This is a genomic window from Limnothrix sp. CMB-01, assembly GCF_055193175.1.
The window spans coordinates 1,280,344-1,395,686 of record NZ_CM143720.1 but is presented as its reverse complement, the minus strand read 5'-3'; the positions used below and the strand labels follow the sequence as shown (position 1 = coordinate 1,395,686).

Sequence of the window (115,343 nt, the reverse complement as noted above, 5' to 3'; positions counted from 1 at the left end):
AGAATGCCGATTGCTGTGTCTGATCCGGCGGGCAGTTTCCGCACCGATGATGCTAGTTTGCGCCACCGCAAGCATTACGGCCCCACCAGCGCAAAAACCACGGCGGGCTTAACTCCACCACCGCCGCCGCCGCCTTCCTTTCCACCACCGCCGCCCCCACCCGATCGCCCCCGCGATGGTGAGGAGTCCCCGGAAATTACCACCTGTAATGGTGTGTCTGCGTCCGACGATTTTCGAGACGCGGCTGAGAATTTGGTCTGGATTGGCTAGCAAGTCGCTCAAGGTGAGTTAGAGCGCGACTAGGAATCATGAGGGCGTTTGGGTAGTGCCCTAATTTAGGCACGATCAGCTCGTGAAAGCCTTGCAATGTCAGCGCTCACTCGCTGTCAATCATCACCTCACAGGCACTCCCCAACTTCAGACCATCCGCCCCAGCAGGGCGGGGCTTTTTTCCTGTTTGGGGTTAGCTTCCCAATTTGAAAGCCTCTAAGAACAGGCCGTAAACCATTCCTAATTTCAGTAAATTCAAAACCGACAGCCACAGGGGCGATCGCCCGTTGAAATCTGTAGCCCGAGCATTCCAGCGGCGATAGACCACAATGCTCACCACCTCGCAGAACACCGCCAAAATGCCCGCCATGGACAAGTCCCAGGCGGCTTCCTGGCCCGCTGTGGTGATCAAGGCGGAAGCCCCAAAGAACCCCACCAACACCGCCAAACACTGTACAGAAGTGCGCCGCCAAGGATTTTGGAGCCATCCTCCTAATCCCCGGGCGATCGCGCCTAGGAGGTTGTTGAGCCTGGTATCTTGCACGGTTTCAACGCCAGCTTCAATAGTGTTAACGCCGGTTCAATTCAATATTGCATCTCAATATCGCATTCCAATATCGCATCTCAGCATCGCCTCAACAGCGCCTTAACATCGAATCGCCACCAACTCGCCATCGAATTGCCACCAAGTCGCTACTAAATCAAGACTCAAACAAGACCCGCTAGCAGTTAGGTTCCGAGCTTGGCGGCTGCCAACGATCTGCAATCACGAGCTGGCCAACCTTACCCCAAACAAATCTGGGGCCGATCCTGGACTGATTCCCAACCCATCCTGAGCAGCCCTGAAAAGAGCTGAGATCTAGGAATGGGATTTGGGAATGATGATCGGGAACCGCTTGGGGAATCGCATTTTCGGCTGAACTCTCAGTCAAAGCTAGTTAAATCCTGCTAAAAAGTTCCGGCGAATTTTTGCTTAGTCTTCTCCGGATGATCCACCGCGATCGCACCAAAACGCCGCTAAAATGACGGCAGTTTTGCGCACCCATCCCCGATGATTGCGCTACGGCAGTTGCACCTAGTGGTTTTCCCCGCCGATGCGGCCGGGTCGCTGTGCTCTGCTTTCCATGGTCAGAACGGTCAGATTGGTGTCTGGGCAGCCACCCCACACCGCACTCCCAGCGGTTCTCAGAGCCTCATCAAGTGGAGATCGCCCTGCCAGAGCCACCTGAGTGCCCCTGCCCGATCGCCCATTCAGTGCGCTACTCTCTCATCAACTCTCCGCCCTTGACCCCCTTTTGAGGAATTCCGTGTCCACTCGCCATTCCAACCGCGCCTCCTCACCCTTGACCGATCGACATCCCCAAACCAACGCTACCGATATGTCTCGCTCCCCAGCGCCGCAACCCAAGCCTCGGGCCAATCGCTTCCGCTGGTTCTGGTTGTTGTTTAGCCTCTTGGGCGTGGCCACCATCTCCGCAACCACGGGGGCGTTGCTGGCCGTTTCCCTCAGTTCCCCCAGCCTCAGTCAGCGGGAATTGAGCAAAGAGGAAAAGGCGGTTTTTGGGAACAATCAACCCATTTCCAGCCTGGGTCTGCAACTGCCGCAGCTCACCCGGCCGGTCAATATTTTGGTGCTGGGGATTAAGGTCATTACCTCCGACGTGGATGATAGCCTGAGTCGCAAGTATGGCTACCATGCGCTGGTGAACTCCTTTGAGGGTCTGTCGGACACGATGTTTTTGGTGCGGTTTGACCCCAGCCAGAAAAAACTATCGGTGCTGTCGATTCCTCGGGATACGCGGGCTTGGGTGGATGGCCTGGGGATGACCAAAATTAATGCTGCTAACAGTCGTGGGGGGCCGGCCCTGAGCGCCAAGGCGGTGAGCGAGCTGCTGGGGGGTGTGCCGATCGACCGCTACATGCGGATTAATGTCCAAGGGGTGGAAAAGCTGCTGGATGCTTTGGGGGGCTTAACGGTCTATGTTCCCCGTGACATGAAGTATCAAGACGACAGCCAACACCTTTACATCAATCTGAAACAGGGACGGCAACACCTGAATGGGGAACAGGCGCTGGCGTTTTTGCGGTTCCGCCACGATGAGTATGGAGACATTGGCCGGGTCCAGCGCCAGCAGATGGCCATGCGCAGCCTGAAGGAACAGGCCCTGAACCCCACCACGCTGCTGAAGTTACCGGATATTTTGTCGGTGATTCGGGAGAATTTGGACACCAACCTCAGCATGGAGGAGATTGTGGCGCTGGCGGGCTTTGCCACCCAGGTCGATCGCCAAAATGTGCAAATGCTAGTGACTCCGGGGGATTACGGAGATATTGCCCGTTACGGCACGAGCTATTGGTTGCCCTACCCGAATCAGATTCGGGACATGATGGCTAAGCATTTTGAACATGGGGTCGGTTCTGGCGACAGTCGATCGATGTCGCAGGTGCGTGTGGCGGTGCAGGATGCCAGCGGCAATCCGGAGGCCGCCAGGGCGGTGGCGCAGCAATTAGAATCCATGGGCTATCGCCAAACGTTTGTGGCGCGGTCTTGGAAGGAAACGATCAGCACGACGCGGGTGATTGCCCAAAATGGGGATGCGGATACGGCGGAACAGGTGAAGGCGGCGATCGGGCGGGGTGATGTGCGGGTGGATAGCTCGGGCATTTTGGGATCCGACGTGACGATTCAAATCGGCAGCGACTGGCAAGGCACGGGTTCCAACGCAAATCCTTAAGCGTCCGTTCGCGGGGCCTCGCAATTGCGGCCGCTGCAATGGCCCTTAAAATGGCCTTTTTTCCATGGGTTTTGTCATGGCTGATGTGCGATCGCCCCTAGACCACTCACCACACCAGGAAGCTCAAGCCGATCGGGGGGATTTTCCAAGATCTTCCAGGTTGCGATGGGACTGGGAATCCCATTGGTGGTGGATTCTGGGGGCGATCGTGCTGGCGGGGGCGATCGTTCGATTTTGGCACTTGGGCCACCTGAACACCTTGGTGTTTGATGAGGTTTACTTTGCCCAGTTCGCCCGCGATTACTTGGTGGGCAAACCTGTTGAAGATGGCCATCCCCCCCTCAGTAAGTATCTGATTGCGATCGGGATTGCCATCAGTGAGCATTTTCAGTGGGGGCGCGACAACACCAACCAAGCAACCGGTTCCCTGCTAGCCACGGTCAGCTATCGCTGGCTGAATGCGCTGGTGGGATCTTTGATGCCGTTGGTGGTGGCCTGGTTGGCTTGGTTAATTTCCGGGCGGCGGCTGTTGGCCCTGGTGGCGGCGGGGGCGATCGCCCTGGATGGGCTGTTTTTGGTGGAATCCCGCTATGGGTTAAACAATGTTTACCTGGTGATCTTTGGCCTGTTGGGTCACTGTGGCTGGCTGATGGCGGCGCGGGCCATGGCCGGGCGATCGCGTTATCACTGGCAGGTGTGGGCCTGGCTGGCGGTGGCGGGCTTGGGGTTTGGTTGCACAGCCAGTGTGAAGTGGAATGGCTTGGCCTTTTTGGTGGGGGCTTGGGGCAGTTGGGCCCTGTGGCGAGTTTGGCATTGGCTCGATCGCCCTGGTTTCACGACCCGGCAATCAACCGAGCCGATCGAGAATGCCGAACCACCCGCGAGCATTGAAAACAGCCCCAGTTCCCGCACGGGCCGATCGGCCGCAAATCCCTTAACACTCCTTCAGCGCTTCAGTCCGATCCAAATGGGATTGATGTTGGGGCTGCTGCCGTTGGTGATTTATTGGCTGCTGTGGATTCCCCATGCCCAAATGAATCCCGGCAAAAGTATTTGGGAGTTTAACCAAGACTTGTTGCGCTACCACCATCGGGTTGGGGGTGATGATGCCCATCCCTACTGTTCCCGTTGGTTCACTTGGCCCCTGCTGTTGCGCCCGATCGCCTATTTCTATGCCCGCACCAGCGGCCCCAACGCCCCGATCGATTATCAAAACCCGATCCCCAAGGATCTCCCGGCCGGCACGCCAACGGTTTATGACGTACATGCCCTGGGAAATCCACTGCTTTGGTGGCTGACGGCGGGGGCGTTGGTTGTGGCCCTGTGGTGGTTGGGGCGGTGCTGGTGGCGTTCGATCGCGCAACCGGCCGCTTTGGCGAACCCCTTGGTCAGCACCGATTATTTGGAAAGTCCCGTGGTGCGGTTGGGATCCCACCGCTGGCAATTGCGACTGATGTGGGAACGATCGGGCGCGATCGGGGCCGCCGCGCGATCGCCTGAAGTTTTGATGTTGACCTATTGCCTGGTGAACTACGGGGCGAACTGGCTGCCCTGGGCCAAGGTCTCTCGTTGCACCTTTCTCTACCACTACATGGGAGCGTTTGTGTTTTCGAGCTTGGTCTTGGCTTGGCTGCTCGATCGGCTCTGGCAATCCCGCTCCGATCGCCCCCTCTCGATCGCCGCCATGATTTTGATTGGGCTGTCTTTTCTGTTTTGGCTTCCCGTTTATTTGGGTTGGCCCCTCACCCCCTTTGACTGGCAACTGCGGATTTGGGGAATTGAGGGTGTGCGCTGGTTGCCTTACTGGATTTAACGATCTTTGGGTGGGCCGCAGCGGGTCGATCGGGTCGATCATGATCAACCGTCGCGCCGCAGGAAGTCACAAGCTGCGCCTGGGTGTATCACCCCACAAGTTCCCCCGAGAATGCCAGAATCAAACCACCGTCCTCAACGATTCTGATGCCTGCGCGAAGGCTGCAACCCAGACTCGTTCAAGTCTCGGCACGTTTTTCATTTTTCATCGGAGCACTTTCGTCGGCTGCTGCAATTTGCTGCGCCGGTTTCTCTCAGCCGCAACAAATTGCAACATGGAAACCCAAGCGAGGCCTGGTTTTCCATTCCTGATCCTGACCATGCCCCACCCGCACCGTTAGACACCCTATGAAACTCGTGCAACCCATCCAGTCGATCCCGAAGCGGTTCCGACAACTACGCTTGCGCTGGTTGGTCGTACCGCTTGTCCTGCAAGTGGCCGGGGCCGTTGGACTCACGGGATGGCTCTCACTGCGAAATGGCCAGCGGGCCGTGAATGACCTCGCGGCCAGGCTCAGTGGCGAAATTGCGGCCAAGGTGGAACAGCATGTGCAGGGGTATTTGGGCACATCCGAGCTGTTTTTGCGCATTGATGCTGCATCCGTGGCGGCGGGCAACCTCAACCTCAACGACTTCGCCGCCCTTCAGCGCTACTTTTGGCATCAGGTACACATCACACCGGAGGTCTCCACCCTCTACTACGGCAACGCGGAGGGCAATTTTTTGCAGGTTGAGCGCGGCAACCCTTCCACAGTCTCCGTGCGAACAACGGCCACGGCTCCCAACTGGAGAATTTACACCCTGAATAAGCAGGGCCAGCGCGATCGCTTCGTTAGCTCCCGGCCCTACGACCCCCGCAAACGCCCTTGGTATCGGGCTGCTGTGGCTCGGGGGGGCTTGGCCTGGTCGCCCATTTATGTGTTCACGGAGCCGCCGGTTTTGGGCATTACTCCGGCCTTGCCCGTTTACACCAGCAACCCCAGTACGGTGACCGCCAGTGGCACACCGCTGACCACGGAAACACTCAAGGGTGTGCTGGCGATCGACCTTCCCTTGGAGCAGCTTTCCACTTTTTTACGGGGTCTGAAGGTAGGGCGAACCGGAGAAATGTTTATTGTGGAGCGGTTGACCGGGGCCCTCGTGGCCACGTCATCCGAGGAACCCCTGTTCTTGCGGGATGCCCAAAACCAACCCCAGCGGCTGAAACCGGAGGAGAGCCGCGATCCTCGAATTCGGGCAGCGGGTGAGTTTTTGCGGGAGCGCTTTGGCACCTATCGCCAGGTCAGCAAGCGATATCAGGGCATTGTGCGACCGAAGGGGAGCGATCGTGTCTTCATCGATGTGTTGCCCCTGGAAAATGACTATGGACTTGACTGGGTGACCGTGACGGTTGTCCCCGAGCGGGATTTCACATCCCAAATCCAGGAAAATACCCGCATCACCGCTCTGCTCTGTTTGGGCGCTTTAGGCTTGGCCGTCTTAATGGCGATCGCCACCACACGCTGGATTGTGGATCCCGTCAGTCGCATCAGCCGGGCCGCCGAAGCGATCGCTGAGGGTAATTTAAATCAGACCGCCGCCGCCAGCCCAATTCTGGAGGTCGATCGCCTGGCCGAGTCCTTTAACCGCATGGCCTTTCAGTTGCGGCAGGCCTTCGCCGCCTGGGAGGAAGCCAACCAAAATCTAGAGCTGAAGGTACAACAACGCACCGCCGCCCTCACCCTTTCGGAAGCCAAGCTGCAAGAAAAGGAACGATATTTGCGGCTAATCCTCGACAGCATTCCCCAACATGTGTTTTGGAAAGATACCGATCTGGTCTTTCAGGGTTGCAACAAAAACTGGGCAGAAGCGGCGGGGCTGGAAAACCCTGAAGCGGTGATTGGGCTAACGGATTTTGACCTGGTGCGAGATCCAGAGGCAGCGGAGGCCTTTCGGGAGCAAGATCGTCGGGTGATTGAGAGCGATCGACCCGTTTGGCACGCGATCGCCCCCAAGCAAAAACCGGGAGCCACGGGCGAAACCATTTGGCTAGATATCAGCAAAATTCCGATTCACGACAATCAACGCCGCGTGATTGGGTTGTTGGGGGTGGTGGAAGATATCACCTTACGCAAACAGGCCGAAGAAGCCCTGCGCCGGGAACAGGAAAAATCAGAGCGATTGCTGTTGAACATCCTGCCCCGCACCGTGGCCGATCGCCTAAAGCAAAATGTGCAGCCCGATGGATCTACGGAATCGGAACCGATCGCCCAACATTTTGAAGAAGTCAGCATTCTGTTTGCGGACATCGTGGGTTTCACGCCCCTTTCGTCCCAACTGCCCCCGATCGATCTGGTGACCTGGTTGAACCGCATCTTTTCCCAGTTTGACCACCTGGCAGAACGCCATCACCTGGAAAAAATCAAAACCCTCGGAGATGCCTACATGGTGGCGGCTGGGTTGCCCCTGCCCATGGAAGATCCCACCGCAGCCATGGCCAACATGGCGCTGGATATGCAGCGGGTGATTCACGGCTTTCAGGATGAGTTTCAGCAAACCTTGGGGCGATCGCTGGAAATTCGCATTGGCATGAACACCGGGCCCGTAATTGCCGGTGTAATTGGCATTCGCAAGTTTATCTATGACCTTTGGGGCGATACGGTCAATATTGCCAGTCGCATGGAGTCCCAGGGCTTGGCCAGCCGAATTCAGGTGACCGAAACGGTGTATCAGGCCCTACGCGATCGCTATGAGTTTGAATCCCGAGGCGAGATTGATGTGAAGGGCCGCGGCCCCATGCGCACCTATTGGCTCACGGGTCGCCAAACCACCGCCGTTGTGGATGTGGTGGCCGCTGCGATCGACGCTGGCCCAGAGTTTTAGCGCACGCCCGCTTCAGAAAATCCTCATTACAGCGGCTTGCATGACTACAAGGGACAATAGCAGCAGTGGGTAAAATAATTTCTACGAATTTCCTCTGTGTTCAATAGACCTCTTGCACGAATCAAATTGGATGTGTTGCCTGGTAGTTGAGCAACCCGGCCAGCAGATGAAGCCTCAAGCCAAAACAGCGACGACGATTGCGATAGCGTCCTGAGAAGATCCGAAATCGCTTCAAACGACGAATGGCGTGCTCAATCCGAATGCGCACCGCCGCCAACGCCCGATTGCAAGCTTTTTCCACTTCGGGCAGGCACTTTCGAGGCGGTTTTCGTTTCGGGAGAATCGTAGCCTCATGGTCACGAGCAAGTCCTTGGTATCCACTATCCGCTAGACACAGCCGGTCTGGGGCTAAGCGAAAAGCACTCTCGCGCCAGAGTCGCAGGTCATGGGTGCGACCTCGACCCACCGTCACGGCTAGGAATTGACCAGAGCGCCAATCAATCACCAATTACCCTTTCAGCTTGTGCCGCTTTTGCTTACCGCTGTAGTAAGCACGCTGTTTTTTTGGGGGCGTTCAATGGCGACTTCGGTCACATCCAGCACCACTACTGACTCATCCGCTTCGGGGTCTAAGAGACGGCGTTTGCCGGGCAATGCAAACCGACCACTGTTGACCAAGACAGTTTCCACGCGGTTGATGATGCGACAGACGGTGGCTTCTGAGACCCCGAAGTCGAGACCGATATGGAATTGGGTGCGATACTCGCGCCAGTATTGCAGGGTCAGCAAGAGCTGATTCTCGACGCTGAGACTATTTTGTCCCCCTCGTTTCCCACTCCGGTCTAGCGCGGGACGAAGAACTTCCAGCATGGCTTGGAAGGTGGAACGACTAAAGCCACAGGCCCGGCGGAACTGTGATGGGGGTAGCGAGGCGAGGCTTTCGTAGAGCATCTCCCGAGGGTGGTGACAGCGACTTTCCACACCGCTATTCTATTCGTGCAAGAGGTCTATTGGCTATTAATACTCGAATATCTCCCCCGACATCAATCCTTCAGCCACTTTAGTAACAGCACCTGTCATCGTCACCATAAAATCATTGCTAATCTCTATTAGAATTTGTCCTCCTTGCATCTGGACTACAATAGTTGAATCGCACAAGCCCAGCCTGTAAGCAACTGCTGCTGCTGCACTGCTACTACTACCAGATGCTAAGGTGTAACCTGCGCCTCTCTCCCAAATCTCGATTTGAATATTTTTGCGATCAAGAATCTTCATAAACTGAACATTGGTACGGTTTGGAAAGTAAGGATGAACCTCTAGCAAAGAGCCATATTGCTTTGCCATTGAGGGTTTTACTTCGGGCAAGCAGATGACACAGTGCGGGTTACCAACCGTAGCAGCACAAAAGGTAAAAGTCTGATCAGCAACAGTGATACTTTCTCCTAAAACTTCTCTGGAGTGACCCTCTACAGGAATTTCTTCACTTTGGAAGCTTACAGATCCCATTTCTACTTGAACACTTTTACCTGACTCAATAACCCGTGCTCTGACTCGTCCACCAAGTGTACTAATACTAAATTCCTCTTCTTCAACAAGCTGATGATCCCACAAATAGCGAGCAAATATTCTCAGTCCGTTTCCGCTCTTCTCTGCCTCGCTGCCATCCGGGTTAAAAATCCGCAACCCAAATCTTGCATCATTGGATTGTAGCGGACCAAACAAAATTCCGTCTGAGCCAAGTCCAAAATTTCGATGGCAAATGCGCTCAATTTTTTCTGGAGTTAGTTCAAATGCTAAATCTTGAGGATCGATGACTAGATAATCATTTCCTAGGGCGTGGTATTTAGAGTATTGCATCTGGAAGGCTTAACGAATTTTTGAGAGATCTATTATATAGGAAATCTGTAGACTAGGTTGCGTATAATTCAACCTAACTCGATCAATGCAACCCTTGTCAAGGCTAGAGATTTTGGGCATCGGTTTAACCTGTGAGATGATCTTTTGTCAATTACAGCATCTTGCATGACTACAAGGGGCAATAACAGCAGTGGGTAAAATAATTTCTACGAATTTCCTCTGTGTTCAATAGCATCCCCAATTTCAGCAGTTTCTCTACTGCTTCTTCCCATTTTGGTCTGTACCTTCTCACAATAGGTTACCTTCCCTCCTTTTGCCTTAATTAATTCCGTCACCCCTTCTACTTTATGCGCTCTCAGGTTATCCATCACTACTACTGCTCCTTCCCATAGTTTTGGTGCTAATTCTGTCTCAATAAACTCTTTAAATAATTCCCCATTCAGCGATTTGGGCAGGGCTTTTAGACTCAGTACGCCTTTGATACTCATTGCACCGATGTAGTGCAGTCTTTTCCCTCGATAGACACAACCAAAATCATAGGCTCTTGTCCCCGCCTCGCTTCTAGCCATGTCTCGCATGATTCCCAGTAATATTCCCATTTCATCTAAAAACACCAAATTTTCCATCTTCTCTGCCAAAATTACCGATCAGTAGTCTACTCTCTGCTGTCGTACTTCTTCCGTACTTGCCTTACTGCTCCTTTTTGTTTTTTTCGGGTGAGTCGCAGTTGCTGGAGGAATCGGCACATCGTGCTCTCATGGATATCCATACCCGTCCTTTCTCGCCAGAGTTCACAATATTCGGACAGCGTATAATCAGGATGGTCTTTGACCATGGCTCTGGCTTCTTCATCTTTCCCTTGCAGTTGACTTGGTTTACCGCCGCTCGCTTTTTGGGGAGTAATGGAACCCGTTTCCCGCTTTCTTTTGAGAATCTGATGCACTGCGTTTTTGCTGACTTGAAAACGTTCTGCTAGTTTCCGGATAGAAGTGCCTCCGCCTTCATAAGTGGTGACGATCCGCTCTCTGATGTCTTGCGATAAAGCTGGCATAGAGTTCCCCTTGATTTTTATCCTCTTTGTTGTCCCTTATAGTTACGCAAACCGCTGTAGAAAATCCTCATTATTGGTTGATTAACCCCTGGTGATCGCTCCTCTGGGCCCGATCGAGGCCGAATTGGTGATCCTGACTTTCCCCCAACGGCCGCGAAGTAATCAGTTGGCGGATTCGATCGCCCGATCGAGTCCTTCCGTTGGCACTCACAGTCTTCCGTTGGAGAAGTTGGTTATGGCTTGCAAATGGACTTGCGCAGTGATGGGTTCGATCGCCCTTTTGGTCACCACCGCCACCCTGGCCCCCTTGCCCGCCCGGGCAGAAATGCCGGAAGTGGTGTGGATGGTGGGGCCCGCTGAAAATGTGGAAATTGTGACCGGCGAGATTCAAGATTTGGTGGGCGATCGGGTGCGACTGTTGCTGACCGATGGTTCCACGCGCTTGGTGGGCATTACCCAGCTCGATCGCACCCGACTGGGCCTCGATCCGGGAGATCAAATCACCTTGGCCTTGGTCGATGGTCGTTTCTTTGCCCAAGCCGTTGCCCTGGGAAACGATGCCCTCGTGATTCGCAATGGCTCCATTCAACTGGCCAATGCTGACAGCGCCTACGTCAGCACCAGTCAAGCCAGCGTGACCACGACCACCACCGTGCAACAACGCACCGTACAACGCAGCGGCCAACAAACCACTGTTCAACAAACCACCGTCACCCCCGATCGCCCCGCACAACCAATTCGCGGCATGTGGTAACTGCTGATTTGTTGATGAACCCATTGACGAGCCGATTTTTCCGTTCCTTGCTGTTCCAGGTTGCCTAGCTCAAAAGAACAGCACAGCCCTAGAACCCCACACCTGCAAACCCATAAAAAACCAGCAACGCCCACTGATCAGCGGACTGATCGCGGACGTTGCTGGATTTTTTTGAATTGGAAGCACCCAGGGCCGCACAAGGCCATCGCGCAAGAAGCGATCGCGCTTAGGCCCGTCGTTAGTCGGCTATTGAGCTTTTTGCTAATGAGAGATTGATGTGTCAACTGTGATGCACTCGATCGTCCACTGGCGCTGCGATGTAGGAGTCGATCGCCAAGGGAAGGTCAACGGTCATCACCCACCAATCAATAACAAATCACCAATTAATCCACGTTTCCGTGCATCCATCCCCCAAGACAATTTGCACCTTAACTTCGCCCGAATTGCAGAGCAGCCACGACCTCAAACGTCTGATTTCAGGCTCCACACAACGCGGGTTTCAGTTTTGTTGCCATGGACTTAGCGGGCCGCAGCGGCCACCATTCCCAAAGCAGGCACATCCCCTTCTTGATCGCCCCAGAGCCGAAGACTCGGGAACAGGAAGTGGTTTTCTTCAACGTATTGCGCTCCGAACAACCCTTTTTCGGCCCAAAAGTAGCGATCCGTGGTGTGTTCGTTGCGCTTCACCAACACCAAAGCGGGGGGATGAATTCCCTCTGCCTTAATGAATTTGCGAGCGGCCGTGACCGGCTTATCTTCGCCACATTCGATGCTATACTGTGGCACATTCTCAAGAATCCGTCGCCCTTCTTGCCGCCGACGGCTCTTGCGCTTGCGTCTCCTTGCCAACCTCCTTACCTCCCGTGCCAAGATAAGTGTAGTGACGGTTACAAAAGCCGTGCAAAGTATATCGCCTTTGCGCCAAAATTTCAACTTGTTTTAATTGATCGACATGGATTCAATTACAATTGTTTATTCTGTCGATTTCTTAGCAGTTTCATTTTGAGTGCTGGCCCATCCAGAAACCTAGAGACCGCCTGGATTTTGCACAATTGCCGCCCCAGGTTCTTGCGATCCCTCGCGGCTTTTTAATGGTTTTTAATCAGTTTAGATGGAGCAATTTGAATAGAAGCGGTTTGAGATAGCTCCAGCTTAAGGAGTTCTCAAGCCTTGGGGAGAGCAACGCCGTAATTCTTCACAAAGCCGGCGATCGCCCCATGCGGGAAACCGGGCGCGGCCGCTCCCCAATCCCTGGCAACCGCGAATGTTCCCCGATGGAGGCCCCCAGGGGGGAGTGGCGAGCAATGGCGAGTTCAACCTTTTTGGCCCTGTGCCAAGCGCAGTTGGCCTTGATGGCGGAAACGCTGCACCTGGGACGGGGTGTGGTGTATTTGGCGCAGGATTGGTCGGGAACGGCGGAACCGGCTTGGATGCCGGTGTTGGAATATCCGGCTCGGGCCAAGACGCAGTTTTTGGGGGAAGCGGGAACGGGCCGATCGCGCAGTCGGGGCCGATCGCGGTTGCTGTCGGGATCGGGCCCTTGGGCAGCGGCTCCGGCGGAGATCACCTCTGCGATCGCGCCCGAGGCCGAGGTTAGTCACCAAGCGGGCGATCGGCCGGACGTGCTGGACTTCTCGATCGCGCCGGAAGCAATTCCCCCGGCGGCCAACCAGATCACGGATGCTGACCATTCAGCCTCTGCCCGTTCCACCAATTCCCATTCAGCCAATTCCCATTCAGCCGTTGACCCCGCGTTGAATCCCCTATTCAATCCCCAACCCCACCCAGGCCGATTGGTGCTGCCCTTGGCCCGAGGGGGGATGATGTTGGGGCTGTTGGTGCTCGATCGCCCTAAACCTTGGACTCCCAAGGATCGCCAGCAGGCGGGGCGGGTGGCGGTGACCTTGGCGGCGGCCTGCGAACTCGATCGCCGCAATCAACTGTTGGAGGCGGCCTATCGCCAACAACAGACCACGCAACAGCGCCAGGCGGAATTACTACACAATTGGCTGCACCAGTTTCGCAATCCCCTGACGGCCATTCGGACGTTTGGCAAGTTGGTGCTGAAGCGGTTGGGCGGCGAGGATCGATCGCGCCCACATCTGGAAAGCTTGCTGCGGGAGGGCGATCGACTCCAAGGGATGTTGACGGACTTTAGCCAAGTGATTGATACGCCGGACTGGACAGGGGCAGCGGCCCCCAGTGCCGACCAGCATTCACCGTCGGAGTTGCCCGCCCCCGCCGAAAACAGGGCGGCCCTGCTGTTGCCGGGAGTGACAATCGCCCCTTGGCCAGTCGAGGCCTTGGTGATGGATGCGATTGCGGCGGCGGAAGCGGTGGCGATCGAACGCGGGCGATCGTTTCAAATGTCGTTACCCGCCGATTTGCCGCCGGTTTTGGCCGATGGCACGGCTTGGCGAGAGGTGTTTAGCAATTTGCTGGATAACGCCATCAAATACGCCTGCGATCGGGGTCGGGTGCAGGTGCTGGCCCGGGTCGCCGCTTGGCAAGATGCGCCCGCGGCCGGTTGGGGTCTGGCACTGGTGGTCAGCAATCAGGGCGACAATATCCCGCCAGCGGACTTGGAGCGGCTGTTTCAGCGCGGTTTTCGGGGAATTCAGGCCGCCAGCCCGATTCCAGGCACGGGGTTGGGTTTGGCGATCGCCCGTCAGTTGATGATGCAGATGGGCGGCCGCTTGGAACTGTTTAGCCCCCCGATCGCCCTACCTGCTCGGTTGCGGTTGCGAGAAACCCCCGATCGACTCCTTCCCCCGATCGCTCAGGGAACGATGGCTGTGGCTTGGTTGCCCCTGGCGGAAACGAATTCACCGTCTCCTGAATTAACCTCTGAGTGAATCCCTGAATAAGAATTAACCTCTGAGTGAATCCCTGAATTAATGGCCGAATCCACCGCTAAACCGACTGGTTAACGGGCCGAATGCCCGCCGCACTGAATTGGGTGACCCAAAATTCTAAATCCGGATCCGGCAGGGCCGATCGCGCGGCGGCTTGGATTTCCTGAGCTTGGCTGGCGGATTCGGCCAGGGCAAAAACCGAGGGGCCAGAACCGGACATCATCGCTCCCAGCGGGGCCAGGCGATCGAGCAAGTCCCGCAACTGCGCAATTTGGGGATGGGCCGGCAACACCACCCGTTCCAAATCATTACGCAACAGGGGCCGTAACCCCGAAAGACCAGCTCGATCGCCCGTAGCCAAGGATTGGAGCGATCGCACGAGGGGCCCAGACTTGGCCGCCGTATGCCGAGCCGCTTGGGCCTCCGGAGTGCGGGCATATTCCGCCCCAAACTGAGCGCGATAGGTTTGATAGGCCCAGGGGGTGGAAACGCCCAAACTGCGATATTTTGCCAACACCAACCACACCTGATCCACCCCCGCGAGGGGATCCAGCACCTCACCGCGTCCCGTGGCCAACGCTGTTCCTCCGCCCACGCAGAAGGGCACATCGGATCCCAACTCGGCCGCCAACTCCTGCAATTCTCCTTGGGTGAGGCCCAAGCCCCAGGCCAAGTCCAGCCCCACCAACACCGCCGCGCCATTGCCCGATCCCCCAGCTAAGCCAGCGGCTACAGGAATTCGCTTTTCAATTTCGATCGACACGCCCCCACATTTGGCGAAGGCTTCGGGAAACCGCTCGCTCATCAGGGCTGCGGCCCGATAGGCTAAATTGCTGGCATCGTTAGGCACACCCTCGGCGGCGCACTCCACTTGGATTACGCCCTGCATTCCCGATCGCACATGGACGAGATCCGCCAAGTCAATGCTCTGGAACACGGTGGCCAACTCATGGAAACCATCGGGACGATCGCCCACAATTTCCAAATAGAGATTAATTTTGGCGGGCGATCGCAGCGAATAGGATTTCATCGGCACGCAAGCATCAGGACAAAAGCGTCCCCATTGTCTCAGAAGGGGCCCACGAGACCATCGATGGTTGATTAACCTGGCCTAGCTTTGGGGCGATTGGCGCGATCGGGGCGATCGGCGCGGCTTGCTCAACTGCTCCACACTCAGCAGCGTCACCCCAAGGGTCACCAACCCAATGCCCAGCCATTGCCCCCCGGCCAGCGATTCTTGGATCAAAATCCAGGCCGCCAGGGCCGTCAAAGCATTGCCCGAGGCGCTGAGAATGGCCGTCCAAGCGGCTCCCACCCGTTGCACCGCCAAGTTATTCAGCAGGTAGCCCCCCAAGGTCAACAGACCCAAAATGACTCCACCCAACAGCAGGCCGCCCCAAGTCCCCGGCAACACCTGCACCGTCACCGCCTCCGGCCGTGCAATGAGTCCAAAGCAAGCCAACACAAACACCCACAGGAAGGAAACCAGGGTGAACGGCACGGGATGCAAGGTTTTGGTTCCCCATTGCACCGTGAGTAGATAGCCTGCGAAGGCTGCGCCGGCCGCTAGCCCGCTGGAGAGACCCACCCAGTTATCGCCTGCGGTCGGGCCCCCCTCGGGCAGGGCCAAGCCGCCCCCCAGCAGAATCAGAGCCGTGAGAAACAAGCGCAGGGCCGTGGGGCGATCGCCCAATAGCCACCAGGACAGGGGCAGGGTAAAGACGGGGTAGAGAAAAAAGAGGGTGACCGCCAAGCCCGTCGGCAAATTCCCGATCGCCACATAGAGCAGCACTTGGGACACAAACATGAAAAAGCCGTTCAGCAAGATCATTTGCCAAGACCGGCGATCGCGGCTTTGGCACAGGTGGCGAATTTCCTGCCAAGTGGCGGGATAAAGCCAAGTGGCCAGCGCTGGAAACACCAGGACGATCGCCAGGGTGCGCAACAGCAAAATCAGCAGGGAATTGCCCAGCCCCGGTGCAATGATGCCGGGTAGGGTCACCACCCCTAACAGGGTTTCCGGAGCATTGCCCGTAAACAACAGCTTCAGGGCCACATTGAACAGGGCCAACAACAGGGCCGCCACCAGGGCCAACAGCCAGCCCGGTTGCCGCAGGGTCTGAGGATGGGGGACGGAGGGTTTCACGGCCACAAGGGGGGGAGGGAACAACACAGGAGCCGGATCGGACAAGGGGGCGATCGGGGAAGCGGGCCGATCGGGCGCGGTTGATTCAGGATCAGGAACCCCAGGATTGGGAATCACAGGATTCAACCCAAGGGAATCGGGCGCGAGAGCATTGGGCGTGATCGAGGTTTCCCAACGAGCCATCACCTGCTTCAACAACAATTCCCCCTGCTGTTGCCGCCGGGCCAATCGGCTGAGTCGTTGGGCCAGCGCCTGTTCATAGGCCGCTAAGTCTTGATGGAGATGGGTGAAAACTTGGGCCAGGGTTTGATCCAGCGCCATTAATTGTCGCTCAATCGCGGTGCTACTGAGACGACCATGGATCACCACGGGCGAGCCGATCGCCTCGCCGGAATCCCTGGGCCGCAATTCCTGAGCTAAGGCCTGAAACCGTTGGTCGATCGCCCTTTTCAGGTGGGATCCCATGTGTTGAGCCAGTTGCTTTGCCCACTGTTGGGCCCAAGCTTGGCTGGTGGGATCCAACAGGGATTGTCCCGGAGCGGGCTGTGCTCGCAGTTGTTGGCGATAGCGAGCTAGGCGATCGAGATCCAACAGTAATTGGGTTTTCTCGGCGCTCAGGCGATCGAGGTCTTGGGCAAGCTGGTCAAGTTGCGATCGCTGAAAAATTTGCAATTGCTCAATCACTGCCGACCAATCCGGTGCTGATTCTGGGGCGATCGGGGCCAGGCTCGATCGATCATCACGGGCATCTTCTGCCGCCGACCCAGGGAGATGCGGATTGGAATCGAGGCCCATGGGGTCGATCGCGGGTTCTGCAATGGGCAAGGTTGGTTGCTCCGATGGGCCCATGGAGATGGCTCAGGTCAGTGGCTCAGGTCAGTGGCTTTGCGGTTGAACAGCTCCGCATTTTGCGCCTCTAGCATTGCTCAATCATGATGGCTCAATCCTGGGCCAATTGGGCATGGCCGCCTTGGGCCTGGCCCAGCGGGACAGCCTCAAGCGGGCCCGGTGGTGGCCGATGTTCCGAAATGTTGGAAGCTGGCCGATCGCCCGATCGGTTCGATCGCCCCTGAATCCACCACCCAGGCGATCGGCTGCTGGGTTAACGCCTCTGAAAGCGCCTCAGGATCCGCCTCTGGAGCCACCATTTCCCCCACAATGGCCGCCGAACCGCCCAAGGACTGCACCAAATCAGCAGCCAAATCCGGCGGTAAACACAGGACTAATTCAAAATCTTCGCCCCCATAGAGCGTCCAATGGCGGGCCCGCGCCAGCCCCACCGCCGCCACCAACCCCGCCGGCATTGGCAGCTGATCGCCCCACAGTTTCGCCCGCAGACCGCTGGCTTGGGCCAATTGCACCACCGCATCGGCCAGCCCATCACTGGAGTCCATGGCAGCCAGGGGGTGATCGGCCAGCCTGGGGCGCAGTTGATTCAGTTGATCCAACTGATCGATTACGTCCAAGCGCGGGGTTGGGTATTGGTGGGCCCGAATCCAGGCCGATCGCGCTGCGGCCGAAGGTTCCGCAGCCTCCGGGGGCCAGTCAGCCAACAGCAGGGCCAACCCCGCACGGGAAGCCCCATGTTCACCCGTCACGACGATCGCATCTCCCGGTTGGGCCGCGTGGCGCTGGAGGGATCGATCGGGCAAAACCGACCCGATCGCCGTGATCGCCACCGTGGCCACAGTCGATCGGGTCACATCACCCCCCACAATTGCCCCGCCAAATTGGGCTAAGCAATCGGCCATCCCCCCATAGAGAGACTCCACCCAGTCGATCGCACAATTCCCCGGCAGAGACAGCCCCACGGTGATTGCCCGAGGCGTTGCCCCCATAGCCGCCAAATCGGACAAATTAGCCGCCACCGCTCGCCACCCGATCGACCTAGGAGGGGTGGTGCGATCGCTAAAATGCACCCCGTCCACCAGCACATCAGTTGTGACCACGAGCGATCGACCTTCGGGCCAGTCCAACAGGGCCGCGTCATCACCCACCACCGAGCGATCGCAAAAGGCAAACAACCGCGCCAGTAGCCCCGCTTCCCCCACATCCGCTAACCGCAACGATTCCACCGCGTCCATAAGCTCTCGCACTGACTCCAAACGCACCCAACCCAAACATAATGACCCCGCAACCCAAGCAACCCAGCCAACCGGAACGGTTCCCAACGCCCAAAGCAAAGTCCCCCTTGGCATCCAGGCCAAGCGGGGACTCAATCCTCGGGGAGGCGTTCGCTGCAAGACAGGTTCTGGGCAAACGGCATCACTCAGAACCCGCCGCACCTAACTGGGCTGCACCAGATTTTCCAACCCATCCACCACCGTTGCCTTCACCACCTGGTCACCGGGGCGAATCTTATCCAACACCGCCTTGGCATCGCTAATCGAGTAGCCAAATACCGCATAGCGACCATCCAGCAGGTTGGCCCCGGCGGGGGTCAGTTCCGGTTCAAACAGGAAGAAAAACACCTGAGACGAACCGCCATCGGGATCCGGTTCTGGTCGGGCCATGGCCAGGGCCCCATAGGACGAGAAGGGCAGCACGGGCAAATCGCCATAGCGGCCCGCATCTTCGAGCGTGATGCCGTAGGTGGGTTCTTTGTCGCCGCTGGCCAGAATTTCTAGGGGAATGGCGCGATATTCGTTGTTTTTGGGATCAATGAAGCCTTCAGCGGGGCCAGCCGGATCGCCAAATTGCAACACGTAGGAATCTTCGGCACGGGTGAAGGGCAACCCGTCATAGAACCCTCGTTGCACCAAGTCCACAAAGTTGCCGGCCGTGACGGGGGCGCTGTAACCATCCACCACTACGGTGACGCTGCCTTTGCTGGTTTCAATCTCGATCGTGGCGCGGCCCTTCAGTTGGGGCAGGTTGGCATATTGAGCAGGCACTTCAAAGGGGAAACCCTGCACCATATCCGCTTCGATCGCCCCCACTGCGTCCAGAATCTCCCGGCGCAGTTCCCAAACCGTGGACTTATTTTTGGTTTCCACGGCGGCCTGGGCCTTGGCGATCGTCTCGCTGATCTGATCAAGCTTTTGGGCAGCGGCTTCCTGGCGATCGGGACGAACGGCCGCCAAAATCTGGTTGCGCTTGTAGGTCACCGTCCGATCGGCCGTTTTCAAGCTGGTGGCCACGGGACTCCAACGCTTAGCCCGCAAGGATCCGGCGATCGATTCCACCTCCGACTGCACCTTGCGAATCGGCACATTGTCGATCGGCAAGGAATAGCGCAGCAGGGCCTTGCCGTCAGTGATGGCATTCCCGGCCGGCAGTGCTGCCCAAGCGGGAGCCGCCCCGATCGTCCACAGCACCATCACCAGGCTCAGGGCGATCGCCCAACCGCCCATCCACCCTTGCTCCCGTCGTTGCAGTTGTCGATCGACCACCGCTGTCCAGGTTTCGATCGTCTTCGCCCACCCGGAGCGGGTTTGCCCTGCCTTAAGTCGCCTTGGAATAGCCATGATCGAAGATAAATCGAGGTCAATCGAAGTGAATAAAAAATATGGCTGCTTGACGGCTGGCTGACCACTGGCTACACCGGCAATTGCGCCAGCCAACCTGCAAGCCAGCCCCCAGGACTCGCAAGGAAGCCCTAAACCCTAGCCCGCAAGCCCTCAAACCATCGCAACAGCCCCAGCGCGATCGCCCGTTTCCATGGGCGCATCGGGAGACTGCCAATCTTCCAATCTTGCCATAGCCCGGTCGATTCCAGATTCCTGGGCCCAATACCCAACGGCCCCAAAAAGCGGTAGAGTGTATCCCGTCCTATGCCCGCCTGCGGTGCTTTGTAAACCAGCTTCCGATGATTTCCAGTAACGATTTCCGCCCCGGTGTCACGATCGAGCTAGACAATGGTGTCTGGCGAGTTGTTGAGTTTTTGCACGTCAAACCCGGCAAAGGCGCAGCGTTTGTTCGCACGAAGCTGAAAAACGTGCAGACCGGTAGCGTGGTTGAGCGCACCTTCCGCGCAGGGGAAACGGTTCCACAAGCGACCCTGGAAAAAAGCGACATGCAGCACACCTACATGGACGGTGAGCAGTATGTGTTCATGGACATGAAGACCTACGAGGAAATGAACATTTCCGCCGCCCAAATTGGCGATCGGGTCAAATACCTGAAAGAAGGGATGGAAGCCCAGGTGGTGACCTGGAACGGCAAGGTGATTGAAGTGGACTTGCCCAACACCGTGGTTCTGGAAGTGGTGGAAACGGATCCCGGCGTGAAGGGCGACACCGCCACCGGGGGCCAAAAGCCCGCCAAACTGGAAACCGGCGCAACGGTCATGGTTCCCCTGTTCATTTCCGTGGGCGAAAAATTGCGGATTGACACCCGCGAAGACAAGTACCTTGGCCGCGAAAATTAATTTCCTTCTGAAGCTCCTGGCGATTGGGCCCTGGAACGCCACGACCGATCGCCAGGGGCTAGGCAATTAGTGTTACAACCGATACTGAATCAGCCCCTACCCTTGGTCTGGGCAACCCTTGGGAATCTCCAAGCGATCGTCCTCAGACCAGGTAGCTCTCTAAACTAAATCCTGACTAAATCCTGCATTTTGCATTGCCTTGGTTTGCATTGCTTTAGATTGCCTAGATTGCCTCTTTTTCAACTCGGAGCCTGGGCCCAAGGCCCCATGGACGGCTCTTTTTTGAATCCCTTTAACGCTTTAACATTCTGCGATTAGGAGCGAGACGACCCGTGCCGCTGGACTTTGACGAATTGCGGGAACTGCTGCTGGTTCTGAACCAGACGGATATTGCCGAAGTGACGCTCAAGCAAGGTGACTATGAGCTGACGGTGCGAAAGGCAGTGGCGGCGGCAGCAGCAGGCACGGCGATCGCCCCGGTGGCCATGGCAGCGGCCCCGATCGCCCCGGTCGCGGCCCCGGTGACCACGGCCGCCCCCCTGGAGCCAGCAGCGCCGCCCGCCTCGCCACCGCCCCTCAACGATCCCAAACTGCTGGAAATCAAGTCCCCGATGGTGGGCACGTTTTACCGGGCCCCGGCCCCCGGCGAGCCGCCCTTTGTGCAACCGGGCGATCGAATCACTTCGGGGCAAACGGTTTGCATCATCGAAGCCATGAAGCTGATGAACGAGCTAGAGGCCGAAATCAGCGGTGAAGTGGTGGAAATTTTGGTGGAAAATGCCCAACCCGTCGAATTCGATCAAGTTCTGATGCGGGTGCGGCCCGCCTAAATCACCTGCCCCCATCAAGCGCATGGATAGCGAACCCAGTAACTCCAATTTTCCGGCCGATGACTCCTCCAGCGGCAACCTGCGATCGAGCCTCACGGAATCGATCGACCTAGCCGAATGGGATTGGCTGAAGCCCCACATCGGCCGCGATGCCGTCATTGTGGTTACGCCAGATTTGGACTTGGCCGAAGTGGGCGAGGCCCTGGCCAGCGACAACACCGCCGTCGTGCAGCGCTGGATTGATGAACAGGCGATCACAAAACCCACCCAAGCCGAACTTGCGGAGTGGGATCGATCGGGCGATGTTCGTTTTCAGGCCATGATTGTTGCGCCCTTTGTGCTGGTCAAGCTGATCACTGGCTAGGTTTGCCTCATTCCTGTAGCCAGGTCACCGGACTGCACCACCGGACTGGATCACCAGACTGTGTTACCGAACTGTTTTCGGAATTACCAGACTGTTTTCGGAGCAGATCACGGAGCTTCAGAGCACAGCTATTTCCCGGGATGAAACCCTACAAAACCCAGCGGAAAACCGGGGTATACTAGGATCGCCCCGAAGCTATCTCGATCGACTCGCCGATCAACGATTCAGATCCATGATTTAGATCAACGGTCATGAGGCGATCGGGCGCTTGGGGATCCAGCCTCGCTCCTAGGTTCTCCACCCGTGGAACTGTCATCCAAAAGCGAATATGCCCTTCTGGCCCTGTTGCAACTCGCCGATCGCTACCAAGACGACGAGCCGTTGCAAATCCGCCAAATTGCTGCCGATCAGGACATTCCCGATCGCTACCTTGAGCAACTCTTAGCCACCCTGCGCCGAGGCGGTTTGGTCAAAAGCCAACGCGGGGCCAAAGGCGGCTATCTGCTGGCGCGATCGCCCTGGACGATCTCGCTGCTGGATGTGCTGCGATGTTTAGAAGGAGCCGATGCCAACATTGCCAACGACGGTGGGCGCGATCGCCCGCTCGAAAGCGCCATTATTTACGAGATTTGGGTTGAAGTGGATCAAGCCGCCAACGACGTGCTGCAACGCTACACCCTCCAGGATCTCAAGGATCGTCGAGATGCCCGCAAGCAACTTGACCTGATGTATTACATCTAGGCTCTGGGGATCATGGCTGCCCAGGGGCAATCAAGAGCACTGAAAAAATCCTTAGAAGGCTCGGGATATTTTGGGTTGCTTGCGGTTGCTTGATTTTTGCTGAATGGCTGGCTGAATGGCCGGATGATTCGACTGATCTACTCACTGCCCAATGCTTCGTTGTTCGATCCGACCCATGCCATAGGGGCGATCGACCCCCTCAGACCTGACGAGAGAGTTCCAGCCAGATGCCCATGAACGTCGCCAACAACATCACCGAACTGATTGGCCGCACTCCCCTAGTTCGGCTTAACCGCCTGCCCCAAGCGGAAGGCTGCCTGGCCGAAGTGCTGGTCAAGCTGGAAAGCATGAACCCTTCCGCTTCGGTGAAAGACCGGATCGGCATCAACATGATCGAAGCCGCCGAACAGGCCGGCACGATCATTCCGGGTAAGACCGTTTTGGTGGAACCCACCTCCGGGAACACGGGGATTGCCCTGGCCATGGCCGCCGCTGCCAAGGGCTATCAACTGATCCTGACCATGCCGGAAACCATGAGCGCCGAGCGGCGGGCCATGCTGCGAGCCTACGGGGCACAGTTGGAACTCACGCCGGGCATTGAAGGGATGGGCGGTTGCATTCGGCGGGCCCAGGACATTGCCAACACGGTTCCCAATGCCTATATGTTGCAGCAGTTCCGCAACCCGGCAAATCCAGACATTCACCGCCGCACCACCGCTGAGGAAATTTGGACGGATACGGACGGCAAGATTGATTTCTTGATTTCCGGTGTGGGCACGGGCGGCACGATTACGGGCGTGGCGGAAGTGATTAAGCAGCGGAAACCGGAATTTCAGGCGATCGCCGTGGAGCCGGCCAACAGCCCCGTGCTGTCCGGCGGGCAACCGGGCCCCCACCGAATCCAGGGGATCGGCGCGGGGTTTGTGCCCGAGGTGCTGAAGGTGGATTTGATTGATGAAGTGATTACGGTGACCGATGACGACGCGATCGCCTATGGTCGTCGGTTGGCGCGGGAAGAGGGCTTGCTGTCGGGGATTTCTTCGGGAGCAGCGATTTATGCGGCGATTCAGGTGGGTCGCCGCCCGGAAAATGCGGGCAAATTGATTGTGGCGATTCAGCCCAGCTTTGGGGAGCGCTACCTGAGCACGCCGTTGTTCCAAGACGCGGAGCCGGTCACGAATATTCCGTTGTAATGAGGATTAATCCGGGTAGGGGCGTACAGCGGTACGCCCCTACAGGGTTGATGGGTCTCGATCGACCCGAATGGGGATGATTTTGATCACGCCGTAACCGTGGATGGTTTTAGCGACCCCTCCTCATTCCTACAAATCTGGGAAAACCGCTTGGACGGCTGGATGTTCGATCCGGCCGTCTTTGATGTTGAGGCCCTTCGCCAAGGCCGGGTCGCGATCAAGCGCGGCCAGTCCGTGATCCGCCAGGGCCAACACGTAGGGCAAGGTGCTGTTTTCCAGGGCTTGGGTGGAGGTGCGAGGCACAGCACCCGGCATATTCGGCACGCCGTAATGCACCACGCCGCACTCGGTGTAGGTGGGCTGGCTGTGGGAGGTGGGGCGCAGGGTTTCGATGCAACCGCCTTGATCGACGGCCACATCAACAATCACGGCTCCGGTGGGCATCTGTTCCACCAGTGATCGCCCCACTAAGATCGGGGCCCGCCGCCCGGTGACCAACACCGCACCGATCAGCAAGTCCGTTTCGGGCACAACGGCTTCGATCGCGGCGCTGCTGCTGTAGAGCAACTCCACCCGCGAGCCAAACAGGGTTTCCAGATAATTCAGGCGATCGACATTCACATCCAAGATCCGCACCTTGGCCCCCAAGCCCACGGCCATCTTGGCGGCTTCGGTGCCGACCACACCGCCACCGAGGATTGTGACGCGGCCCGGCGCAACCCCCGGCACGCCACCCAGCAAGACTCCGCGCCCGCCCTGTTGTTTTTCCAGGTAGCGGGCCCCAAACTGCACGGACAACCGACCGGCGATCGCACTCATGGGGGCCAACAGGGGCAGGCGGCGATCGTGGGTTTCCACGGTTTCGTAGGCGATCGCGCTGATCCCCGATCGCAGCAAGGCTTCGGTTAAGCTCCGCTCCGCCGCCAAATGCAAATAGGTAAACAACAGCGGCGTAGTTTTCAGGAAGCCATATTCACCGGGCAGCGGCTCCTTCACCTTCACCACCAACTCGCAGTCCCAAGCCAAGTCCGCGTCGGGCACAATCCGCGCCCCAGCCGATCGATAGTCCTCGTCGCCAAACCCCGCACCGGCACCGGCCTGGGTTTCCACCCGTACCGAATGCCCCCGATCGACCAACGCCCGCACACCCTGGGGAGTCAAACCCACCCGAAATTCCAGATCCTTAATTTCCTTGGGAACACCGATTTCCACGGGGACTACCTCCTGTTGAAGCGGTCGTGAGTGGCTAAACGCGCCCGATCGCCCCGTTGCTGTTTTGTTGCAGAAACCTTAAGGGTTTTGCCCCAAAATCAAAAATCACGTGCGATCGTGCATTTGCATGGGATCCCCTCTAAGCTAACGGCTCGATCGGGGATCGCGGTGTGCCCCTCGTCACAGATACCATTTCCAGGGGGCAAGGCTCCATTGGCAAAGACTCGGCCCGGCCAGCATCCGGGCGATCGCGCCAACCCCTATGCTGGTCAAGCATCCAATTTTTGATTAACAAACCAGCCAACCATGACCATTCAGTGGCAAACCGTTAAACCCTACGAAGACATCCTCTACGTCAAAGCCGACGGCATCGCCAAAATCACCATCAACCGCCCCCATAAGCGCAACGCCTTCCGCCCCAAAACAGTGTTTGAGCTGTACGAAGCCTTTTGTGATGCTCGCGAAGATGCGGCCGTGGGCGTGATTTTGCTGACCGGCGCGGGCCCCCACACCGATGGGAAATATGCCTTCTGTGCCGGTGGGGATCAGAGCATTCGCGGGGAAGCGGGCTATGTGGATGAGGCTGGTGTGCCCCGGTTGAATGTGTTGGATTTGCAGCGGCTGATTCGATCGATCCCCAAGGTGACGATCGCCCTAGTGGCGGGCTATGCGATCGGGGGTGGCCATGTGCTGCACCTGCTCTGTGACTTGACGATCGCCGCTGACAACGCGATTTTTGGGCAAACGGGCCCGAAAGTGGGCAGCTTTGACGGCGGCTTTGGAGCCAGTTATCTGGCCCGAATTGTCGGCCAGAAAAAAGCCCGCGAAATTTGGTTTTTGTGTCGGCAATACGACGCGCAACAGGCCTTAGATATGGGTCTGGTCAACACCGTGGTGCCCGTGGCGGAACTGGAAGCGGAAGGCCTGCGCTGGGCCCAAGAAGTACTCGAAAAAAGCCCGATCGCGATTCGTTGCCTAAAGGCCGCTTTGAATGCCGATTGCGACGGGCAAGCGGGCTTACAAGAATTGGCTGGAAATGCCACCATGCTCTATTACATGACCGAAGAAGGCAGCGAGGGCAAACAGGCCTTTCTAGAGAAGCGATCGCCCAATTTCCGTCGCTATCCCTGGCGACCCTAAGCCATAGCAGGGAACCTTTTTCGGGTTTCTCAGTATTAGGCTCACCCTTGCCCAACCAACACAAAATCCGATCTAAAAAAATGAACCCGGAGCATCTTAGTCTCCTGGTTCATTTTTCGCTTTTGAATGATTGATGACATGGCGTTTACCCAGTCGCATCTATCAGTCGCCTATGGTGGGTCAAAGTTGGTTTTAGTCGTTGTTTCAGTCCCTATTTCAAACCCGGTCGCGATCTTTAAGTATTCATCCTGAAAGTGGAACAATATCCCAGGGAATCACTACCAGAAAATCGCCTGATTGGCTAGGCACTGAATTGAGGGATTGATGCACCCTGAAGCTAGCATTCCCGGTCGCGATCTTTAAGTATTCATCCTGAAAGTGGAACAATATCCCAGGGAATCACTACCAGAAAATCGCCTGATTGGCTAGGCACTGAATTGAGGGATTGATGCACCCTGAAGCTAGCATTCATCAGCCCTTGATTGCCAACGGCATGACTGATCCCCTAGGCAATGGAAGCAGAAGCATTCGATCGCAAAACCGGCGTAGTGGCCGCCAGGGCCGCTTCATTTTTAAATTCCACCGTCGCCACGATTGCCACGCCCGTTTCTGCGGGGCTGTGAACCAACCGCTCTAACGATTCCCAAGATGGAGCGAATGCTGGCATTGCGAGCGGACAAGCCTTCCAGCCCGCACGAACCACTGCATCAAACTGACCGCAATATCCACCACGTCGCCCTTCTGGGGTGTAGTAGCGACAATGGCGGCAAGCAGAAACTTGGAAGGGCGTAGCACTCATATTTTGCACTGCCAACGCAGAGCGCCGCTGAGAATTTGCTAACTTCATTATGGAATTGAGACGAATTGCTGTAAAAGTCCTTAAGACCTAGATCTACTCTGAGATTCAGCGATCCCAAACACTTTTAGAAATTTAGATTATCTTCAGCTTCCACTTTGGCTTTTTCAGAAAGTTTCTTCAGAAGACCATTGATTTTCCTGAAAAATCAGTTAGGGGATCAAAGAAAAATCACTTAAAATCAATCGTTAATCATTTTGAAGAGTTTTTGTCAATTACTTTAAAAAGTCTTTAAAAAGGGTGTGCGCTTTCTCTGATGGCGCTAGGAACCTGGGTTTTTAGTAATGGTAGGTTATGAAAGTCTAGGAGTGAACGGTTACCTAGAATACCGTTTCCCAAGAGATGCCATCATACAAAACGCAATATTTGGCAACATCTCTTGAAATTGACGAAGGCAGGACATTCAAGATCAATTTTTTTTGGACATACTGTTGGCCTCATTGCTCGATCGGGAAGCCATTTGGATCTGCGATGAGTTTGGGATTGGGATCAATCGAGTTGAGCTATTTTTGATACCTTCTCCAGGAAATTTCGCAAGAAACCCTCCCAGAATTTTGGTGAGCAAATCCTGCAAGCAAATTCTGCGCAAGGTTTTGAGGCTTCCATGAAACCAGCGCCCGCATTTCACTGCTTGCATTGATTCGCATTGATTTCGCGTTGATATTGAATTGGTATTGATCTGTATTCACCCACATTCACCCACATTCATATGATTGTGGAGTTGTGGTTTTTCTGTTCCTGTGCTTCTGGCTTGGATTTCTGGCTTGGGGTTTCTGGCTTGCGCATCGAGCTTCCAAATGCAAGCTGAATACAAGCTGATCTCAAGATCCAGAGCCGGGTGAACGGTCTTGAGACCAGCGCTCAACCATGCACAAACTACAAACTCCCCAGCGCTCTAATTCCGCTGGTGGGGTCGATCGCCCGCAATGGGGACAGCAATCATAGCGCTTCAGTTGACTTTGCACGGAAGCGGCCCACTGGGTGAACGCTTCGGTGGCGGTGGCGGGTCGGGGTCGATCGGGAAGGTGCTGGGATCTTTGGGGCGATCGGGCAGTGGCAGCGGATCCCAGGGCGATCGACTGAGACCGATTTTCAAACCAGCGGGCCGTAGAAAATCGCGCGTCGGTCAGGGGCGGGTTGAAAGGGGGCGTAATCGATTGGTTGATTTTGGTGATCAGGCGCGATCGCTCAAACATCAGGGTTTGGGCCCAAGCGGGATTGGACACCGCCACCCACAGCACCCCCTGATGCACGGAAATGGGGCGGGTGTGACCGGCCAAGGCCTCGCCCACAATGACTCGCCATTGCTGACAGAGTTGCAGGAAAGATCGGTTTGACTGCCAAGCCGGGTGTTGGTCAAGCCGTTTGAGCAGTCCATCGATCGGGTCAAAGGCCATGGAAGGTATGGGGGAGCAAAGGGGTTAGTCAGCAGAGATTTGGGAAACAACCGGGATCGATCGAACCAGTCAGCCTTGTGAATCCAGCCCATGGCCCTGCTCAACAATTCCGTGAACCCAATCACAACTCACGGCTCAGAATCAGTTCGATCGGGTTAAATTCGATCAGGTTGAATCTGCGCTGAACCTGCGTTGAATCTGCGCGGATTGGGTTCGCTCAGGCTGCATCAGCTCGGATCACATCCAGATCACAGCGGCTCAGATCGCAGCAGCCCAGATTCAGAACCCGTGGGAAAGCCTTATGGGTTAAGCAAACAGCGTTTAATCTGGACAAACGCTTCGCAAAATCTAAAATAGGCGAGAAGCAAGCCCGCTAAGAGGATGTTTGAAAAATATCTTGAAGCCCTAGTCAAGCCCCAATTGTCGTCGGGGCAAGGGGCTTAAGCCCCTTGTCTGTGTCGATCACTATCGATCTTGGGGGGAAGCGGTGTATCCATTTTGGCTTTTCAGACACCCTCTGAGGCATCCGTTTAATCTTTTCTGGTCATATCTTTCCTGGTCACGTTGAACCATTTGGGTGATTATTAACCCTGCACCGAGGAGCCTCGAAACCGCTATGAAATTCCGCCCAGCGCGCCAACAACCCGCGCGATCGGAGACCGAGCCAACCCTGCACCGTCGCCTGTCCTTGGCGTTGGAATGCATGGAGTTGGACTTAGACGCGGAACTCGCGCGCTATCGCCGCCTGCGGGGCCCTCGCCAAGGCATTGTTCGCCGCTTCTTTCTGAAGCCCCCGGAACGGGCTGGAGAACCGCCCCTGTTGGCTTCTGCGGAGGCGCTGGAGGCTTCTGGGGCCCTGAGCTTGCCCCCTGTGCCTGATACTAGCGATTTGCAAGCGGCTTTGGCTCAGCAAAACCGCCGCCCGGCTTCGCCTCGATTGCTGACGGCGGCGGATGAGTTGGGCGAGGATGCACCCTTGGCGGCGAAGTCCGTAGTGCAGGCGGCGATGCTGCTGGAGGGGGCCCAACCGGTTGCCAATGGCAATGGCTGGGATCGGCGGCGGGTGCGGCGGAGACAGGAACCCACCTGGACGGGGATTGGGATCGGAACGATTTTGGTGATGCTGTCGGGCACAATTTGGACTTACTACAGCAACTATCCCGACAGTGACGGTTGGCTAAAGGTGGGTGGATTTTTGGAACGAACGGGCCGGGCGATCGGGCTGAATCAACCGGCCACTCGATCGCCAGAGCCGGTTTTGGCAGAATTGCCCCCTGCGGAACCCACCCCTTTGCCCACGGCTCCCACTGGGGTCACGGTGGATTTGACGCGGGATGAGTTTGCTGATTTGAGCCTGGAGAGCCTTTCGGTTTTGGGCGATCGCCCGCCAATGCCTACGGGAACGATCGGGGCCACCGCGCCCGCTGGGGCTAACTTGGCCCCGCAACCGGCCCCCAGCCCCTTGCCGTTTCCCCAAGCCCAGCGTGCTCCAGCCAGTCCGCCAACCAATCCCCCAGCCAACTCACCCGCAGCCCCAGCGGTGGCTAATCCGAGTGCGGATGGGCGTTGGTATGTGGTGGGGCCCTACAGTGGCCCCGCTAGCCTGATTGCCGCGCGCAAACAGGTGGCCGATGCCTATGTGCGGGAATTGTCGATCGGGCGGCGAATTCAGTTTGGGGCCTTGGACAATGCACAACAGGCCAACCAGCTCATTCAGCAACTGAAGGCGGCCGGGATTCCCGCCACGGTCTATCGCCCCGTTGCCCCCAGACCAGCCGCTAGCCCAGGGGCCAAACCTAGCCCGAATGCGAATAGCGCCAATCGCAACCAGCCCAATAATCGCAACGCCGCCAACCGTAACCAGCCCAATAGTCGCAATCAATCTGCGGCCGGCAACCGTTCCCAATCCAGTTCCAGCCCGAAGCCCAGTCCCTGAGCCAATCCGTAAACCAGCCAGCCATTGGCCGGTTCAGTCAACAGTCAGCAAGCGAGTCAGCATCAGCCAGCAACTGACTATCAGTTGAGCGGTCATTGATCGGTTGAGCAGTAATTGATCAATCGCTGACCAACCGCAACGGCATCGCCCCCCAAAGGCCCCACCGAACGATCGAAGCGATAGGATCGGGGCAAGAGCCAGAAGGAGATCGAGCGTGGGACTATTGCAGCGACTTGGGAAACTGGTGCGCGCCAATGTGAACGCGGCGATCGCCCAGGCGGAAGATCCTGAACAGGCCTTAGATCAGGCCCTGATGGACATGCAGGATGATTTGGTGCAGTTGCGCCAAGCGGTGGCCCAGGCAATCGCCACCCAAAAGCGCACGGAGCGCCAACGGGAAGCCGCCGCCCGCGCCGCTGAGGATTGGCATCGACGGGCCCAACAGTTGCTGAATGTTGGTGACGAGCCAGGGGCCCGATCGGCCCTGAGTCAGTGTCACGGTCAGCAAGACGCAGCCGCCCACTTTCAGGAACAGTGGGAAACCCAACGGGACACGATCGCCCAACTGCGCAACACCCTGCGGGATTTGGAAGCCAAGCTGCTGGAAACTCGCACCAAACGCGATTTGTACGTGGCCCGTGCCCGATCGGCCATGGCCACCCAACGAATGCACGACACCCTGAATTACCTGAGCCGGCCCAACAATCCGCTGGAGCGTTTGGAGTCTTGGACCATGGAACTCGAAGCTCGTGCCCAGTTGTCCCAGACCGCCGGTCGCGATCCATTGGAACAGGCCTTCCAAACCCTAGAGTCTGACCAGCGCCTAGAGCGGGACTTAGAACAACTGAAAGCCCGTCGCCCCCCGGAGCTTCGATAATTTCGATCATTCAGCAGCATCACAAATCCGTCCTTGGGCAATTCCCGGCAGCGGTTCCCAGCGGCGATTCCCAAACCTCCTAGCCGCCAAAATCCCCGGTTTTGGGCAATTGCACAGGGCCCGGGCCCCTCAGCCCCCCAATAGCCGATCACGGCGGGAGAGCTAACCGAACTTGCCATGGGCTGCTGATTTTCGGTATCTAGGCTAATAGGACGATCGCAACTGCCGGGCTTGATCACGCGGCCGTTGACCGATGGAGTTGGTAGTTTGGATAAAGCAGTTGGCCTTGGGGCCAAGCTTCCCAATCCCGATCGCTTCCCCGATTTAACCAGCAGGAGAGCCACCGTCATGGGCCTTTTCGATCGCGTCAGCCGCCTGATTCGGGCCAATGTCAACGACCTTGTGAACAAAGCCGAGGATCCCGAAAAAATCCTTGAGCAATCGATCATCGACATGCAAGAAGACCTGGTGCAAATGCGCCAGGCTGTTGCCCGGGCGATCTCCGCTCAACAAAAAATTCAGCAGCAATATAACCAGGCCCAAAGTGAGGCCAACCTGTGGCAACAACGCGCCCAACTGGCTCTGCAAAAAGGCGATGAAAGCTTGGCTCGCGAAGCCCTCAACCGCAAAAAGGTGCAGACCGAAGCTGCCACCGCCCTCAAGGGCCAACTGGATCAGCAAGTGGGGATGGTGGATCAGCTCAAGCGCAACCTGATCGCCCTGGAAGGGAAGATTTCGGAAGCCAAAACCAAGAAAGACATGCTCAAGGCCCGGGCCCAAGCCGCCAAGGCCAACGAGCAACTGCAAGGGGCCCTCAGCTCCATGAACACCGGCAGCGCCATGTCCGCCTTTGAGCGGATGGAAGAAAAGGTGCTGGAAATGGAAGCCCGCTCCACGGCAGCGTTGGAACTGAGCGGCGTTTCGTTGGAGCAACAATTTGCATCCCTGGAAGCCGGTAGCGATGTGGATGATGAACTGGCGGCAATGAAGGCGCAAATGTTGGGTGGTTCCTCAACGCCAGCGGGGGCCCTGCCGGCCAGCAATGCCGCACCGGCCACGGAGGCAAAAGACGCGGCGATCGATGCCGAGTTGGAAGCCCTGCGCCGCCAGCTCAACGACACCAAGTAGGCAGGACACCAAAACCGCCAAGCCAAAACCGCGATCGAGTCCGGGTGGGGGCGTGCGGCCGTGCGCCCCTGTGGCATTGCCCATGCAGTGGTGAATCAACGCATTTTGCGACCTAACCCGCAGGCGACCGCCCCCTCGAAATATTGCCCTTACCGCCAAGACACCTGTGGATTTAAGATGCAAAAGGCGAATTTTCAGAAGCAAGGACAACGATCGTGAGTCAAGTGCGAGTCATTTCGGATGCCGAATTTGAAAGCGACGTGCTGGGAGCCTCGGGAACGCCCGTTTTAGCGTATTTTTGGGCATCTTGGTGTGGGCCTTGCCGGTTGATGAGTCCGAGTGTGGAATGGGCGGCGACCACCTGGGGCGATCGGCTCCAGATCGTGAAATTGGAAGTGGATCCTAACCCCGTCAGCGTCAAACATTGCCAGGTGGAAGGGGTGCCCGCCCTGCGACTGTTTCAGGATGGCCAATTGCTGGACACCAGCGAAGGGGCCCTGACCAAGGAGAAGTTGGCGGATTTCCTCAAGCCGCATGTGGGCGCAGTGCCCAGCGCAGTTTGAGGATCATCGCAGCAGCATCCTGAGGCTTCAATCCATGCAATTTGCCGATCGACTAAAACCGCTGCAATTTAACGTGTTTGCGGAAATGGATCGGGCGAAGGCTGCGGCGGCTGAAACCCACGAGATTGTGGATTTATCGCTGGGATCGGTGGACTTGCCCACTTCGCCCCACGTGCTGGCGGCGATCGGGGAAGCGCTTCAGGATCCCAGCACCCACGGCTACCAACTCTTTCGCAATACGGCGGCCTTCCGACAGGCGGTGGCCGATCGCTACGAACGGCAATTTGGCCTGGCGATCGACCCGGAAACGGAAGTACTGGCCTTAATTGGCTCCCAGGAAGGAACCGCTCACTTACCCCTAGCGGTTTTAAACCCAGGGGATGTGGCCCTGTTGGGCGATCCGGGCTATCCCTCCCACTACGGCGGTGTGCATTTGGCGGGCGGTGAGGTTTATCCGATGCCGCTACTGGCAAAACATGGCTATTTGCCCCAGTTTGACCAAATTCCGCCGGCCGTGGTCGATCGGGCACGGCTGATGGTGCTGAACTATCCCCACAACCCAACCACAGCGGTGGCTAACCTGGACTTTTTCCGGCGGGCGGTGGCGTTTTGTCAGCAGCATGGCATGGTGTTGATTCATGATTTTGCCTACGACGGGATGGCCTTTGGCGATCGCCCGCCGTCGGTGCTGCAAGCGGATCCGGAAAAGACGGTTTCGATCGAGTTTTTCACCCTGTCCAAGGCTTTTAACATGGGCGGCTTTCGGGCGGGCTATGCCATCGGGAACCGCGACCTGATTTCGGCCCTGCGCAGTGTCAAGGCCGCCGTGGACTTTAACCAATACCAGGGCATCTTGAGGGGGGCGATCGCAGCGCTTCAGGGGCCCCAAGCCGATGTGCAAGAACGGTTAGCCATTTTTCGCGATCGCCGGGATGCGTTTGTGGCCGCCATGAATCGGATTGGTTGGCCCCTGGAAACGCCCCAAGCAACTATGTTTGCCTGGGCTAAGTTGCCGCCGCCTTGGGAAAACCAGTCGATTGAATTCTGTAAGCAACTGGTGGCTGCCACGGGAATCGCCGTGGCCCCGGGGGTGGGCTTTGGCCCTTCCGGTGAAGGTTATGTGCGTTTTGCGCTGGTGCAAACCCCGGAACAGTTGGCGCTTTCGGTCGATCGCATCGCCGCCTTTCTCAAAACTACTCTCAAAACTGCCGCGTCTGCATAGACCGCTTCACCAGCCAATTACCAGGGCTAACCACAGAGTTTGACCTGAGTGATCGACTGCTCGAAAGCTGCTCGAAAACTGGTCAAAGGTAGGTCAAGATAAAGGTAGATCAACACTCAACACATGGACCAATTTTTCGCCCTCAGGCCCTACCAAGGATTACTGAAGGTGCGTACCGGTCGCCCACCGATGTTGGATTGGGATGGCTGCGTCACGGGCTCCGGAGCCACGGCCGGCTGGCTGGGCGGCGGGGCGATCGCGGGGCTGTTGGGAACCGTGTTGTAACCGGCGTTTAAGGGCACACCGGAACCCGTGGAACCATAGCCCGGCATCGGAGCTGTTGGGATTTTGGGCAAGGTGCTGCCCGCCGTTGCCGGGCCAGAACCATAGCTGGGATAACCGGTGGGGCTGCCAAAGCCGCCATAGTTCACATTGCCGGCCCCAGCATTGGGAACCGCCACATTCGGTAGCGCGGGATTGGTTGTGCCGCTGCCGATGGTGGAAGTTGTGCCGCTGGAACCCGTCACGGGAACCGTCGGAGTGGTGGTGTTAGGGCTGGTGGTGGGCGTTGTGCCGCTGGAATCGCTGCTGCCATCACCGTTGTTGAGGTAGAGGCGATCGAGCGCCGCTTGCAAGGGACTCACGGGCTGGCCGGTGGTTGTCCCATTGCCATTGAGCATGGTCGAGCTTCCCCCCACGCTGTAGGTGCTGCCATTGGCACTGGCGGCCCGAGGGTCATTGCTCAAAAATTGATTCACTGCCCTTGGGGCCAAACCGCTGCCCTCGCCACCGCGCGATCGACTGCCCACGGGGCCCGCCGAACCACCACTGAGCAACTGCAAAATATCCGCCAGCTCAGAGTTGGTATTGTTCGCCGTTTTTTCTTCATTCTGGCGATCGCGGTTATTGCGATTGTTCCGGCGCTGGTTTTGGGGCAGGGTTAGCTCCGTTGCCAACACATTAGACGAGTCAATATCAGCCGCCACCGAATCATCATCGGGCTGGGACTCCAGAATCGAGAGCCAATCCACCTTGTCCGGCTCAGGTTCGGCATTAGTCCAGCGATCGGGATTTTTCCAAAAAACCCAAGCCCCCAAGGTCGCCATCGAAATCGCCATGGCCGGCAACCAGATGAAGGGTTCACCCAACCAGCGCAGATTTCTCAGCACCAGCGTTAGGCTGAAAGTTTCGCGCAGTTGCGACACCCAACCCTCATGGGTTCCTGGCTCATGGGTTCCTGAGTGCGCCTTGTGGCCATGATGACCCGCCGGGTGATGGCTCGATGGGTGATGGCCCGATGAGTGATGGTGATGCTCGGACATAGTTAGGGTCACCGGAGCAGGATCAGAGAGTGGTTGGAGCGTCGGTCGGGGTTGGGGAGGCTGAACGAGAGCCGCTGGACAGAGACGGCGGAGAAGCGAGCGAAAACCCTAGACGAGAACGAGCCTTGGAGCGATGGCCCAGTTTTAGGTAACAATTACTGCTTCCATTCTATCGGGTCTGGCAACCCTGCAGCCAGGGCCCAACCCCAAAGCCCCTCTGCCGCTGGGGCCCGCCCCCTCAATTCGCCATTACCCAAACGGAAACCGACACCAGCGATCGCCCCAAACGGCCCAACCTTGGTTTAGGGTGGCTTCTGGCTGATCAGTTGCCGGGAATCCCGAAAGGTTTGGTTGGATGAAAAACGCATGGGCTTGGATAGGGGCGCGATCGGGCGATCGGCGCTGGAGCATGGTGCTCAGTGGAGCCATGGCGTTGTTTTATGGCTGGCAGTCGGTGCAGTGGGCCACACGCAATCCCTATATCGTGCAAGACGATGTGCGCCAGCATGTGTTTTGGGCCTTTCGTTACCTGGATCCTGGCCTCTTCCCCGGCGACTGGATCGCTGACTATTACCAATCCGTTGCTCCCCTGGGCTATCAGTGGCTCTATCACGGAGCGGCCCTCCTCGGCTGGGATCCCCTAACGGTCAGTAAATATTGGCCGGTGATTTTGGGGTTGGTGACCACGGCGCTGACCTGGCGCGTGATGATTCGGCTGTTGCCCGTGCCGTGGGTGGCCCTGTTGGGCTGCATTTTGGTAAATCAAAGCCTGTGGATGGAGGATGATTTGGCCTCATCCACGCCGCGAGCCTTTGCCACGCCCCTGGTGTTGGCGGTGATGGATGCGCTGCTGAGTCGATCGCTCTGGGGCTGTTTAGGGGCGATCGCCCTCAGCGGTTTGTTTTATCCAATGGTGGCGGTGGTGGCGGCGGCGGCCCTGGCTGTGAATTTGGGTCGGCGCTGGTGGGCCACCCGTCGGGGGCGATCGCATCCCGAAGCCCTGACTCCCCTGGACTGGCGCTTGGCGATCGGGGGCATTGCCATGGCTATTGCGGTGTTGTTGCCGGAACTGTTCACCAGCAGCGAGTTTGGCCCCGTGATCAGCCGATCCCAAGCCGCCGCCCTACCGGAATTTAACTTTGTGGGCAATGAATACGGGCGATCGTTCTTTTTTCACCCCAATCCGCTGATTTTTTGGCTGTTTGCCCCCCGTAGCGGCTTCCTGTGGGTGGGATTTGTGCCCCCGATCGCCCTGGTGGCCTTGGCCTTGCCCCGTTGGTTGAACCGGCCCGCCCGCGCCCGTCAATTTCCCCTAGCCAGTCGCCTTTCGCCTCACTTGGCTATGCTGGGGGATTGGGTTTGGGGTGGGTTGGGTCTGTTTCTCGCGGCCCATGCCCTGCTGTTTCGGTTGTATTTACCCAATCGCTACGGCTATGTGCCCTTGCGGGTGGTGTTGCCAGTGGCGGGGGCGATCGCCCTGGGCCTGTGGCTCGATCGGCAAATGCAAGCCACCCAATCCCAAAAACCGCGCTGGTTCTGGCCCCTGGTGAGCCTCGTCCTCAGCCTGTCGATCGTTGTGCCCATGGTTCCTAACTTGGCCGTGTCCAGCCAATTGCAAATGGAAGGACGCATGGCCGAAGTCTATGAATTTCTGCAAAAACAACCGAAGGATACCCTAGTGGTTTCCTTATCCAAGGAAGCGGATTTCATTCCGATCTTTGCCCGGCGATCGATTCTCGCCAGCCGCGAATTTGCCCTGCCTTACCATTGGGGCTATTACCGAGTTTTGCGCCAACGCATTGAAGACACCATCCGCGCTCAATACACCAGCAACCTATCGGAGGTGCAAGCTTTTTTGCGGAAATATCAAGTGAATTTCTGGTTATTAGAACCCTGGTCACTCTCAAAGTCTGACTTGGCAGATAACACTTGGTTACAGCAATTTCAGCCGCTCATTCAAGACGTGAGCGATCGGCTCGATCGCGGTGAAACTCCAGCTTTGGAACGGGCGATCGCTCCCTGTTCTGTCCTCGAAAACAAGCGCCTCCAACTGCTCGATGCTCGCTGCATTTTGCAACTGCCCTAATGCCATCAAAAATCCAAAAATAACCGGTAACTTGAGAAGCCGAATTAGGTAAAGATCTCAGCTACTTTGAGGGTGAAATTGGCGAATAAGGGTGAAGTTAATTCGTCTTCGGCAAAGAGGGTATAGACCAGCTCTAAACGGGCTTGCGATCGCCGATAAATCTCAACGGTTTGTTGTTGCCAATCCACGATCCAATATTCCCGCACACCAACTCGGGAATAGAGCTTTAATTTCACCTGGCGATCGCGCGCAATATCTTGGGAAGACTGGGAAATTGCTTCAACAACCAGCTCAGGAGCTGCTGTGAAATGACCTGACTCATCGACGCAGGTTGCCAGCTTCTCATTGCTAACCCACACCAGATCGGGAATGACGTTTTCTTCCCCGGTCAAGATGACACCCGGTGATTGCAGAACTTTGCCTTGCTTGTGTTGCCTAGCCCAGAGGGTCAAGAATGTGTGGAGGTTTCCTAGAGCATCCTGGTGTCTCCAATGGGGGGCGCGGGTCACGTATAGGTCTCCGTCGATGATTTCGTAGCGATCGCCGTTATTGGGGAAGAATTCTAAATCGGCGGTTGTCCACCGATTTTTCGGGTCAGCATTGGCAACCATGGGGGTTATCGCTGGGTCGGTGACAGCGAGGCTGGGGCGTTATGTTGATTGTACTGATTTGGGCAGGGCGATCGCCGGTAGCGGTTGGCTAAAATGGTGAGGACTTGGGTTGCCGCTGTCGAGGTTGGTGATACATTCACGATTTGGAGGGTATCGATGCAAATCACGATTACTTTGCCGCCGGATTTGGAGGGGTATTTGCTGCGCCAAGCGGCCCAGGCTAATCTCCCTTTGCCGTTGATTGTGCTACAGATTCTTCGGCAGCTAGTCCAGATGCCACCAGTGATCACGACTCAGTGGCCGGGGGCGGTTTTGAATTATGAACCAAGTCCCGATTTTCCTGAGTTTGAGTCTGATCGCAGCGAGTTAATTGATCCCCAAGAAATAGAGTTATTTTGATGCGTTATCTTTTGGATACTTGCGTCATCAGTGATTTTATTATTGATGCCGAGACATTTGATTTTTGAGAAGATCCTTAGTCTAAATAATCTGATTTTCACTCCAATATTTGTTTGAGTAAATCTGGAGCAATCCGAAAGCCGGCTTGATGAATGAGATTGTTGATTGCTACTGGCAAGGATTCAAGCTGGCCGTCTTGTTCCGCTCGGAGCAAAATTCCCAAAATACCTGTTACTTGCAATCCCAAAGATTTAGCTGTTTTTCGACCTTCTCGCTCGTCCAAGAGTATCCAGTCAGCATTGAGTTCTAGCGCGAGGGAAATTGCTTCGGATTCTCCTTGATCGAGAGTTTGCTTTAGCAGTCGAGTCAAGGACTGATCATGAGCTTCTTGAACTTCAATCCATCCTGAGGTGATCGCGTCTTGAATAATCGCAGATCCAGGACGATTTTCGCTGATTTTTAGTTCTTCTACAACAGCTTTGGGAATGAGGACTTTGCCAAATTGCTGTTGCAAAAGAAAAAGTTGATTAATGATAGCCAAGTTCAAAATTGGCGAGGTGTTGCTAACGACTAGCATAAGCGAGGTCATCGTCTAGTTCTTCATGGCTGTAATGTCGCAGAATTCCGCGTTGGGCAAGTAGTTGGCCGAAGTCGTATTTATCCATTTCAGCAAGTTCGCGGGCTTTGCCGAAGGCCAGCAGGTTTTGGGCATAGAGGGCGATCGCGAGTTCGCGCCGTAGTTCGCGCTCGATGCGGGGTTCTGGTAGGCGAATGGCTTGAACAATTGAATCGGGAATTGAGAGTTGTAGTCCCATGATTTTTGGGCGATCGCCTGCTGCCTGTTGGTCTGTGGTTTGCGGCGATCTTAGCACCGCTGAAAGGAGGGAGGCAGGGCGATCGATTAGCTCTGGGGGGTGATGGTTGGGGGCTTGGCTCACAAAGGCGCTGGGCAGTGAGGGGAATGGGGCGCTAGGGTGGGGGCAGCGTTTTGGTGATGATTCACCGAGGGATTGAGGCGGCCCCATGGACGAGCAACGACTTCAGGCTTATTTGCAATTGATTCAGCAGTTGTTGGCTTGTCCAGAGGGAGAAGAGGCAAGCGTTTTGCAAGCCCAGGCGGAGTTGGTGGATGCGGGTCTAGTAGAAATAATGTATTTCGTTCCTGGCCATATGGCATCTATTGGTCACCGTGATGCTGTCTGGCTAAAGCAGTGGGCGAACCGAATAGCACAGACTTTAGAACTGAGATCTAAGACCGTGTATGCTAATCCAACTACAATGAGTTTTATAGGAGAAGTGATGATAAATATTTATGAAAATCAAGGTAGTGCAAATCGTGTATATGAATTTTGGAAATTAAATTTAAGGAAGCTAAATTGGGACTTTTTGATCGCGCTGCCATTGGCTTTTCAAGTTCTAAAAAAACAAAATTCACCTGAGTTGGTTGCTGCCATGTTTGGTGAATTTGGAAATCTGATTGGACAATTTCATTTAGGCATTCGTTGGTTAAACTTAGAAATGGCAATTGTATCGTGCAATCTGTCCTTGGAAATCTATACTCGTGAATCTTTTCCTGAAGATTGGGCAACAGCACAACATAATCTAGCTAACGCTTATCTAGACCGTATTTGGGGCAGTGAGGTAGAAAATAAAGAAATAGCGATTTCCATTTATAAAAAGTCACTAGAAATCAGAAGTCGTGATTTTTGCCCTCAAGACTGGGCAATGACACAGAATAGTCTTGCTAATGCCTATCGTAATCGTATTCAAGGGAAAATCACTGACAATCTTGAAATGGCAATAGATATTTACAAGAAAGTTCTAGAGGTTTACACTTATGAATCTTTTCCTCAAGATTGGGCAATGACGCAAAACAATCTTGCTATTGCTTACTATGATCGAGTCCAGGGATATAGATCGGACAATCTAGAGATGGCAATAGATATCTACAAGGATATTTTAAAAGTTTATACTCGAGAGTCTTTTCCTCAAAAGTGGGCAATGATCCAAAATAACCTTGGAGCCGCTTATCGTCATCGTATTTTTGGAGAAAGAGCAGATAATTTTGAAATGGCGATTGCTGCGTATCAACTTGCCTTGCAAGTCAGAAAAAAGAAAGAGCTTCCTGAACAGTGGGCAGCAACTCATAGTAATCTTGCAGTGGCTTATAGCAATCGTATTCGAGGTAAAAAAACAGAAAATTTAGAGATGGCAATTAATCACTGCAAACTTGCTCTAGAAGTTTATACTCGTGATACATTTCCAAGACAATGGGCAACGATACAAAACAACCTGGCGACTATGTATGGCAATCGTCTAAAAGGGGAGAAAGCTGACAATTTAGAAAAGGCAATTGCCTTATGTAAGGCTGCTCTAAAGATAAGAAGATTTGACAATTTGCCTGTGCAGTGGGCAGCAACACAGCATAATTTAGCAACAGCTTATAGTCAACGTGTAAAAGGTACTAAAGGAAAAAATCAAGAAGCAGCAATAATTGCTTATAAACTTGCCATAAAAGTCTATAAGTATGATGCTTTCCCATATCAATGGGCAGCTATACAAAACAACCTGGCTCATACTTACCGTGACTATCTTCAAGAAGATGAAGCTGAAAACTTAAAGCAGGCTATTACTGCCTACAACTTAGCGCTCAAAGTCAGAACCCATCAAGCATTTCCTAATGAATGCCGCCAAACTGCTCGATCCCTTGGCAAGCTCCAAAGCGAGTTACAGAATTGGGATGCTGCGACCCAAGCCTATGGGCAAGCCCTCGCCGCTGCGGAAAATTTGTATCAAGCCTGTACTTTGCTCGACAGCCAAGCCGGTGAACTTAAAGAAACAGGTGATCTTCCCCGCCGCGCTGCCTACGCCTACGCCAAAATCGGTCAACTTGATCAAGCGGTTGCCACGATCGAACGGGGCCGCGCCCGGGGTCTCAGCGAACGACTCCAACGCGATCGCGCCGACCTCGTGCAACTCCAACAACAGCGCCCCGACCTGTTCGATCGCTATCGCGACATCACCAACCAACTGCAAAACCTGGAAAGCCTCCAACGCGAACAGCAAGTCCGCGATCGCCAAGCCATCACCCCCGAACAACACCGCAACGAAGCCCAAAGACTCCGCCAGGAATTGACCGAAGCGATCGCCCAAATTCGCCAAGTCCCCGGCTATGAAACCTTCCTGCAAGCACCCAGCCTCGCAGAGATTCAACAAAACCTCAGCACCGAAGCACCCACCGTCTACCTGATTCCCACCCCCAACGGTAGCCTCGCCCTAATCGCCACCCCCCAGGCGATCGACCCCCTGTGGCTCGATGCGTTCCCCGAAGCCACCCTTACCGACTTGGTGCAAACCTGGCTCAACGCCTCCCAAAATCACCGCAACGACTTCCCCGGCTGGCTGGAGGCGATCGACCAGGGAACCCGCCAACTGTGGGACAACCTGATGGCTCCCCTAATCGATCGCCTCAAGCAGCACAATTACACCCAAGCGATCCTGATTCCCACCGGCTTGCTCGGGTTGTTGCCCCTTCATGCCGCCTGGACACCCGACCCCAGCCGCCCCACCGGCCGCCGCTACGCCCTCGATGAGCTGACCTTCACCTACGCCCCCAACGCCCAATCCCTCGTGGCCGCCCGCGCGATCGCCCAGCGATTCCCCGACAGCCACCTCGATTCAATCCTGGCGATCGACAACCCCCGCCAAGACCTCCCCAGCTCCGAACGGGAAGTCATGGCCGCCGTCAAAACCTTTCCCCGCCCCACCGTCCTACGGCACGAAAAAGCCACTACCGCCACCGTTGCTGCAAACCTGGGTCAACAGGCGATCGTCCATTTCTCCTGCCACGGAACCGCCAACTTCAACGAACCCCTCAATAGCGGACTGCTGATGAACGACGACCTGCTGACCCTGCGCGACCTGTTTAACCTCAAGCTCACCGAAGGCGGCAAACACGGCATCCGGCTGGCCGTCCTTTCCGCCTGTGAAACGGGTCTCCCCGGCCTAGACTTAGCCGACGAGGCGATCGGCTTGCCCGTTGGGTTGTTGCAAGCAGGCGTGGCCGGGGCGATCGCCTCCCTCTGGGCTGTGAATGAGCAAAGCACCATGATCCTACTCACCAAGTTCTACGACCTCTGGCGCAACGATCACCTCACCCCACCGATCGCCCTCCGCCAAGCCCAACAGTGGCTCCGCACCGCAACCCCTTCCGAAATTCGCCAGCTCACAGGCATCGGGCTTCGAGGAGCTGAACACCCATTTGCCCACCCCTACTACTGGGCAGGCTTCAGCTACACCGGCATATAATCCAGACATGAATCCCCGAGTCCACAGCGTTATTCCACGCAGCAATTACACACTTGAAATTCAGTTCACCAATCAAGAAGTGCGAGCTTATGATTGCTTATCGCTCTTAGATTTTGGCGTGTTTCAGGAACTCAGGGACGAAGCTTATTTTCGGAAAGCCAAGGCGTTCAATGGCACAGTGACTTGGCCCAATGAGCAAGATATTTGCCCAGACACGCTTTATCTAGACTCTATCCCTGTACCGATCGCCCCCCAAATATTGTCAGCATGAACACCACTTATGACCGCGACTTTTATGCTTGGACACAGGAGCAAATCGCGCTGCTGCAAAATCGTGATTTCGGGGCGATCGACCTCCCAAATTTAATCGAAGAAATCGCCGTCCTGGGTCGCCAAGAACGTGAGCAGTTGATCAATCGCTTAGGTGTTCTGATTGGTCATCTGTTGAAGTGGTGCTATCAGCCTGAGAGGCGAAAAAACTCCTGGATCGGCACGATTCGCGAGCAGCGACGACGCATTCAGCGGCTACTCAAAAATAATCCCAGCTTGCAACCATTTTTAGACGAAGCTTTCCGCGAAGCTTATCTTGATGGGCGAGACCTGGCTATTCAAGAAACTAACCTTGCTGATTCTGTATTTCCCGAAACTGCGCCATTTACGTTGGAATTTATCTTATCAGATGAATTGGAATTCAGCCCATGATTCGACCGATTAAGCTACCGGAAAGCTGTTCATTTTCCGACTACTTTAAGCTCAATGCCTACCCTGAAGAAATTTTGGCAAATTTCGGCTACGGCTTTGAACTAGCTGAGCTGACATTACCCCAGGCGGAATCATTGCCCTTCGCGATCGAGCCGCTGCAATTACGGCTCAAAAAAACTATGCACCTGATTCGAGCAGATAACGAAATGGCTCGGCGGGAGTTTTTGATCGCACCCTTGCTTACGGAGGTAGTGCTGGCCACCAATAGCCAATTGCGGGTTAGCTATCCAGTGGAAGTTAGTAGCCAACTACGAGGCTCGATCGACTATTTCTTGCAGTCACGCGATCGCTTACTCGTGATTGAAGCCAAGGATGAAAACCTAGAGCGCGGATTCAAGCAACTGGCCGTTGAGCTAATTGCGATTGCCCAAGAAAACCAAGAAAGCTTAGTTCTGAAACCCCAACTTTGGGGAGCTGTTTCAATCGGGAAAATTTGGCAATTTTCGTTACTCGATTTTGAGAAAAAAGTGATTTATCAAGATCTAAACCTCTATTCAATTTTCACGGAATTGGAACATCTACTCCGAGTCTTGATTGGCATTCTAATGCATTAGCTCAGAATCACAAATGCCACACGAAAATTCTCAATTTGATTCATCTTCTAACCTGTCTTGATTAAAGCCCTCGAAACCGATGCTCTACACGGACGAAGATTTATTTGAGGCTGCTCGCACGATTCGCAGCGAATTACCGGATTTGTTGGCTCCCGAAACTGCAAAAAGCCTAGACAATCGCCTCGCTGAACTGCTGAATCAAGTACCTTTTGATCTGCGCGATCTACATTACGAAACCATCAGCGCGATCGCCACTCAAGTCGAAGAGTACTTAAACACACATGAATCTACAAAAACTTGGCTGCAATCCTTTCTGATTGACTCATCCAACAACCAACGCAAAAGTTTTGAAGCCCTTCCCGGGAATGCCAGCTACGTTGCGACCGATAAATATATTTGTCCCCACGGCGACTATCGCTGGTCACGGCGCAGCGTTGGCCAACCGATTCCCCGTTGCCCAACCCATAATCTTTCCCTAATCCCGATCGCTGAATTTCAGCAGCTACGGTCTAATCTCTCGCAGGAGAACCCATGACTGCCAAGGTACTCGAAGGCGCAGGCGGCAAGGTTGCAGAACAGTGGATTTCGAGTCTGCTGACTTCTGCCATTGTCTTTTGGGCGGGGGGCTTAGTGGCGGTTATTCAGCGATTTGGCTGGCAACCCTTCACGGATTGGTTCACCAAACAGCCGGAACCATTACAGTTGGCTTTGTTGGTGGCCGTGCTGGGCGGGGCGATCGCCTCAGCAGCCGTAGTGGAACGGTTTCAACTGATGGCACTACGCGGCCTTGAGGGCTATTGGTATCCTATTTTTAATGGATTTAAAGATCACTTCATTCGCCAGCAAATCAAGGCTAAGGAAAAGCTTGAATCACAATTTCAAAAATTAGATAATCTCCCAAGACTCACCAGTCGCGATCGCCAATTACGTGTCAAACTCGATCGCCAACTCAATAATTTTCCCGTCCAAGATATTGATATGATGCCCACGCCGTTGGGGAATATCTTGCGGGCGGCGGAGTTGCGATCGCTCGATAAATATGGGTTGGATGCGGTAATTTGTTGGCCACGATTGTGGCTGTTGCTGCCCGAATCCGCCAAAGCAGATTTACAGGCAGCGCGGGCTGAACTGAATGCCATGGCTCGGCTGTGGATTTGGAGCTGGTTATTTTTCATTTGGGCGTTTTGGGCTTGGTGGGCAGCACTAATCGCCCTGTTCTCAATTTGCTTTGCCTATCACTGGGCGATCGCCGCGGCCAAAACCTATGGCGACTTAATCGAAGCGAGTTTTGATCTCTATCGCGCCTTGCTCTACGAGGCTTTGCGATTACCCTTTCCGAAGCAAGCAGACCAAGAACCGGCCGCCGGACGGATGTTAACTCAATATCTTTGGCGTGGTACTTTGCCAGAGTCCTATCAATTCATTGCAACTTCAGAAATTTCCCCAGTAATTGATCAATAGAAATTCGCACATGAAAACTAATTTCATGGCTTTGCTATCTCAGGCGATCGAGCATAGTTGTCTCCCGGATCCCGACCGCAACAAATGTAGGCGAAAGGCTGGGGCATGATCGCAGACCCGTAATAATTGACGGCGAGGGGGATAATGACCATTCAATCCCCCGATCGCCCCGTGTTGCGGCTGCCAAATCTGTCATCGGGCAAGGCTAGGAAGCCTTGGGAAATTCGTATCGCTTCAGCTCCGTGGTGGTTTGTAGCACATTGCTGGCATCCCAAATTTGCCACTTCACTGGCCCAACACGATCGGCATACCACATCACCTTGCGGAATGCCGTTCCCGCTTTTTCTCCCGTAATTTCCACCCGAATTGTATTAAATTTGCCCGCTGGAACCGTGACCTCTTCCGCCGCCGCTGCCTTGAAGGATTCGGAGGCGTTCGTGGTGGCTGCACCCACCTGCTGACCAGTCCAAGACCATTGATCGCCCACCTTCGGTGGATTTTTTAAAATGGGCTTGATTGGATCATTAACCGTTTCGTTGGTCATGCCATTACGAGCCAACACAAACTTAATTTCCTTGACCCAACCTTCTCCCTTGAGATAGAGCAAATTAGATGGCCCAAATCCCAAATCTTGCTCAGTGGTGTAGCGCATTTGCGAGCCGTCGCGATCGGCCCCAATCACCTTGATTAGCAAGTTGCCCGTTGTGCCCTGTGCTGCATTGGTCGTGGCATATTCCCAACGACCATTCAAGGGAAAGGGGTAATAGTCGGGTGGAGGTGGCGCGGCTTGCAGTCCCGTTGCCGTCAGCAGCGCGATCGCCAGTCCCACCACAAACCCAACAACCCAACGGCGGCCCACGAACTCCCCTAGCCGCTGCCAATTCATGGGGCTAGCTTGGTACTGGGTTTGAGGCGGTCTCTGTTGTGTAATCTTTAGCTGGAAAAATATCATTTCAGATCCAGAACAACTACTCCCATCAAGATAGGCATTACCTGCCCGATTGCACAGGAAATATGTTGATCTGTTAAGCACTAACCCAATCAATAAAAATGAGAAGGCTTTTTGTAATGTCTGATGATTTTGGTTTTGAAATTTTAAGTTTTTGATTTTAAAACTTTAAGTATTAATGAGACTTTGGCTTCTAAAATTTGGGTTGAATTTTATTGACTCTCAAGGGTTTTCAGAATTGAATCAACTGGACTGACTTGGAGGACGTTGGGTAGATCAGCGGCTTCAAGGTTGACGCAATAACCCGCCCAGAAAACCAACAGGAAATGGGTGGGTCGATCGCCCGGATTAACCCACCCGATCGCGCGTTGGGAACCTAGCTCAAGTGTGATCGCACCACGGCGGCCAGGCGATCGGCCCAATGGCGCACCAAATCCGCTTCGGCCGCTTCCACCATCACCCGAATCACCGGCTCCGTGCCCGAAGCCCGCACCAAAATCCGGCCCGCATCGCCCATTTGGGTTTCGGCCTGGGCGATCGCCTCGGCCACGGGGGCGCAATCTTGCCAGCCCAACCGGCGCGCGCGATCCTCAACCCGCACATTTTCCAGCAGTTGCGGATATTTCTGGAAGCTGTCATCCACCCAGGAGGTGAGCGATCGCCCGGACTGCTTCACCAGGGCCGCCAAGTGCAGCGCCACCAACGTGCCATCGCCGCTGACGGCATAGTGACGGCAGAGGATGTGACCCGACTGCTCACCGCCGAGCATGTAGCCGCGATCGAGCATCGCCTTTTGCACATATTGATCGCCCACGGCCGTGCGGATCAGATTGCCGCCTTGTTTTTGCCAAGCCCGCTCAAAGCCCAGGTTGGCCATCACCGTCGAAACGATCGTTGCTTCCGGTAGCTTGTCACTCGATCGCAGGGTTTGGCCCCAGAAATAAAGGATGTAGTCGCCATCAACCACGCGCCCTTGGCCATCCACTGCCAACACGCGATCGGCATCCCCATCAAAGGCGAAACCCAAATCCGCTTGATGCTCAACCACCGCCGCCTTCAGGGACTCTAAGTGAGTTGAGCCGCAATTCACATTAATCCGATCGCCGTCCGGTTCCCCGTGCAGCAGAATCACCGTTGCGCCCAACTCCTCAAACACCGCCGGGGCCACCTTGGCGCTGGCTCCCCAAGCCGTATCCAACACCACCTTCAAACCCGCCAACGGGCGATCGCCCCAGCCCTCTTGCTCTAGGGTTTGTTCCAGGGACACCGCATAGCCGCGCACCAGCTCGGGCCGGAAATAGCCACGCCCGCAACCGGTCACGGGTTCCAGACCAGGCAACACGTGGTGGCGCAGGGCCGATTCAATTTGTTGTTGGGCTTCCTTGGCCAGCTTGTGCCCATCGGGGCCGAAGAACTTCAAGCCGTTGTCGCCGGGCGGGTTGTGGCTGGCGGAAATCATCGCGCCCCCGATCGCCCCAGTCGCTTCCACCAAATAGGCCACGCAAGGAGTTGGGCAGAGTCCCACATTCCACACCTCCAGCCCGGCCGCCGTCAGCCCCGCCGTCAGGGCCGCCGCCAGCATTTCGCTGGAGTTGCGGGAATCTTGGCCCACGACGATCGCCCCTTTGCCCGATCGCGCTGCAAACACACGCCCGGCCCAATAGCCCACATGCAGCGCCAGGCTCGCGGTCAACACCTCGCCCACACGCCCGCGAATCCCGTCGGTTCCAAACAGGGGCACGCTCTCGGGAATTTCCAGGGGCGACAACCCATGCAGATTCAGATTCAAGCTTGGTTGCTCCAAATCCTGGGGTTTTTGGTTCAACCCAAGTTCGCCCGATTCGCGACCCAACCGAACAGGAGACGTAACCATAATTGCGCTCACTCCACACCAAGGGTTTGTGTTGCTTTCCACACCAAATCGATCCCGCGTCCGCACGATCGACATAGTTCGCAACTCGCCTGAAGGATAGCACGGGCCGATCGAGCGGTTGGATCGCCCCCGATACCATGGCGCTGTTTGGGGGAGTGAGTAAACTTAAGGCAGATGTGAGGCGCGATCGCCCCGGTTTGCCCCCAGTCAGGAGGATTCGATCGCATTAAATCAATCAAATCAAAAGAGCATTCGATCGGTAGGACGTATGGAACCCACAACATTGGCATTCGCAGGCATCGCGGTTCCGATGGCCAATCAGCCCCCCGTTTTCAACGCGCCGATCACGCAACATTTCAGTTAAGAGCAACCGACAAACAAAGCCATGATCGACTATCGCCAAATCATTACGATCGAGCCGGATAAACGAGGTGGAAAGCCATGCATTCGGCGTATGCGAATTACGGTCTATGACGTGCTGGGTTGGTTGGCGGCGGAAATGTCCTTTGAGGAAATTTTGGATGATTTCCCAGAGTTGACGATGCAGGATATTTTGGCTTGCTTGGCCTTTGCAGCCGATCGCGATCATCGACTTGTGGCGATCGCGGCATGAGACTGTTATTCGATCAAAATCTGAGCCGAAAACTGTTGGGACGACTGGCGGATGTGTTGCCGGACGCGAGCCATGTGCAGTTGGAAGGGCTGGCGGAAGCCCCTGACAGTGCGATTTGGGAGTTTGCGCGCGATCGCGGATTTTGCATCGTCACCCAGGATGCGGACTTTGCGGAACGCAGTCGGCTCTATGGTTCGCCGCCCAAGGTGCTGTGGTTGCGTTGCGGCAATGCTCCAACGGCTAAGGTGGAATCGATGCTGCGGTCAGGGATTGAGGCGATTCGGGAATTGCTCACGAATTCTGAGATTGATTGTTTGGAGTTGCACGAGCCATGAGCGATCGACCCGAAATCCAGCAGGGCATCATTGCTAACGATCAAGCCCAGATCGAGATCGGCAAGGTTGAACAGACGATCGGCGATCGCATCGAGCAAACCCACAGTGGTTCGGGCGATAACGTTGCGCGTGATAAGCACGTCCATGTTTACCAGTCAGCCCCACCGCCGAAACCGACTGGGGATGGGCCGCCGACGAATTTGCAGGATCGGGGGGTGGCGCGCGATCGCTTCTTTGGACGTGATCAGGTGTTGGCAGAGTTGCACCAGTTGCTCCAGAAGGGCGATCACCGGGTGGCGATCGCCAGTGTGGATGGCATGGGCGGTGTGGGCAAGAGTGAGCTGGCGGTGCAATATGCGCGGCAACATCTGCACGACACCTATTGCGGCGGGGTGGTGTGGCTGGCGGGGGAACGGGCGGGGGTTGAGCTGCTGAACTTTGCCCGATCGCGCTTTTTCCCGATGGTGGATCTCGCGGACTTGGGCGATTTGCCGGAGCAGTTGACCTATTGCTTTGGCCATTGGCCGGCCCAGGAAGTGCCGCCGGAGTCGGTGTTGTTGATTTTTGATGATGTGACGGACTATCGCACCCAAGTGGCGGCGATTTTGCCGAGCGATTCGCGATTTCGGGTGTTGGTCACGACGCGATCGCAGTTTCAGGGGGTTGAGCGGCTGGAGTTGCAGGTGCTGACCCCAGAGGCGGCGCTCCAGTTGCTCACAAGCATTGTGGGGCGGGAGCGAATCGCGGCGGAACCCAAGACGGCGGCGGCGCTGTGCGAATGGCTGGGCTTTTTGCCGTTGGGGATTGAGTTGGTAGGCTACTACCTGAAGCGCAAGGGGGATCTGTCGCTAGCCACCATGCAAGAACGGCTGGAGGCAAAACGGTTGCAGGCCCCGGCGATCGCCCCCAAAGATCGAGATTTTCCCGAGGGGATGACGGCGCGGCGCGGGGTGGCAGCGGCCTTTGAGTTGAGTTGGCAAGCGTTGGACTCGGAAGCGCAACGGCTGGCGGTGTTGTTGGGTTGTTTTGGGCCGGCTCCGGTGTTGTGGGATTGGGTGTTGGGTTGTTTGCCCAATGACGATGAGGAGGATCTGGAAGAGGCGCGAGATCAGTTGGTGAAGCTGAGTTTGGTGAAATCCGAGAATGGGCAATATGCCTTGCATCCGCTGATTCGGGAGTTTTTTGCAGCTAAACGGGCGGACTGGCCCGAGGGTGGGGCGCTGCAACAGGCGTTTTTGGGGCAAATGGTGAGCGTGGCGAAAACGGTTCCGCAGATGGTGACGCTGGCTGACTTGGCACGCACCCGCCCTGCCTGGCCGCACTTGGAAACGGCAGCGGCGGCCAGTGGCGAGATTAATGATGACGATTGCGGTTGGCCCTTCACAGCCCTGGCGCGGCTGGCTCAGGGGCAAGGTCTTTGGGCTGAAGCCGAACAGCACTACAGCGATCGCTTGAGCACCACCGAACGCCGCTTCGGCCCCGACCATCCCTCCACCGCCACCAGCCTCAACAACTTGGCAGAACTCTACCGATCCCAGGGACGGTACGAGGCAGCGGAACCCCTCTACCGGCGATCGCTGGAAATCGATGAGAAAGTCTACGGGCCAGATCATCCCGAAGTCGCCACCGACCTCAACAACTTGGCAGGACTCTACAGATCCCAGGGACGGTACGAGGCAGCGGAACCCCTCTACCGGCGATCTCTGGAAATTCGTGAGCGAGTGCTGGGAGCCGACCATCCCGACACCGCCCAAAGCCTCAACAACTTGGCAGGACTCTACGAATCCCAGGGACGTTACGAGGCAGCGGAACCCCTCCACCGCCGATCGCTGGAAATCCGTGAGCGAGTGCTGGGAGCCGACCATCCCGACACCGCCCAAAGCCTCAACAACTTGGCAGCACTCTACTACTCCCAGGGACGGTACGAGGCAGCGGAACCCTTACGCCTAAGATGTTTAGCAATTGAGGAGAAAGTTTTTCCTGAAAATCACCCTCAAATCGCTGCCAGCCTCAACAACTTGGCAGTACTCTACGAATCCCAGGGACGGTACGAGGCAGCGGAACCCCTCTACCACCGATCGCTGGAAATCCGTGAGCGATTGCTGGGAGCCGACCATCCCGACACCGCCGCCAGCCTCCACAACTTGGCAGGACTCTATCGATCCCAGGGACAGTACGAGGCAGCGGAACCCCTCTTCCGGCGATCGCTGGAAATCCGTGAGCGATTGCTGGGAGCCGACCATCCCGACACCGCCGCCAGCCTCCACAACTTGGCAGGACTCTACCAATCCCAGGGACGGTACGAGGCAGCGGAACCCCTTTTCCGGCGATCTCTGGAAATCTATGAGCGATTGCTGGGAGCCGACCATCCCTCCACCGCCACCAGCCTCCATAACTTGGCAGGACTCTGCTATTCCCAGGGACGTTACGAGGCAGCGGAACCCCTCTTCCGGCGATCTCTGGAAATCCAAGAGCGAGTTCTGGGAGCCGAACATCCCGACACCGCCACCAGCCTCAATAGCTTGGCAGAACTCTATCGATCCCAGGGACGATATGAGGCAGCAGAACCCCTCTACCGGCGAGCACTGGAAATCTATGAGCAAGTGCTGGGAGCCGACCATCCCCACACCGCCCAGAGCCTCAACAACTTGGCAGTGCTGCACTGTTACCAAAATCGTTGGGGTGAAGCCGAGCGACTGTTGCTGCTGGCTTTGGAGATTCGGGTGCAGAAGTTGGGTGAAGTACATCCCGACACCCAAAGCAGCCTCCAAAGTTTGCAAAACCTGGTGCAAGCCGCCCTCCAGCAAGGTCGCGCCGCCGAACTCTCCGACCACCCCCGCACCCAATTCATCCTGCAACAACTCACCACCCCACCCAACCCGTAGGGGCGCATCGCCATGCGCCCTCCGATACGCGAGATCTCCGCCAACCAATTCGTTTCAGGCGATCGACCCGGTTGGAGGGCGTACAGCGGTACACCCCTACCCGACCCCGCCCTATTGCCGCCGACAACCGACCCGCGATCGCGCCGCCGACCTCTCCGACCACCCCCTCACCCATGCCGCATTCAACGACCCTTAGAGCTAATTCATAAAGAGAAGCTAAAGCCGACTTGGCAGCTCTAAATTCGGTTTTAGGCTAGACCTACCCGAAGTATCACCCAGCTCATGAGTCGTCTCCCGGTCATTGCCAATCCTACCCGCAAAGCCTATCCCAGTGATTTGAGCGATGATGAGTGGGTGCTCCTCCAGCCGCTGCTGCCCGCTCCTAAAGGCTTTGGACATCCGATAGAAGTTGATTTCCGAGAAATCCTCAATGGCATCTTTTACGTCCAGCGCACTGGCTGCCAGTGGGAAATGCTGCCTCACGATTTACCCCCTTACAGCACGGTCTACCATTACTTCCAGAAATGGCAACGGAAAGGAATTTGGCAGCAAATGCATGACCAGATGCGAGAGCAACTGCGGAGCAAATTAGGTCGTTCAGAGCAATCTAGTGTCAGTATCGGTGACTCTCAGTCGGTGAAAACAACGGAAAAAAGGGGGTGGTCTACGGCTTCGATGGTGGCAAAAAGGTTAAGGGACGTAAACGCCACATTATCGTTGACTCGCAAGGGTTCCTAATGGGGGTGTTGGTGACTGAAGCGAATGCTTCTGAGCGACTGGGAGCGATTGTGGTGTTAGAGGAAGTGAAGGAGAAGCTATCTCGGCTAGAAGTTGTTTGGGTCGATCAGGGGTATTCCGGGAAAAAGTTTGCGGATGCTGTGAAGCGTGTGTGTGGTGAGAGTGTGCGCGTGGAGGTGATCAGCCGAATCGGTAGAGGGTTTGAGAGGTTGCCCAAGCGATGGATTGTCGAGCGGACGTTTGGCTGGCTGAACCGATTTCGGCGATTGAGCAAGGACTATGAGTTGTATTCGGAGACGAGCGAAGGGATGATCTACGGCTGCTTAATGCATTTGATGGTGAAACGATTAGCGGGGATGGCTGATTAATATTGTCTTTATAAATCAGCTCTTAAAGCCAGAGTAAATTCCATGACCACCACTACCTCGATCGAGCCATCAGAAGTTCTCAGTGATCGCTACCCGCTAGGTCAATTGGTCATTGGTATCGTTGAGCATCACGCTCCCTTCGGCATTTTTCTAAACATTAATCATCCCATCGCTAAAGGTTTAATTAAGCTGCCTGATTTTCTCGATCAAGGCATTATGAAACCAGCAATGTATCCACCTATTGGCGCGAAAGTTGGGGCGATTGTCGTAGGCTACAACGAAAGCAATCAATGTGAAGTTTATCTAAGCGCTCGCCCCACAGTGCTTCATCAAGCCCTTGTACCACTCAATCTGTGTCCTTAGTGTGGATCGATGGGGCCAATGCTCCTGAACAAGAGACGGCTGCGTGAGCGCTGCATTCTTGACCTCAAAACCCCACAAAATCACCCAACGAGGTATCCAATGGCAACGCCCGCAATCCTAAACGCTATCCCCCACCTGCTCCAGGCTCCCTCCAACCAAATTTGGAGCAGCTACGACCCGATCGCCGATGTTCTCTATCTCAGCTTTCGCAAACCCCAAAACGCCAACGACAGCACCCTCGAAGACAACATCATCTATCACTATCACAACGAAATCTTGGTCGGCTTAACCATCCTGAACGCCAGCCAGAACCAGGCCGCATAACCCGACCCCGCTCCATGGCCGCCGACAACCAACCCGCGATCCCGAGGGGCGATCGCGCCGCTGACCTCTCCGATCGCCCCAATCACCCCGCCGCTCCAAATTAAGCCAGGGTTAATCAACCGTTTGCGAGCTACGATCGCCCTAAGGACAGATCCACCCCCAGCGATCGAGCGAGGAAAAGCCATGGGTAGTTACCGGCAAACGGCGATCGGGATTTTTGGAATCAGCATGGCCCTCATGGCCAGCCCCGTCCATGCCGAACCGGCGATCGTTCCCGCCAACGACGGCCTGGGCACTACCGTTCAACAACAGGGCAACCAATACAACATCGGCGGCGGAACTCGATCGGGCGATAACCTGTTCCACAGCTTTCAGCGGCTGGGCCTCAGTCCCCAGGAAATTGCCAACTTTTTGGCCACACCGGACTTGCGGGCGATCGTCGGGCGCGTCACTGGGGGTGAACCGTCCGTGATTGAAGGGCTGATTCGGATCTCCGGTGGCCAGCCCAATTTATATCTAATGAATCCTGCGGGGATCCTGTTTGGGGCTGGGGCCCGGTTGGATGTGCCCGCCTCGTTTATGGCCACCACGGCCGATCGGCTGGGTTTCAGCGATGGCGGTTGGTTTTCTGCCCAAGGGCCCGTGGACTTTCGCGGCTTGAGCGGTTCCCTGCAATGGCTAGATTTTGTGAGCGATCGCCCTGGTCATCTGTTGAGCTGGGGTTCCTTGGCCGTAGGCGAAGGACAAAATCTGTGGCTGTTGGGCGGTGGTTCCGTGGTGTCCACGGGCCGGCTGCAAGCGCCCGGGGGCAACGTGACCGTGGCCGCCATTCCCGGCACGAATCGGGTCAGAATCGCGCCCGATGGATCCACCTTGACCTTGGAAGTGGCCTTGCCGGAACCGGGGGCGATCGGGGGGCGATCGCTGGCGGACTTGCTGGCCGGTAGCCCCACCGCCGCCGCATCCCAGTTAGTGATTAATCCCGATGGCTCGGTGCTGTTGCAGTCTGCCGCGTCGGGGCCCGTGGCCTTGCCCGATCGGGGTGTGGTGGTGGCCGGAAATGTGGACAGCGCCCGCTCCATTGGCCCCGGCGGCAGCATCACGATCGGGGGCGATCGGGTGGGTCTGGTGGGGGCTAACTTGGAAGCCAGTGGCCCCCAGGGGGGCGGTCGGGTGCAAATTGGCGGCAGCGAACGGGGCAGCGGTAATCTGTTCAGCGCTTGGGCCACTTGGGTCGATCGGGCCAGCCAAATTCAGGCCAATGCCACCGACCGAGGGGCCGGTGGTCAGGTGATTGTCTGGGCCGATGGTTTGACTTGGTATAGCGGGGCGATCGCGGCCCGGGGCGGCCCCAACGGTGGCCCAGGTGGTTTTGTGGAGCTGTCGGCCAAGGAGGAATTGGCCGTGCGGGGAACGGTGGATCTGACGGCTCCCTTGGGCCCCTTGGGCACGCTGCTGCTGGATCCCCAGGATATTCGGATTGTGCCCGGTTTAGTGGGCAGTGATGATTCACAACTGAGTAGTAATGTGCCCTTTGGCCAGCCAGAAAATCAGATTCTGCGCACCGATCAAGGCTTTTTTACAGGGCCGCCCGCTCCCGTGGACTTCACAATCAGTGAGGGGCGTTTAGAGCTGTTGTTGAGCACCGCTAACCTGATCCTGGAAGCGGAGCGGGATATTGTGCTGGAAAATTTGCTTGACGATCGCCTCAGTCTGCGGATGGCCAATGGTGGGTCGGTGCGGTTCACAGCCGGGCGCGATGTGCGGTTTTTGGATTCCGCCGATGTGTTGAGCACCTTGGGCGCACCAATCACCATTCAAGCGGGCGAGGCGATCTCGATCGGGCGGCTGGAAACCCAGGGCGGGGCGATCGACCTCTCGGCCGGCTCCAGCATCACCACCGGCTCCTTACGCACCACCGGTAACGAAGGTGGCCCGATCACCCTCAATAGCAGCAGCGGCTCCATCACCACGGGCGACATGAACACCATCGGCGGGGCGATTAACCTGTCTGCGCCGGGTAACCTGACCACGGGCGCAATCTCCAGCCAGGGCCCGATCGGGGGGCAAGTGACATTGCGCACCTCGGGCGGGGCGATCGCCACCGGAGCCATCACCAGCAGCGGCAGTCAGTCCGGCGGAGCGGTCACGCTCAATGGCAGCACGGGGGTGACGGTGGGGGGCAATCTCCAGGCGATCGGCAACAATGGCAGCGGCGGCGGCGTGACGATCGACAGCAGCGGCCCGATCGCCCTCAGTGGCGACCTGTCCACCAGTGCTCCGGTGATTGGCGTGGCCGGCAATGTGGCGATCGCCAGCAGCAACAACAGCGCCGCGATCGCCGGTTTGATCACGGCCGCGGGCAACGGCGGCGGCAACATCACCCTCACGGCCCAACGGGCCCTCAGCTTTGGCAGCCTCAGCACCCAGGGACAAAACGCCGCCGGTAGCATCACGCTGATCAGCGCCACCGATCAGATCAGTGGGGGCAACCTGAACGCCAGCGGCAACAGCCAAGGCGGCAATCTCCAGGCCCGCGCCAGCACCGGCATCAGTTTGGGAACCCTGAATCTCAGCGCCATTGGAGGCAACGGCGGCAACGCCAACCTCACCCTCACGGGCCCGGGCGATGTGCAAATCACCAGCCTGAACGCCCAAGGGGGGAGCGATGGTCGGGGCGGCAGTGTGGACATTGTGAGCACGCGCTTTTTCCGGGCTCTGGGGGCTTTTATTGATCGATCGGGTGTTTTGACCAGCATTGCCACGGGCGGCAGCCAGGGAGGGAATGCCGTGCGCATCACCCATGGCGGCGGTTCCCAAACGCCCGTTGTGCCTTTGGTGGTGGGCGAAACGCCCAGCAGCGGCGGCAATGGTTTGGCCGGTGGCGTATCCACCGGCAGCAGCACCATCAGCACCGGTTCCTTTCCGGGCCCCTTCACCCAGGGCAACATCGAATTCATCACCACGGGCGAGCCAGTTCCCACCCCCACGCCCACACCGACTCCTTCTCCCAGTCCCACCCCTAGCCCCACGCCCACGCCTTCTCCAAGTCCCACGCCCACGCCTTCTCCGAGTCCCACACCGACTCCTTCTCCGAGTCCCACGCCCACGCCTTCTCCCAGTCCCACGCCCACGCCTTCTCCGAGTCCCACGCCGACTCCTTCTCCGAGTCCCACACCGACACCCGTTGTGGAGCCAGAAGCGGAGGGCGATCGCCCTGACCCGGAAGCGGGGCGCATCGTGCAGCAACGGCCCATGGGCAACGGGGGGCGATCGGGGGACAATTTGGCGGCCATTGAACAGGTGGCCCGTCGGCAAATTATTGACCACCTGAAAGGCGGCGCTTCGGATCGGGCGGCGGTGGAAATCGATCGACTCTATACCACCCTCACCAACGGCCATCTGGGTCGGGCCCTGAGCAACGATGTGCAAAGTTTTCCCGATCTTCAGGGCACGTTGCGCCGTTTGGAGTCCAAAACGGGACTGAAACCAGCGATTTTGTATACCTTCGCTCGCCCTGAGCAGTTGGATGTGATTTTGGTGATTCCCGACGCGCCACCGATCTATCGCGTGGTGCGCGAGGCCCCGCGCGATCGGGTTTTGAAGGCGGTGATTGATTTGCGAGCCGCCATCACCACCCCCGTTGCCCGCATCAGCAACACTTACCGCCCTCCGGCCGAACAGCTATACCGCTGGATTGTGGGGCCCGTGGCCGAAGAGTTGGTGCGCCATCAGGTGGACACGATCGCCTTTTCGATGGATCGCGGAATGCGATCGCTGCCCGTGTCCGTGTTGCACGATGGCCAACAGTTTTTGATTGAGAAATACAGCGTTGGGTTAATTCCCAGCATCAACCTGACCGATACGCAGTTTGAACCCATTCGATCGGCCCCGGTGCTCAGTTTTGGGGCCTCGGAGTTCACGGATTTGCCGCCGTTGCCCGCCGTGCCGGTGGAACTGGCCACGATTCAGCGGCTGATTCCCCGGGACAAAACCTTTCTGAATGAAGAGTTCAATTTAGAAAACCTGAAACGTCAGCGGCGATCGAACCCGTTCCCGATTTTGCATTTGGCCACCCACGCGGATTTTCGGCCCGGCTCTCCCCAAGATTCCTTTGTGCGGTTATGGGATCGACGGTTAGCCGTCAGTGATTTGCGCTACTTGGGGTTGGGCAGTCCGCCCGTGGAATTGTTGGTGCTGAGCGCTTGTCGCACGGCGATCGGGGATGAGTCGGCGGAGTTGGGATTTGCGGGCTTTGCGGTGGATGCGGGGGTGAAATCCGTGGTGGCCAGCCTCTGGTATGTGAGTGACGAGGGAACCTTGGGGCTGATGGCGGGGTTCTATGATGCCCTGCGATCGGCTCCCATCAAAGCGGAAGCCCTGCGCCGGGCCCAAATTGCTATGTTGCGGGGGCAAACCCGAGCCGAAGATGGGCGCTTGGTGTTTCCCGGTGGCGTTGTCGATTTGCCGCCGGAGTCGAGCAAGTTAGCGACTTTTTCCCTAGCTCACCCCTACTATTGGGCCAGCTTCACCACGATTGGCAGTCCTTGGTAATTTGCGGCCGTGTCATCGATTTCAAATCGATCCCGAATCGATCCCGAATCGATCTCCAGACGGGTCGATCGATTCCCCGGGCGATCGTGTTGCCCTTGGCGGCCACCAGTCCCAGCCCGCTATCCTGGCGAGAGGATTGGCCTGCGGATCAGCCAATCGTGGTGCATCTGTTGCTGTTTGGGTTCGTGTTGTAGTCGGTGTTTTGAGCTTTGCTTTGGTTTCAGTTTGGTTTTTTGTTTGATTGCTTTCGTTTGATTGCTTTCGTTTGATTTTTGCTTTTGAGCCTGTCCTTGCCCGCCGCTGCTGTTCTCCCATGACCGACTCTTCCACTTCGGACTTGCAACCCACCCCCGCTCAAAATTTCTGGGGCCGCCACCGCTCCAAATTGCTGGCCCTGGGCCTGTTGGGGGCGATCGCCCTGGGATCCTTGCCGGGTTATGTGGCGGGCGGGGCCTGGCGCTGGCAACGGGCCGGCAACCCCAGCCAACTGAAAACCCTACGGCAGTTACCCAAACAGGGTTTAGCCATTCCCGGTTGGCAAACCCAACCCATCAGCCAGCGCAGTTTGGGCGGTGAACAGTGGCTTTGGCAGCCGATCGAGCGAGTGCGGCCCCCAGGCCCGGGCGCAACCCCCAACGCCGCAGCCCAACGCGATCGCGCCGTGTTGTTGCTGATGCCCATGAAGCGTGGGCGCGATCGGCCCCAAGTGGAATGGACCGCCCTCGACTCCGGCAACTGGCTGGGCGACGGCCTACAAACAGACTCAGAACAGACCTTGACCCTGGCCCCGGCGGGCCTGCCGCCCTTTCGGGCCCGGCTGGTGCGGCTTTGGACCAGTCAGCACCAAACCTATTTCCTCCTGTCCTGGTATGCCTGGCCCCAAGGGGGCGACCCGGCCCCCAGCCAATGGTTTTGGCGTGATCAACTGGCCCAATGGCAACAGGGCCACACCCCTTGGGTAGCGGTCAGTTTGCTGTTGCCTACGGATAAGCCCTTGGATGAGTGGGATCAGAACTATCAAGCCCGCTTAACCGACCTGGCGCAACAGGTGCAGCAAGTTCTACTGACGGGGCCGCTGAAACCCGTCCCCCCCAAGGTCGATCGCTAGCGCCGATCGCGAATTGCTGCATGGCTCAATCGGGATGGCATTGCTGCCCTTTGCCCCTGATTGAATTCTGCTGACTGGATGCTTTGGATGCCGCTGATTCTGCCGTTGCTGCCCTTTTCTGTCCTATGGCCCGTTCCTCCCTGCCCGCCTTGACCTTGGCCCTCAGCCGTTGTTTACCGATCGTCCTGCTCAGTAGTCAGGCGATCGCCGTCTTGGCCCAAACGCCTCGCCAGGGAGCGAATGGCTCAGGTTTAGATCAACCTGTCAATCAACCTATCAATCAGCCCGTCAATCAGCCTGATCGCGATTCCGATCCGTCCGCCGCCGCATCCACCGCTGAAGTCGTGTTTCCGGACATTCCCCGATCGGGCCCCGATCGCCCCCAACTCCAACCCATCCAAGCGGCCCCCCAGCCCAACCGGCCGCCAGCCACCCCAACAACCCCATCCCAACCGGCCCCCGGCCCGGCCCCGGCTCAACCCTCCGGCCCCAACGCCGCCCCAGTGCCACTTTTGCAACCGGGGCAACTGGGACAACCGGGGCAACCGGGACAACCCATTCCCGACTGGCCCGAATCCCTCACCGCACCGCCCCCAGAATGGCGGGTCTATCGCCTCTCGTCCTATGACACGATCGCCATTCAGGTGCAAGGCTTCCCCGAACTCAACACCTCCACCATCGTTAATGTTCAGGGGCAAATTTCCGTCCCCCTACTGGGAATCGTCAATGCGGAAGGGCTAACCACCGCCGAACTGCAAAAGTTTCTACAGCAGGGTTACGAACGCTATCTCGTTAACCCGATCGTCACCGTCGGCGTGCTCACCCCCGTGAATCCTGACATTGTGGTCACTGGTGAAGTGGTCAAACCCGGGTTCTATCGAGTCAGCCCCTTCGATACGGTTGTGACCGCCCTAGTGGCCTCCGGCGGAGCCACCGACTGGGCTGATTTACGGGCCATCAAAGTTCGCCGCCAACTGCCCGACGGTTCCACGATCGAGAAAAATGTGAACCTACTCTCGCTGCTCGTGGAAGGGGCCCCGGAACCACGGATTTATCTGCAAGATGGCGATGCGATCGTGGTGCCTCGGCGCGAATCCGGCATTGATCCGGGCTATGACGCAGACCTGATGGCCCGCAGCAACGTAGCCCGCGCCGCCATTCGGATTCGGATGGTGAACTATGCCGGTCGCGGTGGACTGGTCACCCTCACCCTGCCCAACGGCAGCACCTTCATTGATGCGCTCAATGGCGTGTCATTGGATACCGCCCGGCTCCGGCGAATTGCCCTCATTCGTTTTGATCCAGAACAGGGCAAACCGGTCACCCGAATTCTGGATGGCAAAGCTGCGTTTATGGGCGATCCAGCCAATAATCCTCCCCTGCGCGATAACGACGTGGTAGTTGTGAATCGCAACCTCATCGCTCGCGTTACCTATGCCTTGAACACCGTGACCCAACCATTCCGAGATGTGTTGGGTTTCCTGCTCTTTTTCCAACAATTGGATGAGGCGGCCACATCCTTGTTTGGCCCCGGTGGCACGTTTGGAGGACCAGCAGAGACGCAAGAAGAAGGCAGCAGTAGCAATAATAATTAGCCAACAATTAGATGGAGATGAAGTGGCGGTGAGGCAATGGATACTTGAGAAAATAGGCAATTATGAGGCGTAACACTGCCGTAACACTCTTGTAACACTAAACCCATTCCAGATTATGGGCTGTTAGCATGAGCGGCTAAATCTGGCACGGAAAAGTTAGTGATGTTTTGCACGATCGACTGGAATGATCGTTGCAGCAGCTAAAGTCACTGACTTAATCTCTCCAGTACTCTCTTGGGGCTTAGCATAGCTTATGAGTAGCGATCTCTTTGGGTCGATCGATGCAACGCAGCGATCGATCGAAACGCTTAGTGGAAATCAGGGTGCAGTTGTTGCCAATGGCACATTGGCAGACACTCTAAAATTTTTGGGTGTCAATCAGGTTGGGAGCTTTTTGGGCAGCATTTCTAGCGATCTGTTCGTGAACTCCACAACCTTGCCCACGGAGGGAGGCAGTGCAGCACTTCCAGAGGGCGTAGATCCCCTGACAGGCGAAGCGAGTGATCGAATCAGGCGAGACAACAAGCGCTACGAAGAGCTGTTGGCGGCCGCCCTGGCTCGGTTCGGCTACAAGAGCATTCAACCGCAGCCGATCGTGGAGGTGCCCACCACCAGCCTTGACCCCTTGACGGGAACGCGCACCTTGTCCGGTCGCATTAGCGATGACCAACCGATCGTCAGCTATGAGCTGGGCATTCGTGAAACCTCAACCCTATCGGCCACGTTGAATGGCCTGAGTGCCGATTCAGATCTGTCCCTGTGGCAAGACTTAAACAAAAACCGCCTGTTTGAACCAGAAGAAGAATTGATCTTCTCGGAAAACGAAGGCACTGCGGCTGAATCCCTGACGCTGAATCTGTTTCCCGGTCAGTATTTCCTGGACGTGTATCAGTTTGAGGGGAACACAAACTTTAATTTGGCTCTCCAGCAAAAAGCGGTAGCAACTCCGGCTAGTGCGATCGGGCTATCCCTAGGCAGCGCCACCAACGCAGGAACTCTCAGTGGCACTGACACCCGCACAGGAACCCTGAGTCCTGGAAAGAGTGACTTGTACCGCTTCTCGCTGGATCGCAACCGCGACTTTGGCCTATTCCTTTACCAAAACAGTGCGCCAGCCACCCTAGAACTGTTCCGCGACCTGAACAATAACGGTCGTCTGGACGGGGGCGAAATGCTGGAATCGACGATCGCCACGCCTGGACAGACTGGTGAAATCTACTTCCCACAACAGTTTGCGGGCACTTACTTTGCTCGTGTCACCTCAGCAGCCAACACCACCTATAGCCTAGATTTGGAAGCCCTGGGCAGCGGTTCCACGGGGAATGAAACGATTGAAACGGTTGCGCCAGGCCAAACCATTAGTGGCGCTCTGACCAACACCAGCGCCTTGAACCCCACCAGAGCAGGCGGTGCGCGATCTCAAGACTTCTTCTTGACGGATGTGGTTGGCAATCAAAAAGTTGACATCACCGTTGCCGGTCGCAATGGTTTTGATCCGGCAGTCCAAATCATTGATGAAGCGACCGGCCAGGTGGTTGCCGAAAATGACAACGGTAGCCCCACCACCAAGAATGCGGGTCTGAGTTTCACCGCCAAACCCGATACGGACTACACCCTACGGGTCACCAGCTTTGTCACGGGTGTCAGCGCCGTGGGTGATTTCAGCGTCAGCGTCACCGGCTCCAGCACCCTGGCTGGCAGTTTGGGTTTGGGGCAAAGTCTCAGCGGTTCCCTGTCCGGTAGTTCTCTGAAGGCCGAAGGGTTCTATCGGGCTGATTACAACCTGACCGGTGTGACAGCGGGGCAGGCGGTGCAACTGAACCTCTCCTCCACGGCTCTGGATCCTTACCTAGAGGTGGTAGATGCCGCTTCGGGATTAGTGGTTGCCGACAATGACGACATCAGTTTCCCGAATAATGTGAATTCCCAGCTTACGTTCACGCCGGAAGCGGGACGCAATTATCTGGTGCGCGTCAGCAGCTCGATCGAAGAACAAGTGGGAGCCTTCACGGTCACGGCCGCTCCCGGCAGCAACACGGTACAGCGTGCACGCCCGAGCTTGAGCACGTATCTCGGGGCCCTCAAGAGTGACGGTGTGCGGACGGAAGTACAAACCCGCGCCAATGACGAAGTGCTCGATCGTGCTGACTATTTGGCGATTTACCAAGTGATGAGTGCCGATGGGCAAATTGATGCCAGTGAATCGGCTGACCTGGAAACCCTCTCTCGTTCCACAGATGCCTTCGATGTGCCCGCCCCGGTTCTTTACCTGGCCGGCAAAGTTGCAGGCGAAGTGGCCGCCGAGGGAATCAGCGCCAGTAGTTTCAACGACGATGTGGTGGGCAACTGGTTCTTAGGACAAGTGCGTCCAACACCAACTTGGTCAGATACATTCTCATCAGCAACCAACCCTTCAACCACAAACTTCACCTATCAGCCCGTGCAAGGAACGCTCTACGGCACGAGGGGACAACCGATCATTGGCGATTTGGCCCAGGAGCCATTCGGCAATTGCTATTACATCGCTGCCTTGGGATCAACATTCCGTCGCCAACCTTTGGGCCCCTCGTCTGAAGAGAATCCGTTCCGGGGTTCCGGTACATCGCAGACCATTTTGGATGCGATTACCAATAATGGCGACCAAACCTATACGGTGCGATTCTTCAATTCGCAAACCGGACGGGCAGAGTATGTGACGGTTGACCAAACTTTCATCACCAATGAAGGCAAGATTGCGGGTTCAACCCGCACCCAAAACCCTGAGGATCCCAACAATATCCTCTGGCCTGTGGTGATGGAGCGTGCCTATGCCCAGTGGTTGGGTAGTTACGACAAGATGGGCAATGGTGGCTCAGAAGCCAAAGCCCAAGGCGAGGTGTTGGGTGGCAAACCAACGAGCTACACCAACAAGCCTGAGGAGAATGACAATCCCGGTTATACCTTTGAAATCATTCGGGACGCTCTGGCGGGCGGGCTGACCGTGACCGCTTCCACACCGAAGAAGGTGTCATTGCTCTATGGCAGCCATGCCTACACGGTGACTGATGCTTTTGAGGAAGGTGGGCAGCGCTACGTGGTGGTCTTCAATCCCCACGGACAGGATAACGGCGGAACTGCTGGGGTGAGTGGGGATGGTGATGGCAATAAGCTGACCCCACCCCGCAAGGATGGATTTATTCGCCTGACCTATGAGGAGTTCTTGAGCGAAGCGGAGGATGTGGCGACGCGCTAATAATCACGTGCTAGCAATCACGTGCTAGCAATCACGCGCGAGAAATCATAACGAAGGCGGGCGATCGAGCTGGAATATCCGCTCGATCGCCCGCCTATTGGTTAGCAATGGTTGAGAAAAGCAAGGCAAAACAGTGGAACAGATCGTGGCAATAATGATGGCAATTATTGATAGTTCACAATCCGAGCAAAGCCGATCGGGTCAAGGCTAGCGCCACCAACCAACACACCGTTAATTTCCGGTTGGGCCATAATTTCATCAATCAACTCAGGCTTGACGGAACCGCCGTATTGAATCGGCAAGTCTTCACCATTGAGTTGATCGCGAATCCAGCCAATCACTCGGTTGGCTTCTTTGGATTCGCAGGTGTCCCCGGTGCCGATCGCCCAAATGGGTTCGTAGGCAATCACCAGATTGCTGAGGTTCACGCCCACCAACCCCGCCTTCAATTGTTGGGCAATGTGGGTTTGGGTTTCGCCTGCGTCGCGCTGTTGTTTGGTTTCGCCCACACACAAAATCGGGGTTAAGCCGGCCGCTTGGGCCGCCTTCAATCGGCGGTTAACGGTTTCGTCGGTTTCACCAAAATATTGCCGCCGTTCGCTGTGGCCCACCACCACGTAGCGAACACCCAGTTCGGTCAGCATTTCAGCCGAAATTTCGCCGGTATAGGCTCCGTTGGCTTCCCAATGGACGTTTTGTGCGCCGATGCGAATGCGGCTGCCGTGAAGAGCATTGGACAGCACGCTGAGATCCGTGAAGGGAACGCACAGCACAATTTCGCGATCGTCCGGGGTTTCGGCGATTTGCTCAACGAAGGGCTTCAAAAACTCCAGGGTTTCGGCCTGGGTTTTATACATTTTCCAGTTGCCTGCAATGACGGTCTTAGCCAAGGTTCGGGGTTGCCTATTGCGCTAGAAATTTCCTCCTAGAACCTTATCGGGTCGGGCGATCGCGGTCAATTCAGAAGCGAAGGCCAACCGTCATCGATTGCTGGAACCGTTACGGGGCGGACTGGGGCGCGGGCTGGGTCGGTTGCCAGTGGGGGCGGTGGGGCTGGGCGGGGTCGATCGCGCCGGTTCCATGCGTTGCAGGTAAGGGCCAGGATTTTGCGCCACCCAGCCCACGGAGGAGTTGTAGCGAACTTCAAACCACAGGCCACGGCTGCGACCGTTGGCGGGGCGACTGGGAATCGTGCCCAGGCGAGTGCCCGCGTTGACCCGTTGCCCGCGCTGGACAGAGGTGGCTCCCAGGTTGGCATAGCGGGTTTGGCGGCCGCCCTGGTGATTGATCACCACTAGTTGTCCTGGATAGCCAGAGTTGGGGCCCACAAAGGCGACGGTTCCGGGCCCAACGGCCAAGACGACGGCGCTGGGTCGGGCTTCAAGGGTGATGTAACTGTTAAAGACGGCGGCTCCGGCGGGCCCCACTTGCCAACCAAAGTCCGTTAGGGGGCGGCTAATTTCCGACAGGGGGTAGCGCAGTAGGTCGTTGTCGGGGTCGCTGGCGCTGGGGGGCGAGCCGACTCCAGGGTCGATCGGGGACCAAAGCACGCCGGGCACAAAGACCGATCGCCCCGGTTGGGTCTGGCAACCATTGACCGTAAACAGAGAGTCGGCCCGAACGCGGTATTGCTGGGCGATCGACTGCCAATTGTCGCCCGGTTGGGTTTCCACCCGAATTCCGTTAATGGGAGCAATCAAAATTTCCGTGCCGGGTTTGGGCAGTTGGCCGCCCCGCAGGTTGGGATTCAGGGCCAGCAGGGTGCTGGGCAAAAGGTTATAGCGACTGGCAAGACTTTCGACGGTTTCTCCGGCGGCCAACCGATGGCGAACCAGTCGATCGAGCACCGCCGGGCCACAGGGGTTGCTGTTTGGCTCGGGGGTAGGGGGTTCGGCGGCTTGGGCATTGGCATGGGTAACGGGCATCAGGACGGGCCCCAAGGCGATCGCCCCCCAAAGCAACCAGCGCCAAGGGCCCGATCGCCCACCCGTTTCCTGGTTCCGGGTCTGGCCCAGCCCACCACCGACCAACGCAAATATCTCAGATACAATGAGGCCCATCTCGCCACCCAATGCCCAAAGCGGATACATCTTCCACGGTACGCATTTCACCATACGCATTCCACCATACGCATTCCAACAGGCTTCAGCAGCAATGACGGTGCAATCCGGCCCCGATGCTTCCGGCTTTCCCTTGGCGGATGAAGCTCGTGAAGAAGGTTTTGATCATTACCGCGATGATTACGATGCCGATTCCCGCGACGTGCCATTGTGGCCCACGCGCCGGATGCCCCGTTCCCCCGCCAGCCGATCGCCCCAAGACTTCACATCGGTGCTGCGGGAAATAGACCCCAGCGCCGGACAACCCGACCTTGCAACACAGCCCGACCTAATCGATTGCGTTGAGTTTTTGCGGAGTTTGCACCGCCCGATCGATCCAGCCGTAGCCGCCTTACCCCCCCTAGACACCGCGCCTTCGGAGCGCCAGGCGATCGAGTGGGAATACAAAATTGTGCGCGCCAAGCGTCCCTTCTTTGCCAATCCTGTCACCTTTGCCCAACTTTGTCGCGAAGAAGCCCTGGCCGGTTGGATTTTGTTGGAAAAGTTTGATGATCGCCGGGTACGATTTCGCCGGCCGCTGCACTTGCGCGACGAACTGGATCGATCGGCTCTGCCCTTTGATCCCTATCGCACCCAATACCAAGGGCCCGGCTTCCGCAATTGGGGTTGGGGAATTGCCGCCCTGCTCGCGGCGGTCACCATTCCGGCCTATGCGGGCTATGCCTGGGTTTCGGTGCAACTGTTGGGCCCTTGGCGCGATGATTTGCCCCGTCCGGCCCAGCGGGTGGCTCCGGCTCCACCCCTGAATCCCCCCGCCGAGTCGGTTCATGAATTGCCCGCGTTCCCCAACTCTTCCCGCGACCCTTCTTCATCCAACTCCAATTCCAGTGCCGACCTTTCTTTCCGATCGCCCCTGTCCCGATCGACCTGAGCAAGCCGCTCGCCTTGATTCCATTCATCACACCCTGCTACCCGATCGCGCCCTGGCCCGTTGGATGACCGGTTCGATCGCCGGCCTCGCGATCGCCTGGGGAGCCGGGACTGGCCCCGCGATCGCGGCGGAAACCATCACCCTTCGCTACGGCCCTTTGGGGGGAGCCTTGCCGGTCACCGATTTGGTGACTTGGGCCGATCGGGGAGAACTCTCGGATGATTTGGAAACCTATTTGATCTTGAGCCAGCAACGACCCGATCGAGTGCGCCAAATTTTGACCCAGCGGGTGACCATGCCCTCTACCTTGCTCGATCGGGCCCTGGCCAGTTCCCAGGGAGCAATCCTGTTGGAGCAGTTGAGCCAAGTGTTGCAAGGGCCCAAGCGCACCGACAACAATCAAAATCTCCGCCGGGCCCTGATGGCCGCAGCGGAGAATGACGGTCAAATTTCCCTGTTGGAGCTACTGCAAAAGTACCCAACTCAGAATGTGGATCTGCGGGTCGATCGACTGGTGAACTTAGCGGAAACTTGGCAACAATGGCGCGATCGGGGTGGTCAGTGGCTGGAGCAGCTCAATCAATGGGGAGACCGACTGCGATCGCGCCTGTTGTTTTGAGAGGGTATCACCCTGGCGACCATGCCCAGGTCTTGCAACCCTAGCGATACAGCAGTCGATTCAGAATGCTGCGACCATTGGGCGAAAACACTTCCACCCGAATCGTGTCCGGATCCGACGGTTGCCAGCTCACCCGATAGCGATGGCCGCTATTGTTCCAGGTGTAGGTGCGGCGGCTGGCATTGCCACCCACGGAAGCCCCGCTCAAAAACAATGAATCCCCGCTATTTTCATTGCGGCCGTAGTAGGTGAGCGCGTTGCCTTGGTAAGCAATGCGCACGGTCCATTCCCCATCGGAAAATGTGCCGGTGGGCAAGCTTTGAGCCAAAACCACCGACGGGGCGATCGCGCTTTCAATCACTGGAACTGCCAAACCGAGTCCAATGGCCAAGGCGATCGCCGGCAGAGACATCATCGACTGCTTCATAAGTTGGAAAACATTGGGAAACGGATCCAAAACGGCTGAGAAGCTGAGAAAAACAATCGGCAGAGATGTTACACACCCCCGCCGAGAAGATCCAACTCGATTTTTATCTACCGCTTCTGAACCCCAGAATATCGGTGGAATCCTGAGATGGAAAGGAGTTGTGACCGATCGCTCGCAATTTTTAACAGACTGTAGAACTTTGCATTGGTTAGTTACCAAAACGCGAGTTCTCTAGACCTCTTGCGCGAATCAGCGAACAGCCCTCATCCCCCAACCCCTTCTCCCAAGGAGGGCGAAGGGGAGCCAGAAATCGGGAATAACGGCGATTTCGTTGTTGGTTGCCAAGTCCCTCTCCCGACTTGGGAGAGGGATTTAGGGTGAGGGTTTTGATTGATGCAAGAGGTCTTCTGGGCCATGCCTCCGTTTCTCCAGGCCGCGCGACGCAAACATCAGGGTTTCAGAAAGAAGACGACAGACCCTAGGGCCTGTCGTTTGTTCCTGGAATCCAGCGGAAATGGTTAATTTTCGATGCCCAAATCGTCGTCACAAGGGGCTGAGGGATTGGAGAACCAACCCTAAGACAGTTGCCCGAAGTGGGTTTCAATCAGCTCGGGGATCCGATCGGGCGAGATCCGGGTGTGGCGGGTTTTGTCCGGAAGGGTCACCACCGCCGGGCCGCGGCTACATTCCTTGAGACAGCCCGTGGTTTGTACCTTGACCCGATCGCTCAGTCCCCGATCGGCCAACGCCTGGTTAATGGCCCGGCAAACACCATCGCTGCCCCGCTTCCGACAACTGGACTTTTGACAAATCAGGATTCTGCCGACGGGGCGGTTGGAAGGGCCCGTGGTGGCGCGATCGGTTGAGCGATCGCTTGCGTAATCGGTTGGGCGCGCCGATGACCGATCGGGCGAGGGGGACTGTGCAGGCGGCGTGAAGGGGGCCCGGTGGGGCATGGGAGCCGCAGCGGGGCGGGTGGGGGGCGCTGCCGGTTGCCGAGTCCAGGGCAAATTAGCCGAACGATTGAAGGGCGATCGCCCTGCCGGTTCCATGGGTTGCACCGAAGATCCCGTGAGGGCCTTGGCCTTGAACTTCACCCACCCTTTGTAGGGATGACATTTAGCCGTGCCCGCCAGGGAAACCCAACTGCCCACGTGCAAGGTGTGGCCCAGGCGCGATCGCAACGGCTTGGCCAACTTGATCTGTTCAATGCGTCCGTCGGTTTCGAGTTGAAGCGCCTTGCAGCGGCCGGCCTTGTCGGTGTGGGTGGCACAAATGCGACCGCTCAGTTGGAAAAATTGTCGTTTTTTAAAGGGATAAAAGACTGATTGCAGCCCAAGCCGAGGGGGCGTGGCGGGGTTGAAAGGATTATGCGCGTTATGCAAGGGGCGATCGAACGAAAACGGCTTCACGAAGTCCTCCAACTATCCAGAAAGATTTGCAATAAGGGAGGCTAAACAAAGGGGGTACGTCGATCGCCACCCCCGCTTCAGCCCATCAGGCTTGATTTATTGAGAAAACTATTCAATTAGAGTCTAGTCGATCTTGGCACACTTGCATCAAGGCGATTGAAAGAGTTTGCAGGAGGTTGCCTGCGCACAGTTGGATGGGTTAACGGCGAATTAACGTTTGATTAATGGGGCGATCGGTTATGGATTGCCCTTTAGCCACTCATTCCCCTCCTCTCTCGCAATGCAAATTTGCGTCGAACGTTTCACGGTCACCAAGCGATCGCCCCTCACCATCAGTCGCGGCACCAACCACGGCAACACCAATCTCTGGCTGCGGATCTTTGCAGAGGGCTACGAAGGGTGGGGCGAGGCTTCCCCGGTGGTGCATGGGGCCCACGCCCAAACCACTGAGGCCTTGGCCAAGGCTCTGGAGTCGATCGGGCCGCAACTGGCCGACTGCCACCCGCTCGATCGCCAGCAAATTGCTGATCGGGTGCGCTCGTTGCCCTCGGCGGCGCGGGCGGCGATCGATCTAGCCCTGTGGGATTGGGCGGGCAAGCGATCGGGATTGCCCCTCTGGCAACTGTGGGGAGGCGATCGGGAACGGATTCCGCCCATTTCCGTCACGATCGGGATTGGCTCTCCGGCGGCGGCCCGGGAGCGGGTTCAACAGTGGCGATCGGTGATTGAAACCCCTTGGCTGAAGTTGAAGCTCGGTAGCCCCGAGGGGTTGGCGGCCGATCGGGCCCTGGTGGAAGCCGTGTTGGCAGAAGCCCCAACGGCCAAAATTTTGGTGGATGCCAATGGGGGCTGGGACTTGGCCGGGGCGATCGAGATGGCCCGCTGGTTAGCCGATCGGGGCGTGCTGTATCTGGAACAGCCCTTGCCCGTGGGCCAAGAAACCCAACTCGCGGAACTGAAGGCGCGATCGCCCCTCCCGATTTTTGTGGATGAGAGCTGTTTTGATGAGCGAGATATTCCGCAGCTTGCGCCCCACATCCACGGCATCAACATCAAGCTGATGAAATCCGGCGGTCTGACAGCGGCCACAAGGCTGGTGGCCACGGCGCGGGCCTGTGGCTTGCAAGTGATGTTTGGCTGCTATTCCGACAGTGCCTTGGCCAACACCGCCGCCTTGCAGTTGGGCCCCTGGGCCGATTACTTGGACTTGGATAGCCATCTGAATTTGATGGACGATCCCTTTGTGGGCGCGGCGATTGCGCCCGGTGGTCGGTTGTTGCCCCCGATCGAGCCAGGGCTAGGGGTGCAACGGCGCGATCAACCCGCCATTGAAGAGCCTTAGGCAGAGACAGCGCCCGATCGAAGCGGTTGATCGAAGCAGTCCTTTGGCAGATCTAGGCCGTCGGGGCTGGTGAAATCAACGACACAACCACAATCGAGCCTTCGCCTTGGGCAACCTCCGCTCGCAAGTTGGGGCCAAAGAAGCGCTCAATTTTGTCCCGCTTGGTCTGCCAGGTTTCAAAGGGCATTTTTGGAGATTCAAACTCCAGGATCAGCCCATAGTCTCCCTGCAAGTCCACCTCTTCCACGCTGACCAGTTTGGGCCGTTCAGGATCCGTGGGAGCCAAGCCCAAACGCTCCAGCGCCAAGGAAAGATGGGCCTCTTCACCGTAGCGATAACGGGTCACATCCTTGCGCACCTGGTTTTGGGTGGGGGTGGCCAGGCGATCGCGCAGGGCAACGACCTCCGAAGACGTGGGAGTTTTGTAGGGGGCTGGTTTCAACTCCGCAGCCTTCAGGGCCAAGCCCCCCAACAGCACCGGCACGCCGTAAAAAAAGGTGATCAGATTCAGGGTTGAGTTACCAATGACATAGGCCACTGCCGCGATCGCCGTTAAGGCTCCACCGGCATAGAGCAAAATTCGAGCAAGGGGAAGGCTGCCAAACACGATCGCGTTCCGGGTATTCATTAACTAATGTAAATTCTGAGATGGAATGGCCCATTCGTCTAGCGGACGGGACGATCCCCAACTCCGCACCGACAGGACTGGATAACCGACCCGAACCCTTTTGCCCCCAACCCTTTAGAACGCTTTCGTAAAGCTGAGGATGACTGTGCCATGGATGTGCAAGTGCTGAAAGATCAGGTGCGATCGATTGCGGCCAAACGAGATTATTTATTGTCGCTACTCGATCGAGCCGATTTGGGCCCGATTCGGATTGACGTGAACCAGGCCTTGGAAGAATTGGATGATTTGATTGCGGAATATGAGGAAGCCTTTCCCGGTGAGGCGATTCCCCAGGTCTAATTCCCCAGGTCTCGTTCCCCCAACCTAGGGGGCACAATCAATCCGAAATCTCGGCGGCAGTGAGGCCCTCAATCAGGTAGGGCCTTGGAAGTTGAAAAATCAGGGGCCTTAAAAACCACGGGTCTTAAAAACAGTGGGCCAGCAGTTCTTGGGCAGCAGATAGCCCCGATCGCATTGCCGCTTCTAGGGATTGTCCCGGCGGATGAGCTGCACACCAGTCCCCCGCCACCGCCAGGGACCGATCGGGATCAATCCAACACCCCTCATCCAGTGGGTTTCGGGCGATCGCATAACGCCAACGGTGTACCTGAATCCATTCGGGCTGTTGCAGGTGCAAGCCCAGATCGGCCCCGGCGCGATCGAGCAGCGCTTGCCCCACGGCCTCCAGCGTTGGCACATCCCACAGCCGCTCGGCCACCGCGGCCGAACTTTGCAACAGCAACACCGGTTGCCCCATGGCCCAGATCCCGTCGGCCTTGCTGTCTTCGCGGGCTAACCAGCGCCAATCGGTGGGAATTTGGGCCCGAATTCCCTGCCAAGCTTCCCCATTGGGCAACTGCAATTCCCGATCGGGGCCATAGGCGGCCGTGACGCTGAAGCAGGGATCGAAGGTCACTTGGCGGGCCCGCTTGGCCCAGTCGGGGGCCACCGACTCCAGCAAGTCCGCCGCCTGGGGAGCCGGAATGGCCAGCACGATCGCCCCAGCAGTCCAAAATTCCTGCTGTTGCTCCGGTTCGATCGCCGCCGGAAAATCACACTGAATTGTCCAAGGTTCTCCCGGTTTTTCTGGAGCCGTCAGGGCAATGGCCCGGTGGCCACGGGCGATCGTTAGCCCCGCTGCCAATTGTTTGGCCGCAACGCTCAAACCAGCGGGCATGGCCCAGCGTTGATCCCCCGGAATGGTTCGCAAGCCCTCGGCGGTCAGGTGATGGAGCGGTTGGGGCCAAGGTTGCAGGTCGCTGGTGTTTTGCAGTTCCTGGATCCAAGCTTCCGTTAAGGGCCCCTGAGGTTCCAGGTAGGGCACGCCTCGATCGGCCCGACTGTCCAAATGGCGACGGGTATTTAGCCGCCCACCCAAGCCCCGGGACTTTTCCAGCACCACGACCGATCGCCCGGCCGCTTGCAGTTGGCGGGCTGCCGTGAGTCCCGCCAACCCTGCGCCAATCACCGCGACAGAATGAGAGGGAGTTAAAGTCGGGGGAAGCGTTGTCATAGGGACTTGATATCGGGGCGATCGGGCCAGGAATTTTACGGAGACTTTGCGTTATTTTTGGGGCAACCCAGCAGCACGGGCTAAACGGCCAAGCCCATGGTCAGGGTTACCGGAACTTCAGACACTAAGACGAAATGCAAAGAAAATCTAAAGATTGTAGCGAGATTTAGCGCGATCTTACGTCAAGGCCATGGGCGTTTTCCCATCCCTTTGTACAATGGGGCTGACCCCAGGGCAAAGCAAATTTAGGCGTTGAGTTGCCATTCCTGCGCCCTTGTGTGACACCTTTGGGAGCGATTGGCGCTAACTCTCACCCAAGCCATAGAAACCAAGCCATAAACAGGCTATTAGCGAGCCATTCATTGGCAATTCAAACGCTATTTAAACGCTGGCAATCACGCTGGAAATGATGCGGAGTTGGGGCTGTGGACGAACTGCGAGCAGCATTGGAATTAGCAACTAATGACGAGTTGCGCGAACTGACGGAGATGCTGTTCGCGCGGAAGTTTAACCCCTTGGACTACGTTGCTACGCCCGATCCCCTGTCGGTGCAGAGCCGCGATCGGGAAGCTTGGTTGGACGCGATCGACCGCCGATTTCGCTACTTGGCCGCCGATGGGCTAACGGTGTTGCGGGGGCGGTTCCATGAGGTGACCTACCGCGATGTGTTGGTCAGGGTTTGCCAACATTTGCGATTGCCCTACGGTGAAACCTGGACGGCAACGGAGCTGGAGGCGGAAATTTTTCTGCATTTGCTCGATCGAGCCTGGAAGCGATTGCCCAAGCGCCAGCGGGCCGCCCTGACCAAGGACTTGCAACGGTCGATCGCCACGATTCCCGGTGTGGATGCCATTCCTGCAACCCTGCGGCGCGATCCGGTGCGGCTGCTGTTGGAAGGGGGCAGCGCGATCGCCCTGGATGCGGTGGTGCGGCCCCTGGTGTTGCGGCAAATTGCCCAGCAGTTTGTGACCCACATGGTGCGATATCAGTCGGCCCAGGTGGCGATCGCGGCTTCCGGCGGCGCGGCGGCGGCCCTGGAAACCCAAGTGGCGGCCAAGATGGCCCAACGGGGAATGATGATGACGGCCGCTCGCTATGGTGCTGCGCAAACGGTGTTGGCGGTGATGGGGCCCCTGATGTGGGGCTGGTTTTTTGCGGATTTGGGTTGGCGAACGATCGCCACCAACTACGGGCGGATTGTGCCAGCGGTGTTTGCCCTGGCTCAAATTCGGATGACACGCGGCGATGACGCGATCGCCTACGGATTTGCCTAGGGAGCGCGCCTAGGCCATGGGGAAGTTGGCCGCGCTGGGGCGGGTTTGGCTGTGGCCCACGCGCTCGATTGTGATTGACCCGGCCCTGTTGGGGCCTTGGGCGGGGCTTTGGTGGGGGCTGTTGGTGTTGCCCCTGAGTCCGGCCTTGGGAGCGGTGGCGATCGGGCTGGGGATCATTGCCACCTATTGGCAACGCTGGAATGCAATTCGGCGTGATCGGCTGGTTTGGGCCTGGGGGGCGATCGGCCTGGTGATGTTGCTGTCCTTGCCCGGTTCGCCCAACTTGGAGCGGGCGGCGTTGGGGCTGGCGAATTTCTTACCGTTTTTTTGGGCCTTTGGGGCCTTCAGCCAACTGATCACCCATCGATCGCACCTGCGGCCCTTGGCTCAGGCGATCGTGTGGGGTTGCCTGCCCGCCGTGGGGTTGGGGTTGGGGCAACTGTTTGGCGGATGGCGCGGCCCGGTGCGCGTCGTGCCGGTGATTGACTGGATTTTGGCCGCGGGCGGCAATCCGCCAGGGCGACTGTCTTCGGCGTTTGAATATGCCAACGTGACCGCCAGCTACTTTGGGGTAGCGCTGGTGCTGGCCTTGGGGTTGTTGGTGATGGATCGGGAACAGCAGCGACAAGCGCAAACCCACCGATCGACCCATGCCACCCTCGGTTGGGGGGTGATCCTGGGCAATGGATTATCAGTGCTGTTGCTGCTGGGGGCGATCGGGCTGACGGACTCTCGCAGTGGTTGGGCCCTGGCCGCGATCGACCTGTTGGCTACGGGACTATACGTTGGTTGGTTTTGGTTGTTGGCCCTGGCGGGCGGGGCGATCGCCTTAGCGCTGGGGGCGGCCTTTGGCCCGGAACCGGCCGCCGGGCCCCTGAGGGCGATCGTCCCGAAGGCCATTTGGGGCCGGCTGAATGATGCTCTTTATCCCGATCGCCCCGAAGCGACCCTGCGCCGGAGCCAGTGGGACTTTGCTTGGAATTTGGCAGCCCAACGGCCCTGGACGGGTTGGGGGCTGGGAAACTTCACAGGACTGTATCAACAGGCCACGGGCAATTGGCTGGGCCATCCCCACAACTTGGCCCTGATGTTGGCCATGGAAACGGGCTGGCCAGCGGCTTTGGGGCTGATTTGCCTCTGTGGCTGGATCATGGCCCAGTTCACCCGGGCGATCGGTCGTTGGGGCGATCGGGACTCCCAAACCCGTTTAGCCGCTTGGGGCTTGGGATTCGCCAATCTCGCCGCTTACCATCTCTTGGATGTCACCCTGTTTGATTTGCGGGTGAATTTATTGGGCTGGGTGTTGTTAGCGGGAATGCATGGCTTGCTCAAGGCCTAGGCCGGTTGTGGCAACCATGGACTGACAGGGGCTGGGATCGGTTGCCAAAGCGGATGGCCCCGAAACCCAGCCCATTGAGCGCCTAACGCCTAAACTGCCAGTTCGTAGGGGCTTTCCAGCTTATCCAACTGCCGCATCAGCAGGCTCAGGAACAGACCCACATCGGTCACCACGCCCACGGACTCCAGGGAGCCGCGATCGGCCAGTTTCGTCACCACCGCCGGGTTGATGTCCACGCAAACCAGCTTCACACCCGCTGGGGTCATGTTGCCCACCCCGATCGAGTGGAGCATGGAAGACAGCATGATGATGGTGTCTGCCCCTTCCAGTAGTTGGGCGTAGGCCTGCTGGGCTTCCACCATGTCCGTCACCGTATCCGGCAAGGGGCCATCATCGCGGATTGATCCCGCCAGCACAAAGGGCACATCCTGTTTGACGCACTCATACATGATCCCATTGGTCAACACGCCCTGTTCCACGGCCTTGGCAATGTTGCCGCAGCGGCGAATGGTGTTGATCGTCTTCAGGTGGTGGCGGTGGCCGCCGCGCACGGCGATTCCTTGCTTCATGTCCACCCCCAAGGAAGTGCCCATCAAGGCCTGTTCCATGTCGTGAACAGCGATCGCGTTGCCGCCCAACAAGGCATGGACATAGCCTTCGCGAATCAACCGCGAAAGGTGCTCACCGCCGCCCGTGTGGATTACCACCGGCCCCGCAACCACAACGGTTTTGCCGCGCCGTTCCCGCACCTGGCGCAGTTCCCAAGCAATTTGTTCCACCACCAGCTCCACGCGGCGCTCGCTGGAAACGCCGGATCCCATGAAGGTAAATTCCTGGGACTCGCGGGCCGTGCGATCGCCCCGGGCTTCGGCCTTGCGCACCGTGCGGATCCCGTCAATGCCGGTCACCACATATTCACCCAACTCCAGATCCCGCAGCAGTTTGCAGCGAGCCACCGGTTGCCCTTCATTCAGGCCCGAGATCGCGATCGCCCCGTCCATGCGTTGGTTTTGCAGACGCACCCACCGGCCTTGGATCCGTACTTCCGTGGGGTAAATGGTGGTGACGTAAAAGTCATCGGGAGCCACGCCGGGCAGCTCAATGGGTTCCAACTGAGCATCCCGCTCGGCGCGATCGTCCGGAGCCACGGCCCCCAGATCGATCAACTGAGCCATCAATTCTTCCATCACCTCATGGGACGGTGCGGAAACCTTGATCCGAGCGGCGGAGGTGCTTTGGCGCTGCTCACCCAACCGGAAATCCAACACTTGGAAGCTGCCGCCCCCTTCCACAATCAAGTCCAGGGCGCGGTTAATTAGCCCCGAGTCCAGCAAGTGCCCTTGCATTTGAATCACACGGGTTTCAACGCCGGCCACCGCATGGCGATCTTCCATCACCGGCTCATTCACCCGCAGGGTCAGGCACTTGGCCGCGCCACCCGCTTTCAGGAATTCCGTGAGGGGCGTTTCCACCACCTCAAACCCGGCCCGCGCCAGGGCGGATTTCAGGCTGTTGCTGGCCTTGTTCATGACCACCACTTGGCCCAGGTTCACGGAGTTGCAGGCAAAGTTCACCGCGTCGGCTTCCTCGATCGCGATCCGCTTGGCCGCCGGAACCCGTCGCTCAATCAGTTGGTTGGAGTAGGCATCGAATGCACCGGGATAGTAGAGCAAGTAGCCGCCTTCGAGGGGACAGAAGCAGGTATCCAGGTGATAGAACCGCTCATCAACCAAGTGCAAAGACAGCACCTCAATATCCAGCCATTGGGCCAGGTAGGGATGCGAGTCCAATTCGGAACGGAAGCCATAGCCCGCCCAGAGCCAACGCCCTTCGCGATCGAACAGGGCATCGCCAGCCCCTTCAAAGGGCAAATCTTTGGGCAGTTCGTAAACCGTGAAGCCGTTTTGCTCAAACCAGGCTTTGAAGTAGGGTTCTTCACCCTGCCGTTCCTTGTGATAGAAGCGACTGAGAACGGCCTTGTCTCCCAGCACCAGGCCGGCGTTGGCGGTGAACACCATGTCGGGCCAACCTTTGGCCGGTTCCACCAAATCGACGATCGCCCGAGCCTTGAGCACTTTGTAGAGTTTTTGCCACTGCTCCACTGCCCGATCGCGCGAGGACTTGTGGACATTGCCCTCCATCCAGGGATTAATCACATAATCCACGTCGTAGTGGTCAGGCGAGCACATCAGAATGCGAAGCTGGGCGGTCATAACAGTGTCAGGTTGTGTGTAGGCCGAGGTTGAGCAAACAAGCCGTGGTCTAAACCCCGATCCAAGCTTGAATCAGGGAGTGATTGGGGCGCGGGTTCTGTGGAGGTTATTCTAAAAAATGCCCCCGTTCCGCAAGGTTCACAGGCGACAGTTTTCAGAGTCATTTTCAGGGCCGAGGCTGGGGCGATCGGGTGCCGATGGGCACGGAAACGGCTCAGTGGGCAGGGGTTGAATCGGTTGGGTTGGGGGTTTCGGCGGGTTCTGTCTCTGGGGGAGAACTGATCGGGATCGGTCGCCAACGCCACCACCCGATCGCCCCCAACAACCCAATCATCAGGCCGCCAATGCCCACCCAACTGGGAACCCAAAACACCGCTTCGATCGTGGTGAGCGTGCCCGGTTCCAGAGTCCAAACCCAGCGGCCCTGTTGCCGTTGGGGGCTGGGGCGGTTGGGCTGGGTCGGGCCCGGTTGTCCTGCTTGGGGGTTCAAGTCGGGTTCCGGGTGGGGCCGTTGGATAGTGCTTTGGCCCCAATGGGGCACTCGCAAGCCAAATTGCCAACGCAAGAGCCGGCTCGTGTCCACCAGGGCCAACTGCTCGCCGCCCAGGGCCGCCAGCGATCGCAAGTCCACCTCGTAGCGAAGTTGGTTTCGGACGGCGACCAACCAATTTTGCTGCTGCAATTGGAACTGGCTGGGAAAGGCCAAGGGATCGAGCAAAGCCGGATCCGGCAACGAATCCCCATTCACCTTTGGCGTTTGATCGGCCAGCCGATCGCCCCCTCTGGCAATGGATCTCGTTTGGGCGGCGGTGGTCTGGTGGTCGGAGCGATCGCCCGACTTCGCCGCTTCTCGATCGACGATTCCCAGGGTTTGGCTGAATGTCTGAAAGGTGGATTGTAAATCTTGCCCGTTCTGGAAGGGAATGGCGATCGTCAGGGTTCGATCGCTTTGCTCCAACACTTGACCCCCGATCGTCCTGGCTTGGGCGGCCCAGCGATCGAGCCAGGCCTTGGCCGTGACCTCGCCCCACACCTGCCACCCTTCACTCAGCCGCACCCTTTGCACCAATGCGCCATGGTTGGCATCCGGAAACCGCACCTCCGTATCCAAATCCACACAACCACCCAGCAGCACCAGCCAAACCACCAACAACAACACCCGCAACGGGCGCAACCCCCACGCCCCCCTCGATCGCCCTCGACGTTGCCCAATGTTTGACCGCCTCCCGGTTTCCGTTAGCCCAGCGGGGCGAGGATGAACGGTGGGGGCTGGGGTTGAGAGCGGCGATCGCTGCGGCATGATCCTCATGAAGGCCTGGGCAAGGGTTAATCAACTGTTTTTAAATCAACTGCTTTTAACAGAGGGATGCACTCGTTAACAGAGATTCATTTTTTGTCACAAGCAGCCTAGAAGTGGCTTGTTATGCTGGATTCAGAGGACAGACCCCATTGAACTGGGCTAAAAACCCTCGGTCTTCGGAAGACCCTGCCGATTGCCGATGGGAGTGGCAACATCCGCTGAATTAAATTGGCTGAATTGAATTGGCTGAATTGAAATCAAGTTTGCTGAATTTTGCTGAATTGCCTTCGTGACTGGCGGGAGCACCATGGGGCGGTGATCTACGGCTGAATAACCACGAGTAACCGTCTAAGCAATCAACCGTCCAATAAGTCCAATAACTAGTCCAAATAACTAGATAGGTCGGCCTTGGCCGATCGAATCCAGCTTAACCGAGGAGAGATCATGACGACTGCGCGCGTCTCCTCCCCGCAAGTCCTTTGCGTGGGTGAATTGCTTTGGGACTGTCTGGCTGATCAACCCGGCCGATCGATCGAAGCGGTGGAGTCTTGGACAACCTACCCCGGTGGTGCGCCGGCCAATGTGGCTTGTGCCCTCAGCCGGTTGGGGGTGTCGGCTGGGTTTGTGGGCTGTGTGGGCAGTGAGCAGTCGGCCGATCGCCTGCTGGGGGAACTGCAAAGTTTGGGGGTGAATTTGGAGGGGGTGCAACGTCATCCCACGGCCCCCACCCGTGAAGTTTGCGTCTTGCGGGACGATCGGGGCGATCGACAGTTTGCCGCCTTTCGCAGTGGTGGATACATTGGCCACGACACCCGAGAATTTGCCGATACTCGGCTGCAAGCTTCCTTGCTGTTGGCGCGGCAGTTCCAAGCGGCCGATTGCTTGGTGTTGGGCACATTGGCCTTGGCCTATCCCGACAGCAGCGCCGCCATCCGCCGGGCCCTGGACTTGGCCGATGAGCACTATCTCAAAATTGTGTTGGATGTGAACTGGCGATCAGTCTTTTGGCCCGACCCAGGCATTGCACCGGGATCGATCATGCCGTTGCTGGAGCGGGTGGATTTTCTGAAGTTGGCGCGGGAGGAGGCCGATTGGCTGTTCCATACCCACGATCCCATGGCGATCGCGGACAAGCTGGATCACCTAGAAGCCGTGCTGGTCACGGACGGGGAGCGCGGTTGTCATTACTGGATCAGTGGCCATGGGGGAGTGATGCCCGCTTTTAATGTGCCAGTGGTGGACACCACCGGGGCGGGCGATGCCTTCACGGCGGGGTTTGTGACGCAACTGTTGGCACGGGGGCTGGCGGCCATGGCCGATCCGGCCGTTGCCCGATCGGTCGTGGCCTTTGCCAGCGCGGCCGGGGCCCTGACTACCACCAACCCGGGGGCGATCGATGCCTTACCTTTGCGATCGGCCATTGAGGATCTCTTGCGATCGCAGGGGCAACCATGAACACCACCATGAGCACCGCGATTGTTAGGGCGGATTAACGGGGCTGATCCATGGAACTAATCAACCGCTAAAGAATGCCAACTCCCGCCGATTTGGCAAGCCCTTGAGAAACAAAGTTGCACGATCAACAAGTATTTGTTACATTATTTTACAAATAGGAGTTGGTCGATGAAAACCAACAGTCGCACAGCCCATCCGTGGGGCTTCACCGCCACCGCCGAAGTCTGGAATGGTCGCTTGGCAATGCTTGGCATCCTCGCGGCCATGATCACAGAATTGCTTTCCCGACAAGGGGTCATGCACTTTTGGGGACTGCGCTAGCGGCAGCACGAAGGCAGATAGCGACTGTCGTGATTCGGATACCAGTCTCTCTAGTCTCTAAGGTCTCTAAAGTCAGGTGAGTGGGAGTTTTAAACGGCTCCCATTTTTTTATGGATATTTTTCGGATGGGTCTTTTGGATTAGTTTTGCTCAAATTTGACCTGTGTTGATGAATTTTGGGTGGGTGTTTTTGATGAATATTGCGGCGCTCCTCCTGAGTATTAGCCTGAAAATTGCGGTGCTAAACCCGCAGGCCTCGCAAACAACGGGCTAGTACGGCACGCACTTCAGCCGATCGCACCCAAAGCACTGGGCTGGTGTTACCTGGGGGTGCGGGTTCCGCAGGGATTGATCGCCCTTGCAGTCCTGCCAGTTGCGCCAAGGGTTGATAGGTACGGGAGCCAACTTCCAGAACGATCGTGTCCGGCGGGCAAAGGGGCAACAGTGCCAGGGCCGGATGACTGGGGGAGACGATCGCCTCGGCCGTTTGAAAGATCCCGATTAAATCTGCCAACGAGCAGGCGGCTGGATCCAGCAAGCTGAACCCCCAACGGGCCAAGTCTTGGGCCACGGCGGGGCCGTTTAACCAAGGGCGATCGCGCCCATCACTGGCCGAAAGTACCCAACGACGGCAGTTGGGCGCAGTTTGCCGAAACCCAACCAGGGTCGATCGATTCGAGTCTGCTCCCAAGGCCCGCAGAGCGGCCACCCCATAGCTGGAAGGGCCATTGAAGCGGCGCGGCACAATGAGACTGTCGGCTTGGATTTGCAGGTGTTGATCGAGTTCCAGCAGCCGATCGGCGGGAATGCCCAGGCGATCGAGGGTTTCCCGTTGCCAAGGATGGGCCAAGCGATCGACCACAATCGCCGCGAAGGGTTCCCAAAAGGCTCCCCCCTCTGATTCCAAACTTTGCAAAACCTGCAGCCGGGGCAACAGTTCCTGAAACCAACGGTCGATCGCATCCCCCGCGCCGCTGGCCACCACCGCCACCCGGCCCGCCACTTGCACAGTTGGCATCGGTCTGGGCGGTTGCACTTGCAGCCAACGGGGCAAGGCCCCATCGGATAGCTCCAAAATTAGCCGTTGCTGGGCATCAAACACCCCCACCATGCCCCGCCAATGCCAGAGGGAACCGTTGTCCACCTGGGCCGCAAAGGGGCGATCGTCTAGGGGAGTCGCGGTTTCCAGGCGAGTGAGCTGCTCTTGATGGCCCAATCGATCGGCCAGGGCCCAAAGCCAATGATCCGCCAGTCGTCCCCGCCAGCTATCGATGAGCTGAAAGGGAGAATGGGCCAAGCGATCAAGCTGGGCTAACCAACGGCGAGCTTCCGGGCGATCGGGATCCGCCAACCAGGCCCGCAATGCCAAATCTTCCGCCATGGCTAGTTCTCCTTGGGCCGCCTGGGCCTGGCTGGCCGTGAGCAGCAGGGGCCCGGCGGTGGGCCATTGGGGCAACAGGGGTTCCAAGGCAGCCCAGGCCGCAGCGGGCCGATCGCGCCGTAGCTCCACCCGCGCCAACGCCAAGGCCGCTAACCCATTTCCCGGGTAGGCTGCCAAGGCTTGACCATAGGCGATCGCCGCGCCGTCCCAATCGCCCGATCGCGCCAAGTCATGGCCCCAAGTCAGTTGCCAGGGAGTGGCAAGCGGCGCGAGGGCCGTAACAGGTTCCTGCACGGGGACAGGAGCCGGTGGGGCAGATTCGGGCGGCGGAGCAGGGGGCGAGACCGGCGGCAGGCGAGAAGCAAACCCCGATCGGCGCGATCGAAACGACGATTTCGCCATGGATTAAGAGGATGTCTGAAAAGCATCTAGTCGTGGGGGCAAGGGGCTTAAGCCCCTTGTCTTCGTCGATCGCTGAGACCCGCAAGGTGGCAGTTTTGGCTTTTCAGGCCCCCTAAGAGTCGTGGGCTAAGAGCTATGGAGCAGGGCGATCGGTTTGGATCCTGAGTCAGGAGCATCGGTCAGCACCAGCACAAGAGATTCGCCCAATTCGCCCAAACCGCTTAAAACTTCGCTTGAATATCCGTTGCCAGTTTACCAACGGCCTCTTCAACCGCCTTGCTTAACAGGGCATTGCCATCGGCGCTGCTGCTGCTGCCACCAACACCAAACACCGAGCCGCCACCGCTGCGGGAACTGGCCTCCGCTTCCCCCCGCGCCGTGCCCAAAATATCACCCGTGGCCGTGTCCACAATGCGGGCCGACAACTTCACCCGGGCGATCGTCTCTTCCGAGTTGCCCCCAATGCCAAAAGCGCCCCCGCTGGCCCGCCGACTTTCCACCGTGAACTGCGTGACCGTGCCAATGATCACCGCATCCACCCCATTGGCCTTGCCAATTTCCACCGCCCGCGCCGTGCTCACTTCTCCGTCCGTGCGCGCCACTTGGCTGCGATCGGCCACGCGATATTTACCCCCTTCCACCAGCGCATTGGTCACCAACTCGCTCACCCCCGTGCCCGCAGCGCCGCCCCGGTAGCTCGACCAATAGCCCGTGTCGCCTGTGTTGCCGTAATAAAAATCCAGCACCACAATGCGCTTCTTTTGGGTTTGCTTGTCTGTCTGGGCGGCAGTCGCACTGTGGGCCGTGGCCACCGGCAACGCCACCGCCGGCAGTGCGACCCCCGTTGTCAGCAGGGTGACAACCAATGTTTTCGCAAAACCCAGTCCAATCGTTGATTTCATAAAAATGTCCTTGTCGCTCGATCGAGGACTTCCGTGAACAATCCATCGGCATTCGGTCAACATTTCGTTAATTCGTTAACCAGAATGCAGCGTTGGATGCTGTGTAAACGCAACGCCTATCTTAGGCTGGTGATCTTGGGATCGACAATGGGTAAAAATAGGTGAAAGCCTTAAGGCTTGTCATTTCTTTAGTGTTTTTCCCAAAGTGGGTCAACGCTAAGCGATCGCGCATTTTCAAGGCCCTGAAGATTGTGTTCATTAGATCAGATTTTTGAATCAAATTCATGGAGAGATCTATTTGATCAAAAAACAATCTTCTTGTTAGACTTTATGGATTTGTGATCATGAATCCATAAAACAAAAGTTGTAAACTTAAAACATTGCAAGTCTGTTATATGCATTGGCATGTATATAAACATCAAGAGACCCATGAAACGATGAGAAAATTTTGGCAGCGAATTCTCAACGAGATTGATTCTGATCGTCAGCATCTCTCTGGACAAGACTCCCTCAAGATTATTGGTTCTAACCTAGCGATCGCCGTTGTTTACTCCCTCTTGGCAACCGTTAGCTTAGAATTTATCTCCTTGCCGGGTAAGGTTGCTTCGGTTTGGCTACCCTCAGGACTTACCTTCGCTATTTTTTACTATTACCGATTCAAGGCTCTGCCTGGCATCATTTGTGGATCGATGTTTGGCTTAGTTCCATTATTTTTTGATTGGCAATTTTCTTTCGCTAGCTTTGTTCTTTTTAACTTAGTTTGCACCCTGGCCAACTGCTTTCAGCCCTTGATCAGCACATGGATTTTTCAGAAGAAAGCCACGCTCGATCGCGCCTCCGGTCGAGTGCAATCCGCATCCTTTTTCGTCATTGCAGCGGCCGCCGGGCCCTTCGTGTCTGCCACCATGGGCATCACCATTTCCTATTGGATTGGCACGATTACTTGGAAAGACTATGGAGTGTGTTGGTTGTCCTGGTGGCTGGCAAGCACGTTGGCTCACTTAATCTTTACTCCTCCCATTTTGCTTCTCAAGGAATTGGGGTGGCGACAGATTTTTGCGGGGTTGCACCGAGCAATGCGCTGGACTTTTGAAAGCAGTGCCATTGTGGTTTTCACCGCAGCCATTGTTTGGATTGACTTTTTTTATGGCTATCCTTTGGCTTACGTGCTCTTTGCAATTTTGATTTGGAGTGTTTTTCGCTTAGGAGAACTGATTTCAGCATTGGGAGTGGCGATCATTTCCTTGGCAGCAATTATCGCCACTTCCCAAGGAACAGGATCCTTCTCCGATCGCACGCCCAATGAATCAATTATTTTGCTGCAATCATTTATCGGGATTCTTTCGATTACGGGGCTAATTTTGTCAGCAACGGTTCAAGAGCGCCAAGCGATTCGGTCAGATTTGGTGCAAATGCTGGAAACGTTGGAAATTAGGATTGAAGAGCGTACCGCTGACTTACGGTTGAGCGAGGCGCAACTGGATGCGTTTTTTTCGGCAGCGCCTTGGGGCATGGGAATTATTGATCATCACTATCGCTATGTGCGGGTGAATCAGGTATTGGCGAAGATTAATGGCTTACCGGAGTCGGGGCATTTGGGGCGCTTGATTTGGGATGTGGTTCCTGGTCTGCGATCGAGTTTGGAGCCACTGTTTCAGGCGGTTTTCACCACGGGTGATTCGATTTTGAATCAGGAAATTAATGCCCAAATTTCTGCTCAATCTCGAATTGATAACACTTGGCTAGTGTCCTATTTTCCGATTTTTGATATGGATCATCAGCCCTATCGTGTTGGTTTTTTGGTAATGGATATTACCGATCGCAAGCGATTAGAATTACAATTGGCTCACCAAGCTCGCATCGATGGACTGACGCAAATTGCCAATCGTCGGCATTTTGATGAAGTGCTGCAATCGGAGTGGAATCGATGTTTGCGATCGACCCAACCCCTCTCTTTAATGCTCTGTGATGCGGATTATTTTAAAAAATATAATGATACCTATGGCCACTTAATGGGCGATCAATGCTTGGTGGCGATCGCTCAAGTTCTTCGGGAACATGCCCGCCGAAGTAGTGATTTGGCGGCACGCTATGGGGGCGAAGAATTTGCAATTTTGCTACCCAATACGACCCTAGCGGAAGCGGTGCAATTAGCACATCAAATTCGCGGCCAAATTCATCAGTTGGCGATTCCCCACAGGGGTTCCCAGGTGAGTAGCCACGTGACTTTAAGCATTGGGATCATGAGCCATATTCCCCAGTCGGGAGATGAAATTTCTGATCTGATTGCCGGGGCCGATCGCTCCCTATACGAAGCCAAACAGCAGGGGCGCGATCGAATTGTGGCGCTGCCCTATGAGGCAATCCGGCAACCGTCTTCCTTGGCGGGGGATGTGCTGCGCGATCGCCCCAGTTCTCGGTAATGGCCTAGGTTGAAAGTTCCTTTGGAGCCGCATCACAGGTGTCGTGGTAAGGGCAAAACTGACAGGCGGGGCCCGGCGTGGGGTCAAATTGTCCTGCCCGAATTCGTTGGGCAATCTCGATCGCTTGGGCTTGCAGCGGTTGCAGTTGGGGTTGAGTGAACCATTCGATCGGGCGATCGGGATGGCGCAAGTAGACCAGGGCGGCCCGATCGGCCCCCAAGGCATGGGCATAGGCCCACAGTTGCAGTCGGTGTTCGCTGGGCACGCGATCGCGATCGGTCTTGAAGTCCAAAACTCCGGTGGTTCCCACCCAGTCGGCCACCCCATTCAGCCGCAGGGTTTGGCCGTGAGGCAGCGCCAAATCAAACCCGATCGGCACTTCTTGCTGAGCTTGGGGATCGTGGCTCAGGGAAACCAAGGCGGGATCCTGCCAAAATCGATCGGCGAGGGTCAGGGCTTCGCTAACCGCTTCGAGATCCAATCCGGGATCCTGGGCTGCCAGGGTAGCGACATTTTGAATGCGCCGTTCGATCGCCCGGTGAACCAACGTGCCAATCCGGCGCGATCGGGCGGGGCCGTCACCGCTGGGGGGGCGATCGTCCACAATGCGCCAAGCAAACCGCCGGGGACAGCGTGCATATTCACTGAGGGCCACCACGGGCAATTCATCCAAGCCGGAGGACACCCAACCCCAAAGGGGCTGACCGTCGCCGGGAAGTGGGCGGGGGGCGGTTGGGGGGCGATCGCCCGGTGCGGTTGGGTCTTGGGGGCTTTGGGAATTGGCTGGATTGGTTGGATCGGGCCGATCGGTTGGATCGGGTCGATCGGGAAAATCCGGCGAGTCTGCGGGGATCATCACACAGTCGATCGGCCAGCCTTGGGCCTGGGCCACCCCTTGCACCCAATCCCAAGGCCGGAAGCGATCGCCCGTTTCGTCCTCGCTGGTTTCGAATTTGTCCGATTTGTCCGGTTTTTCACCTTTTTCAGCCTTTTCTTCATGCCAAGGCAAATTGGCGCTCAGGAGCAACCGATCGCGGGCCCGAGTCAAAGCAACGTAGAGTAATCGGCGGGTTTCCGCCTGCTCCGCTTCCCGATCGGCCGCTGCCAGCAAGTGCCACAGGGCGGGAATTTGTGGATTTTCCTGGGGTTGATCACGCCACTGGAACACCAATCCCAAGTCCGCGCTCATTCGCCAAGAAGTTGACTGTTGGAAATCTCGCTGGGGATTCAGATCCGGCAACACCACCACCGGCCATTCCAACCCCTTGGACGCATGGATGGTCATCAGGTCAATGGCGTTACCGGCTTCCAGGGGCGATCGGGCAAAGAGGGTTTTGAGGTCACCAGAATTCAGCCGTCGCACGGTTTCAATGCGTCGCAACCGCCGCACCACGCCAAAGGTGTCGCCCACCCCTTCCTCCAGTTGGGCGATCCAGTCGGCAAAGTCGCGCCAATCCCGCAGGCGGCGGGCCCCGTCCGGTAAGTTAGCGATCGTGGCACTGTAGCCCGTGGCTCGATCGGCCCGGTGCAGCAACTGGGAGGGTAGTTCCCGCCGCCGATCGCCCCGCCAGCGCCGCAACTGCTCCACCGCCCGCTTCAGGGCCTGTTGATCGCCCTCGTCTAACTGATTGAAAGTCACGGAATCGGTGAGCAACTCTTGCAGAGCGGCCCACCAATTGGGCGATCGGCGCGGCGCGGGGAATCCGTCAGGGGTGGCGGGTTCCGGCGCTGGAAACTGACGGCTGACCGCGAATAGGGCCCGATCGCTGACCGCAAACCAAGGACTACGCAAAATCGTGACCAGGGCCACGCTATCTTGCGGATCTGCCAAAAACCGGAGCAAAGCGGTTCCATCCTTCGCCTCACGGGTATCCAGCAAGTCGCCGGAGCAGAGATTCACCGGCAACCCCGCCGCCGTTAGGGTTTGGGCAATGATGCTCAGTTGCCGATGGGTGCGCCCCAAAATTGCAATGTCGCGAAATTCCAGCGGGCGAGGGGTTCCCAAGGCCTTATCAAAAATCAGCAATCCCCGATCGACCCAATCGCGCAATCGTTGACCGATCGCCTGGGCCTCGGCCACCCGCCGGATCGCAACCTTCTGCGCTTTGCTGGTGGCCGCCACCGCCAACAGGGTCACGGGGCGATCGAGGGGTGGTTCTGCCCGATCGCCCCGTAAGGGTTGGTGCAACTCGTTCAACAACGGCTCACAAAGCGCATTCCCCGCGACCACCAAATCTCGATGGGTGCGGAAGCTCTGGGACAAACTGACCCGATCGCCCTCGGCAGACCGAGCCAGGCGATCGCACCAATCTTGAAATAGCCCCACTTCTGCCCGGCGAAATCGATAGATTGATTGCTTGCTGTCACCAACGATCGTCACCTTTGCCCGATCGTGTTGCAGGCGATCGAGCAAGGCGCTTTGGACTGGATTTGTATCTTGAAATTCATCCACCAAAAATGCTTGCCATCGCTGACGATAGTAGGCTTGAACTTCCGGCATTTCCAACGCCTTGAGGGCATACCATTCCAGATCGCTAAAGTCCATGATCCGGGCTTGCTTTTTCGCCACTTCCAAGCGAGAACGCACCCAAACATAGACTTGACGAATGGTTTTCAGTTTTTCCTCAAAGCGATCGTCAACTTCTCCTAATTTGCAAAGAATGGCTCCTTCTTTTAAGGCCTGGTTAATTTGACCTCTCACAGCCTTCATTGCTGCTCTGACGGATTCTAAAAGCTCCCCAGAATCCCAATTTTTCTTGCTGCCTCGTCCTTTATTAAAATCAATCGCCTTTGTCCAAGCGGCCCATTGATCGGAATCGCGATCTTGGGCGATCGCATCCATTAATTCCAAAATTCGCTGCCGATTGCCCTCGGCTCCGTCTCCGGGCTTCCCAGCCCATTGGGATAAAAACTGTTGTGCCGATTGCCAACTGGGAGCATTCACCAGCCGATCGAGCGCTGCTTGTCGCCAAATTTTGACCTGTGTTTCCCAATCGGCGCGATCGCGCTGCAAGGCCTGTGCCGCCGTATAGCGATCGGCTAATAATCCTTCCAAAATAGGGCGCAAAGTGGAATAGGGCACAGCCGCATAATGCGATTCTGGCAGCTCATCCAACGCCAAATCTAACTGTTCCTTTTGCCAAAGACTTGTTTCCCAAGCCTCTTGAATTGTGAAGTTGGGCGCTAATTCTAAGTGGTGCGCTTGTTCTCGGCAAATTTGTCCCGCCACGGCATGGAAAGTGTTCACCGCCGCCGCTTCCAAATCGGCCAATAGGTCACAGCCTGGCCAGCGATCGTAGAGTTGGGTCAGGGCTGATGGATGGCCACTGGCCAGCGCTGCGGCTTCGGTGGCCAAAAGCTGTTGTAAATCCTGCCGAATGCGCGATCGCAACTCCTCCGCCGCTTTGCGGGTAAAGGTGACCGCCACAATCTCGATCGGGGAGCAGCCAAATGCCGTCACATGGTACAGGTAGCGTGCAGCCAGCATGTGGGTTTTGCCCGTGCCGGCCCCTGCCAACACTGCCACACTCTGGGGTGCTTCCGCGGCCCGCCGCTGATCAGGAGTGAGCATCAATGATCCCGCCGTTGCTGAATGGGTGGATGATCGCGATTGATCCTATCAAATCAGAAAAACAAGACCAAAAAAGCCACCCTTGCGAGGCGGCTTCTGTGCTCATTTTTGAGGTTTGGGAAAATCAGCTATCCGTGAGGTTACTGGCTGAGCTTAGGCTCAATCCCGATCGCCCACCAAACTTGGCAGCGATCGGGACTCTGAGGCGCTAGTTCTCGGTGTCCAAAGCTGTACCAGTGCCAGTGCCTGAGGCGGCTTGCAGGTTCTTAGTGCCCAAAGCTGTGCCCGTGCCCGACAACGACTCAACGATCGAGCGCACAGCAGCCACCATAGCGATTTCGCTGTCCAGCTTATTGATGGCCGAACCCACGCCCACGCCCGCAGCACCCGCCGCGATCGCCAAGGGAGCCGTCACCGCCGAAATGCCCGACGCGCAAAGCACCGGCACGGACACCGCGCGGCTGATTTCGTAGGCAGCGGCCAGGGTGGGAGCCGCCTTTTCAATCAAGCCCAGGCTACCGGCATGGACAGGTTGGCTGCTGGTGCCGCCTTCGGTTTGGATGATGTCTGCGCCAGCGGCCACCAGGGCTTCGGCCAGGGCCACTTGCTCATCGAGAGCCAAAATGTGGGGAACCGTCACCGACAGCAGCACATTGGGCAGCAGGCGGCGGGTTTCTTGGGTCATGGCCAACACTTCAGCAGCTTCAAAGCGAATGCCTTGGGCATAGAAGCTGTCGAAGTTCCCGATTTCAATCAGGTCAGCGCCAGCCGCCACGCATTCGACGAACTTGGCGGGTTCCACAGCGGACACACAGACGGGCAAGCTGGTGATCGCCTTAATCCGTTGCACCAAGGCGGGGTCGGCGGCAATGTCCACGAAGGTTGCACCGCCCAGCTCGGCTGCCTTGACGATCGCTTCGACCCGATCGCCGTCGAAATTGTTCAAACCAGCGATCGCCTTCAACGCTTGGCCGCGATCGAGGGCGGATTGCAGTTGGGACATTGCACTCATAGGTTCACCTGATTAGCGTGATTTGCAGATGTCCGCAATTGTATCAAGCACGGCCGGCGGTAGGGGCAGGTTTCAAACCTGCCCTAACCCGTAACTTCAGCGAATAAAGAACAAACCTTGCGCGTCGTTATAACAACTCGCGCACGTCGGTGACGGAACCGGTTACGGCCGCCGCTGCCACCATGGCCGGACTCATCAGCAAGGTGCGACCGCTGGCGGAACCCTGACGGCCCTTGAAGTTGCGGTTCGAGGAAGAGGCGCTGATTTGGCTGCCCTGCAACTTGTCGGGGTTCATGGCCAAACACATGGAGCAACCCGCTTCCCGCCACTCGAACCCGGCGGCCTTGAAGATTTCGTGCAGGCCTTCCGCTTCGGCCGCTTGCTTCACCGACTCGGAACCGGGCACGACAAAGGCGGTGATCCCTTCAACCACTTGGCGACCTTGGGCCACCTTGGCGGCTTCCCGCAGGTCGCTGATTCGGCCGTTGGTACAACTGCCGATGAAGCAGACATCCACCTTGGTTCCGGCGATCGCCTGGCCCGGGGCGAGCTGCATGTAGTCGTAGGCTTCCTTGGCGATCGAGCGATCGCCCTCGTCCAGTTCGTCCACGGTCGGGATCGTTTCCGTCACGCCGATGCCCTGACCGGGCGTGATCCCCCAAGTGACGGTCGGTTCAATGTCCGCCGCATCGAACACCACCACATCGTCGTATTCAGCATCCGCATCGCTGCGAACGCTCGTCCACCAAGCCACCGCCGCATCCCAATCGGCTCCCTTGGGGGCAAACTCGCGCCCTTGCAAATAGTCAAACGTGATTGGGTCGGGGTTGACGTAGCCGCAACGTGCGCCGCCTTCGATGCTCATGTTGCAAACGGTCATCCGTTCTTCCATGCTCATGGCCTCAAAGGTCGTGCCCGCGTATTCGTAGGCATAGCCCACACCGCCTTTCACGCCCAGCTTGCGGATGATGTGCAACACCACGTCTTTGGCGTAGACTCCAGGGCGCAGGTCGCCGTTCACTTCCACGCGGCGCACCTTCGGCTTGGTCATGGCCAGGGTTTGGGAGGCCAGCACGTCGCGCACTTGGCTGGTGCCGATCCCAAAGGAGATGGCCCCAAATGCGCCGTGGGTGGAGGTGTGGCTGTCTCCGCAGGCGATCGTCATGCCCGGTTGGGTCAAGCCCTGTTCGGGGGCGATCACGTGGACGATGCCTTGCTTGCCGGAGCCGATGTTATAGAACCGAATGCCGAATTCTTGGCAGCTTTGCTCAAGGGCGACGATCATGTCTTCCGCCAGGGAATCGATGAAGGGGCGCTGGCGTTGTTGCAGTTGGGTGGGGACAATGTGATCAACGGTGGCCACGGTGCGCTGGGGAAACGGCACTTTGAGACCCCGCTCGCGCAACATGGCAAAGGCTTGGGGGCTGGTCACTTCGTGGATCAGATGCAGGCCAACGAACAGTTGGGTTTGGCCCGAAGGCAATGTGGCGACGGTGTGCAAATCCCAAACTTTGTCGAAGAGGGTTCCTTGGCTCATGACGGGCGATCGCTCTGTGGTGGGTGTATCTCTCGGGGAAACGGCGATCGGCGGGCAACTTGCCGGGCCGATTCAGAGGTCTTATTCTATCGTGTCGCTGACGATCGCCCGTTGATTGACTTGGAGGCGATCATGGTTATGAATACAGTCACAGATATAGTCACGAATCAGACCCATCAACATTCGCAGGGGCGTATGGCCGTTGGCCCTTCAGCATTCCATGAAAACGATGACTCCTGATTCACCCGATCGCCCTGTGGTCGCCGATCAAAGCCGATCGGAACGGTTGCACAGTTGGCGATCGCCCCTGCGATATCCGGGGGGAAAACAAAAAGATTTGCCGATTTTTACGCAATATTTTCGATCGGCTAAGGAATATCGGGAGCCGTTTCTGGGGGGCGGTAGTGTGTTGCTCCACGCGATCGGGTCGGAGGTGGCGCAAGCATTTTGGGCCAATGATGCGAATCCGTTGTTAATGGATTTTTGGCAGCAGGTGCAGACCGATACGATCGCCCTGGCCCGGTTGGTGCGATCGCTGCGGGATGACTACGACGGCGAGCGGCGCAAGTGCGATCAATGGGTGGAATTTCGCGATCGCTATCAACAAAAGTTGGCGAACTTACCGGGCGATCGGCTCCATAATGCGGCGCGATTTTTTATTTTGAATCGCAGCACCGCCAGCGGTCTCACAGAATCCGGCGGCATGACGGCGGCGGCCTATTGCGGTCGATTCACGGAGTCCAGCATCCAACGGCTGGAGAATTTGCAAGGTCGGCTGGCGGGGGTGCGCTTGACCCTCGGCGACTATCAGACGCTGATTCATGCGCCCGGTGAAGATGTGTTTATTTTTCTCGATCCGCCCTATTTTTCCGCAGAACAATCGCGGCTTTATGGGCGATCGGGCGATTTGCACAAGGGGTTTAATCATCAACAATTGGCGGCAGCCCTGCGCGACTGTCCCCACGATTGGCTGATGACGATCGATAATTGTGAAGCAATTCAGGATCTCTATCCGGCCGATTGGGCGGATTGTTTACCCTGGACAAAGCCCTACAGCATGACCAATACCCAAGGCAAGCGATCGAAGGCCGGTCAGGAATTAGTAATCGCCAAAAAAGGTCTGATCCAATTCTGACAAGTGTGGTTTAGATCAATTTCTATTCTTAGTGGTTATTCCCGATCGCCCATGGCTGCCATTCCGCCAAGTCCTGAATTTTCTGAGTCAATGGAAGGGCCGATGGATCGACCCACCGATGTTGATGGGAGTGGCTTGGATCGCGGCAATTTTGAGGGTGATGATTTTGAGGGCGATAATTTTGAGGGCGATGATTCTGAGAGTAATGATCTTGAGAGTAGCAATCGCCTAGACGAGTGGGATACGGTCGATCGGGAATTGGATGCGGCGATCGAGTCCTTGGCGGATTTGGATGCGGAGTTGGCCTATCGCCAAGCCCGATCGGCCCTGCGATCGCTGATGGAGCGGTTGGACTTGACCCCTCGGGAGCGATCGGGTCTGGAGCCAGATCTGGAGGGTTTGGCGCAAATGCTGGACAAGCTGGAGGATCAGCGGGTTCAAATTGCCGTGTTTGGGGCCGTCAGTCGCGGCAAGTCTTCTTTGCTCAATGCCCTGTTGGGGCGATCGGTCTTTGAAACGGGCCCCACCCACGGTGTAACCCAATCCAGCCGGAGCATTCATTGGACAGTGCCGTCCAGCTTGGGCCAAGTGGAACTGGTGGACACGCCGGGCATTGATGAAGTGAATGGGGCGGCGCGGGCGGCCCTGGCACGGGAGGTGGGGCAAGCGTCGGATTTGATCCTGTTTGTGGTGGCCGGGGACATGACCCAAGTGGAATGCGAGGCCCTGTCTCAGTTGCGGGAAGCGGGTAAGCCGATCCTGCTGGTGTTGAACAAGATTGATCAGTTTCCCGAGGCCGATCGACAGGCCATTTATGAAAAGATTCGGGACGATCGGGTGCGGGAGCTGCTGTCGCCCGATGAGATTGTGATGGTGGCGGCGGCTCCCCTGGTGGCCCAGGTGGTGCAGCGGCCCGACGGGACGATCGCGGCGGATTTGCAACGAGGCGCACCCCAGGTGGAAAGCCTGAAGCTGAAAATTTTGGAGGTATTGGCAAGGGAGGGCAAGGCATTGGTGGCCCTGAATTCTTTGCTTTATGCCCAAGCGGCGGGCGATCGGATCCTGTCGCGCAAGCTGGCCCTGCGGGATCGTTCTGCCGATCGCCTGATTTGGAATGGCACGATTGCCAAAGCGATCGCCGTGGCGGTGAATCCCGTGGTGGTGTTGGACTTGGTGGGGGGCGCGGCGATCGACCTGGCCACCATTTTGGCCCTCTCGCGGCTCTACGGAATTCCCATGGGTCAACGGGGCGCGATCGCCCTGATGAAAACCATCGCGATCGGGCTAGGCGGCCTCAGTGCCGGAGAATGGATCGCCCGCTTGGGCCTCAGCGCCCTCAAGGGATTTCTGGGCCTGTCCACCGTTGCCACTGGCGGGATCACCACCGTGCCCTATCTGTCGATCGCCGCCACCCAAGCCGCGATCGCCGGAGTTTCTTCCTACGCGATCGGCCAAGCAACCAAAACCTACCTAGCCAACGATGCCTCCTGGGGCCCCGATGGGCCAAGGGCTGCGATCGGGCGGGTGTTAGCCACCTTGGATGAACAGTCGATCGTCAAACGCATTGAGGCGGAACTGTGGGCCAAGCTGGGCCGGCCAGCGGTTCCCGATCCCTTTGGTTCTCGGTAGGGGCGACTTTCAACCTCAACAACAGGATTCCCCGGATTCGCGATCCCCTAGGGTTCCCGATCGGGCAGGGGGGGTTGGGCCGTGCCTTGGGCCGCTTCCACCACCCGCACCGCATCAATCAGACCCCGCACTTGGTCAGTGCCCTCGGATTTTTCAAACGTGAGCGGCATTTTGCCCCGAGCCACCATCCGCCAGCCCACCGGAGCCAAACTAGCCAGCCCCCGCCAATCGCGTCCCGAATTGCCAATGACCCGAATGGCAAACTGACGCTCATCAATCCACCCTCCCTCACGCACCATCTGCACCAGCGTTTGGCGGTGGCGCAAAGGTCGTTCGATCGCCTCGCCCGCCGTTGCCGCCTGCGCCAACAGCACCGACTTAATGCGCGAGATGCGATCGAGCGGGTTCACCTCCATCGGGCAAACTTCATTGCAAGCAAAACAGCGCGTGCAACCCCAAACGCCGCTGCCATCCTCACCCAACTGGCTTAAGCGTTCCGCCGTTGCCCGATCGCGCGTATCGTCCACCAACCGCTGCGCCTTCGCCAGGGCTTGGGGCCCCGCAAACTGCGGATTCACCATCACCGCGTTGCACTCCGAATAGCAAGCCCCGCAAGCGATGCAGTTGCCCGCCTGCTCCAACAGGGCCCGCTGATCCGGCGTTTGGCGCGTTTCCCGCAAAGGTTGATCTGGAGGCTGATCTAGAGGTTGATCTAGAAGTTGATCCGTAGATTGATCCGTTGGACTTGCCTGGCTTGCCTGATTGACCCGATCTGTTGAGACTGGCTGATTTTGCTGGGGCGATCGCTCCTGGGCCGCCACCGTTTCCGCCGCCGCCAACTGCTCCGCCCGGCTCACCGATGGGTGAATTGATTCCAACCGGGCCCAAAACGGTTGCAAATCCACCACCAAATCTCGAATCACCGGTAAATTGCCCATCGGAGCCACGGTGATCACCGGTTCGCCATGCTCATCCGTCCCGATCGCCCGGGTCAACATCTCCGAAACATTTTCTTTACAGGCCAGGCGCGATCGGCCATTAATCTGCATGGCACAACTTCCGCAAATCGTATTTCGACAATTTTTGCGAAAGCCAAGACTGCCATCTTGCTCCCACTTGATACGATTCAGGCAATCCAGAATCGTATTTCCGGGTAAAACATTGTCCAGGCGATAGGACTGAACCCGAGGAGACGATCCGGGTTCCCGACGCATGATTTGGAAAGTGACTTGCACGGCTGGTCGATTCGGCAAATACGGCAGGGATTTGATACTAGTCTAGTCGCAAATTGCTGGGAGACCCGCTCCCCCATCACACAATCTGCAATGTTTTTTGAGGAGGGTTTGGGCACCCCGCGGCCATCGTCCGATCGCCTTGCCCCCTTCCGTAAAAATCATCCGAAAACACCCAATTTGCAGTGCTTCTTCCCTGAAGAGGATACATTTTCTATTTTTGTGGGATGCGTCCGCTCCCCTTGTCTTTGCTTTTGGCCAGCCCCGCTTTAGCCTTAGCGGCAAAGGCCGTCATCCCGAACTGATCAAAGCAATCGAACCCACCCTGGGGGATAGATCAATCTATAGGGAGGCAAGAGCTTTTTTTAATCTAAAAATTTTGAGCAGTCCGATTCAAATTTCTGCCGCTTGGGGCTATAGTCTTAATGTAGTCAATCTCGATTCCGGTGTTTTTCTGGATTCTGCCCAGGAGCGCATCTAAAGCTGCCTCAAAAATTTATCTCCGTGCTTAGTCTCTAGGCGATCAATTTTTATGGGTAAATCCTAGGCTTCAGCCATGATTGGCATTGGCCGGTCTAAATTTAGGCTGCCTGTCAGAGCATGATCAACACCGGTAAAACCTGATTCCGATCGAGAGAGACATCCTCACCGACCATCCTTCGATGCAAGATTGTGCGGTTTGATCGTTTGTAGAATTACCGCTGGATTTTGCCAGATTCTGGCAAATCCCTGATTTTTGAGGGGGCCAATCCAGTCGAATCGAACAATCGATCCAGCCAAGATCGATCGGGGTTTGATCACCCTCCAATGAGTCGAAGAGTCTCTGAGGAGGTGATGTCTGAATTGGGGAAGTTCGGAACAATTGGCCTCGACTAGGGGACGCGCTAGGCTAAGTCGGCGGTGTTCTTGGGTTAAAGGGCAATTGCATCTGAGGAACCCCGCTTCAGCCGAGCTAGGCTTTTTTAACTGAACTGAATGTTTGACAGCAATGAGTGATTCCGCAACTGCTCAACAACCAACACCGCTGAAGGGTAAAGCCCTACTGCAAAAACTGAAGGAACTCTCGAATCTGCCCCGTCGCGAAAAGGCAAAGCGCTGCGGCTACTACAAAGAGACCAAAAGCGGCCAAGTCCAGGTGAACTTGGCTGAGTTTTATGATGCATTGTTGGAAGCAAAGGGCACGCGGATTGATCCGGAAAGTGCCAAGGATGGTCGGGGTCGCGAACCGACCTATCGCGTGACGGTGCATCAAAATGGCCAAATCGTGATCGGTTCGACCTATACCCAAAGCATGGGTTTGAAGCCGGGCGATGAGTTTGAGATCAAGCTGGGCTACAAGCACATTCGCCTGGTGCAAGTGGACGGCAAGGGCGAAGAATAACTTGCAAAATAGCCCCTAGCACCAATGGGGGTAGACAAGGGGCTTAAGCTCTCTGTTCTCATTCCTGAGACAAGGGGCTTAAGCCCCTTGTTTTTCTGGTTTTTTGGGGGTGCGTCTTGAAGGGACTGATCGGCTCTTACTGATCTGCTCTTACTGATCTACTCTCATTGATCTGCCCTTTCAATCTGCCCTGGTTGGTTTGTGTTTTTGGGTTTGCACTTGTTGCCTTTCGGCTTGGACTTTGCGATTGGCGACTTGTGCTTACTCGCGCGGATTTTTGCGAGTTTCTAGCAACTTCTATCGCGCTGGGCGCAGGCGATCGAGTTCCCGTTGCAGGTCTTCAATTTGTTGGCGCAGGCGATCGGCTTCGGTGTTGCCGGTCGATCGCGCCGTGGTGGTTGCATTCGCCGTCACATTCACGGCCCCTTGAGCCACATCCCGTTGGTAGTCCCCGCGTCGAATGGCTTGATATTCCGCCGAAGTGGCCCAATCTTGGAGATAGCTGGCTCGCTCCACAGGGAAGGGATGGCTGCTGTACATGCCCTGGGGCAAGTTGTTGTAAAGAAAGAATTTATAAGCCTGATTCATGGCATCCGCGTCTAGGGATTGGTAGTCGCGGGCTTGCTTTTTGAATTCCGCAAGGCTCAGTTCTTGCAAATGTTTGGGACTGCCGCCGGCCACTTTCACCATGGTCATCAATACGGTGTCGAGATCATCGGTGGCAATCAGGGCGGCTCGATCGGCCGACAGTTCGGCCTTGCGCTTCCATTCATAAAACGCCATGACCAATGCGTTGCTAATCAGCATGTTGCTTAAGCCCATGGTCATTTGCCCCACCATGGAGGCCGCATACAGCGTCCAAATGGCCATTTGGGTGAGGGTGCTGTGGCCACATTTCAAATGTCCCAATTCGTGGGCTAACACCACGCGCAATTCGGCTTCATTCAGCAATTCCAGCAGGGCGGTGGTGAGCACCAAGGTGGGCTGTTCTTGACCAATGGTGAAGGCGTTGACCTGATAGCTTTGGCTGACGAACAGGGCCGGCTCCGGGAACACATCGAGGTCTCGCAGACATTCCCGCAGGAGCTGATGCAGGCTGGCGTATTGACGGGGCCCCACTTGGACGCTGTTGCCCATGTGGTAGAGATATTGGGGCCGATCGACCGCCACTTCTAGAAATTTGCGTGCCACCAAGTCAAATCCCGGCAGGCTTCGCAGGGCTTGCTCGGCTTCGCGATCGAGCGGATGACGAAAGGCTTCGCTGGAAATTCCGGGATAGCTAGGCATGGTTGGGAGCAAGGCCCCTCGGAAAGGGCCAAAACGACTGCAAGTTCAGCGTAGCGCGTTCCCCAGGATGGAGCGTCCTAAAGGCAACGATCGCGCCGTAACAGTTGTTGATAGGTCACCGCGCTCAGACCCAAGCCCCCGATCGCCACCCCGCCCAACACCCACAGATGCCAGGCAATATCAGCGGCCGTGGCTCCCTCGCTAGCCACCCGCAACAGGGCTTCATTCATGTGGTAAATCGGGTCAAAACGGGCCAACTGTTGCAACAGGGGTGGAAACAGCCAGGCGGGCACAAAGCTACCGCCCAAAATCAGCAGGGGCACGCCCAAGGCCGCCACCAACGCATTCACATCCTCCGTGCGCCGGGCAAATTGTCCCCCCAGCACAAAGCCCACCCCCACATAGGCCAACACACTCAGCAACCCGATCGCCCCGCCCAACCACCAGGCCCCCTGGAACTGGGCCCCCACGGCGGTGGCAATGATCCCCACAATGACCGCCTGGCCGAGGGCGATCGCCCCGTGAGCGAGGCTAATTCCCAAAAAATAAGCCATGCCACCCAGGGGCGACAGGCCCAGCCGCCGAAACGTGCCTGACTCTCGCTCGCCCACCAGGGTTGCCACCGTGCCGCCCAGACAGCTAAAAAACAGGGCCGCCCCCACCCAGGAAACCGGAGCCGCTCGCTCAAAGGCCGCCGCGATCGGCAGTTGGACCCGCTCCGCCAAAATCAACCCATTCAACACCAACACCAGCGCCGGAAACAGCGACCAAAACACCAAACTGCGCTTGCGTCGCCACAACTCCTGCAAAATCCGCCGGGCGATCGCCAGCGCCTGCCGACCCATTAACCGCAGCGCGGTCGGGGTCACTGGAGAGAATAAGGTTTTGGGAGATCTGATCATCTTTCTGATCATCTTAAAAATCATTCTAAAAATTCGGTGGAGCCTTTGAAGTCATGATTTTGAGTGAGCCATTGCCCTCGATCGCACCAGGAGAAAGCCCTGCAATCATGCACCGGGGCTGAATCCAAGCCCGCCCGAACCAGCCCGCAAAACTATGATGGTGCGAATGTTTTGGTAGTTTAGGGTATGACTTGGAGTTTCCAAAACATTCCAAAACATTGTTGATGCTGAATTCAGCCCTCTACTCTCGGAAAATTTTGCCTTATCCTGTTCTTAGCTTGGTCAATGCATAAGCGTGATGAATGTAACCTTAGGCGAGTTTTACGATTCCCTACCTGATACCCAAGAATACCTAACCTTGGGGTTTTCACCGAGTGCGCAAGCTCGCAAAATTCGTTGGCGCAACTATGGACTATCGGCCGATTTTTTGGGCGACTATTTCGCCACCTTTTTTCCGGGCAACAATGAGGACGCGGCCGATAGCTCCAGCACTCAAGAAAATGTTAAGGCCTGTATTAGCTATGTCGCCAATGAACTCATTGAGAATGCGATTAAATTCAGTGATGAACGGGTGAACAGCCCAGTCACCATTTCTCTCTATCTCTATGAGTCCAGCATCTTGCTGCTGGTTTGCAACAGCACAACGGCCGATCGCGCCATCCGATTTCAGAAGCACATCCATGATATTTTGACGACTGATCTTGACCTACTTTATGCTCAACGACTAGAGCAAATGGGGCGTGAAGAGTCCAATGAATCTTGCCTGGGGCTGATTTCAATCATGGCAGATTACGGAGTGAAAATGGGGTGGCGGTTTACATCGTCTACTAATGATGACAACTCCGTTGCGATCAGCGTGATGGCCCGACTCACAGTGTAGTGATTGACTATTAAAATGTCGATCGCCCTGGAACTGAGCAAAGAGACCAAGATATTGTCAAACTCTTGCCAGCATTTCGGTGATGGGGGGATCCCGAAACCTTGCATGGCCCAGAGCAAGTTCATGTAAGGATAGTTAAGGCTCGATCGCATGGTGAAACTGCACCAACTGCGATGGCTCATTCGCGTGACTGACTGGATCGGGTGACTGGATCTAGCTAACGGGATCTACCAACGGGATCTACCAACGGGATCTGAAGATGCGGCCACACCGGTCAGCATCACCACAGGATCACGATTCGATCGCGCCTTCTCCATGGTTCGCCCCCAGCCCTGCCGCCTTACATCATGGCCCTATCTTTCTGTTAATACTTCTTAGTTCCTGGTTTTCTCCAATGCCCCAGTCCTCCGCAATTTCCCACCACTCATTCGTATGGAACTAAAACAACCGGACTACAGCATTCAGTATGACCCCGCCACGGCAACGATTCTCTGCCGTGGTTCCCTGCGTCTGGACGGCCTTGAGGCTTACCGTCCTGTGCTCGATATTTTGGAAGCGGCGGCGGAAGAGTCCGAGAAAATCATTGTTGACCTCCAGGAACTCGAATTCCTCAATAGCTCCGGTATCAGTATGCTGTCTATGTTTGTAGTTCGGTTGCGACAGCGGGGGACAGCAAAGTTAACTTTTAAAGGATCCGCTAATATTGTTTGGCAAACGCGATCGCTCAAAAATCTCCAGCGCCTCATGCCCAGCATTGAACTAGTGCTAACTTAGCGATCATGAGCTTGGAGATAGTTTCGTGGGTCATAACCGGATGGCTTGCTCAGAAGGGATGGCTCAGAATGGCTCACTCAGAAGGGATCGCTCGGAGTAGATCGCTCAACGTCGATCGACCCTGAGTCATCACCACTGAGTCATCATCATGACCAGCCATCATTCGGTGGGTAATCCTGCGGTGAGCAATCCTATGGCATCGATCACGCAGCATGGGTTCCCTGAATTGCCCTTGATCCTTCCAGGTCTGTGCAACGCTCAGTTCAACATTCATCGGTTCAATCACTAGGCTGTGGCGTTGATGTTGATCGCTCCCTCGGCTCTACCCTCTACAAGCGGTCTATGCCGCGTCTGTTTGGAGATACTGTGCGCGATCCCCAGTCGCTGCCCGATCCGGCGGCATCGTCTGATCCACAAGCGTTGATTGAAGAAAACAAACGCCTTCGCCAGCAGGTGGCTGCTTTAGAGCAAAGCAACCGCGATCTCCAGATCGCCCTTGAAACCACCGCCATCCATGGTGACTGTATTGAAAACGAACTACAGTCCACCCTGTCGCTGTACCGTCGCCAACAGCAGCGATTGCAGACGATTTTGAAGCAAGTGGCCCAACAGAAGCGAGATCTGGAGTGGGTTTTGCAAACCACGATCGAGCATAGCAGCGTGATTGAAAACGAGCTGTTGAGCGCCAATGAGCGGTTGACCATCGAGGCCCATCAACACCGGAACGCGGAACAAAAACTGCAATCGCTGTTAGGAACCATTACCCGGGAACGGGAAGACCTGGAGCATGTGCTGCGGCTGATTATTGAGCATGGGGATGCCATGATCGAGCAGCTCTATGTGCAAGCCACGGAAGCGGGAGCCAAGGCCACGATGGATGCCTTGACGCGCGTGGCCAACCGGCGGCGGTTTGATGAATATTTGGAGCAACAATGGCAAACGCGAGGCAGCCGGTCTGAGCCGTTGGCCTTGGTGATGGTGGATGTGGACTCCTTCAAGGCCTACAACGATTTGCTGGGCCATGTGGCGGGGGATGTCTGTTTGCAGCAGGTGGCGATGGCGATCGCCCAAGTGGCTCGATCGACCTCGGATTTGGTGGCTCGCTATGGGGGCGAGGAATTTGCGGTCTTGTTGCCCCGCGCCACCTTGCAGCAGGCGGAGTTGGTGGGAACCCGAATTCGCCAGGCCGTGTTGGGGTTAAGCCTGCCCCATCCCCGATCGGCCGTTAACCCTTGTGTGACGGTGAGCGTTGGGGTGGCGGCCATCTCGCCCTCCTTGACCACCTCGCCCACCCTGTTGGTGTCCCGGGCCGATCGGGCCCTATATGCCGCCAAACAACAGGGACGCAATCGGGTGGTGGTGGCTGACGAACTCAGCAACGAAACGATCGCCCTTCGATCGGCCGTTGAAATGCGAATTCATTAGGATTAGCTCTGAAATTAACGCTGAATTAGCACTGAATTAACGCTAAATGAGAAAGATCTTGAATTGGGCCCAGAATTAGGCCGAGAATCAAGCCGTCAATTAAGGTTTGGATCAGGTTTTGAAGCAGACTTTGGAACAGACTTTGAAGCAAATTTGGCACTGAGATTCAAATTGGGCCTTGAACCGGGCTGTTTCTGAATTAAGTTCTTTCCCAAATGGGGTCAGCTTTGCATCGTTTTGACCCGACATTGGGCGCAACCAATGACATGGCCTAGGATTGAAACGACGAACAAACGGTTTAAGTGACAAAATTTTTTAAGTAACATTTACGTATGAATTTACAAAGACGCTTGCTATTCATGATGGCGGGAGTTGCAGTGGTGGCCGTCTTGCCCACCATTGCCATTTTTCACTGGAACACCCATCACGAATTGATTCGGCGCTCCGAAACAGACGGCGTGCGCCTGGCCAACACCCTCAGCCGTGCCCTGTCGGTGTTGCGGGATGTGCCCGCCACCGTGGAAAACAAATTGGGCCAGCAAATGGCCGCCACCGCCACCGCCTTAGCTCAGTTGGTGGATTTGAGCCAAAAACGCGGCGAACCAACTGCCCAACTCCAACAACGAATTAACAAGATTCTGGCCGATTCGATCATTGATGAAGTTTGGATTTCGGATGCGGATGGATGTGCCCGCTTGCGACCGCCCGGGGAGGCGGTTTTTTGTTTTAATCCCGATCCGAAAAAACAACCCCAAGCCCATGTGTTTTGGCCCCTGTTGACGGGCAAGGCCAAGATGGTGATCCAAGAACCTCGGCGGCGGGAAATTGACGATCGCGTCTTTCAATACGTGGGGGTTCCGGGGATTGATCAGCGCCGCATTGTGCAAGTGGGGAACCATGTGGCCTTTTTGGAATCCTTGCGCCAGGCCCTGGGTCTCGATCGCCTGATTGAGGAGTTGCTGCGGGAACCGGACGTGCTGGGCATTTGGGTGATTGACTTGCAGGGCAAGGTGATTGCGGGTCAAGCTCGCCCGGAAAGCGGCCTCGGGAAGCAATTGGCCGAGCAGCAATTGTCTCTCTTGCGTAATAGCCTCAACACTCAGGCCACGGCCCGCGTGGTGAATGGCAATCTGCTGCATGTGATTGTGCCGTTGCGCGATCAGTCACAAGCCCTGCAAGGATCCGCCCTGGTCACCCTCTCGCTGAAGTCCCTGCAAGAGGCGTTGGCCACCCAAACCCGATCGCTCCTGATGGTGTCCAGCATGGTGCTGTTGCTGGTGGTGGTGGTGTCCTATTGGATGGCGGGTCGGTTGGTGGAGCCGATTGTGGCCCTGAATCGGGCTTCCCAGGCGATCGCCCGTGGCCATTGGGATCAACCCTTGCCCACCGATCGGGAAGACGAAATCGGCGCATTGGCCACCTCCTTTGCGCGGATGGTCACCCAACTGCAAGTGCATCTGGAAACCCTGGAACAGCGCGTCACCGAGCGCACCTATGACCTAGCGCGGGCTAATCAGGAAATTGTGACCCTCAACCAGCAGCTCACGGACGAAAATCGCCGGATGGGGGCGGAATTGTCCGTGGTGCGTCGTTTGCACCAAATGATTCTGCCCAAGGAAGAAGACTTACTGAACACGGCGGATTTGGAAATTGCCGCCTACATGGAACCGGCCGATGAGGTGGGCGGCGATTACTACGACGTGCTGCACCGGGATGGCCGGGTGGAAATCAGCATTGGCGATGTGACGGGCCATGGCCTGGAAAGCGGCATGGTGATGCTGATGGTGCAGGCGGCGGTGCGCACCTTGCAAGCGGTGGGCGAAATTGATCAGGTGAAAACGATCAACACCCTCAATCGCTTGGTGTATGACAACACCAGGCGGATGCGATCGTACCGAAACATGACCCTTTCCCTGTTGGTTTATGAGCGGGGGTCACTGCGCCTCAGCGGTCAGCATGAGGAGGCGATCGTGGTGCGGGCGGATGGGTCGATCGATCGGGTCGATACCTTAGATTTGGGCTTTCCCCTCGGGATTGAAGCGGATGTCAGCAGTTTCATTGCCGAAGCGGAGGTCTATCTCAATCCCGGCGATTTGGTGGTGCTCTACACGGACGGCCTGACCGAGGCGGCCGACCACAGCAACCAGCTCTATGGGGCCGATCGCCTCTGTCGGTTGTTGCGAACTGAGCACCATCGCACCCCCCAGGAAATTTGTAAGTTGGTGGTGGATGATGTGTATCGCCACATTGGTGAGGCCAAGATTTTTGATGACATCACCCTGATTGTGATTAAGCGACAGCAGGAGCCAGCCGATCGCCCGATCGAGTCTGCCACGGCGATCGACTGGCCCAATGTTTGTAGCTTGCCGTCCTTGTCGGCTTAGGTCGCAAACTCCACGACTTCAGCCCTGGTTCACCCCCGAAGGCGCGGCGGCAACTCCCTGGGCGATCGCCTGGCCCGCAATCCAACCCGTAGACCAGGCGCTTTGGAAATTGAACCCGCCCGTGATGCCGTCAATGTCCAAAATTTCACCGGCAAAGTGCAACCCCTGGCAGGAGCGACTTTCCAAGGTTTTGAAGTCCACGGATTTCAAATCAATGCCGCCACAGGTCACAAACTCTTCCTTGAAGACTGCCTTGCCGGTGATTTTGAATTCTCCCTGCACCAACTCGCGCACCAACGCCTCGATCGGCCCCTTCGGTAAATCGGCCCAGCGAAAATCCGCCGCCACCCCCACCGCTTCCACCAATTTTTGCCAAAGCCGTTTCGGCAACTCCGGCGGCCCAGCGGTGGACACGGCCTTGCGTGGGTTTTGTTGCTTCAGGGTTCGCAGCTGATCGCGTGCCTCCTCTGCCGAAGCTGTGCCCAGCCAGTTCACCCGCAACAGGGCCCGATAGTGAGCCTCGTGGAGCGATCGCGCCGCCCAGGCCGACAACCGCAACACCGCCGGCCCACTCAGGCCCCAATGGGTAATCAGCACCGGGCCGATTTGCTCCGAGTCCGGTGGCTTTTTGCCTTTGCCACCCCGGTCGGCCTCCGGCAAAACCAGCCGCACCTGGGCCCGCTCCACGGCCAACCCCGCCAGCGTGTCTAGCCGGGGATCGGGAATGGCCAGGGTGAACAACGAGGGAACCGGTGACACAATCGGATGGCCCAACCCCGCCGCCCAACGGTAGGCCGTCGGCTGGCTGCCCGTGGCCAGCAACACCCGATCGGCCGTCAAAATTTCCCCCGATCGCAACTGAACTTGGAATTGTCCCGCCTCGTGGGTGATGTTGCTGACCGCCGCCCGCGATCGCAGCCGCACGCCCGCTCTTTCCGCCGCTCGCATCAAGCAATCGGCAATGGTGCTCGATCGATCCGTAATCGGAAACATCCGCCCATCCGGCTCGGTTTTCAGCAGCACCCCCTCCCCCACAAACCACGTCACCGTATCGCGGGGTTGAAACCGGCTAAACACCCCCCGCAAAGCCTTGGCTCCGCGTGGGTAATGTTGCACCAACTGGGATGGCTCAAAGCAAGCGTGGGTCACATTGCAGCGGCCGCCCCCAGAAATCAGCACCTTGCTCAGAAATTGGGGCCCCGCCTCCAAAACGGTCACATCCAGGTCAGCATTCGCCCGCGCACAGGCGATCGCCCCAAAAAAGCCTGCGGCCCCACCGCCCACCACCACCACTCGCCCCGATCGGTTCATGTTCGGGCGATCGTCCAAACTCATCCCCTAACCTCCCGTCACGATCGGCCAAAAATGGGCCCCAATCCGAAACAGACTCAAGCCAATAAAACTCAGCAACGCCACAAAAATGACCACATTCGCAATTTCCGATAGTTTATTCATGATGATTAGTTCAATAGGCGGTCGGTCAATGACCTGATTAAGATAGCATTACAAAAATCACACAATACCCGAATTAGCGTAAAAATTTAGAATCAAAGTAAAAAATCAAAAAACCTGAGTTGAAAACTCTGATTTTAAGTTAACCAATTATTATTAAACAATTATTTATTTCAAAGGATTAATCATTGCATTAATATAGCCACTGCCTAAAGCGAATTAGCACGCCATATCGTAAACACCATGAAGCAGTTAGTTGGTGGGCATTGCCCACCCTACAGACGAATCATTGAATGAGTCAATTGAATTGATTATCAACTCTGCGAGTTTGGTATTGCAGAGCACAGTAGGCAAATCTTCCTAATTTCTTTATTGACAGTTCTCGGTCTTTAAAACCAAGATCGGGTTATCGGTGATCCAATTTTTAGGGATCCACGATCAATTCCCATGGCGCGATTTGCCATCCATAAGCAACATTAACGTTTAATTTCATTATTCAACATTAATGTTGCTAAAGGTGCTGAAGTTGCCGCTGTTCTGATCTGCATCATTGGGTCTGAATGATCAGGGATATTGCGTTGGGGTGAATCTCTTCAGGTTCCGCATTTGATGCCGGTATTGTCAGTTAGGCAAGAATGATATGAAACCGTTAACCCATCGCACCAAAATTGTGGCCACGATCGGGCCGGCCAGCGATTCTCCAGAAATGATCCGCAAAATGCTTTTGGCGGGCATGAATGTGGCGCGGCTGAATTTTTCCCATGGTCACTATGATGATCATGCGGAGCGAATTTGGCGACTGCGGCAAGCCTCCGAAGAACTGGATTTGCCCCTGATGCTGCTGCAAGATTTGCAAGGGCCAAAAATCCGCGTGGGTGATTTACCACCCGAAGGAATTCCCCTCATAGAAGGGGAAATCTTAACCCTCGTCCCGATCGCAGAATATCAAAATCAACCCAACACCGTCGGCATTGACTATCCGCACTTGGCCGCCGAAGCGGAACCGGGCACACAAGTGTTGCTGGATGACGGGCTGTTGGAGTTATCTGTGCAACAGATTGATGGTCACGCGGTTCATTGCCAGGTCATTGAAGGTGGCATTCTCAAAAGTCGCAAAGGGGTGAATTTTCCTAGCCTAGATTTGCAGTTACCTTCCATTACCGACAAAGATAAACGGGATTTGGAATTTGGAATTGCCCAGGGGGTTGATCTGATTTCTTTGAGCTTTGTGCGCAAGCCGGAAGATGTGCAGGTGTTGAAGGCATTGTTGGCGGCTAAGGGTGCGGAAATTCCGGTGTTGGCCAAGTTGGAAAAACCGCAGGCGATCGCCAATTTGCAGGCCATTATTGATGAATGTGATGCGGTGATGGTGGCGCGGGGGGACTTGGGAGTGGAAATGCGCCCGGAGAAAGTGCCCTTGATTCAAAAACAGATCATTCGCCTCTGTAATCAAAGGGGAATTCCGGTGATTACGGCAACCCAAATGTTGGACAGCATGATCCATAATCCACGCCCCACGCGGGCGGAGGCCAGTGATGTGGCGAATGCGATTATGGATGGTACGGATGCGGTGATGTTGTCCGGTGAGTCGGCGGTGGGCAGCTACCCGATCGAGTCTGTCAAAATGTTGGCGCGAATTGCCACGGAGGTGGAACCCTCGATTCAATTTGTGAACTATCCACCCAATCAAAATGAGGATACGGATGCCATCAGTGAAGCCCTGCACGCGATCGATGAAACGATCGATTTGCAATGCATTGTGGCATTCACCGAAACGGGATACACCGCCCAACTGGCATCGGCGGAGCGCCCCAAAACAACCATCATTGCTTACACCCCCGACCCCAAGGTTTATCACCGTTTGAGTTTAAGTTGGGGAGTCAGGCCCATTTTGCTGAAGGGATTTAATGGGGAAACGTTGGCCTCTGCGTTGGCGCTGGTGGAGCAAGATTTGCTGGCTCGTCAATATGCAGCGCCGGGGGATAAGGTTTTGGTGATGGGCGGTGTTCCCTTTGGCAAGGCTGGGAGTACCAATTTCCTGAAAATTCACACGATCGCCGCCGATTAGCAAGGGAGACTGAGCATTTTGAGCGCCTGGGGTCAGGAGCGATCGCCCTAAAATCCCAGCGATCGCGCCAAGGCCCTATGGCAGAATTGAGGGCGTTCAACCCGGGCGTTCAACCCGGCTGTTCAAACCCGACGGGTTTCATCTGACAATCTGCTGACGATCTTCTGACGATCTGTTGAGATGATCGATTGATCTGTCAGTTAATCATCTGTCAGTTCATCGGCAACCCGATCGCCCCTCACGCGCACCGACGCTACAAGCACCAAAATTTTTGCCAGCCATGACCAAATTCATCTTCGTAACCGGTGGTGTCGTTTCCAGCATTGGCAAAGGAATCGTCGCCGCCAGTCTCGGTCGGCTGCTCAAGTCTCGGAATTATTCGGTTTCCATTCTCAAGCTCGACCCCTACATCAACGTTGACCCCGGCACGATGAGTCCGTTCCAACACGGCGAAGTCTTCGTGACCGGCGACGGAGCCGAAACCGACCTAGACTTGGGCCACTATGAGCGCTTCACCGATACGGACATGTCGCGGCTCAACAGTGTCACCACCGGCCAAATCTATCAATCGGTGCTGAACAAGGAGCGGCGCGGCGACTACAACGGCGGCACGGTGCAGGTGATTCCCCACATCACGGGGGAAATTCGCGATCGCATCCATCGGGTGGCCCGCAACACCAACTCCGATGTGGTGATTTCGGAAATTGGCGGAACGGTAGGGGATATTGAGTCGCTGCCCTACCTGGAGGCGGTGCGCCAGTTCCGCAAGGATGCGGGGCGCAACAATGTGCTCTATGTCCATGTGACGCTGATTCCCTGGATTCCGGCGGCGGGCGAAACGAAAACCAAGCCCACTCAGCACTCGGTGAAGGAGCTGCGATCGATCGGGATTCAGCCCGACATCATTGTTTGTCGATGTTCTCAGCCCTTGCCGGCCAACCAACGGGCCAAGCTGTCGGAATTTTGCGACGTGCCCGAAAGTTGCGTGATTCCCGCCATGGACAAGCCCAGCATCTATGATGTGCCCCTGAGCTTGGAAGAAGAAGGCCTCGCCCACCAAGTCCTCGATCTGTTGGGGATGGAGCCTCGCCAGCCGGATCTGAGTCGTTGGCGGAATTTGGTTGATCGCCTACATAATCCTGTGCGCACCGTGACCGTGGCGATCGTCGGTAAATACGTCAGCCTCAGCGATGCCTACCTGTCCGTGGTGGAAGCCTTGCGCCACAGCGCGATCGACACCCACAGCGAACTCAACATCCGTTGGGTCAGCTCCGAAGACTTGGAAAACGGGGGGCCCGAAAAATACCTCAGCGATGTGGACGGCATCGTGGTGCCCGGTGGGTTTGGGATTCGGGGCATTGACGGCAAAATCGCCGCCATCCGCTACGCCCGAGAAAACCAGATTCCGTTCCTGGGCCTCTGTTTGGGAATGCAATGTTCCATGATTGAGTGGGCCCGCAATGTGGCCGGTCTGCCGGGGGCCAACAGCGCGGAATTTGATCCCCAATGCGAAAATCCCGTGATTGGGCTGCTGCCGGAACAGGAAGACGTGGTGGACTTGGGCGGCACGATGCGCCTAGGGCTGTATCCCTGCCAAGTGCAACCCGACAGTTTGGCCCACCGGCTCTATGGCAAGGAGGTGGTTTATGAGCGCCACCGCCACCGCTATGAGTTCAACAATTCCTATCGATCGCAGGTGATCGAAACCGGCTACCGCATCAGTGGCACATCGCTGGATGGTCGGCTGGCGGAAATTGTGGAGTTGCCGAGCCACCCGTTCTTTTTGGCCACGCAGTTTCACCCGGAATTTTTGTCACGGCCCAACCGTCCCCATCCCCTGTTTTTGGGGTTTGTGCAAGCGGCGATCGCCCGACAAGCGCCCAGCAGCCCAGCTCCGATCGCCCCGCCGGAACCGGCTTTGGCATCCCTAGAGGCGGTGAACTCCGTGGAGGATCCGGCAGAAGATCCCCTGTCCACTTTTGCAAGTAATGCAGAGGCGGAACTGGCGAACTTGTAGAGTCTTGTAGAGTAAGGTTGATGTCGTTCGGGCGATCGCGCGGCTGTGGCACATTGGATTCAGTTTTCCTACGAACGCAACGAATATCTCGTGAATTTGGCGAGTATTCGGTTTTTTGCGCGTGACAGCAGCCAGCGCATCTCGTTTTGGCTGCCGGACTCTGCCATGCCCGTTGTTTTGGTTCCCCAGGATCATCCAACGGCCTACCGGCAGGTGATGGAATTTATCGATCGCCTGCCGGATGCCAACGCCGACTGTTACTGGGTGAATTTGGTTTACGATCGACGGCAATACACCATCAATCTGAAAACCATTCGGGCCTTCTCCCGATCGGCTAACGGGCGGCTGGTGTTTTGGTTGCCGGACAATGGCCAAGACATGGTGTTGCATCCGGAACTCAACGCCGAAGCCTATCACCTAGTGAACGACTACATCACTAAATGCATCACGGGCCCCGGAGCGATCGACCCCCTGATGGGCAATTGACCCCCCGATGGGCGATCGACCGATATCAATACAAGCCTCAGTTATCAACACAAGCCTCAGTCGTCGTGAAGACAAGGGGCTTAAGCCCCTTGTCTGTGTTGATCTGGGGGCGTACAGGGTTGTGATTGCCAGACGCTACCAAGGATTGCCAATGACGGTGAACGCCGCCCAGTAGTAGGGGTGCGATAGCAGTTCCTGACCGGTAGCAGCAATATCCGGTGGCAGAAACACCGTGCCACCCCGGGCCCCGGAGCCGCGTAGCTCATTGCCCTCAATTCGCACCTGGCCGCGCAGGAGCGCCAATTGGGCTTGGCGCAGGGCTTCCGACTTGGTGGGGGCCTGGCGCAACTGGCGATAAAACTCGTTCATCAGGGCTAGGGTTCCCCGATCGCTCACATACCAAAGGCTGGCGATCGAGGCCTTGACTCCGGACGCGATCGCCATGCCCGCAAAGCCTAACTCCGCTTCCCGATCGCCCACGGCGGTTCGACAAGCACTAAGCACCAGCAATTCCACCGGCTTGCTGATCCAGTCGATCGCCTGGATTTGCGCCAAGCTTAATCGCTCTTGCCAAAACTGAATAAACGACGCTTCGGGGCGACCGGCTTTGAATTCCGCATGGGTCGCCAAATGTACGATGCCATAGTCGCTGCGTTGGCGTTCCCGTTGCAGCGCCCCCAAGGTGAACTGGTTGTTCAAGAAATAACGACCGGGCCACAGACCGGGCCGATCGCCATTGCCGACGATCGCTTCCAGTTCGATCGGCACACCGGGCAAGGGACTGAGGTTGGTGGTGTCTTCAAACTGCGAAGCGCCCATGGCCAGCACCCGCGATCGCTGGAGGTTGCCCGCTTGAGGATCAAAGAGGCTGAAGCCGGGAATTCGAGCGATCGCGTATTTTTCAATCAAAAAGCGCTGGCCATCGTGCAGGGCTGCCAAGGGAGCCGATCGCAACCCCTCGCCGGGGCAAAAAATCAGCAGCTCAATCCCTTCCGCCTGGAGTTGTGACTCGATCGGGGCAATCAACCAATTGTGCAAGCGTCGGGCGTAGGGTAAATAGCTGACCCCGTTCCGCTGCACCGGGTTGGTGATGGCAACGGTCAGCAGCTTCACCGCTTCGTTGACGGTTGCTTGGGACGCGCCGGGAATGATTTCAATTCTGGGTTCGCTGCGGCCGGTGACCAACACCAATTCCACATCATTGTCCCGGGGCATCATGTACAGCAGCGCCGATCGCTGGCCGGTGCGCCGTTCCATTTCCCGCAACTGTTCCGAGACAATCGCCGCCGAAATGCGTCGGGCGGGTAAGTCGCGGTTGAATTGGCGTTCGTATTCTCCCTCCCACAACGCTTCGATTTTGTTGACCACGTTGGCGGGGGTGACGGGTTCGCTGGGCTGGCTGGCCCAACCCGGCGGCGCGATCGTGCTGCCCACCATTACGGCTGCCAGGCTCGCCGTCAACTGTCGAATCATGCGATCGCCCATGGGTAGTGAAAACGCTGTTCCTATTCAAACAAGGCAACAGGGCGATCGTCAGGGCAACCTCAAGACGATCGCTGTTGCGGGTCGATCGCATCCCGCAGCCCATCCCCGATGAAATTGGCGCTTAAAACCGTCATAAAAATCGCCAGCCCCGGAAAAATCGCCATATGCGGCGCGGTTTCCAAAAAATTCTGGGCATCGTAGAGCATTCGCCCCCAAGTGGGCACATCGGGCGGAAAGCCCAGCCCCAAAAAATTCAGGGTCGATTCCGTCAAAATGGCCGTGCCCACCGCTAAGGAAGCCGCAACAATGGCCGGGCCGATCGCATTGGGCAAAATATGCCGCCAAATTAACCAGCCCGATCGGGCCCCCAAGGCATAGGCCGCCAACACGAAATTGCGTTCTCGCAGGGTCAGGAAATTAGCCCGAATTAACCGCGCCACGCTCATCCAGTTCAGCCCGCCGATCGCCCCAATCACCAGCAGAAAAATCCCCAATTCTGGCCCCGCGATCGCCCGCAACGGTTCCCGAAAGAGATAAATCAGCAGCAACAACAGGGGCAACTGAGGCAAGGCCAAAAACAAATCCGTGAGCCGCATCAACAGCCCATCCACCCAGCCGCCATAGAACCCCGCCACCGCCCCGATCGTTGTGCCCAAGGTGACCGCCACCAGCATTGAAGCAATGCCCACCGTGAGGGACACCCGCCCACCGGACAGCACCCGCGCCAACAAATCCTGCCCCCGATCGTTCGTGCCCAACCAATGGGCCAGGCTGGGGCCTTGGTAGGCGCGGCCATAGTCCAAGTCCGTGGGCGAAAGGGGATAGAGCCACGGGCCCACCAGGGCCGCCAGCCCGATCGCCCCCAGGCAAATTAGCCCAAACAGGGCCAACCGATCGCGACAAAATCGCCGCCAAGCCGCCCCCCACAGACTTTCCGAGTGATTCATTGACCTGGTTTGTAATTTTGTCTAATTTTGTCTAGTTCTGGCTTGTTCTGTCCTGCCCTATCGTGTTCTATAGCAACCGCACGATAGACCGCACCATTTTTGCCTTATCCCATGACTGACTTTTCCGAGCCACCCAATCCCCAACATCTCGCCACCTTGATTCGTGGCACCAGTCTGTATTTAGTCGGGCTAATGGGGTCAGGAAAAAGCAGCACCGGCCGCCAGTTAGCTGCCGCCCTGGATTATCGCTTTTTTGACACAGATCAGTTGATTGAGCAGGCTGCTGGCCAGTCGATCGCCCAAATTTTTGCCACCGAAGGCGAGGCGGCCTTTCGCCAACTGGAAACCCAAGTGTTGTCGCAACTGTCCGCCTATAAGCGATTGGTGGTGGCCACCGGGGGCGGCATTGTCACCCAACAGGAAAATTGGGGTTATTTGCGCCATGGATTGGTGATTTGGTTGGATCCCACCCTGGAGACGATCGTGAACCGCTTGCAGGCGGATCCGGCCGAAATTGCCCAGCGGCCCCTGTTGCAGTCGCCCGACCCGGCGGCGGCCTTGGCGGAGTTGCGCGATCGCCGATCGGCCCAATATGCCCAAGCGGACTTGCAAGTGGCGATCGGGCTGGAACAGTCCCCCGCCCAGGTGGTGGATCAAATTCTGGTGGGTATTCGCGGAGTCTTGCGGCCGGAGGTGACTGGCTCCACTGAAAATTAATCAAGCCAGTCAATCAATCAAGCCAGTCAATCAATCAAGTCAATCAATCAATCAAGTCAATCAATCACCGTTGATTACCCCCCAGAGGCCGCCATTGTGACCCAATCCCGTCGCCAGTTTGTTCAAAATCTATTGGCCGGTGGTTTGCTGGCCACGGGGGCGGCAACCTGGCTGCAACGGGCCGATCGCACCTGGGCCCAAAGTGCTCCCAATTTGGAGCCAGCCCCTCCGCCCGATCGGGGTGATTTGCGGATCATTGCCATCAGCGATCTGAACAATGGCTATGGCGAAACGGATTACCGCGCGGAGGTTCATCAGGCGATCGCCCTGATTCAGCGCTGGCAGCCGGATTTGGTGATTTGTGGCGGGGACATGGTGGCGGGCCAAAAGCTGGGCCTCACCCGATCGCAGTTCCAAGCCATGTGGGCCGGG

At 56.8% G+C, this 115,343-nt stretch carries 97 protein-coding genes (2 of these 97 only partly in view); 57 read left to right on the top strand and 40 right to left on the bottom strand.

Annotation, left to right across the window (positions count from 1 at the left end; all coding sequences use genetic code 11):
• On the top strand, positions 1-270 hold the 3' portion of the coding sequence (locus ACZA91_RS05860; RefSeq protein WP_190530916.1) for a hypothetical protein. It extends 405 nt beyond the left edge of the window; 270 of the gene's 675 nt are visible here — the last part of the coding sequence; its start codon lies off the left edge, out of view; its stop codon occupies positions 268-270.
• Between the two features lie 193 nt (positions 271-463).
• Here the strand turns inward: ACZA91_RS05860 and ACZA91_RS05855 are convergent, their stop codons facing one another.
• The gene (locus ACZA91_RS05855) at positions 464-814 is read right to left on the bottom strand and encodes a DUF565 domain-containing protein (RefSeq protein WP_099534799.1); all 351 of its coding nucleotides are present in this window, start codon (positions 812-814) and stop codon (positions 464-466) included.
• 763 nt (positions 815-1,577) lie between these two features.
• Here ACZA91_RS05855 and ACZA91_RS05850 point away from each other — a divergent pair.
• From ACZA91_RS05850 to ACZA91_RS05840, 3 genes are all read left to right on the top strand, one after another.
• A complete protein-coding gene (locus ACZA91_RS05850; protein ID WP_463185226.1) occupies positions 1,578-3,005 on the top strand; it encodes an LCP family protein in 1,428 nt (475 codons plus the stop codon).
• A gap of 64 nt (positions 3,006-3,069) precedes the next feature.
• The gene (locus ACZA91_RS05845; protein WP_463185223.1) at positions 3,070-4,818 is read left to right on the top strand and encodes a phospholipid carrier-dependent glycosyltransferase; all 1,749 of its coding nucleotides are present in this window, start codon (positions 3,070-3,072) and stop codon (positions 4,816-4,818) included.
• Between the two features lie 347 nt (positions 4,819-5,165).
• Positions 5,166-7,679 carry an adenylate/guanylate cyclase domain-containing protein gene (locus tag ACZA91_RS05840; RefSeq protein WP_190354357.1) on the top strand — a complete coding sequence of 838 codons (2,514 nt, stop codon included), beginning with the start codon at positions 5,166-5,168 and terminating at the stop codon, positions 7,677-7,679.
• Positions 7,680-7,800: 121 nt separating this feature from the next.
• Here ACZA91_RS05840 and ACZA91_RS05835 read toward each other — a convergent pair whose 3' ends face one another.
• The 5 genes from ACZA91_RS05835 to ACZA91_RS05815 all read right to left on the bottom strand — a co-directional run bounded on the left by ACZA91_RS05835 (position 7,801) and on the right by ACZA91_RS05815 (position 10,587).
• Positions 7,801-8,184 carry a transposase family protein gene (locus ACZA91_RS05835; RefSeq protein ID WP_463185222.1) on the bottom strand — a complete coding sequence of 128 codons (384 nt, stop codon included), beginning with the start codon at positions 8,182-8,184 and terminating at the stop codon, positions 7,801-7,803.
• Positions 8,185-8,195: 11 nt separating this feature from the next.
• On the bottom strand, positions 8,196-8,468 hold the full coding sequence (locus ACZA91_RS05830; RefSeq protein WP_463185220.1) for a helix-turn-helix domain-containing protein: 273 nt from the start codon (positions 8,466-8,468) through the stop codon (positions 8,196-8,198).
• 228 nt (positions 8,469-8,696) lie between these two features.
• A complete protein-coding gene (gene dapF, locus ACZA91_RS05825; protein WP_463185219.1) occupies positions 8,697-9,536 on the bottom strand; it encodes a diaminopimelate epimerase in 840 nt (279 codons plus the stop codon).
• A 206-nt stretch (positions 9,537-9,742) separates the two neighbouring features.
• Complete coding sequence (locus tag ACZA91_RS05820; protein ID WP_463185217.1) at positions 9,743-10,162, bottom strand: transposase; 420 nt, start codon at positions 10,160-10,162, stop codon at positions 9,743-9,745.
• Between the two features lie 29 nt (positions 10,163-10,191).
• The gene (locus tag ACZA91_RS05815) at positions 10,192-10,587 is read right to left on the bottom strand and encodes a helix-turn-helix domain-containing protein (RefSeq protein ID WP_463185216.1); all 396 of its coding nucleotides are present in this window, start codon (positions 10,585-10,587) and stop codon (positions 10,192-10,194) included.
• Positions 10,588-10,678: 91 nt separating this feature from the next.
• On the opposite strand from ACZA91_RS05815, the gene ACZA91_RS05810 reads away from it, so the two are divergent.
• The gene (locus ACZA91_RS05810) at positions 10,679-11,341 is read left to right on the top strand and encodes a hypothetical protein (protein ID WP_190354359.1); all 663 of its coding nucleotides are present in this window, start codon (positions 10,679-10,681) and stop codon (positions 11,339-11,341) included.
• 519 nt (positions 11,342-11,860) lie between these two features.
• Here ACZA91_RS05810 and ACZA91_RS05805 read toward each other — a convergent pair.
• Entirely contained in the window at positions 11,861-12,190 is a 330-nt protein-coding gene (locus ACZA91_RS05805) for a DUF3155 domain-containing protein (RefSeq protein ID WP_099534815.1), read from the bottom strand.
• A gap of 455 nt (positions 12,191-12,645) precedes the next feature.
• Between ACZA91_RS05805 and ACZA91_RS05800 the strand changes: the two genes are divergently transcribed.
• The gene (locus ACZA91_RS05800) at positions 12,646-14,196 is read left to right on the top strand and encodes a sensor histidine kinase (protein WP_463185211.1); all 1,551 of its coding nucleotides are present in this window, start codon (positions 12,646-12,648) and stop codon (positions 14,194-14,196) included.
• A 58-nt stretch (positions 14,197-14,254) separates the two neighbouring features.
• Here the strand turns inward: ACZA91_RS05800 and ispE are convergent, their stop codons facing one another.
• From ispE to ACZA91_RS05780, 4 genes are all read right to left on the bottom strand, one after another.
• Complete coding sequence (gene ispE, locus ACZA91_RS05795; RefSeq protein WP_463185208.1) at positions 14,255-15,226, bottom strand: 4-(cytidine 5'-diphospho)-2-C-methyl-D-erythritol kinase; 972 nt, start codon at positions 15,224-15,226, stop codon at positions 14,255-14,257.
• 81 nt (positions 15,227-15,307) lie between these two features.
• Positions 15,308-17,191 (bottom strand): EamA family transporter, encoded by a 1,884-nt coding sequence (locus ACZA91_RS05790; RefSeq protein ID WP_463185205.1) that lies wholly within the window; start codon positions 17,189-17,191, stop codon positions 15,308-15,310.
• Between the two features lie 146 nt (positions 17,192-17,337).
• Complete coding sequence (gene thiL / locus ACZA91_RS05785) at positions 17,338-18,627, bottom strand: thiamine-phosphate kinase (protein WP_463185202.1); 1,290 nt, start codon at positions 18,625-18,627, stop codon at positions 17,338-17,340.
• The gene (locus tag ACZA91_RS05780) at positions 18,628-19,695 is read right to left on the bottom strand and encodes a peptidylprolyl isomerase (RefSeq protein ID WP_190354526.1); all 1,068 of its coding nucleotides are present in this window, start codon (positions 19,693-19,695) and stop codon (positions 18,628-18,630) included.
• 455 nt (positions 19,696-20,150) lie between these two features.
• Here ACZA91_RS05780 and efp point away from each other — a divergent pair, with 455 nt between their 5' ends.
• The 5 genes from efp (at position 20,151) to cysK (ending at position 23,839) form a co-directional block, all read left to right on the top strand.
• Positions 20,151-20,711, top strand: a complete 561-nt coding sequence (gene efp, locus ACZA91_RS05775; protein ID WP_099534808.1) for an elongation factor P — start codon at positions 20,151-20,153, stop codon at positions 20,709-20,711.
• Positions 20,712-21,043: 332 nt separating this feature from the next.
• Complete coding sequence (accB, locus tag ACZA91_RS05770) at positions 21,044-21,541, top strand: acetyl-CoA carboxylase biotin carboxyl carrier protein (RefSeq protein ID WP_099534809.1); 498 nt, start codon at positions 21,044-21,046, stop codon at positions 21,539-21,541.
• A 22-nt stretch (positions 21,542-21,563) separates the two neighbouring features.
• Positions 21,564-21,905, top strand: a complete 342-nt coding sequence (locus tag ACZA91_RS05765; RefSeq protein ID WP_099534810.1) for a DUF2288 domain-containing protein — start codon at positions 21,564-21,566, stop codon at positions 21,903-21,905.
• A 303-nt stretch (positions 21,906-22,208) separates the two neighbouring features.
• Positions 22,209-22,646 (top strand): Rrf2 family transcriptional regulator, encoded by a 438-nt coding sequence (locus tag ACZA91_RS05760; RefSeq protein ID WP_190528741.1) that lies wholly within the window; start codon positions 22,209-22,211, stop codon positions 22,644-22,646.
• Positions 22,647-22,879: 233 nt separating this feature from the next.
• Positions 22,880-23,839: a cysteine synthase A gene (cysK, locus tag ACZA91_RS05755; RefSeq protein ID WP_463186393.1), complete on the top strand. Its 960-nt coding sequence runs from the start codon at positions 22,880-22,882 to the stop codon at positions 23,837-23,839.
• 129 nt (positions 23,840-23,968) lie between these two features.
• Here the strand turns inward: cysK and ald are convergent, their stop codons facing one another.
• The gene (gene ald / locus ACZA91_RS05750; protein ID WP_463185193.1) at positions 23,969-25,051 is read right to left on the bottom strand and encodes an alanine dehydrogenase; all 1,083 of its coding nucleotides are present in this window, start codon (positions 25,049-25,051) and stop codon (positions 23,969-23,971) included.
• A gap of 306 nt (positions 25,052-25,357) precedes the next feature.
• On the opposite strand from ald, the gene menB reads away from it, so the two are divergent.
• Entirely contained in the window at positions 25,358-26,191 is an 834-nt protein-coding gene (gene menB / locus ACZA91_RS05745) for a 1,4-dihydroxy-2-naphthoyl-CoA synthase (protein WP_190530925.1), read from the top strand.
• Positions 26,192-26,696: 505 nt separating this feature from the next.
• Here menB and ACZA91_RS05740 read toward each other — a convergent pair.
• Entirely contained in the window at positions 26,697-26,990 is a 294-nt protein-coding gene (locus ACZA91_RS05740) for a hypothetical protein (protein WP_143473156.1), read from the bottom strand.
• An 878-nt stretch (positions 26,991-27,868) separates the two neighbouring features.
• The gene (locus ACZA91_RS05735; protein ID WP_190528747.1) at positions 27,869-28,444 is read right to left on the bottom strand and encodes a DciA family protein; all 576 of its coding nucleotides are present in this window, start codon (positions 28,442-28,444) and stop codon (positions 27,869-27,871) included.
• Between the two features lie 616 nt (positions 28,445-29,060).
• On the opposite strand from ACZA91_RS05735, the gene ACZA91_RS05730 reads away from it, so the two are divergent.
• The 5 genes from ACZA91_RS05730 to ACZA91_RS05710 all read left to right on the top strand — a co-directional run bounded on the left by ACZA91_RS05730 (position 29,061) and on the right by ACZA91_RS05710 (position 34,170).
• Complete coding sequence (locus ACZA91_RS05730; RefSeq protein ID WP_463185186.1) at positions 29,061-30,380, top strand: hypothetical protein; 1,320 nt, start codon at positions 29,061-29,063, stop codon at positions 30,378-30,380.
• Between the two features lie 214 nt (positions 30,381-30,594).
• On the top strand, positions 30,595-31,257 hold the full coding sequence (locus ACZA91_RS05725) for a PspA/IM30 family protein (protein ID WP_463185183.1): 663 nt from the start codon (positions 30,595-30,597) through the stop codon (positions 31,255-31,257).
• Between the two features lie 348 nt (positions 31,258-31,605).
• Positions 31,606-32,385 (top strand): PspA/IM30 family protein, encoded by a 780-nt coding sequence (locus ACZA91_RS05720; protein ID WP_190528753.1) that lies wholly within the window; start codon positions 31,606-31,608, stop codon positions 32,383-32,385.
• A gap of 212 nt (positions 32,386-32,597) precedes the next feature.
• Positions 32,598-32,948: a thioredoxin family protein gene (locus ACZA91_RS05715; protein ID WP_099531524.1), complete on the top strand. Its 351-nt coding sequence runs from the start codon at positions 32,598-32,600 to the stop codon at positions 32,946-32,948.
• A 34-nt stretch (positions 32,949-32,982) separates the two neighbouring features.
• Positions 32,983-34,170 (top strand): LL-diaminopimelate aminotransferase, encoded by a 1,188-nt coding sequence (locus ACZA91_RS05710; protein WP_463185181.1) that lies wholly within the window; start codon positions 32,983-32,985, stop codon positions 34,168-34,170.
• A gap of 149 nt (positions 34,171-34,319) precedes the next feature.
• On the opposite strand, the gene ACZA91_RS05705 is transcribed toward ACZA91_RS05710, so the two are convergent.
• Entirely contained in the window at positions 34,320-35,504 is a 1,185-nt protein-coding gene (locus ACZA91_RS05705; RefSeq protein ID WP_463185179.1) for a hypothetical protein, read from the bottom strand.
• Positions 35,505-35,847: 343 nt separating this feature from the next.
• On the opposite strand from ACZA91_RS05705, the gene ACZA91_RS05700 reads away from it, so the two are divergent.
• On the top strand, positions 35,848-37,578 hold the full coding sequence (locus ACZA91_RS05700) for a hypothetical protein (protein ID WP_463185178.1): 1,731 nt from the start codon (positions 35,848-35,850) through the stop codon (positions 37,576-37,578).
• A 44-nt stretch (positions 37,579-37,622) separates the two neighbouring features.
• On the opposite strand, the gene ACZA91_RS05695 is transcribed toward ACZA91_RS05700, so the two are convergent.
• Positions 37,623-38,189 (bottom strand): Uma2 family endonuclease, encoded by a 567-nt coding sequence (locus ACZA91_RS05695; protein WP_190530932.1) that lies wholly within the window; start codon positions 38,187-38,189, stop codon positions 37,623-37,625.
• Positions 38,190-38,345: 156 nt separating this feature from the next.
• Between ACZA91_RS05695 and ACZA91_RS05690 the strand changes: the two genes are divergently transcribed.
• Positions 38,346-38,588 carry a hypothetical protein gene (locus ACZA91_RS05690; RefSeq protein ID WP_190530933.1) on the top strand — a complete coding sequence of 81 codons (243 nt, stop codon included), beginning with the start codon at positions 38,346-38,348 and terminating at the stop codon, positions 38,586-38,588.
• Between the two features lie 97 nt (positions 38,589-38,685).
• Here the strand turns inward: ACZA91_RS05690 and ACZA91_RS05685 are convergent, their stop codons facing one another.
• The gene (locus ACZA91_RS05685) at positions 38,686-39,165 is read right to left on the bottom strand and encodes a PIN domain-containing protein (protein WP_190530966.1); all 480 of its coding nucleotides are present in this window, start codon (positions 39,163-39,165) and stop codon (positions 38,686-38,688) included.
• On the bottom strand, positions 39,152-39,403 hold the full coding sequence (locus tag ACZA91_RS05680; protein ID WP_190354529.1) for a UPF0175 family protein: 252 nt from the start codon (positions 39,401-39,403) through the stop codon (positions 39,152-39,154). The genes ACZA91_RS05685 and ACZA91_RS05680 overlap by 14 nt, the downstream gene beginning before the upstream one ends.
• Positions 39,404-39,611: 208 nt before the next feature.
• On the opposite strand from ACZA91_RS05680, the gene ACZA91_RS05675 reads away from it, so the two are divergent.
• From ACZA91_RS05675 to ACZA91_RS05650, 6 genes are all read left to right on the top strand, one after another.
• Positions 39,612-42,896 (top strand): CHAT domain-containing protein, encoded by a 3,285-nt coding sequence (locus ACZA91_RS05675; protein WP_190530934.1) that lies wholly within the window; start codon positions 39,612-39,614, stop codon positions 42,894-42,896.
• Between the two features lie 7 nt (positions 42,897-42,903).
• Positions 42,904-43,167, top strand: coding sequence for a DUF2442 domain-containing protein (locus tag ACZA91_RS05670; protein ID WP_190530935.1), 264 nt, complete (start codon positions 42,904-42,906; stop codon positions 43,165-43,167).
• A complete protein-coding gene (locus ACZA91_RS05665; protein WP_190530936.1) occupies positions 43,164-43,598 on the top strand; it encodes a DUF29 domain-containing protein in 435 nt (144 codons plus the stop codon). Before ACZA91_RS05670 ends, ACZA91_RS05665 begins: the two co-directional genes overlap by 4 nt.
• On the top strand, positions 43,595-44,212 hold the full coding sequence (locus ACZA91_RS05660) for a hypothetical protein (RefSeq protein ID WP_190530937.1): 618 nt from the start codon (positions 43,595-43,597) through the stop codon (positions 44,210-44,212). Before ACZA91_RS05665 ends, ACZA91_RS05660 begins: the two co-directional genes overlap by 4 nt.
• Positions 44,213-44,291: 79 nt before the next feature.
• Positions 44,292-44,747, top strand: coding sequence for a hypothetical protein (locus tag ACZA91_RS05655; RefSeq protein WP_190530938.1), 456 nt, complete (start codon positions 44,292-44,294; stop codon positions 44,745-44,747).
• Entirely contained in the window at positions 44,744-45,673 is a 930-nt protein-coding gene (locus ACZA91_RS05650) for a hypothetical protein (protein WP_190530939.1), read from the top strand. Before ACZA91_RS05655 ends, ACZA91_RS05650 begins: the two co-directional genes overlap by 4 nt.
• A 205-nt stretch (positions 45,674-45,878) precedes the next feature.
• On the opposite strand, the gene ACZA91_RS05645 is transcribed toward ACZA91_RS05650, so the two are convergent.
• Both ACZA91_RS05645 and glmM read right to left on the bottom strand, forming a co-directional pair.
• Positions 45,879-46,559: a TapB family protein gene (locus tag ACZA91_RS05645; RefSeq protein ID WP_190530940.1), complete on the bottom strand. Its 681-nt coding sequence runs from the start codon at positions 46,557-46,559 to the stop codon at positions 45,879-45,881.
• Positions 46,560-46,998: 439 nt separating this feature from the next.
• Complete coding sequence (glmM, locus tag ACZA91_RS05640) at positions 46,999-48,495, bottom strand: phosphoglucosamine mutase (protein WP_190530941.1); 1,497 nt, start codon at positions 48,493-48,495, stop codon at positions 46,999-47,001.
• A 388-nt stretch (positions 48,496-48,883) separates the two neighbouring features.
• On the opposite strand from glmM, the gene ACZA91_RS05635 reads away from it, so the two are divergent.
• The 7 genes from ACZA91_RS05635 (at position 48,884) to ACZA91_RS05605 (ending at position 58,675) form a co-directional block, all read left to right on the top strand.
• Positions 48,884-49,108 carry a DUF433 domain-containing protein gene (locus ACZA91_RS05635; protein WP_099531542.1) on the top strand — a complete coding sequence of 75 codons (225 nt, stop codon included), beginning with the start codon at positions 48,884-48,886 and terminating at the stop codon, positions 49,106-49,108.
• Positions 49,105-49,443 carry a DUF5615 family PIN-like protein gene (locus ACZA91_RS05630; protein ID WP_463185173.1) on the top strand — a complete coding sequence of 113 codons (339 nt, stop codon included), beginning with the start codon at positions 49,105-49,107 and terminating at the stop codon, positions 49,441-49,443. The genes ACZA91_RS05635 and ACZA91_RS05630 overlap by 4 nt, the downstream gene beginning before the upstream one ends.
• Positions 49,440-52,328 carry a tetratricopeptide repeat protein gene (locus tag ACZA91_RS05625; protein ID WP_463185171.1) on the top strand — a complete coding sequence of 963 codons (2,889 nt, stop codon included), beginning with the start codon at positions 49,440-49,442 and terminating at the stop codon, positions 52,326-52,328. The genes ACZA91_RS05630 and ACZA91_RS05625 overlap by 4 nt, the downstream gene beginning before the upstream one ends.
• Positions 52,329-52,610: 282 nt before the next feature.
• Positions 52,611-53,434, top strand: a protein-coding gene (locus ACZA91_RS05620) for an IS5 family transposase (RefSeq protein ID WP_463183673.1) whose coding sequence is annotated in 2 segments (ribosomal slippage) — positions 52,611-52,989 and positions 52,989-53,434 — 825 coding nt in all. Because the reading frame shifts where the segments join, the coding sequence is not laid out codon by codon here.
• A gap of 42 nt (positions 53,435-53,476) precedes the next feature.
• Complete coding sequence (locus tag ACZA91_RS05615; protein WP_190354408.1) at positions 53,477-53,797, top strand: RNA-binding protein; 321 nt, start codon at positions 53,477-53,479, stop codon at positions 53,795-53,797.
• Positions 53,798-53,896: 99 nt separating this feature from the next.
• On the top strand, positions 53,897-54,121 hold the full coding sequence (locus ACZA91_RS05610) for a DUF2283 domain-containing protein (RefSeq protein WP_190528787.1): 225 nt from the start codon (positions 53,897-53,899) through the stop codon (positions 54,119-54,121).
• A 183-nt stretch (positions 54,122-54,304) separates the two neighbouring features.
• The gene (locus ACZA91_RS05605) at positions 54,305-58,675 is read left to right on the top strand and encodes a CHAT domain-containing protein (RefSeq protein ID WP_463185169.1); all 4,371 of its coding nucleotides are present in this window, start codon (positions 54,305-54,307) and stop codon (positions 58,673-58,675) included.
• Between the two features lie 21 nt (positions 58,676-58,696).
• On the opposite strand, the gene ACZA91_RS05600 is transcribed toward ACZA91_RS05605, so the two are convergent.
• On the bottom strand, positions 58,697-58,990 hold the full coding sequence (locus ACZA91_RS05600) for a hypothetical protein (RefSeq protein ID WP_463185168.1): 294 nt from the start codon (positions 58,988-58,990) through the stop codon (positions 58,697-58,699).
• Here ACZA91_RS05600 and ACZA91_RS05595 point away from each other — a divergent pair.
• From ACZA91_RS05595 to ACZA91_RS05585, 3 genes are all read left to right on the top strand, one after another.
• Entirely contained in the window at positions 58,989-59,783 is a 795-nt protein-coding gene (locus ACZA91_RS05595; protein ID WP_463185166.1) for a cyanoexosortase B system-associated protein, read from the top strand. The genes ACZA91_RS05600 and ACZA91_RS05595 overlap by 2 nt on opposite strands.
• 125 nt (positions 59,784-59,908) lie before the next feature.
• On the top strand, positions 59,909-61,378 hold the full coding sequence (locus ACZA91_RS05590) for a polysaccharide biosynthesis/export family protein (RefSeq protein ID WP_463185165.1): 1,470 nt from the start codon (positions 59,909-59,911) through the stop codon (positions 61,376-61,378).
• Between the two features lie 421 nt (positions 61,379-61,799).
• Positions 61,800-64,610 (top strand): C2 family cysteine protease, encoded by a 2,811-nt coding sequence (locus ACZA91_RS05585; RefSeq protein ID WP_463185162.1) that lies wholly within the window; start codon positions 61,800-61,802, stop codon positions 64,608-64,610.
• A 164-nt stretch (positions 64,611-64,774) separates the two neighbouring features.
• Here the strand turns inward: ACZA91_RS05585 and tpiA are convergent, their stop codons facing one another.
• The gene (gene tpiA / locus ACZA91_RS05580) at positions 64,775-65,500 is read right to left on the bottom strand and encodes a triose-phosphate isomerase (RefSeq protein WP_190354424.1); all 726 of its coding nucleotides are present in this window, start codon (positions 65,498-65,500) and stop codon (positions 64,775-64,777) included.
• 90 nt (positions 65,501-65,590) lie between these two features.
• Positions 65,591-66,670, bottom strand: a complete 1,080-nt coding sequence (locus tag ACZA91_RS05575) for a peptidoglycan DD-metalloendopeptidase family protein (RefSeq protein ID WP_463185159.1) — start codon at positions 66,668-66,670, stop codon at positions 65,591-65,593.
• Between the two features lie 94 nt (positions 66,671-66,764).
• Here ACZA91_RS05575 and ACZA91_RS05570 point away from each other — a divergent pair, with 94 nt between their 5' ends.
• Entirely contained in the window at positions 66,765-67,601 is an 837-nt protein-coding gene (locus ACZA91_RS05570) for a hypothetical protein (protein WP_463185156.1), read from the top strand.
• Positions 67,558-68,220, top strand: a complete 663-nt coding sequence (locus tag ACZA91_RS05565; RefSeq protein WP_463185153.1) for an alpha/beta hydrolase — start codon at positions 67,558-67,560, stop codon at positions 68,218-68,220. Before ACZA91_RS05570 ends, ACZA91_RS05565 begins: the two co-directional genes overlap by 44 nt.
• Positions 68,221-68,260: 40 nt before the next feature.
• Here the strand turns inward: ACZA91_RS05565 and ACZA91_RS05560 are convergent, their stop codons facing one another.
• Both ACZA91_RS05560 and ACZA91_RS05555 read right to left on the bottom strand, forming a co-directional pair.
• A complete protein-coding gene (locus ACZA91_RS05560; RefSeq protein ID WP_199309304.1) occupies positions 68,261-68,635 on the bottom strand; it encodes a hypothetical protein in 375 nt (124 codons plus the stop codon).
• Positions 68,636-69,222: 587 nt separating this feature from the next.
• On the bottom strand, positions 69,223-70,059 hold the full coding sequence (locus ACZA91_RS05555; protein WP_463185149.1) for a (2Fe-2S) ferredoxin domain-containing protein: 837 nt from the start codon (positions 70,057-70,059) through the stop codon (positions 69,223-69,225).
• A gap of 280 nt (positions 70,060-70,339) precedes the next feature.
• Here ACZA91_RS05555 and ACZA91_RS05550 point away from each other — a divergent pair, with 280 nt between their 5' ends.
• Entirely contained in the window at positions 70,340-71,401 is a 1,062-nt protein-coding gene (locus ACZA91_RS05550) for a dipeptide epimerase (protein WP_463185147.1), read from the top strand.
• A gap of 52 nt (positions 71,402-71,453) precedes the next feature.
• Here ACZA91_RS05550 and ACZA91_RS05545 read toward each other — a convergent pair whose 3' ends face one another.
• A complete protein-coding gene (locus ACZA91_RS05545; RefSeq protein ID WP_099532297.1) occupies positions 71,454-72,008 on the bottom strand; it encodes a DUF2854 domain-containing protein in 555 nt (184 codons plus the stop codon).
• A 171-nt stretch (positions 72,009-72,179) separates the two neighbouring features.
• Between ACZA91_RS05545 and ACZA91_RS05540 the strand changes: the two genes are divergently transcribed.
• A complete protein-coding gene (locus ACZA91_RS05540; protein WP_099532295.1) occupies positions 72,180-72,368 on the top strand; it encodes a hypothetical protein in 189 nt (62 codons plus the stop codon).
• Between the two features lie 124 nt (positions 72,369-72,492).
• Here the strand turns inward: ACZA91_RS05540 and ACZA91_RS05535 are convergent, their stop codons facing one another.
• Positions 72,493-73,581: an NAD(P)/FAD-dependent oxidoreductase gene (locus tag ACZA91_RS05535; protein WP_463185142.1), complete on the bottom strand. Its 1,089-nt coding sequence runs from the start codon at positions 73,579-73,581 to the stop codon at positions 72,493-72,495.
• 425 nt (positions 73,582-74,006) lie between these two features.
• Between ACZA91_RS05535 and ACZA91_RS05530 the strand changes: the two genes are divergently transcribed.
• Both ACZA91_RS05530 and ACZA91_RS05525 read left to right on the top strand, forming a co-directional pair.
• Entirely contained in the window at positions 74,007-74,855 is an 849-nt protein-coding gene (locus tag ACZA91_RS05530; protein WP_190354439.1) for a hypothetical protein, read from the top strand.
• 16 nt (positions 74,856-74,871) lie between these two features.
• Positions 74,872-76,194 carry an O-antigen ligase family protein gene (locus ACZA91_RS05525; protein ID WP_463185139.1) on the top strand — a complete coding sequence of 441 codons (1,323 nt, stop codon included), beginning with the start codon at positions 74,872-74,874 and terminating at the stop codon, positions 76,192-76,194.
• An 89-nt stretch (positions 76,195-76,283) separates the two neighbouring features.
• On the opposite strand, the gene argZ is transcribed toward ACZA91_RS05525, so the two are convergent.
• Complete coding sequence (gene argZ / locus ACZA91_RS05520) at positions 76,284-78,407, bottom strand: bifunctional arginine dihydrolase/ornithine cyclodeaminase (protein ID WP_190528812.1); 2,124 nt, start codon at positions 78,405-78,407, stop codon at positions 76,284-76,286.
• 214 nt (positions 78,408-78,621) lie between these two features.
• Positions 78,622-79,716 (bottom strand): DUF3153 domain-containing protein, encoded by a 1,095-nt coding sequence (locus ACZA91_RS05515; RefSeq protein ID WP_190535148.1) that lies wholly within the window; start codon positions 79,714-79,716, stop codon positions 78,622-78,624.
• Between the two features lie 435 nt (positions 79,717-80,151).
• Here ACZA91_RS05515 and ACZA91_RS05510 point away from each other — a divergent pair, with 435 nt between their 5' ends.
• Positions 80,152-81,162, top strand: a complete 1,011-nt coding sequence (locus ACZA91_RS05510; RefSeq protein ID WP_463185133.1) for a carbohydrate kinase family protein — start codon at positions 80,152-80,154, stop codon at positions 81,160-81,162.
• 168 nt (positions 81,163-81,330) lie between these two features.
• Positions 81,331-81,483: a chlorophyll a/b-binding protein gene (locus tag ACZA91_RS05505; RefSeq protein ID WP_099532288.1), complete on the top strand. Its 153-nt coding sequence runs from the start codon at positions 81,331-81,333 to the stop codon at positions 81,481-81,483.
• A 240-nt stretch (positions 81,484-81,723) separates the two neighbouring features.
• Here the strand turns inward: ACZA91_RS05505 and ACZA91_RS05500 are convergent, their stop codons facing one another.
• Positions 81,724-83,265 carry a glycosyltransferase family 61 protein gene (locus ACZA91_RS05500; RefSeq protein ID WP_463185130.1) on the bottom strand — a complete coding sequence of 514 codons (1,542 nt, stop codon included), beginning with the start codon at positions 83,263-83,265 and terminating at the stop codon, positions 81,724-81,726.
• A gap of 221 nt (positions 83,266-83,486) precedes the next feature.
• Positions 83,487-84,167, bottom strand: a complete 681-nt coding sequence (locus tag ACZA91_RS05495; RefSeq protein ID WP_158234356.1) for a CsgG/HfaB family protein — start codon at positions 84,165-84,167, stop codon at positions 83,487-83,489.
• Between the two features lie 458 nt (positions 84,168-84,625).
• Between ACZA91_RS05495 and ACZA91_RS05490 the strand changes: the two genes are divergently transcribed.
• Positions 84,626-86,590, top strand: coding sequence for a sensor domain-containing diguanylate cyclase (locus ACZA91_RS05490; RefSeq protein WP_463186392.1), 1,965 nt, complete (start codon positions 84,626-84,628; stop codon positions 86,588-86,590).
• 4 nt (positions 86,591-86,594) lie between these two features.
• On the opposite strand, the gene ACZA91_RS05485 is transcribed toward ACZA91_RS05490, so the two are convergent.
• From ACZA91_RS05485 to leuC, 3 genes are all read right to left on the bottom strand, one after another.
• Positions 86,595-90,161 (bottom strand): UvrD-helicase domain-containing protein, encoded by a 3,567-nt coding sequence (locus tag ACZA91_RS05485; RefSeq protein WP_463185127.1) that lies wholly within the window; start codon positions 90,159-90,161, stop codon positions 86,595-86,597.
• Between the two features lie 208 nt (positions 90,162-90,369).
• Positions 90,370-91,173 (bottom strand): DUF561 domain-containing protein, encoded by an 804-nt coding sequence (locus ACZA91_RS05480; protein WP_463185124.1) that lies wholly within the window; start codon positions 91,171-91,173, stop codon positions 90,370-90,372.
• 127 nt (positions 91,174-91,300) lie between these two features.
• Positions 91,301-92,710 (bottom strand): 3-isopropylmalate dehydratase large subunit, encoded by a 1,410-nt coding sequence (gene leuC / locus ACZA91_RS05475; RefSeq protein WP_463185122.1) that lies wholly within the window; start codon positions 92,708-92,710, stop codon positions 91,301-91,303.
• Positions 92,711-92,939: 229 nt separating this feature from the next.
• Between leuC and ACZA91_RS05470 the strand changes: the two genes are divergently transcribed.
• Complete coding sequence (locus ACZA91_RS05470) at positions 92,940-93,845, top strand: DNA adenine methylase (RefSeq protein ID WP_463185119.1); 906 nt, start codon at positions 92,940-92,942, stop codon at positions 93,843-93,845.
• 51 nt (positions 93,846-93,896) lie between these two features.
• Entirely contained in the window at positions 93,897-95,474 is a 1,578-nt protein-coding gene (locus ACZA91_RS05465; RefSeq protein ID WP_463185117.1) for a GTP-binding protein, read from the top strand.
• 47 nt (positions 95,475-95,521) lie between these two features.
• Here ACZA91_RS05465 and ACZA91_RS05460 read toward each other — a convergent pair whose 3' ends face one another.
• Positions 95,522-96,709, bottom strand: coding sequence for a 2Fe-2S iron-sulfur cluster-binding protein (locus tag ACZA91_RS05460; protein ID WP_463185115.1), 1,188 nt, complete (start codon positions 96,707-96,709; stop codon positions 95,522-95,524).
• A gap of 139 nt (positions 96,710-96,848) precedes the next feature.
• Here ACZA91_RS05460 and ACZA91_RS05455 point away from each other — a divergent pair, with 139 nt between their 5' ends.
• Together ACZA91_RS05455 and ACZA91_RS05450 are read left to right on the top strand one after the other, a co-directional pair.
• Complete coding sequence (locus ACZA91_RS05455) at positions 96,849-97,187, top strand: hypothetical protein (RefSeq protein ID WP_190535172.1); 339 nt, start codon at positions 96,849-96,851, stop codon at positions 97,185-97,187.
• A gap of 507 nt (positions 97,188-97,694) precedes the next feature.
• Positions 97,695-98,087, top strand: a complete 393-nt coding sequence (locus ACZA91_RS05450; RefSeq protein WP_099534465.1) for an AbrB family transcriptional regulator — start codon at positions 97,695-97,697, stop codon at positions 98,085-98,087.
• Between the two features lie 297 nt (positions 98,088-98,384).
• On the opposite strand, the gene ACZA91_RS05445 is transcribed toward ACZA91_RS05450, so the two are convergent.
• Positions 98,385-99,374 carry a M48 family metallopeptidase gene (locus tag ACZA91_RS05445; protein ID WP_190354458.1) on the bottom strand — a complete coding sequence of 330 codons (990 nt, stop codon included), beginning with the start codon at positions 99,372-99,374 and terminating at the stop codon, positions 98,385-98,387.
• Between the two features lie 77 nt (positions 99,375-99,451).
• Positions 99,452-100,219, bottom strand: coding sequence for an ABC transporter permease (locus tag ACZA91_RS05440; protein ID WP_463186391.1), 768 nt, complete (start codon positions 100,217-100,219; stop codon positions 99,452-99,454).
• Positions 100,220-100,574: 355 nt separating this feature from the next.
• Between ACZA91_RS05440 and ACZA91_RS05435 the strand changes: the two genes are divergently transcribed.
• The 4 genes from ACZA91_RS05435 (at position 100,575) to ACZA91_RS05420 (ending at position 105,739) form a co-directional block, all read left to right on the top strand.
• Positions 100,575-101,156, top strand: a complete 582-nt coding sequence (locus ACZA91_RS05435; protein WP_099534462.1) for a slr1658 family protein — start codon at positions 100,575-100,577, stop codon at positions 101,154-101,156.
• 432 nt (positions 101,157-101,588) lie between these two features.
• Positions 101,589-101,930 (top strand): slr1659 superfamily regulator, encoded by a 342-nt coding sequence (locus tag ACZA91_RS05430; protein WP_099534461.1) that lies wholly within the window; start codon positions 101,589-101,591, stop codon positions 101,928-101,930.
• A gap of 342 nt (positions 101,931-102,272) precedes the next feature.
• On the top strand, positions 102,273-103,355 hold the full coding sequence (locus ACZA91_RS05425; RefSeq protein ID WP_099534460.1) for a GGDEF domain-containing protein: 1,083 nt from the start codon (positions 102,273-102,275) through the stop codon (positions 103,353-103,355).
• 332 nt (positions 103,356-103,687) lie between these two features.
• Entirely contained in the window at positions 103,688-105,739 is a 2,052-nt protein-coding gene (locus ACZA91_RS05420) for a PP2C family protein-serine/threonine phosphatase (protein WP_463185108.1), read from the top strand.
• An 18-nt stretch (positions 105,740-105,757) separates the two neighbouring features.
• On the opposite strand, the gene ACZA91_RS05415 is transcribed toward ACZA91_RS05420, so the two are convergent.
• Entirely contained in the window at positions 105,758-107,074 is a 1,317-nt protein-coding gene (locus ACZA91_RS05415) for a BaiN/RdsA family NAD(P)/FAD-dependent oxidoreductase (RefSeq protein WP_463185106.1), read from the bottom strand.
• Positions 107,075-107,831: 757 nt separating this feature from the next.
• Here ACZA91_RS05415 and pyk point away from each other — a divergent pair.
• The 3 genes from pyk (at position 107,832) to ACZA91_RS05400 (ending at position 111,762) form a co-directional block, all read left to right on the top strand.
• Positions 107,832-109,259 carry a pyruvate kinase gene (pyk, locus tag ACZA91_RS05410; RefSeq protein WP_099534458.1) on the top strand — a complete coding sequence of 476 codons (1,428 nt, stop codon included), beginning with the start codon at positions 107,832-107,834 and terminating at the stop codon, positions 109,257-109,259.
• A gap of 280 nt (positions 109,260-109,539) precedes the next feature.
• Entirely contained in the window at positions 109,540-111,276 is a 1,737-nt protein-coding gene (locus ACZA91_RS05405) for a CTP synthase (protein ID WP_463185103.1), read from the top strand.
• Positions 111,277-111,321: 45 nt separating this feature from the next.
• The gene (locus ACZA91_RS05400) at positions 111,322-111,762 is read left to right on the top strand and encodes a hypothetical protein (protein WP_099534456.1); all 441 of its coding nucleotides are present in this window, start codon (positions 111,322-111,324) and stop codon (positions 111,760-111,762) included.
• A gap of 135 nt (positions 111,763-111,897) precedes the next feature.
• Here the strand turns inward: ACZA91_RS05400 and ACZA91_RS05395 are convergent, their stop codons facing one another.
• Both ACZA91_RS05395 and ACZA91_RS05390 read right to left on the bottom strand, forming a co-directional pair.
• On the bottom strand, positions 111,898-113,247 hold the full coding sequence (locus ACZA91_RS05395) for a CHAT domain-containing protein (protein WP_199291462.1): 1,350 nt from the start codon (positions 113,245-113,247) through the stop codon (positions 111,898-111,900).
• Between the two features lie 59 nt (positions 113,248-113,306).
• Complete coding sequence (locus tag ACZA91_RS05390) at positions 113,307-114,194, bottom strand: ABC transporter permease (RefSeq protein ID WP_099534455.1); 888 nt, start codon at positions 114,192-114,194, stop codon at positions 113,307-113,309.
• Positions 114,195-114,305: 111 nt separating this feature from the next.
• Here ACZA91_RS05390 and ACZA91_RS05385 point away from each other — a divergent pair, with 111 nt between their 5' ends.
• Both ACZA91_RS05385 and ACZA91_RS05380 read left to right on the top strand, forming a co-directional pair.
• Positions 114,306-114,911, top strand: a complete 606-nt coding sequence (locus ACZA91_RS05385; protein WP_463185099.1) for a shikimate kinase — start codon at positions 114,306-114,308, stop codon at positions 114,909-114,911.
• A gap of 96 nt (positions 114,912-115,007) precedes the next feature.
• A protein-coding gene (locus ACZA91_RS05380; RefSeq protein WP_463185097.1) for a metallophosphoesterase family protein crosses the window boundary here: on the top strand, positions 115,008-115,343 show its beginning. It continues 756 nt past the right edge of the window; 336 of the gene's 1,092 nt are visible here — the first part of the coding sequence; its start codon is at positions 115,008-115,010; the stop codon falls past the right edge of the window.

What these genes read in the sequence shown, in the direction of transcription:
- ACZA91_RS05845 (WP_463185223.1), top strand. Translation starts at nt 3,070, where the DNA reads ATGGGTTTTGTCATGGCTGATGTGCGATCGCCCCTAGACCACTCACCA.
- ACZA91_RS05840 (WP_190354357.1), top strand. Translation starts at nt 5,166, where the DNA reads ATGAAACTCGTGCAACCCATCCAGTCGATCCCGAAGCGGTTCCGACAA.
- dapF (WP_463185219.1), bottom strand. Translation starts at nt 9,536, where the DNA reads ATGCAATACTCTAAATACCACGCCCTAGGAAATGATTATCTAGTCATC.
- ACZA91_RS05820 (WP_463185217.1), bottom strand. Translation starts at nt 10,162, where the DNA reads ATGGAAAATTTGGTGTTTTTAGATGAAATGGGAATATTACTGGGAATC.
- ACZA91_RS05815 (WP_463185216.1), bottom strand. Translation starts at nt 10,587, where the DNA reads ATGCCAGCTTTATCGCAAGACATCAGAGAGCGGATCGTCACCACTTAT.
- ACZA91_RS05800 (WP_463185211.1), top strand. Translation starts at nt 12,646, where the DNA reads ATGGCGAGTTCAACCTTTTTGGCCCTGTGCCAAGCGCAGTTGGCCTTG.
- ispE (WP_463185208.1), bottom strand. Translation starts at nt 15,226, where the DNA reads ATGAAATCCTATTCGCTGCGATCGCCCGCCAAAATTAATCTCTATTTG.
- ACZA91_RS05790 (WP_463185205.1), bottom strand. Translation starts at nt 17,191, where the DNA reads ATGGGCCCATCGGAGCAACCAACCTTGCCCATTGCAGAACCCGCGATC.
- ACZA91_RS05780 (WP_190354526.1), bottom strand. Translation starts at nt 19,695, where the DNA reads ATGGGCGGTTGGGCGATCGCCCTGAGCCTGGTGATGGTGCTGTGGACG.
- efp (WP_099534808.1), top strand. Translation starts at nt 20,151, where the DNA reads ATGATTTCCAGTAACGATTTCCGCCCCGGTGTCACGATCGAGCTAGAC.
- ACZA91_RS05765 (WP_099534810.1), top strand. Translation starts at nt 21,564, where the DNA reads ATGGATAGCGAACCCAGTAACTCCAATTTTCCGGCCGATGACTCCTCC.
- cysK (WP_463186393.1), top strand. Translation starts at nt 22,880, where the DNA reads ATGAACGTCGCCAACAACATCACCGAACTGATTGGCCGCACTCCCCTA.
- menB (WP_190530925.1), top strand. Translation starts at nt 25,358, where the DNA reads ATGACCATTCAGTGGCAAACCGTTAAACCCTACGAAGACATCCTCTAC.
- ACZA91_RS05740 (WP_143473156.1), bottom strand. Translation starts at nt 26,990, where the DNA reads ATGAGTGCTACGCCCTTCCAAGTTTCTGCTTGCCGCCATTGTCGCTAC.
- ACZA91_RS05735 (WP_190528747.1), bottom strand. Translation starts at nt 28,444, where the DNA reads ATGGCCTTTGACCCGATCGATGGACTGCTCAAACGGCTTGACCAACAC.
- ACZA91_RS05730 (WP_463185186.1), top strand. Translation starts at nt 29,061, where the DNA reads ATGAAATTCCGCCCAGCGCGCCAACAACCCGCGCGATCGGAGACCGAG.
- ACZA91_RS05720 (WP_190528753.1), top strand. Translation starts at nt 31,606, where the DNA reads ATGGGCCTTTTCGATCGCGTCAGCCGCCTGATTCGGGCCAATGTCAAC.
- ACZA91_RS05710 (WP_463185181.1), top strand. Translation starts at nt 32,983, where the DNA reads ATGCAATTTGCCGATCGACTAAAACCGCTGCAATTTAACGTGTTTGCG.
- ACZA91_RS05700 (WP_463185178.1), top strand. Translation starts at nt 35,848, where the DNA reads ATGAAAAACGCATGGGCTTGGATAGGGGCGCGATCGGGCGATCGGCGC.
- ACZA91_RS05695 (WP_190530932.1), bottom strand. Translation starts at nt 38,189, where the DNA reads ATGGTTGCCAATGCTGACCCGAAAAATCGGTGGACAACCGCCGATTTA.
- ACZA91_RS05690 (WP_190530933.1), top strand. Translation starts at nt 38,346, where the DNA reads ATGCAAATCACGATTACTTTGCCGCCGGATTTGGAGGGGTATTTGCTG.
- ACZA91_RS05685 (WP_190530966.1), bottom strand. Translation starts at nt 39,165, where the DNA reads ATGCTAGTCGTTAGCAACACCTCGCCAATTTTGAACTTGGCTATCATT.
- ACZA91_RS05680 (WP_190354529.1), bottom strand. Translation starts at nt 39,403, where the DNA reads ATGGGACTACAACTCTCAATTCCCGATTCAATTGTTCAAGCCATTCGC.
- ACZA91_RS05675 (WP_190530934.1), top strand. Translation starts at nt 39,612, where the DNA reads ATGGACGAGCAACGACTTCAGGCTTATTTGCAATTGATTCAGCAGTTG.
- ACZA91_RS05670 (WP_190530935.1), top strand. Translation starts at nt 42,904, where the DNA reads ATGAATCCCCGAGTCCACAGCGTTATTCCACGCAGCAATTACACACTT.
- ACZA91_RS05665 (WP_190530936.1), top strand. Translation starts at nt 43,164, where the DNA reads ATGAACACCACTTATGACCGCGACTTTTATGCTTGGACACAGGAGCAA.
- ACZA91_RS05660 (WP_190530937.1), top strand. Translation starts at nt 43,595, where the DNA reads ATGATTCGACCGATTAAGCTACCGGAAAGCTGTTCATTTTCCGACTAC.
- ACZA91_RS05655 (WP_190530938.1), top strand. Translation starts at nt 44,292, where the DNA reads ATGCTCTACACGGACGAAGATTTATTTGAGGCTGCTCGCACGATTCGC.
- ACZA91_RS05650 (WP_190530939.1), top strand. Translation starts at nt 44,744, where the DNA reads ATGACTGCCAAGGTACTCGAAGGCGCAGGCGGCAAGGTTGCAGAACAG.
- ACZA91_RS05645 (WP_190530940.1), bottom strand. Translation starts at nt 46,559, where the DNA reads ATGAATTGGCAGCGGCTAGGGGAGTTCGTGGGCCGCCGTTGGGTTGTT.
- glmM (WP_190530941.1), bottom strand. Translation starts at nt 48,495, where the DNA reads ATGGTTACGTCTCCTGTTCGGTTGGGTCGCGAATCGGGCGAACTTGGG.
- ACZA91_RS05630 (WP_463185173.1), top strand. Translation starts at nt 49,105, where the DNA reads ATGAGACTGTTATTCGATCAAAATCTGAGCCGAAAACTGTTGGGACGA.
- ACZA91_RS05625 (WP_463185171.1), top strand. Translation starts at nt 49,440, where the DNA reads ATGAGCGATCGACCCGAAATCCAGCAGGGCATCATTGCTAACGATCAA.
- ACZA91_RS05615 (WP_190354408.1), top strand. Translation starts at nt 53,477, where the DNA reads ATGACCACCACTACCTCGATCGAGCCATCAGAAGTTCTCAGTGATCGC.
- ACZA91_RS05610 (WP_190528787.1), top strand. Translation starts at nt 53,897, where the DNA reads ATGGCAACGCCCGCAATCCTAAACGCTATCCCCCACCTGCTCCAGGCT.
- ACZA91_RS05605 (WP_463185169.1), top strand. Translation starts at nt 54,305, where the DNA reads ATGGGTAGTTACCGGCAAACGGCGATCGGGATTTTTGGAATCAGCATG.
- ACZA91_RS05595 (WP_463185166.1), top strand. Translation starts at nt 58,989, where the DNA reads ATGACCGACTCTTCCACTTCGGACTTGCAACCCACCCCCGCTCAAAAT.
- ACZA91_RS05600 (WP_463185168.1), bottom strand. Translation starts at nt 58,990, where the DNA reads ATGGGAGAACAGCAGCGGCGGGCAAGGACAGGCTCAAAAGCAAAAATC.
- ACZA91_RS05590 (WP_463185165.1), top strand. Translation starts at nt 59,909, where the DNA reads ATGGCCCGTTCCTCCCTGCCCGCCTTGACCTTGGCCCTCAGCCGTTGT.
- ACZA91_RS05575 (WP_463185159.1), bottom strand. Translation starts at nt 66,670, where the DNA reads ATGGGCCTCATTGTATCTGAGATATTTGCGTTGGTCGGTGGTGGGCTG.
- ACZA91_RS05570 (WP_463185156.1), top strand. Translation starts at nt 66,765, where the DNA reads ATGACGGTGCAATCCGGCCCCGATGCTTCCGGCTTTCCCTTGGCGGAT.
- ACZA91_RS05560 (WP_199309304.1), bottom strand. Translation starts at nt 68,635, where the DNA reads ATGATGTCTCTGCCGGCGATCGCCTTGGCCATTGGACTCGGTTTGGCA.
- ACZA91_RS05550 (WP_463185147.1), top strand. Translation starts at nt 70,340, where the DNA reads ATGCAAATTTGCGTCGAACGTTTCACGGTCACCAAGCGATCGCCCCTC.
- ACZA91_RS05540 (WP_099532295.1), top strand. Translation starts at nt 72,180, where the DNA reads ATGGATGTGCAAGTGCTGAAAGATCAGGTGCGATCGATTGCGGCCAAA.
- ACZA91_RS05535 (WP_463185142.1), bottom strand. Translation starts at nt 73,581, where the DNA reads ATGACAACGCTTCCCCCGACTTTAACTCCCTCTCATTCTGTCGCGGTG.
- ACZA91_RS05525 (WP_463185139.1), top strand. Translation starts at nt 74,872, where the DNA reads ATGGGGAAGTTGGCCGCGCTGGGGCGGGTTTGGCTGTGGCCCACGCGC.
- argZ (WP_190528812.1), bottom strand. Translation starts at nt 78,407, where the DNA reads ATGACCGCCCAGCTTCGCATTCTGATGTGCTCGCCTGACCACTACGAC.
- ACZA91_RS05515 (WP_190535148.1), bottom strand. Translation starts at nt 79,716, where the DNA reads ATGAGGATCATGCCGCAGCGATCGCCGCTCTCAACCCCAGCCCCCACC.
- ACZA91_RS05510 (WP_463185133.1), top strand. Translation starts at nt 80,152, where the DNA reads ATGACGACTGCGCGCGTCTCCTCCCCGCAAGTCCTTTGCGTGGGTGAA.
- ACZA91_RS05505 (WP_099532288.1), top strand. Translation starts at nt 81,331, where the DNA reads ATGAAAACCAACAGTCGCACAGCCCATCCGTGGGGCTTCACCGCCACC.
- ACZA91_RS05500 (WP_463185130.1), bottom strand. Translation starts at nt 83,265, where the DNA reads ATGGCGAAATCGTCGTTTCGATCGCGCCGATCGGGGTTTGCTTCTCGC.
- ACZA91_RS05495 (WP_158234356.1), bottom strand. Translation starts at nt 84,167, where the DNA reads ATGAAATCAACGATTGGACTGGGTTTTGCGAAAACATTGGTTGTCACC.
- ACZA91_RS05485 (WP_463185127.1), bottom strand. Translation starts at nt 90,161, where the DNA reads ATGCTCACTCCTGATCAGCGGCGGGCCGCGGAAGCACCCCAGAGTGTG.
- ACZA91_RS05480 (WP_463185124.1), bottom strand. Translation starts at nt 91,173, where the DNA reads ATGAGTGCAATGTCCCAACTGCAATCCGCCCTCGATCGCGGCCAAGCG.
- leuC (WP_463185122.1), bottom strand. Translation starts at nt 92,710, where the DNA reads ATGAGCCAAGGAACCCTCTTCGACAAAGTTTGGGATTTGCACACCGTC.
- ACZA91_RS05470 (WP_463185119.1), top strand. Translation starts at nt 92,940, where the DNA reads ATGACTCCTGATTCACCCGATCGCCCTGTGGTCGCCGATCAAAGCCGA.
- ACZA91_RS05465 (WP_463185117.1), top strand. Translation starts at nt 93,897, where the DNA reads ATGGCTGCCATTCCGCCAAGTCCTGAATTTTCTGAGTCAATGGAAGGG.
- ACZA91_RS05450 (WP_099534465.1), top strand. Translation starts at nt 97,695, where the DNA reads ATGAGTGATTCCGCAACTGCTCAACAACCAACACCGCTGAAGGGTAAA.
- ACZA91_RS05445 (WP_190354458.1), bottom strand. Translation starts at nt 99,374, where the DNA reads ATGCCTAGCTATCCCGGAATTTCCAGCGAAGCCTTTCGTCATCCGCTC.
- ACZA91_RS05440 (WP_463186391.1), bottom strand. Translation starts at nt 100,219, where the DNA reads ATGGGTCGGCAGGCGCTGGCGATCGCCCGGCGGATTTTGCAGGAGTTG.
- ACZA91_RS05435 (WP_099534462.1), top strand. Translation starts at nt 100,575, where the DNA reads ATGAATGTAACCTTAGGCGAGTTTTACGATTCCCTACCTGATACCCAA.
- ACZA91_RS05430 (WP_099534461.1), top strand. Translation starts at nt 101,589, where the DNA reads ATGGAACTAAAACAACCGGACTACAGCATTCAGTATGACCCCGCCACG.
- ACZA91_RS05425 (WP_099534460.1), top strand. Translation starts at nt 102,273, where the DNA reads ATGCCGCGTCTGTTTGGAGATACTGTGCGCGATCCCCAGTCGCTGCCC.
- ACZA91_RS05420 (WP_463185108.1), top strand. Translation starts at nt 103,688, where the DNA reads ATGAATTTACAAAGACGCTTGCTATTCATGATGGCGGGAGTTGCAGTG.
- ACZA91_RS05415 (WP_463185106.1), bottom strand. Translation starts at nt 107,074, where the DNA reads ATGAGTTTGGACGATCGCCCGAACATGAACCGATCGGGGCGAGTGGTG.
- pyk (WP_099534458.1), top strand. Translation starts at nt 107,832, where the DNA reads ATGAAACCGTTAACCCATCGCACCAAAATTGTGGCCACGATCGGGCCG.
- ACZA91_RS05405 (WP_463185103.1), top strand. Translation starts at nt 109,540, where the DNA reads ATGACCAAATTCATCTTCGTAACCGGTGGTGTCGTTTCCAGCATTGGC.
- ACZA91_RS05395 (WP_199291462.1), bottom strand. Translation starts at nt 113,247, where the DNA reads ATGGGCGATCGCATGATTCGACAGTTGACGGCGAGCCTGGCAGCCGTA.
- ACZA91_RS05390 (WP_099534455.1), bottom strand. Translation starts at nt 114,194, where the DNA reads ATGAATCACTCGGAAAGTCTGTGGGGGGCGGCTTGGCGGCGATTTTGT.
- ACZA91_RS05385 (WP_463185099.1), top strand. Translation starts at nt 114,306, where the DNA reads ATGACTGACTTTTCCGAGCCACCCAATCCCCAACATCTCGCCACCTTG.